The 112,751-nt window shown below is 57.0% G+C and carries 115 protein-coding genes, 1 tRNA gene and 2 pseudogenes (2 of these 118 running past the window's edge); 79 read left to right on the top strand and 39 right to left on the bottom strand.

All coding sequences use genetic code 11. From position 1 onward, the window contains the following. A protein-coding gene (locus tag GOW92_RS04995; RefSeq protein WP_170558508.1) for a DegT/DnrJ/EryC1/StrS family aminotransferase crosses the window boundary here: on the top strand, positions 1–1,019 show its 3' portion. It extends 172 nt beyond the left edge of the window; the window shows 1,019 of its 1,191 coding nt (coding positions 173–1,191); its start codon lies beyond the left edge, outside the window; it ends in the stop codon at positions 1,017–1,019. A gap of 155 nt (positions 1,020–1,174) precedes the next feature. Then, positions 1,175–2,338 (top strand): isovaleryl-CoA dehydrogenase, encoded by a 1,164-nt coding sequence (locus GOW92_RS04990; protein WP_170558506.1) that lies wholly within the window; start codon positions 1,175–1,177, stop codon positions 2,336–2,338. 52 nt (positions 2,339–2,390) lie between these two features. Here the strand turns inward: GOW92_RS04990 and GOW92_RS04985 are convergent, their stop codons facing one another. Next, positions 2,391–2,996, bottom strand: a complete 606-nt coding sequence (locus GOW92_RS04985; protein WP_170558504.1) for an OmpW/AlkL family protein — start codon at positions 2,994–2,996, stop codon at positions 2,391–2,393. A gap of 136 nt (positions 2,997–3,132) precedes the next feature. Between GOW92_RS04985 and GOW92_RS04980 the strand changes: the two genes are divergently transcribed. From GOW92_RS04980 to GOW92_RS04825, 33 genes are all read left to right on the top strand, one after another. Beyond that, on the top strand, positions 3,133–4,665 hold the full coding sequence (locus tag GOW92_RS04980; protein ID WP_170558502.1) for an AMP-binding protein: 1,533 nt from the start codon (positions 3,133–3,135) through the stop codon (positions 4,663–4,665). Beyond that, entirely contained in the window at positions 4,655–5,455 is an 801-nt protein-coding gene (locus tag GOW92_RS04975) for a hypothetical protein (RefSeq protein ID WP_170558500.1), read from the top strand. Before GOW92_RS04980 ends, GOW92_RS04975 begins: the two co-directional genes overlap by 11 nt. After that, positions 5,452–7,056, top strand: a complete 1,605-nt coding sequence (locus tag GOW92_RS04970) for a carboxyl transferase domain-containing protein (protein WP_170558498.1) — start codon at positions 5,452–5,454, stop codon at positions 7,054–7,056. The genes GOW92_RS04975 and GOW92_RS04970 overlap by 4 nt, the downstream gene beginning before the upstream one ends. Further along, the gene (locus GOW92_RS04965; RefSeq protein WP_170558496.1) at positions 7,056–7,481 is read left to right on the top strand and encodes an ASCH domain-containing protein; all 426 of its coding nucleotides are present in this window, start codon (positions 7,056–7,058) and stop codon (positions 7,479–7,481) included. Before GOW92_RS04970 ends, GOW92_RS04965 begins: the two co-directional genes overlap by 1 nt. Positions 7,482–7,484: 3 nt before the next feature. After that, the gene (locus GOW92_RS04960) at positions 7,485–9,413 is read left to right on the top strand and encodes an acetyl/propionyl/methylcrotonyl-CoA carboxylase subunit alpha (protein WP_170558494.1); all 1,929 of its coding nucleotides are present in this window, start codon (positions 7,485–7,487) and stop codon (positions 9,411–9,413) included. 66 nt (positions 9,414–9,479) lie between these two features. Next, entirely contained in the window at positions 9,480–10,334 is an 855-nt protein-coding gene (locus GOW92_RS04955; RefSeq protein WP_170559358.1) for a hydroxymethylglutaryl-CoA lyase, read from the top strand. Between the two features lie 9 nt (positions 10,335–10,343). Beyond that, positions 10,344–11,132, top strand: coding sequence for a crotonase/enoyl-CoA hydratase family protein (locus GOW92_RS04950; protein WP_170558492.1), 789 nt, complete (start codon positions 10,344–10,346; stop codon positions 11,130–11,132). 188 nt (positions 11,133–11,320) lie between these two features. Further along, complete coding sequence (locus GOW92_RS04945; protein WP_050602775.1) at positions 11,321–11,686, top strand: NADH-quinone oxidoreductase subunit A; 366 nt, start codon at positions 11,321–11,323, stop codon at positions 11,684–11,686. Beyond that, positions 11,677–12,210: a NuoB/complex I 20 kDa subunit family protein gene (locus GOW92_RS04940; RefSeq protein WP_010442777.1), complete on the top strand. Its 534-nt coding sequence runs from the start codon at positions 11,677–11,679 to the stop codon at positions 12,208–12,210. The genes GOW92_RS04945 and GOW92_RS04940 overlap by 10 nt, the downstream gene beginning before the upstream one ends. A gap of 11 nt (positions 12,211–12,221) precedes the next feature. After that, positions 12,222–12,827 carry an NADH-quinone oxidoreductase subunit C gene (locus tag GOW92_RS04935; protein ID WP_170558490.1) on the top strand — a complete coding sequence of 202 codons (606 nt, stop codon included), beginning with the start codon at positions 12,222–12,224 and terminating at the stop codon, positions 12,825–12,827. Next, the gene (locus GOW92_RS04930; RefSeq protein ID WP_058274391.1) at positions 12,827–13,000 is read left to right on the top strand and encodes a hypothetical protein; all 174 of its coding nucleotides are present in this window, start codon (positions 12,827–12,829) and stop codon (positions 12,998–13,000) included. The genes GOW92_RS04935 and GOW92_RS04930 overlap by 1 nt, the downstream gene beginning before the upstream one ends. A 1-nt stretch (position 13,001) precedes the next feature. Continuing rightward, positions 13,002–13,136, top strand: coding sequence for a hypothetical protein (locus GOW92_RS25130; RefSeq protein WP_302477273.1), 135 nt, complete (start codon positions 13,002–13,004; stop codon positions 13,134–13,136). Next, on the top strand, positions 13,136–14,359 hold the full coding sequence (locus tag GOW92_RS04925; RefSeq protein ID WP_010442773.1) for an NADH-quinone oxidoreductase subunit D: 1,224 nt from the start codon (positions 13,136–13,138) through the stop codon (positions 14,357–14,359). Before GOW92_RS25130 ends, GOW92_RS04925 begins: the two co-directional genes overlap by 1 nt. Next, entirely contained in the window at positions 14,356–14,832 is a 477-nt protein-coding gene (locus GOW92_RS04920) for a hypothetical protein (RefSeq protein WP_170558488.1), read from the top strand. Before GOW92_RS04925 ends, GOW92_RS04920 begins: the two co-directional genes overlap by 4 nt. After that, entirely contained in the window at positions 14,832–15,932 is a 1,101-nt protein-coding gene (gene nuoE / locus GOW92_RS04915; protein ID WP_170558486.1) for an NADH-quinone oxidoreductase subunit NuoE, read from the top strand. The genes GOW92_RS04920 and nuoE overlap by 1 nt, the downstream gene beginning before the upstream one ends. Before the next feature lie 32 nt (positions 15,933–15,964). Next, on the top strand, positions 15,965–16,186 hold the full coding sequence (locus GOW92_RS04910) for a DUF5337 domain-containing protein (protein ID WP_170559356.1): 222 nt from the start codon (positions 15,965–15,967) through the stop codon (positions 16,184–16,186). A 12-nt stretch (positions 16,187–16,198) separates the two neighbouring features. Beyond that, positions 16,199–17,497 (top strand): NADH-quinone oxidoreductase subunit NuoF, encoded by a 1,299-nt coding sequence (gene nuoF, locus GOW92_RS04905; protein WP_058279630.1) that lies wholly within the window; start codon positions 16,199–16,201, stop codon positions 17,495–17,497. A gap of 58 nt (positions 17,498–17,555) precedes the next feature. Further along, the gene (locus tag GOW92_RS04900; RefSeq protein WP_170558485.1) at positions 17,556–17,972 is read left to right on the top strand and encodes an MAPEG family protein; all 417 of its coding nucleotides are present in this window, start codon (positions 17,556–17,558) and stop codon (positions 17,970–17,972) included. Next, positions 17,972–18,361 (top strand): hypothetical protein, encoded by a 390-nt coding sequence (locus tag GOW92_RS04895; protein WP_254452898.1) that lies wholly within the window; start codon positions 17,972–17,974, stop codon positions 18,359–18,361. The genes GOW92_RS04900 and GOW92_RS04895 overlap by 1 nt, the downstream gene beginning before the upstream one ends. Then, entirely contained in the window at positions 18,358–18,864 is a 507-nt protein-coding gene (locus GOW92_RS04890) for a DUF5333 domain-containing protein (protein WP_368040248.1), read from the top strand. Before GOW92_RS04895 ends, GOW92_RS04890 begins: the two co-directional genes overlap by 4 nt. A gap of 3 nt (positions 18,865–18,867) precedes the next feature. After that, positions 18,868–20,889 (top strand): NADH-quinone oxidoreductase subunit NuoG, encoded by a 2,022-nt coding sequence (nuoG, locus tag GOW92_RS04885; protein WP_170558483.1) that lies wholly within the window; start codon positions 18,868–18,870, stop codon positions 20,887–20,889. After that, positions 20,886–21,104: a hypothetical protein gene (locus tag GOW92_RS04880; protein WP_170558481.1), complete on the top strand. Its 219-nt coding sequence runs from the start codon at positions 20,886–20,888 to the stop codon at positions 21,102–21,104. Before nuoG ends, GOW92_RS04880 begins: the two co-directional genes overlap by 4 nt. Then, positions 21,097–22,134, top strand: a complete 1,038-nt coding sequence (gene nuoH, locus GOW92_RS04875; protein WP_170558479.1) for an NADH-quinone oxidoreductase subunit NuoH — start codon at positions 21,097–21,099, stop codon at positions 22,132–22,134. The genes GOW92_RS04880 and nuoH overlap by 8 nt, the downstream gene beginning before the upstream one ends. Position 22,135: 1 nt before the next feature. Beyond that, positions 22,136–22,630, top strand: coding sequence for an NADH-quinone oxidoreductase subunit NuoI (gene nuoI / locus GOW92_RS04870; protein ID WP_170558477.1), 495 nt, complete (start codon positions 22,136–22,138; stop codon positions 22,628–22,630). Beyond that, a complete protein-coding gene (locus GOW92_RS04865; RefSeq protein ID WP_170558475.1) occupies positions 22,627–23,037 on the top strand; it encodes a carboxymuconolactone decarboxylase family protein in 411 nt (136 codons plus the stop codon). The genes nuoI and GOW92_RS04865 overlap by 4 nt, the downstream gene beginning before the upstream one ends. Next, positions 23,034–23,636 carry an NADH-quinone oxidoreductase subunit J gene (locus GOW92_RS04860; RefSeq protein ID WP_170558473.1) on the top strand — a complete coding sequence of 201 codons (603 nt, stop codon included), beginning with the start codon at positions 23,034–23,036 and terminating at the stop codon, positions 23,634–23,636. The genes GOW92_RS04865 and GOW92_RS04860 overlap by 4 nt, the downstream gene beginning before the upstream one ends. A 4-nt stretch (positions 23,637–23,640) precedes the next feature. Next, positions 23,641–23,946: an NADH-quinone oxidoreductase subunit NuoK gene (gene nuoK / locus GOW92_RS04855; protein WP_005984024.1), complete on the top strand. Its 306-nt coding sequence runs from the start codon at positions 23,641–23,643 to the stop codon at positions 23,944–23,946. Positions 23,947–23,952: 6 nt separating this feature from the next. Then, positions 23,953–26,103 carry an NADH-quinone oxidoreductase subunit L gene (gene nuoL / locus GOW92_RS04850; RefSeq protein WP_170558472.1) on the top strand — a complete coding sequence of 717 codons (2,151 nt, stop codon included), beginning with the start codon at positions 23,953–23,955 and terminating at the stop codon, positions 26,101–26,103. Continuing rightward, positions 26,103–27,647: an NADH-quinone oxidoreductase subunit M gene (locus GOW92_RS04845; RefSeq protein WP_170558471.1), complete on the top strand. Its 1,545-nt coding sequence runs from the start codon at positions 26,103–26,105 to the stop codon at positions 27,645–27,647. Before nuoL ends, GOW92_RS04845 begins: the two co-directional genes overlap by 1 nt. Before the next feature lie 15 nt (positions 27,648–27,662). Beyond that, positions 27,663–29,105, top strand: a complete 1,443-nt coding sequence (gene nuoN / locus GOW92_RS04840; protein ID WP_170558470.1) for an NADH-quinone oxidoreductase subunit NuoN — start codon at positions 27,663–27,665, stop codon at positions 29,103–29,105. Positions 29,106–29,159: 54 nt separating this feature from the next. Beyond that, a complete protein-coding gene (locus GOW92_RS04835; protein ID WP_170558469.1) occupies positions 29,160–29,909 on the top strand; it encodes a biotin--[acetyl-CoA-carboxylase] ligase in 750 nt (249 codons plus the stop codon). Between the two features lie 11 nt (positions 29,910–29,920). Next, the gene (locus GOW92_RS04830; protein WP_170558468.1) at positions 29,921–30,700 is read left to right on the top strand and encodes a type III pantothenate kinase; all 780 of its coding nucleotides are present in this window, start codon (positions 29,921–29,923) and stop codon (positions 30,698–30,700) included. Beyond that, positions 30,697–32,364, top strand: coding sequence for a ribonuclease J (locus GOW92_RS04825; protein ID WP_170558467.1), 1,668 nt, complete (start codon positions 30,697–30,699; stop codon positions 32,362–32,364). Before GOW92_RS04830 ends, GOW92_RS04825 begins: the two co-directional genes overlap by 4 nt. A gap of 23 nt (positions 32,365–32,387) precedes the next feature. On the opposite strand, the gene GOW92_RS04820 is transcribed toward GOW92_RS04825, so the two are convergent. Then, complete coding sequence (locus tag GOW92_RS04820) at positions 32,388–33,089, bottom strand: NUDIX hydrolase (RefSeq protein ID WP_170558465.1); 702 nt, start codon at positions 33,087–33,089, stop codon at positions 32,388–32,390. 25 nt (positions 33,090–33,114) lie between these two features. After that, positions 33,115–33,513 (bottom strand): DUF983 domain-containing protein, encoded by a 399-nt coding sequence (locus GOW92_RS04815; protein WP_170558463.1) that lies wholly within the window; start codon positions 33,511–33,513, stop codon positions 33,115–33,117. A gap of 190 nt (positions 33,514–33,703) precedes the next feature. Here GOW92_RS04815 and GOW92_RS04810 point away from each other — a divergent pair, with 190 nt between their 5' ends. Genes GOW92_RS04810 through GOW92_RS04795 form a run of 4 tightly spaced genes read left to right on the top strand, consistent with a single transcriptional unit; the run spans position 33,704 to position 35,608 of the window. Further along, positions 33,704–34,171, top strand: a complete 468-nt coding sequence (locus GOW92_RS04810) for an EF-hand domain-containing protein (RefSeq protein WP_170558462.1) — start codon at positions 33,704–33,706, stop codon at positions 34,169–34,171. 6 nt (positions 34,172–34,177) lie between these two features. Further along, positions 34,178–34,792: an RNA polymerase sigma factor gene (locus tag GOW92_RS04805; protein WP_170558461.1), complete on the top strand. Its 615-nt coding sequence runs from the start codon at positions 34,178–34,180 to the stop codon at positions 34,790–34,792. Next, complete coding sequence (locus GOW92_RS04800; RefSeq protein WP_254452897.1) at positions 34,785–35,138, top strand: hypothetical protein; 354 nt, start codon at positions 34,785–34,787, stop codon at positions 35,136–35,138. The genes GOW92_RS04805 and GOW92_RS04800 overlap by 8 nt, the downstream gene beginning before the upstream one ends. Continuing rightward, positions 35,135–35,608, top strand: coding sequence for a periplasmic heavy metal sensor (locus GOW92_RS04795; protein WP_170558459.1), 474 nt, complete (start codon positions 35,135–35,137; stop codon positions 35,606–35,608). The genes GOW92_RS04800 and GOW92_RS04795 overlap by 4 nt, the downstream gene beginning before the upstream one ends. Positions 35,609–35,613: 5 nt before the next feature. On the opposite strand, the gene GOW92_RS04790 is transcribed toward GOW92_RS04795, so the two are convergent. Then, positions 35,614–37,002 (bottom strand): diguanylate cyclase, encoded by a 1,389-nt coding sequence (locus GOW92_RS04790; RefSeq protein ID WP_170558458.1) that lies wholly within the window; start codon positions 37,000–37,002, stop codon positions 35,614–35,616. Between the two features lie 87 nt (positions 37,003–37,089). Here GOW92_RS04790 and GOW92_RS04785 point away from each other — a divergent pair, with 87 nt between their 5' ends. The 5 genes from GOW92_RS04785 to GOW92_RS04765 all read left to right on the top strand — a co-directional run bounded on the left by GOW92_RS04785 (position 37,090) and on the right by GOW92_RS04765 (position 41,487). Continuing rightward, complete coding sequence (locus GOW92_RS04785) at positions 37,090–37,374, top strand: DUF3572 domain-containing protein (RefSeq protein ID WP_170558457.1); 285 nt, start codon at positions 37,090–37,092, stop codon at positions 37,372–37,374. Positions 37,375–37,399: 25 nt separating this feature from the next. Next, positions 37,400–38,092 carry an HAD family hydrolase gene (locus tag GOW92_RS04780; protein WP_170558455.1) on the top strand — a complete coding sequence of 231 codons (693 nt, stop codon included), beginning with the start codon at positions 37,400–37,402 and terminating at the stop codon, positions 38,090–38,092. Positions 38,093–38,212: 120 nt separating this feature from the next. After that, positions 38,213–39,772 carry a trimethylamine methyltransferase family protein gene (locus GOW92_RS04775; protein ID WP_170558453.1) on the top strand — a complete coding sequence of 520 codons (1,560 nt, stop codon included), beginning with the start codon at positions 38,213–38,215 and terminating at the stop codon, positions 39,770–39,772. Between the two features lie 120 nt (positions 39,773–39,892). Beyond that, positions 39,893–40,480: a heme NO-binding domain-containing protein gene (locus tag GOW92_RS04770; protein WP_170558451.1), complete on the top strand. Its 588-nt coding sequence runs from the start codon at positions 39,893–39,895 to the stop codon at positions 40,478–40,480. Next, complete coding sequence (locus GOW92_RS04765; protein ID WP_170558449.1) at positions 40,477–41,487, top strand: GGDEF domain-containing protein; 1,011 nt, start codon at positions 40,477–40,479, stop codon at positions 41,485–41,487. The genes GOW92_RS04770 and GOW92_RS04765 overlap by 4 nt, the downstream gene beginning before the upstream one ends. Before the next feature lie 31 nt (positions 41,488–41,518). On the opposite strand, the gene GOW92_RS04760 is transcribed toward GOW92_RS04765, so the two are convergent. The 8 genes from GOW92_RS04760 to GOW92_RS04725 all read right to left on the bottom strand — a co-directional run bounded on the left by GOW92_RS04760 (position 41,519) and on the right by GOW92_RS04725 (position 49,156). Next, on the bottom strand, positions 41,519–42,217 hold the full coding sequence (locus GOW92_RS04760; RefSeq protein ID WP_170558447.1) for a CbiX/SirB N-terminal domain-containing protein: 699 nt from the start codon (positions 42,215–42,217) through the stop codon (positions 41,519–41,521). A gap of 70 nt (positions 42,218–42,287) precedes the next feature. Further along, complete coding sequence (locus tag GOW92_RS04755; protein WP_170558445.1) at positions 42,288–43,220, bottom strand: AEC family transporter; 933 nt, start codon at positions 43,218–43,220, stop codon at positions 42,288–42,290. Between the two features lie 63 nt (positions 43,221–43,283). Next, positions 43,284–44,081 carry an MBL fold metallo-hydrolase gene (locus tag GOW92_RS04750; RefSeq protein WP_170558443.1) on the bottom strand — a complete coding sequence of 266 codons (798 nt, stop codon included), beginning with the start codon at positions 44,079–44,081 and terminating at the stop codon, positions 43,284–43,286. Then, a complete protein-coding gene (locus tag GOW92_RS04745) occupies positions 44,078–44,884 on the bottom strand; it encodes a TatD family hydrolase (protein WP_170558441.1) in 807 nt (268 codons plus the stop codon). The genes GOW92_RS04750 and GOW92_RS04745 overlap by 4 nt, the downstream gene beginning before the upstream one ends. After that, entirely contained in the window at positions 44,881–46,002 is a 1,122-nt protein-coding gene (locus GOW92_RS04740; RefSeq protein WP_170558439.1) for a DNA polymerase III subunit delta', read from the bottom strand. Before GOW92_RS04740 ends, GOW92_RS04745 begins: the two co-directional genes overlap by 4 nt. A 7-nt stretch (positions 46,003–46,009) precedes the next feature. Then, complete coding sequence (tmk, locus tag GOW92_RS04735) at positions 46,010–46,636, bottom strand: dTMP kinase (RefSeq protein WP_170558438.1); 627 nt, start codon at positions 46,634–46,636, stop codon at positions 46,010–46,012. Next, entirely contained in the window at positions 46,633–47,799 is a 1,167-nt protein-coding gene (locus tag GOW92_RS04730; RefSeq protein ID WP_368040247.1) for a D-alanyl-D-alanine carboxypeptidase family protein, read from the bottom strand. The genes tmk and GOW92_RS04730 overlap by 4 nt, the downstream gene beginning before the upstream one ends. A 16-nt stretch (positions 47,800–47,815) precedes the next feature. After that, on the bottom strand, positions 47,816–49,156 hold the full coding sequence (locus GOW92_RS04725) for an SPOR domain-containing protein (RefSeq protein ID WP_170558434.1): 1,341 nt from the start codon (positions 49,154–49,156) through the stop codon (positions 47,816–47,818). A gap of 199 nt (positions 49,157–49,355) precedes the next feature. Between GOW92_RS04725 and GOW92_RS04720 the strand changes: the two genes are divergently transcribed. Next, a tRNA-Ser gene (locus GOW92_RS04720) sits at positions 49,356–49,445 on the top strand. Positions 49,446–49,820: 375 nt separating this feature from the next. On the opposite strand, the gene GOW92_RS04715 is transcribed toward GOW92_RS04720, so the two are convergent. The 3 genes from GOW92_RS04715 to GOW92_RS04705 are packed head-to-tail and all read right to left on the bottom strand — an operon-like array spanning position 49,821 to position 52,140. Further along, entirely contained in the window at positions 49,821–51,500 is a 1,680-nt protein-coding gene (locus GOW92_RS04715) for a recombinase family protein (RefSeq protein WP_170558432.1), read from the bottom strand. Continuing rightward, a complete protein-coding gene (locus tag GOW92_RS04710) occupies positions 51,497–51,913 on the bottom strand; it encodes a DUF2924 domain-containing protein (RefSeq protein WP_170558430.1) in 417 nt (138 codons plus the stop codon). The genes GOW92_RS04715 and GOW92_RS04710 overlap by 4 nt, the downstream gene beginning before the upstream one ends. Further along, a complete protein-coding gene (locus GOW92_RS04705; protein WP_170558428.1) occupies positions 51,910–52,140 on the bottom strand; it encodes a DUF3489 domain-containing protein in 231 nt (76 codons plus the stop codon). The genes GOW92_RS04710 and GOW92_RS04705 overlap by 4 nt, the downstream gene beginning before the upstream one ends. Before the next feature lie 457 nt (positions 52,141–52,597). Between GOW92_RS04705 and GOW92_RS04700 the strand changes: the two genes are divergently transcribed. Genes GOW92_RS04700 through terL form a run of 3 tightly spaced genes read left to right on the top strand, consistent with a single transcriptional unit; the run spans position 52,598 to position 55,920 of the window. After that, on the top strand, positions 52,598–54,007 hold the full coding sequence (locus tag GOW92_RS04700) for a site-specific DNA-methyltransferase (protein WP_170558427.1): 1,410 nt from the start codon (positions 52,598–52,600) through the stop codon (positions 54,005–54,007). After that, positions 54,000–54,449 (top strand): DUF5681 domain-containing protein, encoded by a 450-nt coding sequence (locus GOW92_RS04695; RefSeq protein WP_170558425.1) that lies wholly within the window; start codon positions 54,000–54,002, stop codon positions 54,447–54,449. Before GOW92_RS04700 ends, GOW92_RS04695 begins: the two co-directional genes overlap by 8 nt. Further along, entirely contained in the window at positions 54,430–55,920 is a 1,491-nt protein-coding gene (terL, locus tag GOW92_RS04690; protein WP_170558422.1) for a phage terminase large subunit, read from the top strand. The genes GOW92_RS04695 and terL overlap by 20 nt, the downstream gene beginning before the upstream one ends. 223 nt (positions 55,921–56,143) lie before the next feature. On the opposite strand, the gene GOW92_RS04685 is transcribed toward terL, so the two are convergent. Further along, positions 56,144–57,157, bottom strand: coding sequence for a helix-turn-helix transcriptional regulator (locus tag GOW92_RS04685; RefSeq protein ID WP_170496267.1), 1,014 nt, complete (start codon positions 57,155–57,157; stop codon positions 56,144–56,146). Between the two features lie 112 nt (positions 57,158–57,269). Here GOW92_RS04685 and GOW92_RS04680 point away from each other — a divergent pair, with 112 nt between their 5' ends. From GOW92_RS04680 to GOW92_RS04660, 5 genes are all read left to right on the top strand, one after another. Next, on the top strand, positions 57,270–58,343 hold the full coding sequence (locus GOW92_RS04680; protein WP_170558420.1) for an alpha/beta hydrolase: 1,074 nt from the start codon (positions 57,270–57,272) through the stop codon (positions 58,341–58,343). A gap of 51 nt (positions 58,344–58,394) precedes the next feature. Then, complete coding sequence (locus GOW92_RS04675; protein ID WP_170558418.1) at positions 58,395–59,195, top strand: efflux RND transporter periplasmic adaptor subunit; 801 nt, start codon at positions 58,395–58,397, stop codon at positions 59,193–59,195. Between the two features lie 55 nt (positions 59,196–59,250). After that, positions 59,251–60,513 (top strand): MFS transporter, encoded by a 1,263-nt coding sequence (locus tag GOW92_RS04670; RefSeq protein WP_170558416.1) that lies wholly within the window; start codon positions 59,251–59,253, stop codon positions 60,511–60,513. A 14-nt stretch (positions 60,514–60,527) separates the two neighbouring features. Continuing rightward, the gene (locus GOW92_RS04665; RefSeq protein WP_170558414.1) at positions 60,528–61,649 is read left to right on the top strand and encodes a calcium:proton antiporter; all 1,122 of its coding nucleotides are present in this window, start codon (positions 60,528–60,530) and stop codon (positions 61,647–61,649) included. 635 nt (positions 61,650–62,284) lie between these two features. Next, positions 62,285–62,803: a redoxin domain-containing protein gene (locus GOW92_RS04660; RefSeq protein WP_170558412.1), complete on the top strand. Its 519-nt coding sequence runs from the start codon at positions 62,285–62,287 to the stop codon at positions 62,801–62,803. Positions 62,804–62,827: 24 nt separating this feature from the next. On the opposite strand, the gene GOW92_RS25310 is transcribed toward GOW92_RS04660, so the two are convergent. Beyond that, the gene (locus GOW92_RS25310; protein WP_170558410.1) at positions 62,828–63,496 is read right to left on the bottom strand and encodes a GntR family transcriptional regulator; all 669 of its coding nucleotides are present in this window, start codon (positions 63,494–63,496) and stop codon (positions 62,828–62,830) included. Positions 63,497–63,818: 322 nt separating this feature from the next. Between GOW92_RS25310 and GOW92_RS04650 the strand changes: the two genes are divergently transcribed. The 9 genes and pseudogenes from GOW92_RS04650 (at position 63,819) to GOW92_RS04610 (ending at position 71,367) form a co-directional block, all read left to right on the top strand. After that, complete coding sequence (locus GOW92_RS04650; protein WP_170558407.1) at positions 63,819–64,793, top strand: TRAP transporter substrate-binding protein; 975 nt, start codon at positions 63,819–63,821, stop codon at positions 64,791–64,793. A 76-nt stretch (positions 64,794–64,869) separates the two neighbouring features. Continuing rightward, a complete protein-coding gene (locus GOW92_RS04645; protein WP_170558405.1) occupies positions 64,870–65,403 on the top strand; it encodes a TRAP transporter small permease in 534 nt (177 codons plus the stop codon). 2 nt (positions 65,404–65,405) lie between these two features. After that, a complete protein-coding gene (locus GOW92_RS04640; RefSeq protein WP_050605415.1) occupies positions 65,406–66,692 on the top strand; it encodes a TRAP transporter large permease in 1,287 nt (428 codons plus the stop codon). A gap of 19 nt (positions 66,693–66,711) precedes the next feature. Next, entirely contained in the window at positions 66,712–67,131 is a 420-nt protein-coding gene (locus GOW92_RS04635; RefSeq protein ID WP_170558403.1) for a GlcG/HbpS family heme-binding protein, read from the top strand. A gap of 25 nt (positions 67,132–67,156) precedes the next feature. Further along, a complete protein-coding gene (locus GOW92_RS04630; protein ID WP_170558401.1) occupies positions 67,157–68,029 on the top strand; it encodes an NAD(P)-dependent oxidoreductase in 873 nt (290 codons plus the stop codon). A gap of 54 nt (positions 68,030–68,083) precedes the next feature. Continuing rightward, the gene (locus tag GOW92_RS04625; protein WP_170558399.1) at positions 68,084–68,827 is read left to right on the top strand and encodes an SDR family NAD(P)-dependent oxidoreductase; all 744 of its coding nucleotides are present in this window, start codon (positions 68,084–68,086) and stop codon (positions 68,825–68,827) included. A gap of 72 nt (positions 68,828–68,899) precedes the next feature. After that, complete coding sequence (locus GOW92_RS04620) at positions 68,900–69,823, top strand: sugar kinase (protein WP_170558397.1); 924 nt, start codon at positions 68,900–68,902, stop codon at positions 69,821–69,823. 16 nt (positions 69,824–69,839) lie between these two features. Then, a complete protein-coding gene (locus tag GOW92_RS04615; protein ID WP_170558395.1) occupies positions 69,840–70,583 on the top strand; it encodes a ribonuclease activity regulator RraA in 744 nt (247 codons plus the stop codon). A gap of 79 nt (positions 70,584–70,662) precedes the next feature. Then, positions 70,663–71,367, top strand: a pseudogene (locus tag GOW92_RS04610) (IS6 family transposase). Positions 71,368–71,510: 143 nt separating this feature from the next. Here GOW92_RS04610 and GOW92_RS04605 read toward each other — a convergent pair. Together GOW92_RS04605 and GOW92_RS04600 are read right to left on the bottom strand one after the other, a co-directional pair. After that, positions 71,511–73,148, bottom strand: coding sequence for a GMC family oxidoreductase (locus tag GOW92_RS04605; protein WP_170558393.1), 1,638 nt, complete (start codon positions 73,146–73,148; stop codon positions 71,511–71,513). Between the two features lie 10 nt (positions 73,149–73,158). After that, positions 73,159–74,259, bottom strand: coding sequence for a LacI family DNA-binding transcriptional regulator (locus GOW92_RS04600; RefSeq protein ID WP_254452896.1), 1,101 nt, complete (start codon positions 74,257–74,259; stop codon positions 73,159–73,161). 166 nt (positions 74,260–74,425) lie between these two features. On the opposite strand from GOW92_RS04600, the gene GOW92_RS04595 reads away from it, so the two are divergent. From GOW92_RS04595 to GOW92_RS04560, 8 genes are all read left to right on the top strand, one after another. Continuing rightward, positions 74,426–75,892: an aldehyde dehydrogenase family protein gene (locus GOW92_RS04595; RefSeq protein WP_217356499.1), complete on the top strand. Its 1,467-nt coding sequence runs from the start codon at positions 74,426–74,428 to the stop codon at positions 75,890–75,892. Between the two features lie 54 nt (positions 75,893–75,946). Continuing rightward, entirely contained in the window at positions 75,947–76,921 is a 975-nt protein-coding gene (locus GOW92_RS04590) for an ABC transporter substrate-binding protein (protein ID WP_170558391.1), read from the top strand. 67 nt (positions 76,922–76,988) lie between these two features. After that, on the top strand, positions 76,989–78,524 hold the full coding sequence (locus GOW92_RS04585; RefSeq protein WP_254452895.1) for a sugar ABC transporter ATP-binding protein: 1,536 nt from the start codon (positions 76,989–76,991) through the stop codon (positions 78,522–78,524). After that, complete coding sequence (locus tag GOW92_RS04580; protein WP_170558389.1) at positions 78,509–79,486, top strand: ABC transporter permease; 978 nt, start codon at positions 78,509–78,511, stop codon at positions 79,484–79,486. Before GOW92_RS04585 ends, GOW92_RS04580 begins: the two co-directional genes overlap by 16 nt. A 3-nt stretch (positions 79,487–79,489) precedes the next feature. Continuing rightward, entirely contained in the window at positions 79,490–80,485 is a 996-nt protein-coding gene (locus GOW92_RS04575) for an ABC transporter permease (RefSeq protein WP_170403549.1), read from the top strand. Continuing rightward, positions 80,485–81,582 carry a mandelate racemase/muconate lactonizing enzyme family protein gene (locus tag GOW92_RS04570; protein ID WP_170558387.1) on the top strand — a complete coding sequence of 366 codons (1,098 nt, stop codon included), beginning with the start codon at positions 80,485–80,487 and terminating at the stop codon, positions 81,580–81,582. The genes GOW92_RS04575 and GOW92_RS04570 overlap by 1 nt, the downstream gene beginning before the upstream one ends. Next, on the top strand, positions 81,582–82,622 hold the full coding sequence (locus tag GOW92_RS04565) for a zinc-dependent alcohol dehydrogenase (protein ID WP_170558385.1): 1,041 nt from the start codon (positions 81,582–81,584) through the stop codon (positions 82,620–82,622). The genes GOW92_RS04570 and GOW92_RS04565 overlap by 1 nt, the downstream gene beginning before the upstream one ends. Further along, positions 82,619–83,389, top strand: a complete 771-nt coding sequence (locus GOW92_RS04560; RefSeq protein WP_058277403.1) for an SDR family oxidoreductase — start codon at positions 82,619–82,621, stop codon at positions 83,387–83,389. Before GOW92_RS04565 ends, GOW92_RS04560 begins: the two co-directional genes overlap by 4 nt. 30 nt (positions 83,390–83,419) lie before the next feature. Here GOW92_RS04560 and GOW92_RS04555 read toward each other — a convergent pair whose 3' ends face one another. From GOW92_RS04555 to GOW92_RS04525, 7 genes are all read right to left on the bottom strand, one after another. After that, entirely contained in the window at positions 83,420–83,839 is a 420-nt protein-coding gene (locus GOW92_RS04555) for a secondary thiamine-phosphate synthase enzyme YjbQ (protein ID WP_170558383.1), read from the bottom strand. 112 nt (positions 83,840–83,951) lie between these two features. Continuing rightward, a complete protein-coding gene (locus tag GOW92_RS04550) occupies positions 83,952–84,815 on the bottom strand; it encodes a sugar phosphate isomerase/epimerase family protein (RefSeq protein WP_170558381.1) in 864 nt (287 codons plus the stop codon). 11 nt (positions 84,816–84,826) lie between these two features. Next, positions 84,827–85,717, bottom strand: coding sequence for an NAD(P)-dependent oxidoreductase (locus GOW92_RS04545; RefSeq protein WP_170558379.1), 891 nt, complete (start codon positions 85,715–85,717; stop codon positions 84,827–84,829). 223 nt (positions 85,718–85,940) lie between these two features. Beyond that, on the bottom strand, positions 85,941–87,122 hold the full coding sequence (uxuA, locus tag GOW92_RS04540) for a mannonate dehydratase (protein WP_058277440.1): 1,182 nt from the start codon (positions 87,120–87,122) through the stop codon (positions 85,941–85,943). Beyond that, the gene (locus GOW92_RS04535; RefSeq protein ID WP_170558377.1) at positions 87,119–88,171 is read right to left on the bottom strand and encodes a Gfo/Idh/MocA family protein; all 1,053 of its coding nucleotides are present in this window, start codon (positions 88,169–88,171) and stop codon (positions 87,119–87,121) included. Before GOW92_RS04535 ends, uxuA begins: the two co-directional genes overlap by 4 nt. Further along, the gene (locus tag GOW92_RS04530; protein ID WP_170558375.1) at positions 88,168–89,169 is read right to left on the bottom strand and encodes a Gfo/Idh/MocA family protein; all 1,002 of its coding nucleotides are present in this window, start codon (positions 89,167–89,169) and stop codon (positions 88,168–88,170) included. The genes GOW92_RS04535 and GOW92_RS04530 overlap by 4 nt, the downstream gene beginning before the upstream one ends. Further along, a complete protein-coding gene (locus GOW92_RS04525; RefSeq protein ID WP_170558373.1) occupies positions 89,166–90,182 on the bottom strand; it encodes a Gfo/Idh/MocA family protein in 1,017 nt (338 codons plus the stop codon). Before GOW92_RS04525 ends, GOW92_RS04530 begins: the two co-directional genes overlap by 4 nt. A gap of 123 nt (positions 90,183–90,305) precedes the next feature. Here GOW92_RS04525 and uxaC point away from each other — a divergent pair, with 123 nt between their 5' ends. Together uxaC and GOW92_RS04515 are read left to right on the top strand one after the other, a co-directional pair. Further along, entirely contained in the window at positions 90,306–91,649 is a 1,344-nt protein-coding gene (gene uxaC, locus GOW92_RS04520; protein WP_170559344.1) for a glucuronate isomerase, read from the top strand. Further along, positions 91,650–92,846 (top strand): mannitol dehydrogenase family protein, encoded by a 1,197-nt coding sequence (locus GOW92_RS04515; RefSeq protein WP_170558371.1) that lies wholly within the window; start codon positions 91,650–91,652, stop codon positions 92,844–92,846. Here GOW92_RS04515 and GOW92_RS04510 read toward each other — a convergent pair. From GOW92_RS04510 to GOW92_RS04465, 10 genes and pseudogenes are all read right to left on the bottom strand, one after another. Then, complete coding sequence (locus GOW92_RS04510) at positions 92,833–93,696, bottom strand: sugar kinase (RefSeq protein ID WP_170558369.1); 864 nt, start codon at positions 93,694–93,696, stop codon at positions 92,833–92,835. The two genes, GOW92_RS04515 and GOW92_RS04510, sit on opposite strands and share 14 nt — an antisense overlap. Then, on the bottom strand, positions 93,693–94,574 hold the full coding sequence (locus GOW92_RS04505; protein WP_170558367.1) for a DMT family transporter: 882 nt from the start codon (positions 94,572–94,574) through the stop codon (positions 93,693–93,695). Before GOW92_RS04505 ends, GOW92_RS04510 begins: the two co-directional genes overlap by 4 nt. Positions 94,575–94,577: 3 nt before the next feature. Next, a pseudogene (locus GOW92_RS04500) lies at positions 94,578–95,504 on the bottom strand (NAD(P)-dependent oxidoreductase); the annotation flags it as partial. Positions 95,505–95,604: 100 nt separating this feature from the next. After that, a complete protein-coding gene (locus GOW92_RS04495) occupies positions 95,605–96,609 on the bottom strand; it encodes a Gfo/Idh/MocA family protein (RefSeq protein WP_170558363.1) in 1,005 nt (334 codons plus the stop codon). Continuing rightward, positions 96,606–98,108 (bottom strand): UxaA family hydrolase, encoded by a 1,503-nt coding sequence (locus GOW92_RS04490; RefSeq protein WP_170558361.1) that lies wholly within the window; start codon positions 98,106–98,108, stop codon positions 96,606–96,608. Before GOW92_RS04490 ends, GOW92_RS04495 begins: the two co-directional genes overlap by 4 nt. Before the next feature lie 24 nt (positions 98,109–98,132). Continuing rightward, a complete protein-coding gene (locus GOW92_RS04485) occupies positions 98,133–99,083 on the bottom strand; it encodes a phytanoyl-CoA dioxygenase family protein (protein WP_058277417.1) in 951 nt (316 codons plus the stop codon). Between the two features lie 10 nt (positions 99,084–99,093). Continuing rightward, positions 99,094–100,716 (bottom strand): TRAP transporter large permease, encoded by a 1,623-nt coding sequence (locus tag GOW92_RS04480; protein WP_170558359.1) that lies wholly within the window; start codon positions 100,714–100,716, stop codon positions 99,094–99,096. Continuing rightward, positions 100,716–101,558, bottom strand: coding sequence for a TRAP transporter small permease subunit (locus GOW92_RS04475; RefSeq protein WP_170558357.1), 843 nt, complete (start codon positions 101,556–101,558; stop codon positions 100,716–100,718). Before GOW92_RS04475 ends, GOW92_RS04480 begins: the two co-directional genes overlap by 1 nt. A 16-nt stretch (positions 101,559–101,574) precedes the next feature. Further along, complete coding sequence (locus GOW92_RS04470) at positions 101,575–102,744, bottom strand: mandelate racemase/muconate lactonizing enzyme family protein (RefSeq protein ID WP_170558355.1); 1,170 nt, start codon at positions 102,742–102,744, stop codon at positions 101,575–101,577. A 79-nt stretch (positions 102,745–102,823) separates the two neighbouring features. Then, positions 102,824–103,837 carry a TRAP transporter substrate-binding protein gene (locus tag GOW92_RS04465; protein ID WP_170558353.1) on the bottom strand — a complete coding sequence of 338 codons (1,014 nt, stop codon included), beginning with the start codon at positions 103,835–103,837 and terminating at the stop codon, positions 102,824–102,826. Between the two features lie 197 nt (positions 103,838–104,034). Between GOW92_RS04465 and GOW92_RS04460 the strand changes: the two genes are divergently transcribed. Then, the gene (locus GOW92_RS04460; RefSeq protein ID WP_170558351.1) at positions 104,035–104,685 is read left to right on the top strand and encodes a GntR family transcriptional regulator; all 651 of its coding nucleotides are present in this window, start codon (positions 104,035–104,037) and stop codon (positions 104,683–104,685) included. On the opposite strand, the gene denD is transcribed toward GOW92_RS04460, so the two are convergent. Together denD and GOW92_RS04450 are read right to left on the bottom strand one after the other, a co-directional pair. Then, positions 104,682–105,650 (bottom strand): D-erythronate dehydrogenase, encoded by a 969-nt coding sequence (gene denD, locus GOW92_RS04455; protein WP_170558349.1) that lies wholly within the window; start codon positions 105,648–105,650, stop codon positions 104,682–104,684. The two genes, GOW92_RS04460 and denD, sit on opposite strands and share 4 nt — an antisense overlap. Next, positions 105,647–106,531 (bottom strand): NAD(P)-dependent oxidoreductase, encoded by an 885-nt coding sequence (locus GOW92_RS04450; RefSeq protein ID WP_170558347.1) that lies wholly within the window; start codon positions 106,529–106,531, stop codon positions 105,647–105,649. Before GOW92_RS04450 ends, denD begins: the two co-directional genes overlap by 4 nt. Before the next feature lie 190 nt (positions 106,532–106,721). Between GOW92_RS04450 and GOW92_RS04445 the strand changes: the two genes are divergently transcribed. Genes GOW92_RS04445 through GOW92_RS04425 form a run of 5 tightly spaced genes read left to right on the top strand, consistent with a single transcriptional unit; the run spans position 106,722 to position 111,656 of the window. Next, positions 106,722–107,480 carry an SDR family oxidoreductase gene (locus GOW92_RS04445; RefSeq protein WP_170558345.1) on the top strand — a complete coding sequence of 253 codons (759 nt, stop codon included), beginning with the start codon at positions 106,722–106,724 and terminating at the stop codon, positions 107,478–107,480. Further along, the gene (locus tag GOW92_RS04440; RefSeq protein ID WP_170558343.1) at positions 107,477–109,273 is read left to right on the top strand and encodes an IlvD/Edd family dehydratase; all 1,797 of its coding nucleotides are present in this window, start codon (positions 107,477–107,479) and stop codon (positions 109,271–109,273) included. Before GOW92_RS04445 ends, GOW92_RS04440 begins: the two co-directional genes overlap by 4 nt. Before the next feature lie 11 nt (positions 109,274–109,284). Continuing rightward, entirely contained in the window at positions 109,285–110,133 is an 849-nt protein-coding gene (locus GOW92_RS04435; protein ID WP_170558340.1) for a fumarylacetoacetate hydrolase family protein, read from the top strand. Beyond that, on the top strand, positions 110,126–111,049 hold the full coding sequence (locus GOW92_RS04430) for a 2-hydroxyacid dehydrogenase (protein ID WP_170558338.1): 924 nt from the start codon (positions 110,126–110,128) through the stop codon (positions 111,047–111,049). The genes GOW92_RS04435 and GOW92_RS04430 overlap by 8 nt, the downstream gene beginning before the upstream one ends. Positions 111,050–111,065: 16 nt before the next feature. Then, positions 111,066–111,656, top strand: a complete 591-nt coding sequence (locus GOW92_RS04425) for a LysE family translocator (RefSeq protein WP_170558336.1) — start codon at positions 111,066–111,068, stop codon at positions 111,654–111,656. Between the two features lie 47 nt (positions 111,657–111,703). On the opposite strand, the gene GOW92_RS04420 is transcribed toward GOW92_RS04425, so the two are convergent. Beyond that, positions 111,704–112,471 carry an SDR family oxidoreductase gene (locus tag GOW92_RS04420; protein ID WP_170558334.1) on the bottom strand — a complete coding sequence of 256 codons (768 nt, stop codon included), beginning with the start codon at positions 112,469–112,471 and terminating at the stop codon, positions 111,704–111,706. A gap of 69 nt (positions 112,472–112,540) precedes the next feature. Between GOW92_RS04420 and GOW92_RS04415 the strand changes: the two genes are divergently transcribed. Next, positions 112,541–112,751: the 5' portion of an L-idonate 5-dehydrogenase gene (locus tag GOW92_RS04415; protein ID WP_170558333.1), read on the top strand. 848 nt of this gene lie beyond the right edge of the window; 211 of the gene's 1,059 nt are visible here — the first part of the coding sequence; its start codon is at positions 112,541–112,543; the stop codon falls past the right edge of the window.

Here is a 112,751-nt window from a genome sequence, read left to right as displayed (position 1 = left end):
CCAGATACTGTCTGGCCGTGTCATCAGGCGGCTATGCGATGGCCACGGCACTGCGCGCCTTAGGGGTCAAGCCGGAGGACCCGGTGCTGACAAACGCGTTCACCCTGGCTCCCGTGCCCGGATCCATTGCGTCAGTCAGTGCCCGACCGGTATTTGTAGGTGTAACGGAAGACCTCACGATTGATCTGGACGATCTTGAAGCCAAGCTGGATCAGGCGCGTGTGCTAATGCTGAGCCACATGCGTGGCCACCTTTGTGACATGGATCGGCTTATGCAGATGTGCGACGCAGCAGGCGTCACGGTGATCGAGGATTGCGCCCATACGATGGGGGCCGCATGGCGCGGGCAGGCTTCGGGCCGGCAAGGCGCAATTGGCTGCTACTCGTGCCAGACCTACAAACATGTCAACTCGGGCGAGGGTGGTTTGCTGGTAACCGATGATGAGGAATTGGCAGCAAAAGCAACAATTCTGTCTGGGTCTTACATGCTGTACGAACGCCACCTTGCTGCGCCAGCCCCAGATGTGTTCGAACGCATCAAGTACAACACGCCCAACGTTTCAGGGCGGATGGATAACTTGCGGGCCGCAATCCTGCGCCCGCAATTGCGCGATCTGGGCCGGCAGATCGAACGCTGGAATGAACGTTATTTTGCGATTGAAAAAGGTCTGCGCGATACGCCGGGTCTAAGCATTGTGGAGCGGCCGGAAGACGAGACATTTGTGGGGTCTTCGATTCAGTTTCTGCTGCTGGATTGGTCGGCAGAGCGGGTAAACGAGGTTATCCAGCGGTGCGCGGCCCGGGGGGTCGAACTCAAGTGGTTCGGAGGGGCCGAACCGAACGGTTTCACGTCGCGTTATGACAGTTGGCGATATGCCAAAAGCGCGCCCATGCCCAAAAGTGATCGAATCCTTGCCGGAATCGTCGACATGCGTGTTCCTCTGACTTTCTCGCTGGACGACTGCAGTCTGATCGCGCGGATTATTCGGGCAGAGGTCAGCGCCGTTTATCAGTCGTAGTCCAATCGAGTGCGCGTGCCGCGCACGCTTGTTGTTTTGAAACCGCCGCCCCGATTGGGGCGGCGGTTTGTTTTTGGGACGCTGTCGTTGACCCGATTTAGATTCGCTGCTATTTATTGAACAACTGTTCATTAATGCGAAAGAGGAGATCGCTTATGTTCACGGCGGCCATGCAATTTGATCTGGGTGAGGACGTGAACGCCCTGCGTGAAATGGTGCATCGTTGGGCGCAGGAGCGGATCAAGCCGATGGCGGCTGACATCGATGCCTCGAACGCATTTCCAAACGAGCTTTGGAAAGAGATGGGCGATCTGGGCTTGCTCGGCATCACAGTGTCCGAGGAATATGGCGGGGCCGGGATGTCTTATCTGGCCCACACTGTCGCTGTAGAAGAGGTCGCGCGGGCATCGGCCTCGGTCTCTCTGTCTTACGGTGCTCATTCGAATCTCTGTGTTAATCAGATCAAACTGAATGGCAGTGACGAGCAGAAGGCCAAGTACCTGCCGCGCTTGATATCGGGCGAGCATATTGGCGCGCTGGCCATGTCCGAGGCGTCGGCTGGGTCTGACGTGGTGTCGATGAAGTTGCGCGCGGAAAAGCGCAACGATCATTACCGCCTGAACGGTAACAAGTATTGGATCACCAACGGACCTGACGCAGATACTCTGGTAGTTTATGCAAAGACGGATCCGGAGGCCGGGTCAAAAGGGATCACAGCCTTTCTGATCGAGAAAGAGATGAAGGGATTCTCGACCTCGCCTCACTTCGACAAGCTGGGCATGCGGGGGTCGAATACGGCAGAGTTGATCTTCGAAGATGTCGAGGTGCCGTTCGAAAACGTTCTGGGCGAAGAAGGCAAGGGCGTCGCAGTTCTGATGTCCGGGCTAGACTATGAACGCGTGGTTCTGGCCGGGATCGGGACGGGTATCATGGCCGCTTGTTTGGATGAAATCATGCCCTATCTGGCCGAGCGAAAGCAGTTCGGCAAACCGATCGGAAGTTTCCAACTGATGCAAGGGAAGATCGCGGACATGTATACCGCGATGAATTCCGCGCGCGCATATGTCTATGAAGTCGCCAAAGCCTGTGACCGGGGCGATGTAACCCGTCAGGATGCGGCGGCGTGCTGCCTTTATGCCTCGGAACAGGGCATGTCACAGGCGCATCAGGCTGTTCAAGCGATGGGCGGCGCGGGCTTCCTGTCGGACTCGGCCGTCAGCCGGATTTTCCGCGATGCCAAGCTGATGGAGATTGGCGCGGGCACCAGCGAAATCCGTCGGATGCTGATCGGGCGGGAACTGATGAACGAAATGCTTTGAGAAAAAAACGCCCAACAGACGAGGTAACTGCGGGGCGCTTTCCTTTGAAGGATCAGAATTTATGGACGTACGATACGCCAACAAGGAAGGGATCGATTTCGGCTTTGCCGATCTTCGCGCCGTTCAGCTTGACGTCCGAGTCGATATCGAACCAGCGAACGTTCAGGCGAACAGCGCCATTGTCCGAGACCATGTAATCCAGGCCGGCCTGCAGCGAGACACCGAACGAGTTGTCAACTTTCAAGTCGCCCAGCGGAGAGTCTTCGTCGAAGAAAATGGTGTAGTTCAGACCAGCACCAACATAGGGTTTCCACGCGCTGTTGGTCGGGAAATGATAGTTCAGCGACAACGTGGGCGGCAAGTGTTTGACGCTGCCCGCGTCGGTGCTGCCGCCCAGGGTGATATTGTGCTTGAACGGCGTTGCGGCCAGCAGCTCGATGCCGAGGTTGTCGCGGATGAAGTATTCGGCGGTGAAGATCGGGCGGGTGTCCGAGTCGATGTCGGCATTCAGCCCGGCCAGCGTGCCGTTGTCGGATTTGGGGTTCAGGTAACCGACACCAACACCGACAGTCCAGTCGCCCTGCGATTGGGCGAAGGCAGGGGCGGCAAGCGCCACCAGCGCGGTGGAAAGGGTCAAAGCGGCGAGTTTGTTGGTCATGTTCTTGCCTTTGGTTCTGTTGATGAGGACGATTTGACAGTTGCGAGGGCGGAGCACTCTGATCTGCATCAAATCTGTGTGACTGGATCGTTGAAGGCGCTGCCGGTAAGCCCCTTAAAAATAGAGGGTTTCTTGCGTGCTAGAAGCTAGTCGCATACCGGGTTTGCGTTCAGCGAGTGACTGGGATGTACCATCGCGTCTGAACATGGCGCGTCAGTGTCTTTTGCACGCACCGGATCAGGTTGCGGTGATCGACCTGACCGGGGGAGACGAACGGCGAGTCACCTACGGACAACTCGCTGAAATGACGGACGGGATCGCGCGCGCGGTGTCGAAAAAGGTGCAGCCGGGAGATCGCGTTGGGGTGCTGCTGAGCCAGTCTCCCTGGTGTGCGGCGGCGCATCTTGCGATCTGGAAAATCGGTGCGATCTCGGTTCCACTGTTCAAACTTTTCAAGCAGGATGCTTTGCGATCCCGGGTCGGTGATGCAGGGGCGCAAATTGTGCTGACCGACCCTGAAGGTGCAGCGCTGCTGGGAGATCTGGCTGAGCCGTTAATGGTCGATCAGATTGGTGAGGACGGCGACGCTGTGCCTTTCGCCGACACTGGCGCCGAAGATCCGGCGGTTCTGATCTATACATCCGGCACCACGGGCAGCCCGAAAGGTGCATTGCATGCCCACCGAGTGTTGACCGGGCACTTGCCAGGCGTCTCGATCAGCCACAACAATCTGCGTGAGGGTGACTGCCTGTGGACCCCCGCTGATTGGGCCTGGATCGGAGGGTTGTTCGATGTGCTGATGCCTGGCCTTGCGCTGGGCATTCCGGTCGTTGCAGCGCGATTGGACAAATTCACCCCCGAAGCCTGCGCTGACGTGATCGCGCTTGGCGGTGTGCGGAACGTGTTTTTCCCTCCTACCGCCCTGCGAATGCTGAAGGCGGCGGATCAGGCGCTTCCCGGGTTACGCTCCGTTGCATCAGGTGGTGAGCCGCTGGGTGCCGAGATGTTGGCCTGGGGGCAGCAGGCGTTTGGCCTGACGATCAACGAATTCTACGGTCAGACCGAATGCAACATGGTCGTCTCTTCCTGTTCAGACGACTTCCCCGTGCGGCCCGGCTGCATCGGCAAGCCAGTACCGGGGCATGAGGTGGCGGTCATCGATGAAGATGGAAACCCATCGGATCAAGAGGGCGACGTGGCCATTCGGCGCGGCTCGGCCTCGATGTTACTGGAGTATTGGAACCGTCCAGAGGCAACGTCTGAGAAGTTCCGTGGCGACTGGCTGATCACCGGCGATCGCGGCGTGTGGGAGGGCGACTATCTGCGATTTGTCGGGCGCGACGATGACGTCATTACATCGTCCGGCTATCGTATTGGCCCGGCTGAGATCGAAGATTGCCTGCTGACCCACCCGGCAGTGGCGACAGTTGGCGTGGTCGGCAAGCCCGACAAGCTGCGGACAGAAATCGTCAAGGCATATGTGGTTTTGAAACCGGGGGCCGACGCCTCAGAATCCGAGTTGCAGGAGTGGGTTAAAACCCGTCTTGCGCATTATTCTTACCCTCGTGAAGTGGCTTTTGTGCAAGAGTTGCCTTTGACCGTGACAGGAAAAGTAATTCGTAAGGAGTTGAAGCGTCGCGCGTCTGAGGAGGGAAATCATGGCGGATAAGTCCAGTATCAGAACGGGGATTGAATTCAGCGCGACGGCAATTGCGGTTATTGGTGCCGCCTGGGCGGGCAAGGCTTACTTCGAGACGTGGATGCGGGACACAATCGAAAAAGCCGTCGAAGACAAAATTGCAGTCATAGAGCAACTGCAACTAGCAGACCTTCTGGTTTATTATGGTTATCCCGACGAGGCTATTTCTGAATTGCGCAAAGTAGCCGGTCGAGTGGCGAGCCTTGATGACGAAGACAAACGAAAAATTGCATTTTATGACAACTATTTAGATGCGATCTCTGCCTCTTACAGCACCCTGAAATATGAACCCGAAATCCGCATGCTGAGAAGTGTCTTTAGCACCGAGATGCAAACTGACGGATGGCATGATGAGAACCTGGCATATGTCTCGATGTTTCTGCCAGAAGCGCAAGCGGATGAGAATTTTTACAATCGAGAAGTCGTCGGGCGTTTCAAACTAGCAGTAAGCCAGTACGAGGCGGACGGCTCCTATGAGGATATGGGAAACGCCTATCGCAACCTATCCCTAGCCTATTTGTGCCGCGGGGATAACGAAGATGCCATCGAAGCTATGGAGATGGCGGCCGAGATGCTGCCATTTGACTACTATTTTTTGGTCCCGATGTCGGAGCTGGAAGATTTTCTGGAAGAGCCAGAGATCAAAAAACTTGATGCAGTTTGTTCCAGCAACGTGGCGCAAGGTTACGCGCGTCTGATGCAGAGCTTTGCAGTCAGCGAAAACCCCGTTCGAGATTTTCTAAGAGAGTACACAAGATGAAGCTCCGATCCTCTGCTTTGCCTTCGTCCGAAGGCTTCCGGCAAAACCGTGCAGCGCATCTGGATGCGCTGGCGCAGATTTCCGCTGCGGCTGATGCTGCGCGGATGGGCGGGGGCGAAAGATCGCGCGCGCGACATGAATCGCGGGGCAAAATGCTACCGCGCCGAAGGGTGGCGAACCTGCTCGATCCGGGCTCTCCGTTTTTGGAAATCGGCGCAACCGCAGCGCATGACATGTATAATAACGCGGCCCCCAGCGCCGGTGTGATTGCCGGTATTGGCCGGGTGCAGGGACAAGAGGTCATGGTGGTCTGCAACGACGCCACTGTGAAGGGCGGCACTTACTACCCGATATCGGTCAAGAAACACCTGCGCGCGCAGGAGATTGCCGAAGAAAACAATCTGCCCTGTATCTATCTGGTCGACAGTGGTGGCGCGAACCTGCCCAATCAAGATGAGGTCTTCCCTGATCGCGACCACTTTGGCCGCATCTTCTATAATCAGGCGCGGATGAGCGCGAAAGGCATCCCTCAGATCGCGGTCGTCATGGGTTCGTGTACGGCAGGCGGGGCCTATGTGCCCGCGATGTCGGATGTGACCATCATTGTGAAGGAACAGGGCACGATCTTTCTGGCAGGCCCCCCGTTGGTCAAGGCTGCGACCGGTGAGGTGGTCAGTGCCGAGGACTTAGGTGGCGGCGATGTGCACACGCGTCTGTCCGGCGCGGCTGATTATTTGGCCGAAGATGATGCTCACGCGCTGGCACTGGCGCGCCGCGCGGTTGGTTCTCTGAACCTGCGCAAGCCACAGACGGTAGATTGGGCCAGCCCAGAAGATCCGGCATATGACCCCGAAGAAATCCTGGGCGTCGTCCCGGCCGATTTGCGCACGCCTTATGACATCCGAGAAGTGATCGCGCGACTGGTCGATGGCTCGCGTTTTGATGAATTTAAGCCGCGTTTTGGTGAGACGCTTGTGACCGGCTTCGCTCATGTTAAAGGCTGCCCGGTCGGGATTATCGCCAACAACGGCGTGCTGTTTTCTGAGGCCGCGCAGAAGGGCGCGCATTTCGTGGAACTGTGTTCGCAGCGCAAGATTCCCCTGGTGTTCTTGCAAAACATCACCGGCTTTATGGTTGGTCGGAAGTACGAAAACGAAGGTATCGCGCGGCACGGAGCCAAGATGGTTACGGCGGTGGCGACGACCAATGTTCCCAAAATCACCATGCTGGTGGGTGGCTCGTTTGGGGCCGGAAACTACGGTATGGCGGGTCGAGCCTATCAGCCACGGTTTTTGTGGACGTGGCCGAACTCGCGGATCTCGGTCATGGGCGGTGAACAGGCGGCGGGCGTTCTGGCCACCGTCAAACGTGACGGGATCGAACGGCAGGGTGGTACATGGTCTGCCGAGGAAGAGGCCGAGTTCAAACGTCCGACGCTGGAGATGTTCGAGGAGCAATCGCACCCGCTCTATGCTTCGGCCCGGCTGTGGGATGATGGCATCATCGACCCGCGCAAAAGCCGCGATGTGCTGGCTCTGTCGTTGAGTGCCGCTTTGAACGCCCCGATCAAGGAGACACGTTTCGGCGTGTTCAGAATGTGATGAACATGACACTGAAAGATGTAATGGCCCGATATCCCGACGCACAAACCTTCAAATTCGGCGACAGCGCTATGATGAGTGCCGAGTTGCTTTCACTGGTGCGTGCAGGCCGGAAAACTGCAACTTGTGGCGCGCTGAGGGACTATCCGGATGGTAGCCCCGAGACGCCAGTCGTTGGGCGCCGCGACATCGCTTTGGAATGGGATGGACGCCCTGCTTTGGTGATCGAAACCGTCGATGTTTCTGTCTGTCGTTTCTGCGATATGAGCGAGGATTTCGCGTTGGCCGAGGGCGAAAACGATACGCTTGAGGGATGGCGCGAAGATCATCGCCGGTACTTTGAGCGTAATGGTGGTTTCGATCCAGAGATGGAACTGCTGTGCGAGCGGTTCCGCCTAATCGAAGATCTGGCGGTTGAGGGATAAGAGATGTTCAACAAAATCCTGATTGCCAACCGAGGCGAAATTGCCTGTCGGGTGATGGAAACGTCTCAGAAGATGGGTGTGTCCTGCGTGGCGGTGTATTCAGATGCAGATGCCTCGGCCAAACACGTTCAGATCGCAGATGAGGCGGTGCACATCGGTGGCGCGGCCCCAGCGGACAGCTACCTGAAGGGCGAAGTGATCATTCAGGCTGCGCTGGATACAGGCGCGCAGGCGATCCACCCCGGATATGGCTTTTTGTCCGAAAACCCCGATTTCGTGGATGCGGTCGAGGGCGCTGGTCTGACCTTCATCGGCCCTTCGGCGGATGCGATCCGCAAGATGGGTTTGAAAGATGCCGCCAAGGTACTGATGGAGAAAGCGGGCGTGCCGGTTGTGCCGGGATATCACGGTGACAACCAGGACCCCGAGCATTTGGCAGGGGCGGCGGATACCATCGGTTACCCGGTTTTGATCAAAGCCGTTGCGGGTGGCGGTGGCAAAGGCATGCGTCTGGTCGAGCGACCGGCGGACTTCATAACGGCATTGGACAGCGCCCGAGGCGAGGCAAAAACCGCTTTCGGCAATGACGTTGTTCTGGTCGAGAAATTCGTCGCCAAACCTCGCCATATCGAGGTGCAGGTATTCGGCGACGGCACCCATGCTGTGCATTTGTTCGAACGGGACTGCTCGTTGCAGCGTCGACACCAGAAGGTGATCGAAGAAGCTCCGGCTCCGGGCATGACGCCTGAGATGCGCGAAGCGATGGGGCAAGCGGGCGTGCGTGCGGCCGAAGCGATTGGCTATAAAGGGGCAGGGACGGTTGAGTTCATCGTCGACGCCTCGGATGGGCTGCGTCCGGACCGGTTCTGGTTCATGGAGATGAATACGCGCCTGCAGGTCGAGCATCCGGTGACCGAGGCGATCACAGGTGTCGACCTTGTCGAATGGCAACTGCGCGTTGCAGCGGGCGAAAGTTTGCCCAAGCAGCAGAGTGACCTGTCGATCTCGGGTCATGCGTTCGAGGCGCGGCTCTATGCTGAAGACGTGCCAAAAGGGTTCCTGCCCGCGACAGGGACGCTGACCCATCTAGCTTTCCCCTCCGATTGCCGTGCCGACAGCGGCGTGCGTGCTCATGATACGATCAGCCCGTGGTATGACCCCATGATCGCCAAGGTGATCGTGCATGGTCCGACGCGCGCGGTTGCGCTAGAGCAATTGCATAGGGCGCTGAAAGGTACCGAGGTGGCGGGAACGGTCACGAACCTCAGCTTTCTGGGCGCTTTGACCCGACATTCCGGCTTTGTAACCGGTGATGTGGATACCGGCCTGATTGGCCGCGATCTGGACGCGCTGGTTCAGGCAGAACCTGTCCCGACGTCTTCCATAGTCGCCGCCGCGATGACGGCTTTGGATCTAGTGGACACCGATGAGGAAACCGGGTTTTCGCTATGGGCTCCGCTGCATCGCGCGGTTCAGCTGCGGGCGAGTGATGATATCGACCTGGATGTACAAGTGGAAAACCTGAACCGTCAGATCTGGCAGGTCGGAGAACGTACAATTCTTGCCGATCGCGGTCCGGGTGGGTGGCTGATCGACGGGGTTCAGATGCCGCGCGTGTCCATCTCGGGCGCGCAGATTACGGTCTTTGAAAACTATGGCCAAACCCTCGAAATCGTTGATCCGCTGGACCGTGATACCAGTGCGGCAGGTGATACCAACGTGATTGAGGCACCAATGCCCGGTCTGGTCAAAGCTGTCTTTGCGCAGGTGGGGCAGACGGTCCAGGAAGGTGACCGGTTGGCGATCCTTGAAGCAATGAAAATGGAACACTCCCTGCTGGCGGCGCGCGATGGCCTTGTTGCAGAAGTGCTGGCCGATGCGGGGGCTCAGGTCGAGGCAGGGGCCGCGCTGGTCCGGCTGAAGGAGGAATGATCTGTCCCGTTCTCACGCAACGTGGCACAGTCAGATCGAATGCGTCAGTCAGAGAAGGGCACAACCATGGATGAACGGGTCGAAATCTTCGAGGTGGGTCCGCGTGACGGTCTGCAGAACGAAAAACGCGAAATCCCGGTGGCAGAAAAGGTGGTGCTGGTCGATTGCCTTAGTCGGGCTGGTTTCAATCGCATCGAAGTGGCCAGTTTTGTTTCACCCGAGTGGGTGCCGCAAATGGCAGGCAGCACAGACGTGTTGGCGGGGATTAAGCGGGCAGATGGGGTGCGCTATGCCGCGCTGACACCGAACATGCGGGGGTACGAAGATGCCTTGGCCGCAAAGGCCGATGAGATCGCAGTATTCGCGTCGGCCTCTGAAGGGTTCTCAAAAGCCAACATTAACGCCACCATCGAAGAATCCATCGAGCGTTTTGTCCCGATCCTTGAAGCCGCGCGCCACATTGATCTTCCTGTGCGGGGCTATGTATCTTGCGTGACCGATTGCCCATACGACGGACCAACCCCGCCCGAGAAGGTGGCCGAGGTCGCGGATCGGCTGTTTTCGCTGGGATGTTACGAGGTGTCGCTGGGGGATACGATCGGGCAGGGTACGCCCGACACAATTGCCCACATGCTGCTGGCGGTGCGCGAGCGAGTGCCGGTGACGCGGCTGGCGGGGCATTTCCATGATACCAACGGGCGGGCCATCGACAATATCGACGCAGCGCTGGCGCTGGGTGTTCGGGTGTTCGACAGCGCCGTCGGCGGTTTGGGTGGATGTCCATATGCGCCGGGTGCCGCCGGAAACGTCGCCACTGAAGCCGTCGCGACTCATTTGGAACGTCTTGGATATCAGACCGGCATCGACCTTGCGGTCATCGAAGAGGCCGCGCAAATGGCACGTGCCATGCGGTCCCAGTAAGGAGCAGACATGTTTGAAACGATCGCTGTGACCACCGACGCGCGCGGTGTGGCCACTCTGACCCTCAACCGTGCCGAAAAGCACAACGCCATGTCGGCGCAGATGATCGCTGAGCTTACGCAAGCAGCGCAGCAGCTAGGCGCGGACGAGGCGGTGCGCGTCGTTGTACTGACCGGTGCGGGAAAGAGCTTTTGTGCCGGCGGCGATCTGGGCTGGATGCAGTCTCAGATGGTAGCAGAATCTGAAACCCGATTTATTGAGGCGCGCAAGCTGGCCGAAATGTTGCAGGCGCTGAACACGTTGCCGAAACCGCTGATCGGAGCGATTCACGGCAATGCCTTTGGGGGCGGTGTGGGATTGGCGTCGGTTTGTGATGTGGCGATCGGAGCGGACACGGTCAAAATGGGGCTGACTGAGACCAAGCTGGGCCTGATCCCGGCCACCATTGGCCCGTATGTTGTCGCTCGCATGGGGGAAGCCCGCGCGCGGCGCGTGTTCATGTCGGCTCGGGTGTTTGAAGCCGCAGAAGCGGTAGAGCTGGGTCTGCTGGCCAGAATTGTGCCGGCGGACGCTCTGAATAACGCAATTGAGGCCGAGGTTGTTCCCTATCTGACCTGCGCACCCGGTGCGGTTGCGTCCGCCAAACAACTGGTGCGCCAACTCGGACCCCGCATTGACGATGCTGTGATCGACCATACGATCCGAGAGTTGGTCGACAGGTGGGAAACCGAAGAGGCCAAAGAGGGAATCGGCGCGTTCTTTGAAAAAAGAAAACCTGCATGGATTAGTAAGGTTTAGGCGACACTTGTATTGCACTCGCGGCAGGGCGCGCGACTATCTTAATCAGAACAGAAGTAAGTCGAATATTACCCCCCTGCGCGTTTGTGTTCGGTTGACCCTATGACCCGGCGGGGATACAGAATGTCCAGTCAACACGCCAATTGACGGCGCTCCCTTTCGGGGTATGCGCAGGAAAGGAGCTGTACGTGGAAGACCTATTGCGGGAGTACCTCCCGATCCTGGTGTTTCTGGCCGTAGCTGTGGGCCTTGGAATCGTACTGATTCTGGCAGCAGTCGTGCTGGCGGTCCGCAATCCCGACCCCGAAAAAGTCAGCGCATATGAATGTGGATTCAACGCGTTTGACGATGCACGGATGAAGTTTGACGTCAGGTTCTATCTGGTTTCGATTCTTTTCATCATTTTCGACCTGGAAATCGCGTTTCTGTTCCCGTGGGCTGTCGGCTTCAAGGACATCAGCGACGTTGGTTTCTGGTCCATGATGGTGTTTCTGGGCGTTCTGACCATTGGCTTTGCCTATGAATGGAAGAAGGGGGCCTTGGAATGGGAGTGATGACGGGTGCAAACACCGCTGGCGTCGATAAAGAAGTCGCCACCCAGGCCCTGAATGCCGAGTTGCAGGACAAGGGTTTTCTGCTGACCTCGACCGAGGATATCATCAACTGGGCGCGCACCGGGTCACTGCACTGGATGACCTTCGGTCTGGCCTGCTGTGCGGTTGAGATGATGCACACCTCGATGCCGCGCTACGACGCGGAACGGTTTGGCATCGCGCCACGTGCGTCCCCGCGCCAGTCGGATGTGATGATCGTGGCGGGCACGCTGACCAACAAGATGGCGCCGGCGCTGCGCAAGGTCTACGACCAGATGCCCGAGCCGCGCTATGTGATCTCGATGGGATCCTGCGCCAATGGCGGCGGCTATTATCACTATTCTTATTCCGTCGTGCGCGGCTGCGACCGCGTTGTTCCGGTGGATATCTACGTGCCCGGCTGCCCTCCGACCGCTGAGGCATTGCTGTACGGTCTGATGCAGTTGCAACGCAAAATCCGCCGTACCGGCACCATCGTACGCTGAGGAAAGAGCTGATGAGCGAAGCACTCAAGGAACTCGGCACGCAGCTTGAACTGAAGCGGACGGATTGCGTTCTGTCATGGGACGTCACACACGGTGAACTGAACGTGGATGTGGCGCTGTCGAACCTTGTGGAATTCGTCGAATTCTTGAGGTCGGACCGCAGCTGTCAGTTTTCCACACTCGTAGACATCACCGGCGTTGACTACCCGGAACGTGCCAAAAGATTCGACGTGGTTTATCACTTCCTGTCTATGTACCAGAACCAGCGTATCCGTCTGCGGGTCTCGATCCGTGAAGAGGATATGGTGCCCTCGATCACGGAGGTACACCCCTCGGCCAACTGGTTCGAACGTGAAGTGTTCGACATGTTCGGCATCCTGTTTTCTGGGCACCCAGACCTGCGGCGCATCCTGACTGACTATGGGTTCCGCGGCTATCCATTGCGCAAGGACTTCCCGACCACCGGTTATACCGAGGTTCGGTATGATGAGGCGCAAAAGCGCGTGGTCTACGAACCTGTCAGCCTTGTGCAGGAATACCGTCAGTTCGATTTCATGAGCCCTTGGGAGGGTGCAAACTACATTCTTCCGGGGGATGAGAAGCAGGAGACTGAATAATGGGTGGCATCTGGTGGCTGATCCTGTCTGCGCTGACCATCATCCCGATGGTAAAGATTTTGCCATTCTTCGGGATCAACAAATTCTGGTGCCTTCTTTGTCTGGTTCCGTTTGGCACGATCGCGTTGCTTTGGTGGGTCGGGCTGAAACTGCAAGAGTTGGAGCGCCGCTGAGATGCTGATGCTGCTGGGAGAACTGATCGCACTGGGTGCGCTGGGGGTCTTGCTGGCAGGGGCCGCGGCCAAGGCTGCCGAGGCGGAAAAGGTCCGGGTTCGGGCCGATGCTAAAAAGAACAAACGGGGGCGTTGATGGACGGCTCAAGATACGATGACGGCAGCACGGACGCGCTGAGCGGAGAACAGAAGATCCGCAATTTTAACATCAACTTCGGCCCGCAACACCCTGCGGCGCATGGAGTTCTGCGTCTCGTGCTTGAGCTGGACGGTGAGATCGTCGAGCGGTGCGATCCGCATATCGGCCTGCTGCACCGTGGCACCGAAAAGCTGATGGAAAGCCGGACGTATCTGCAGAACCTGCCGTATTTCGACCGTCTGGATTACGTGGCACCGATGAACCAGGAACACGCCTGGTGTTTGGCCATTGAAAAGCTGACCGGAGTCGAGGTTCCGCGCCGGGGCTCGCTGATCCGGGTGCTGTATTCCGAGATCGGCCGAATTCTTAACCACCTGCTGAACGTAACCACGCAGGCGATGGATGTGGGTGCTTTGACACCACCGCTCTGGGGCTTTGAAGAACGCGAAAAGCTTATGGTGTTCTATGAGCGTGCCTGCGGTGCCCGCCTGCACGCGGCCTATTTCCGGCCCGGTGGTGTGCATCAGGACCTGCCGCCCGAACTGCTGGACGATATCGAGGCGTGGAGCCACGAATTTCCCGCCGTTCTGGACGACATCGATGGGTTGCTGACCGAAAACCGCATCTTCAAACAACGCAATGCCGATATTGGTGTCGTGACCGAGGATGACATTCAGAAATACGGTTTTTCGGGCGTTATGGTGCGTGGTTCTGGCCTCGCATGGGATCTGCGCCGCGCGCAGCCTTACGAATGCTATGACGAGTTCGAGTTCCAGATCCCCGTCGGTAAAAACGGCGACTGTTACGACCGTTATCTTGTCCGCATGGAAGAGATGCGCCAGTCGCTGCTGATCATCCGACAGGCAATCGCAAAAATCCGTGACTGTCCCGGAGACGTTCTGGCGCGAGGCAAAATCACCCCGCCCAAACGGTCGGACATGAAAACCTCGATGGAAAGTCTGATCCATCACTTCAAACTGTACACCGAAGGCTTCCACGTCCCAGCAGGCGAGGTCTACGCCGCCGTCGAGGCCCCCAAGGGCGAATTCGGCGTCTATCTGGTCGCCGACGGCACCAACAAACCCTACCGCGCAAAGCTGCGCGCGCCGGGGTTCCTGCACCTGCAGGCTATGGATCACGTCGCCGGAGGCCACCAATTGGCCGACGTCGCGGCCATCATCGGCACCATGGATGTCGTGTTTGGGGAGATTGATCGGTGAGACGGCTAGTACTAACCCTCGCCGTGGTAGTCGTAACGCCTGCTCAGGCCGCCTCGACTCATCCGACGGCGAAAGTGCTTGACGTTATGCGCGACAACGGCTGCCGGTTAGATATCTCGCGCGCCGAGGAATCGTTTTCTGCCCGGGACTTGCGTCCCGAGGATGTCAGCGCAGTGATAAACTCATGGGCTGAGCAAGGGTTGGCCGGGCTGGATGGTCCGATATTCGAAATTGCCCCGGCAATTTGCGGCGCGCATGGCCTTGCGCCCGAGGATGCGGTAGGCCGTGCGGATGCGCTTTACGACTTTGTACGCTTGAACGGGTGCCGCATGGTCGAAGACGAGGCTGAGATCAAACTGCGCCCCGCTGGTTTTACTCAGGCCGAAACGCCGGATCTGATAGCCCGCCTTGTTGAACAGGGTCGCGCGCATCAGGAAGACCCCTATATTATCGTGATCGGAGATGCCTGCTAATGCTGCGCCGTCTGCACCCCGAACAACCTGAAAGCTTTGCCTTTACCGCAGCCAATCAGCAGTGGGCCAAAGCGCAGATTACCAAGTACCCCGATGGCCGTCAGGCCAGCGCGGTTATCCCGCTTTTGTGGCGCGCGCAGGAACAAGAGGGCTGGCTCAGCCGCCCTGCGATTGAATCCGTCGCCGATATGCTGGGAATGGCCTATATCCGCGTGCTTGAGGTTGCATCGTTCTACTTCATGTTCCAGCTGCAACCAGTTGGCTCTGTGGCGCATATTCAGATATGCGGAACGACCTCATGCATGATCTGCGGGGCTGAAGATCTGATTGCGGTTTGCAAGGACAAAATCGCGGCCAAGCCCCACGAACTGTCCGCCGACGGTAAGCTGAGTTGGGAAGAGGTGGAATGCCTCGGATCCTGCACCAACGCGCCGATGGCGCAAATCGGCAAGGATTATTACGAAGATCTGACCGCCGAGAGCTTTGGCAAGATCGTCGACGATCTGGCTGCCGGAAAGGTGCCACTTCCGGGCCCACAAAACGGACGGTACGCGGCGGAACCGCTGAAAGGGCTGACCAGCCTGACCGAGTATGAAGCAGGCAAACCGCAATACAACGCCAGCGTCGAGCTGGCCCTGGATATTGGCGATACAGTCAAACGTATCGACGGGACCGAGGTTCCGATCCTGACGCCGTGGCTGGGCAAAGACGGCAAAGCTGCGGCGACCAAGGCCGCGCCCAAACCGCCAAAAGCACCCGCGCCTGCGAAGACTGCAGCAAAACAGGCCGAAGAGGCGAAGGCGGCGAAAGAGGATCAACCGGAAACCCTGACCGCGGCGCGGGATGGCAAGGCAGACGATCTGAAGATGCTCAAAGGGGTCGGTCCCAAGCTTGAGCAGACACTGAATGATCTTGGGTTCTTCCACTTTGACCAGATTGCAGCGTGGACGCCTGAGCAGGTGGCTTGGGTAGACGCACGGCTTAAATTCAAAGGGCGGATCGAACGGGATGGCTGGATTGCCCAAGCCGCTCAACTGGCGAAGGGCGAAGAAACCGAATTTGCAAAGCGTGCCAAGGAAGACGGCACTTACGAAGAATAGGACCCATGTCCGTTCGGGGCATGAAGGATGAGATGGACAAAGACAAGGAACAGGCGATAGCCCGAAAGGGTCGTCATGTCGGGGTAGTCATCGCCGCGACCATGGTGCTTTGGCTTGCCATGACATTGTTCATTGGCCCCGCGCTAGGGTTGCCGGGGCGCTATGCGCTGCTGTTTGATTTCGCCGCTCTGGCGGGGTTTATCTATGCGGGCGTGAACATTTTTCAACTCTGGCGCATGCGTCAGGACAGCTGAAGGTAAGACACGATGCTGAAGGATCAGGACAGGATCTTTACCAACATCTACGGGATGCATGAGCGCACTTTGAAAGGCGCGCAGGCCCGCGGGCATTGGGACGGCACCGCTGGCCTGATCGGAAACGGGCGCGACTGGATCATCCAGACGATGAAGGATTCCGGCTTGCGCGGACGCGGCGGCGCCGGATTCCCGACTGGTCTGAAATGGTCGTTCATGCCGAAGGAAAGCGACGGACGTCCGGCCTATCTGGTTGTGAACGCGGACGAATCCGAGCCGGGCACCTGCAAGGACCGTGAGATCATGCGCCACGATCCGCATACGTTGATCGAAGGTTGTTTGATCGCGTCTTTCGCGATGAATGCGCACACCTGCTACATCTATCTTCGCGGTGAATACATCCGCGAGCGAGAGGCGCTGCAGGCCGCAATTGATGAGGCATATGATGCCGGATTGCTGGGCAAGAACGCTGCCGGGTCGGGTTGGGATTTCGACCTGTTTCTGCATCACGGGGCAGGGGCGTATATCTGCGGTGAGGAAACAGCCCTGATCGAAAGCCTTGAGGGCAAGAAGGGCATGCCGCGTATGAAACCTCCGTTCCCGGCGGGGGCGGGCCTCTATGGCTGTCCGACCACTGTGAACAATGTGGAGTCTATCGCCGTTGTGCCGACCATCTTACGGCGTGGTGCCGACTGGTTTGCCGGTTTTGGCCGCCAAAACAACGCAGGCACCAAACTGTTTGCAATATCGGGCCATGTAAACAATCCCTGCGTAGTAGAAGAGGCGATGTCGATCCCGTTTGAGCAGCTGATCGAAACGCATTGCGGCGGGATTCGCGGCGGTTGGGACAACCTGTTGGCTGTGATCCCCGGCGGTTCCTCGGTACCTTGCGTGCGCGGGGAAGACATGCGCGACGCCATCATGGATTTCGACCACCTGCGCAACGATCTGGGCTCGGGGCTGGGCACGGCGGCGGTGATCGTGATGGACAAATCCACCGATATCATCAAGGCGATCTGGCGGCTGTCGAAGTTCTACAAGCACGAAAGCTGTGGTCAGTGCACGCCCTGCCGCGAAGGAACCGGTTGGATGATGCGGGTGATGGACCGTCTGGTGCGCGGTGAGGCGGAGCTAGAAGAGATCGACATGTTGTTTGACGTCACTAAGCAAGTCGAAGGTCATACCATCTGCGCTTTGGGCGATGCGGCGGCCTGGCCGATTCAAGGTCTGATCCGTAACTTCCGTGAGGAGATCGAGGATCGCATCAAAGCCCAGAAATCTGGCCGTATGGGCGCGATGGCAGCGGAATGAACAATGTGCGGGATGTTGAACCAATTCCAAGCCGGGTTGAGATCAAGGAGTTGAACTAATGGAAGTTTTTTCCGCTTATTCACACGCGATCGCTTCAATGGTGATTTTTACGTTGATCATTCTGGTTTTGTCGCCGTTCTCGGCGCTTGCCAAGGCTGGCAAAGGTCTTGCCCCCGGGGCGACGCCGGAGCAGGACTATTCCGACAAGGCTTATCGGTTGAACCGGGCATATCTGAATGGAACTGAAACTCTGCCGGCCTTTGTCGCAGTTACTGTCGCGGCCATTCTGCTTGGGGTGAGCCCGTTCTGGGTGAACCTTCTGGCCTCCGTGGCTCTGATTGCGCGTATCGTCATGTTGGTTATCCACATGCGTGGTATCGGACAACCGCACAGCGGCGTCCGGTCTGTAACCTATGTCGTCGGGTGGGCCTGCATGGTGGTGATGGGCGTCATGGCATTGGTGGCGGCGTTTTGATGGAAAAGAAAGGTGTCTATTCGTTGACTGGATCAAATTTCAGGGCGGGACGCGCAACACTGGTCGCGGTCTTGGGGGCTGTGGTTTTCGTCTCTGCTTGCGGCCCGTCGTCCAGCGATCGCATTCTGTTTGATGGGAAAGCTTTCCGGGCCAAAGCGAAAGCAGTCGATAAAAGGAACGCCCCCACAGAATTCACGGTTGTCGTAAACGGCGCATCTGCCTCTCTGGATGGCGCGCGCGAAGCGGGTCGGTTTGAGGGAACCAAGTTCTGTATAGATTCTTTTGGGACTTCGAAAATCAACTGGAAAGTCGGACCCGACACCGAGCCGCAAAACCTGCGCATTACGGACAATAAATTGACCTTTGCAGGAACCTGCCAGCGACCATGATGCGGTTTTTTGCATATCAGCCCATGACGCAGGACGTGTTATTGAATAGCACTCCGGCACCGGATCGTTTTGGCCTGTCCAAAACGAAAGGATTTGTCATGTCTGGTGTGAAACTGCTTATTGCGTTGTCTGTTCTGACTTTCCCTGCCGCGGTCGAGGCCAAACCGCCCTTGCGCGAAGTCAAAGAGATTGACGAAGAACTCTATTACATCGCAATCGCAAACGAGATTTCGGAATTCTGCCCGTCGATCAGCGGGCGCAGGCTGAAGGCGATTGGCGTTATGTGGGGGCTAAAGTCCAAAGCGAACAAACTGGGGTATTCGGACGGTGAAATCCGCGCTTACGTGGAATCGGATGCCGAAAAGGACCGGATGCGCGCCAAGGGCGAGGCGTATCTGGCCGCGAATGGTGTGTCTTACGACAACCCCAACTCTTTCTGCACGTTGGGGCAGGCAGAGATCGAAAGAAACAGCGCCATTGGCGTGTATTTGAGGGCGAACTAGACCATGTCTGACCTCCGCAAGATCAATATCGACGGGCAAGAAATCGAAGTCGATGGTGCGATGACGCTGATCCAGGCCTGCGAGCAGGCAGGGGTCGAGGTGCCGCGCTTTTGCTATCACGAACGCCTGTCGATTGCCGGCAACTGCCGGATGTGTCTGGTCGAGGTTGTTGGCGGCCCGCCCAAACCGGCGGCCTCTTGCGCGATGCAGGTCCGCGATCTGCGCCCAGGGCCTGAAGGACAGGCGCCCGAGGTCAAGACGAACTCGCCTATGGTCAAGAAAGCCCGTGAAGGGGTGATGGAGTTCTTGCTCATCAACCACCCGCTGGATTGCCCGATCTGTGATCAGGGTGGAGAGTGTGACCTGCAGGATCAGGCCATGGCCTATGGTGTGTCGGGCTCGCGCTTCAAGGAAGCCAAGCGTGCCGTGGATGATCTGGATTTGGGACCGCTGGTCGGGACTGCGATGACACGCTGCATCAGCTGTACCCGCTGTGTGCGGTTCACCACCGAGGTCGCCGGCATTACTCAGATGGGCCAGACCGGGCGCGGTGAAGATGCGGAGATCACCTCGTACCTGAACCAGACGCTGGATTCGAACCTGCAGGGCAACATAATTGACCTGTGCCCAGTTGGAGCTCTGACCTCGAAGCCGTATGCCTTCACAGCGCGCCCGTGGGAACTGACCAAGACCGAAAGCATCGATGTGATGGACGCCTTGGGGTCAAACATCCGGGTCGATACCAAAGGGCGCGAAGTGATGCGTTTTCTGCCGCGCAACCACGACGGCGTGAACGAGGAATGGATCAGCGACAAGTCCAGATTTGTCTGGGATGGCCTGCGTCGCCAGCGTTTGGACAAACCTTATGTGCGTGAAAACGGCAAGCTGCGCCCGGCCTCGTGGCCCGAGGCGTTGAACAAGGCGGCCGAGGCGTTGAAAGAGGCTGAAAAGCCGGCCGCTCTTATCGGTGATCTGGTTCCGGTCGAGGCTACTTTTGCGCTGAAGCAGGTGATCGAAGGGCTGGGCGGTGTTGTTGAATGCCGGACTGATGGGGCCAAACTGCCTGCAGGCAATCGTGGGGCCTATGCCGGGACGGCAACGATCGAGGATATCGATACGGCAGAACGTATTCTGCTGATCGGAGCGAACCCACGCGACGAAGCTCCGGTTCTGAACGCGCGTATCCGCAAGGCCTGGGCACATGGCGCCGAGGTGGCTTTAGTCGGGCCTGCAGCCGATCTGACTTACGCGTATCACCATATGGGAGAAGACCGCGCAGCATTGCAGAAGGTCCTCGACATGGGCGGCGATGATGAGATTAAGGGCAAAGCCTCGCTGGTCATCGTCGGGCAGGGTGCTTTGCTCGAGGCGGATGGCGCAGCTGTCCTGGCCGCAGCGCAAGCCATTGCGGCCAATACCGAAAGTGGACTGCTTGTTCTGCATACCGCGGCGTCTCGCGTGGGTGCGATGGATGTGGATGCCACCAACGAAAATGGCATGGATGCCGTAAGCGCGGCTGACGTGATCTACAATCTGGGCGCTGATGAGATCGAAATCGGCGAAGGGGCCTTTGTGATCTATCAGGGCAGCCACGGTGATCGCGGCGCGCATCGTGCCGACGTGATCCTGCCGGGTGCCGCATACACCGAGGAAAACGGGCTGTTCGTGAATACCGAAGGCCGACCACAACTGGCGATGCGGGCTGGATTTGCCCCCGGTGAGGCCAAGGAAAACTGGGCCATCCTGCGGGCTTTGTCAGCGGAACTGGGCGCAACACTGCCCTTCGACTCACTTGCGCAACTGCGTACTGCTTTGATCGAAGCCGTTCCACATCTGGCCCAGATCGACCAAGTGATTGAGAATGAGGTCCAGCTACTGGATGCCGGTCCTCTGGGTCAGGCTACGTTCCGCACTGCGGTTAAAGACTTCTACCTGACCAACCCGATTGCACGGGCGTCGCAACTGATGGCCGAGCTGTCCGCTCAGGCGCAGGCACGGAACGCCGGGAAGATCGCGGCGGAATGAATACAGCACGTTTCATATCGCTTTCAGAGGCCAACACCGCCGCCTGCGGTGTGGGGATCGGGGAATTGCGCATGAAACGCAATGAAAAAGGTGGCGCGAAGGCTGTAGATGCTATTTACACCTACGCGCCGACCAAACCGCAATATGCGCAGGCACTTGGCCTGAACATCACGCGCAAAAAACGGAATACCCACGGTGTGAGGACCAATGGCTGATTTCTTTAACACCCCAGGCGGAATAGCCATCACCATTCTGGCGCAAGTGATTGCCGTTGTTGCCTTTGTGATGATCTCCCTGTTGTTCCTTGTCTACGGCGACCGCAAGATCTGGGCGGCTGTTCAGATGCGCCGCGGCCCGAACGTGGTTGGTGTCTATGGCCTGCTGCAATCTGTGGCTGACGCTCTGAAATATGTGGTCAAAGAGGTGGTCATCCCCGCCGGGTCCGACCGCACGGTGTTCATACTTGCTCCGCTGACCTCCTTCGTATTGGCAATGATCGCCTGGGCTGTGATCCCGTTCAACGATGGCTGGGTATTGTCGGATATCAACGTCGCGATCCTGTACGTCTTTGCCGTATCCTCGTTGGAAGTTTATGGCGTGATTATGGGTGGTTGGGCGTCGAACTCAAAGTACCCGTTCCTCGGATCTCTGCGCTCTGCGGCACAGATGATTTCTTATGAAGTTTCCATCGGTCTGATCATTATCGGCGTAATCATCTCAACCGGTTCGATGAATTTCGGCCACATTGTCGAGGCGCAGGACGGACGGTTCGGGTTCTTCAGCTGGTACTGGCTGCCGCATTTCCCGATGGTCTTCCTGTTCTTCATCTCGGCGCTGGCCGAAACCAACCGGCCTCCGTTCGACTTGCCCGAGGCTGAATCGGAACTGGTCGCCGGTTATCAGGTCGAATACTCGGCGACACCGTTCCTGCTGTTCATGGCAGGCGAGTACATCGCTATCTTCCTGATGTGCGCGCTGACCACGCTGCTGTTCTTCGGCGGCTGGCTGTCCCCGATCCCCGGCTTGCCGGACGGAGTGCTGTGGATGGTCGCCAAGATGGCGTTCTTCTTCTTCCTCTTCGCGATGGTCAAGGCGATTACGCCGCGCTATCGCTATGACCAACTGATGCGGTTGGGTTGGAAAGTGTTCTTGCCATTCTCGCTGGCCTGGGTGGTCTTCGTGGCCTTTGCAGCGAAATTCGACTGGTTCTGGGGCGCGTTTGCCCGTTGGAGCGTAGGAGGCTGATATGACCCAAATCGACTACACCCGCGCTGCCAAATATTTTTTGCTGCAGGACTTCTGGGTCGGCATGAAACTGGGACTGAAGTATTTCTTCGCCCCCAAGGCCACCATCAACTACCCGCATGAAAAGGGCCCGCTTAGCCCACGTTTTCGTGGTGAGCATGCCCTAAGACGTTACCCGAACGGCGAGGAACGCTGCATCGCGTGTAAACTCTGCGAGGCGGTCTGCCCTGCGCAAGCAATCACTATCGACGCTGAACCGCGCGAAGACGGCAGCCGCCGCACCACGCGTTATGACATCGACATGACCAAGTGCATCTATTGCGGCTTCTGCCAAGAGGCCTGCCCAGTCGATGCCATCGTCGAAGGCCCGAATTTCGAATTCGCCACCGAAACCCGAGAAGAGCTGTTCTACGACAAAGAAAAATTGCTCGATAACGGCGAACGCTGGGAAGCCGAGATTGCCCGCAATCTGGAAATGGACGCGCCGTACAGATGAGTGACACGCCCCAAAATCCGTTCGACCTGATGATGAAGCAGGCGCAGGACATGGCCAAGGCGATGAACCCGGCGATGGAGAATTTCTCGCCCAAGGGCTTTGAGGCTCTTTGGCCGACCATGCCCAAAGAGGTCATGGAGATGATGTTCGGCAATACCGTCAACAAGGATGGGTTGGATGCCAAGACCCGCCTGCTGCTAACACTGGCCGGGCTGACCTGTCAGGGCGCGCAGGCAGATGCGGCGGTGCGTCAGACCGTGCGCCACGCGCTTGAGGCTGGTGCCAGGAAACAAGAGATCGTGGAAACGATCGGTCAGATGTCGGTCTTTGCCGGCATCCCGGCTATGACCCGCGCGTTGGAACTTGCGCAAGAGGTCATGGGCGATAACGAGGATGAGGATCAATGACCGTCTTTGCCTTCTACCTGTTTGCCATCAGCGCCATCACCGGCGGGCTGTTTACGGTGATCAGCCGCCAGCCGGTACACTCGGTGCTGTGGCTGATCCTGTCCTTCCTGTCTTCGGCGGGACTGTTCGTTCTGCTGGGGGCCGAGTTTGTGGCGATGCTGCTGATCATTGTCTATGTCGGCGCGGTCGCAGTGCTGTTCCTCTTCGTTGTGATGATGCTGGATGTGGACTTTGCCGAGCTCAAGGCCGAGATGGCGCGCTATATGCCGCTGGCTTTGCTGATCGGTCTGGTCATCCTAATGCAGTTTGTCATGGCCTTTGGGGCTTGGGACAGCGCGCAAGGCGTTGAGGCCAATCTGGCCCAGCCGGTTCCAACAGACCGCCACAATACAGAGGCGCTGGGCGTTATTCTTTACGATCAATACTTCCTTCTGTTCCAGCTGGCGGGCCTCATCCTGCTGGTGGCCATGATTGGCGCCATCGTGCTGACCCTGCGCCATCGTCAGGACATCAAGCGTCAGGACATTGTCGGTCAGATGATGCGCGACCCGGCCAAGGCGATGGAGTTGAAGGACGTGAAACCGGGGCAGGGACTTTAAGACGATGATCGGACTTGAACACTATCTTACAGTCGCGGCGACGCTGTTCGTCATCGGCATCTTCGGCCTCTTCTTGAACCGCAAGAACGTCATCATCCTGCTGATGAGTATCGAGCTGATGCTGCTGGCGGTGAATATCAACCTTGTGGCGTTTTCCAGTTTCCTCGGTGATCTGGTCGGGCAGGTCTTCACCCTGTTCGTGCTTACCGTGGCAGCAGCCGAGGCGGCGATTGGTCTGGCCATTCTGGTCTGCTTCTTCCGCAACCGTGGCACCATCGCGGTTGAAGACGTCAATATGATGAAGGGGTAAGAGAACATGGAAACCACCATCCTCTTTGCCCCTCTGGTGGGCGCGCTGATTTGCGGGTTCGGCTGGAAGTTTATTGGCGAGAAGGCCGCCATGTGGACCGCTACAGGTCTGCTGTTTCTGGCCTGTCTGCTGTCGTGGATTGTGTTCTTTACCTTTGACGGTGTGACGCAACAGATCGAGATCATGCGCTGGATCGAAAGCGGTTCGCTGTCGACCAGTTGGGCCGTGCGTCTGGACCGGCTGACCGCGATCATGCTGATCGTAGTGACCACCGTGTCAGCGCTCGTTCACCTCTATTCCTTTGGCTACATGGATCACGACCCGCAATGGCGTGAAGGCGAAAGCTATAAGCCGCGCTTCTTTGCTTACCTGTCGTTCTTTACGTTCGCCATGCTGATGCTGGTGACGTCGGACAATCTGGTTCAGATGTTCTTTGGTTGGGAAGGCGTGGGGGTCGCGTCTTACCTGCTGATCGGCTTTTATTACCGCAAACCATCCGCGAACGCCGCCGCGATCAAAGCTTTTGTGGTAAACCGGGTCGGTGACTTTGGTTTCGCGCTGGGTATTTTTGCGCTATTCTTCCTGACCGACAGCATCAACTTCTCGGACATCTTCGCATCGGCGCCTGCACTTGCAGAAGAAAAGCTGCACTTCTTGTGGGGCGATTGGAACGCAATTGAGGTGATTTGCGTCCTTCTCTTCATCGGCGCGATGGGTAAATCGGCGCAGCTGATCCTGCACACCTGGTTGCCGGACGCGATGGAGGGCCCGACCCCTGTGTCGGCGCTGATCCACGCCGCAACCATGGTGACGGCGGGTGTGTTCCTGATTTGCCGCATGTCGCCGCTGATGGAGTTTGCGCCGGGTGCGACCGGGTTCATCACCGTGCTGGGGGCCTCGACAGCGTTCTTCGCCGCCACCGTGGGTCTGGTACAGACCGACATCAAGCGCGTCATCGCCTATTCGACCTGTTCGCAGCTGGGCTATATGTTTGTTGCTGCTGGCGTTGGCATGTATTCGGCGGCGATGTTCCACCTGTTCACGCACGCGTTCTTCAAAGCGCTGCTGTTCCTCGGAGCGGGTTCCGTAATCAATGCGATGCATCACGAGCAGGAGATGACCGAATACGGCGGCCTGCGAAAGAAGATCCCCTATACCTTCTGGGCAATGATGATCGGAACGCTGGCCATCACTGGTGTGGGCATCCCGTTGACGACCATTGGCTTTGCCGGGTTCCTGTCCAAAGACGCGATTATTGAAAGCGCCTATGCGGGTGGTTCCGGCTATGGCTTCTGGATGCTGGTGATCGCGGCAGCGTTCACTTCGTTCTACAGTTGGCGCCTGATTTTCCTGACCTTCTATGGGGAACCGCGGGGCGACAAGCACACCCATGATCACGCGCATGAAAGCCCTCTGACAATGCTGGTTCCGCTGGGCGTGCTGTCACTGGGTGCGGTGTTTGCCGGGATGATCTGGTACGGCAACTTCTTTGGTCATGCGGACAAGGTCGGTAAGTTCTATGGCATTCCGGTCGCCGAGGCGTCGGAGCATGCAGAGGCCGGCGACCATGGCCAAGCTGACGCGCATGCTGAAACCACCCATGCTGATGACAGCCATTCGGACGAGGGCCATGCCGATGATGCTGCACATAGCGACAAGGCCGCGAAAGGTGGCGATCACCACTATGTCTTCGCAGGAGAGCCTGGCGAGGGCGCGATCTACATCGCGCCGGACAACCATATCCTGGACGACGCGCATGCTGCTCCGAAATGGGTCAAGGTTTCGCCTTTTGTCGCAATGTTGCTGGGCTTTGTCGTGGCCTACTGGTTCTACATCGTGAACACCTCGCTACCGGCGCGTTTGGCGCAGAACCAGCGTCCGCTGTACCTGTTCCTGCTGAACAAGTGGTATTTCGACGAAATCTATGACGCGATCTTCGTTAAACCGACCTTGGCGCTTGGCCGGTTCCTGTGGAAACGCGGTGATGGCAACACCATCGACGGCTTCCTGAACGGAGTGGCCATGGGCGTAGTTCCCTTCTTTACCCGCCTCGCAGGCAAGGCGCAGACGGGTTACATCTTTACTTACGCCTTCTGGATGGTTCTGGGCATCGCAGCCCTTGTCACCTGGATGTCGATCGGCGGGGGCGCACAATAATGGATAATATCCTCTCCATCGTCACTTTCATCCCCGCCGTGGCGGCAGGCATCCTGGCCCTGTTCTTGCATGGTGAAGACGTGGCTGCTCAGCGCAATGCCAAGTGGGTTGCGCTGGTGGCGACTACAGTGACGTTCTTAGTTTCGATCGGCATTTACACTGGCTTTGATCCTTCGAACACCGGCTTTCAGATGGTGGAAGAAGGTGAATGGCTGATGGGCCTAAAATACAAGATGGGTGTGGACGGCATTAGCGTTCTGTTCGTGCTGCTGACCACCTTCATCATGCCGCTGACCATTCTGGCCAGTTGGCATGTCACCGACCGCGTCAAAGAATACATGATCGCCTTCCTTTTGCTGGAAACGCTGATGCTGGGCGTGTTCATGGCGCTGGATCTGGTGCTGTTCTACCTGTTCTTCGAAGCTGGGTTGATCCCGATGTTCCTGATCATCGGTATCTGGGGCGGCAAGGACCGTATCTATGCCAGCTTCAAGTTTTTCCTATACACCTTCCTAGGCTCGGTGCTGATGCTGGTGGCGATGGTGGCGATGTATGCAGATGCGGGCACTACTGATATCGAAGCACTAATGCTTCATCACTTCTCGTCCGAAGGGTTCAGTGTGCTGGGCATCTATATCGTTGGCGGCATGCAGACGCTGATGTTCCTGGCCTTCTTTGCCAGCTTCGCTGTGAAAATGCCGATGTGGCCGGTACATACATGGTTGCCGGATGCCCACGTTCAGGCGCCTACTGCAGGCTCGGTCGTGCTGGCAGCCATCCTTCTGAAAATGGGTGGCTACGGTTTCCTTCGTTTCAGCCTGCCAATGTTCCCGGTAGGATCAGCGGTGATGACCGATCTGGTGCTGTGGATGTCGGCAATTGCGGTTGTTTACACCTCGCTGGTGGCGCTGGTGCAGGAAGATATGAAGAAGCTGATCGCATATTCCTCGGTCGCGCATATGGGCTTTGTGACAATGGGGATTTTTGCCGCAAATCAGCAAGGGGTCGACGGGGCCATTTTCCAGATGCTGAGCCACGGGTTCATTTCGGCGGCACTCTTCCTTTGCGTCGGAGTGATCTATGACCGGATGCACACACGTGAGATTGAAGCCTATGGCGGTCTGGTGATCCGGATGCCGGCCTACGCGCTGGTCTTCATGCTGTTTACCATGGCCAATGTGGGCTTGCCGGGCACCAGCGGGTTCATCGGTGAATTCCTTACATTGATGGGTGCTTTCCAGGTCAACACATGGGTGACGGCTGTGGCTGCCTCTGGCGTGATCTTCTCGGCGGCCTACGCGCTATGGCTTTATCGTCGGGTCGTGTTTGGTGATCTGATCAAGGAAAGCCTCAAGGCGATGACTGACATGAGCTCGCGCGAACGGCTTATCTTTGCGCCTCTGATCGTGATGACGATCCTGCTGGGCGTGTACCCGTCGCTGGTGACCGATGTGATTGGCAACTCAACGGCTGCGCTGATTTCGAACTATGACATGGCTCTGGCCGCGGCTGAGGCTGCGACCCAGTCGGCCGCTTCGCATTAAGGGGGCTTTGGAGACATGATCCAGGCTGATCTGACAATAATCCTGCCGGAAATCATTCTGGCCGTGTATGCGATGGCGGCGCTTTTGGGGGCTGTCTACACGACGAAGGACGGGCTTGCGCCGACGCTGGTTTGGACGACAGCGGGGTTGATGGCGCTGCTGGCGATCTGGATCGCGACCAATGGCGATGGCACCAACGTCGCGTTCAACGGCATGTTTGTCGATGACGGGTTCGCAAGGTTCTCGAAGGTGGCAATCCTGTTGTCCGCTGCGGCCATTCTGGTGATGAGCCAGGAATACATGGCGCGTCGCGACCTGTTGCGGTTCGAATTTCCGTTGCTGGTCGCGCTGGCCGCTGTCGGCATGATGATGATGGTCAGCGCCGGCGATCTGATGTCGCTGTACATGGGGTTGGAGCTGCAGTCACTGTCGCTGTACGTCGTGGCCGCGCTGCGCCGGGACAGCGCTAAATCGACTGAGGCTGGTCTGAAGTACTTTGTGCTGGGTGCACTGAGTTCGGGCCTGCTGCTATACGGTGCGTCTCTGGTATATGGATTTTCCGGCACTACGCTGTTCTCGGGCATCATCCAGACGGTTCAGGATGGAGAGATTTCGATTGGCCTGCTGATTGGTCTGGTGTTCTTGATTTCGGGCCTTGCGTTCAAAGTGTCAGCCGTGCCGTTCCACATGTGGACACCGGACGTGTACGAAGGCTCACCTACACCAATCACCGCCTTCTTTGCCACGGCGCCGAAAGTGGCGGCCATGGCTCTGTTCGCACGCGTAATGCACGACGCATTTGGCGGTGTGATCAAGGACTGGCAACAGGTGATCGTCCTGCTTTCGGTCCTGTCGATGCTGCTGGGTGCAGTTGCGGCGATTGGCCAGCGTGACATCAAGCGACTGATGGCGTTCTCGTCGATCGCCCACATGGGATATGCGTTGATCGGTTTGGCTGCAGGCACCGAGATGGGCATCAAGGCAATGCTGATGTATCTGGCGATTTATGTAACCATGAATATCGGCACATTCGCGTTCATCCTGATGATGGAGCGGGATGGTAAGCCGATCACGGACATCGACGCCCTGCGCCAATATTCGAAGCGGGAACCGGGCAAGGCGCTGGCAGTGTTGATCTTGATGTTCAGCCTAGCGGGCGTGCCGCCGATGTTGGGGTTCTTCGCCAAGTTTGGCGTCTGGCAGGCAGGTGTTAGTGCGGGGCTAACCGGGCTGGTAATTGTCTCGGCCATCGCATCGGTCATCGGGGCATTCTATTATCTGCGGATCGTGTTCTACATGTATTTCGGGGACGAAAACGACGAGCCGATCGAGACGCATTCTTCGCCGGTCCTTTGGGTCGCCCTGATGGGCTCGGCAGCGTTGATGTTGGTGGGCGTGTTCTATCAATTCGGAATTGAAGGCGCAGCTGCAGCTGCGGCAGCGACACTTGTCAACTGATCCGCGTAGCAGCTTGAACCCGGGGGCTCGGTCAACAGACCGGGCCTTTTTGACATGACTGATTGGCCCCAAGAATACGGCCTGCATGTGCTTAACGAGGTCGACAGCACCTTGAACGAGGCCGCGCGTATGGCCCCGACAGCGACTGGGCCAGTGTGGATCATGGCGCATCATCAGACGGCGGCTCGTGGGCGGCGGGGCAGGGCATGGGCTAACCCCAAAGGAAACTTGGCCGCGACTTTGCTAATGCGCCCTCAAGGGAACCCGGAAGAGGCGGCACTGCGCAGCTTTGTGGCGGCGCTGGCACTGTTTGACGCCTGCGTGGCAGTCACCGGGCGGGCAGCAGGCTTGACACTTAAATGGCCCAACGATGTCTTGCTGAACGGCGGCAAGCTGGCTGGCATCTTGTTGGAAAGCACGGGGCAGGGGCGCGGCGTCTCGCACTTGTCCATCGGTATCGGCGTGAACTTGTCCGAAGCGCCGGGTGCGGAATTGGTCGAACCAGACGCTGTCCGCCCGGTTTCTCTGTTATCCGAAACTGGGGCCCATGTGACGCCTGAGGATTTTCTGACCGAACTGGCTGCTGCCTATGCCGGGTATGAAAACCAATTCGCAACTTTCGGGTTCGAACCGATCCGCACGGCATGGCTGGCCCGAGCCGCGAAATTGGGAGAGGTCATCACGGCCCGTACCGCAGCGTCGGAAACGGTTGGAACCTTTGAAACGGTGGACGCCGGGGGCAACCTTGTCCTAAACACCGCCAAGGGCCGTGTCAGCATTCCTGCGGCGGATGTGTTTTTCTGAAGGAGGCTCAGATGCTTCTGGCTATCGACTGCGGTAACACGAACACTGTCTTCTCAATCTGGGATGGCGAAGAGTTTCTGTGCACTCTGCGCACGTCGACCCACCATGCACGCACTGCGGATGCTTATTTCACGTGGTACTCGACGCTGGTGAAACACTATGGGATCGAGGCTGAGATTACGGATGTGATCATCGCCTCGACCGTGCCGCGCGTTGTGTTCAACCTGCGGGTCTTTGCAGATCGGTTCTTTGGATGTCGTCCGCTGGTGGTGGGCAAGCCTGAATGCCTTTTGCCGATGGCCCCCCGTGTTGACGAGGGCACCGTGCCCGGCCCAGATCGTCTGGCCAACGCCGCTGCCGCATTCGACCGGCATGGCGGCAATGTAGTTGTGGTCGACTTTGGCACTGCAACAAACTTTGACGTGGTCGCGGCGGATGGGGCCTATGTTGGTGGCATCATCGCGCCGGGCGTGAACCTCAGTCTCGAGGCGTTGCACCAGGGGGCGGCTGCCTTGCCACATATCGATATCACCCGCCCTGAAAAAGTGATTGGCACAAATACGGTTGGCTGTATCCAATCCGGCGTGTATTGGGGCTATTCCGGCTTGATCGAGGGGCTGATTTCCCGGATCAAAACCGAATATGGAATGCCGATGAAAGTCGTTGGGACCGGTGGGCTTGCGCCTCTGTTCGATCAGGCGGACGTAGGGTTTGACGCAATCGAAGATGATTTGACGATGCACGGGCTGACCGTGATTCATCGCTATAACAAGGACAATGGCTCGACATGAGCAGCGAAAAACTGATCTACCTACCGCTAGGTGGTGCCGGTGAAATTGGCATGAATGCCTATGTCTACGGCTATGGCAAACCTGGAAAAGAACGGCTGATCCTCGTAGATCTGGGCGTGACCTTTCCCGACATGGACACAACCCCCGGCGTTGACCTGATCCACGCAGACATTTCCTGGCTGCGAGAGCGCGCGGACCGGCTGGAAGCCGTATTTGTTACCCACGCGCACGAGGACCACGTGGGCGCGGTGGCGCATTGCTATGAGGCGCTGGGTGCGCCTGTCTATGCGCGCGCCTTCACCGCCAACATCGCACGGCGCAAGATGGAAGAACACGGCCATCCAGAAGACGCCGTGCATACAGCGTCTGCATGGCCGGAACAGATAACCGTTGGTCCGTTCACGGTGGGTTTCCTGCCGGTCTCGCACTCGATCCCGGAAAGTGCTGCCCTGGTGATCGACACGCCTGAGGGCAGAATTGTTCATTCTGGTGACTTCAAGCTGGATGAAAATCCGGTTGTGGGTGAAGCTTTTGATCCCGAGCTCTGGGCCGAGGTCGCCAAGCCCGGTGTCAAAGCGCTGGTGTGTGACAGCACAAACGTGTTCTCCCCCCACGCGGGTCGGTCCGAGTCCGAAGTTGGTCCCGAGATTACCAAGCTGGTAGAGGAAGCCAGCGGCATGGTTGTCGCCACCACTTTTGCGTCGAACGTCGCGCGGGTGAAAACATTGGCTGAGGCGGGCGAACGGGCTGGACGCTCAGTCGTTCTGTTGGGGCGCGCGATGCGCCGGATGATTGAGGCCGCGACCGAAACGGGTATTCTGACCAGCTTTCCGCGTGTCGTCAGCGCCGAAGAGGCCGTCGATATGCCGCGCCAGAACCTGATGCTGATCGTAACCGGCAGCCAGGGTGAACGCCGCGCAGCCAGCGCGCAATTGGCGCGGGGCAAATACCGGGGGTTGGAATTGAAAGAGGGCGATCTGTTCCTGTTTTCGTCGAAAACGATTCCCGGCAATGAACGTGGCGTAATTTTCATCATGAACCAGCTCAGCGAAAAGGGCGTGGATGTGGTGGATGACAGCTCGGGCCTGTATCACGTGTCCGGCCACGCCAATCGCCCCGATCTTGAGAAAGTACATGCGCTGATCGATCCGCAGATGGTCATCCCGATGCATGGTGAACATCGCCACCTGCGTGAGCATGTCAAACTGGCAGAGGCCGGGGGCCGTTCGGGTGTTCTGGCGGTGAACGGTACAATGCTGGACCTGACCGGCAATGCGCCGCAGGTTGTCGACTATGTCGAAACCGGACGGACCTATCTGGACGGAACGGTCAAGATCGGTGCGCTGGACGGCGTGGTGCGCGACCGAATTCGCATGGCCTTGAACGGCCATGTGACGGTAACCGTCATTCTGGACGAGGAAAACGAGCCGCTGGGAGAGCCCTGGTGTGACACGATGGGCCTGCCCGAACTTGGGTCGTCTCGTGCCGCGCTGGTCGAGGTCCTGGAAGAGGATCTGAACCAATTCCTGATGCGGGCTGAAGCCAAAACTTTGCGCGACGACGACAAGTTAGAAGAAGCCATGCGCCGAATTGTTCGCCAAACGGCAAAGAGCGAGATTGGCAAAAAGCCCGAAGTCACCACGGTGATCAGCCGGATGAAGTAAACTCAACTGGGGGCCAATGGCCCTCAGTCCGCTTCGGGCATGGGATAGCCACGAAGCCTGAGGAACAGGTTTTCCTCTTCAGTATTCAGAAAGAACGGGACGGATTTGGGCGGTGTTGGATCTGTGACCCGCGCCGCGATTTCGGCCAGCACGACCTCGGTAATGAACGGCAGGTCGAATTCGCGCGCCCGATCCAGCGCAACCCATTGCAGATGCGACAGCTCGTCCGAGGCACGGCTGAAATCGTCCAGATCGCCCTGAATTTCTGCAGCATCTACCAGAAAAAAACGCGCATCGAACCGGCGTGGTCGTCCCGGCGGGGTGACAGCCCGAAAGACGAACTGAAGTGCCTGTGCGGATGGGCGGTATCCCATCTGCGCAAAAGCTACCCAGTCTTCGGTCAGCGGGCCGGCCCAGTCATCAGGCTGGCCTAGGATCAGGCCCGTTTCTTCCCACAGTTCTCGGATAGCGGCTACGGCCAAGGCGGTTTGCAACCCGGCTTGCGACTGTTCAGCAAGACGTTCCCGGCACACAGTAGGTAGATCCGTGACAAGCGCCACGTCTGCATCAGATGCGTCGACAGCGCCGCCGGGGAACACAAACTTGTTGGGCATAAACGCGGCATTCGCGCCGCGTTGTCCCATCAAAATAGACGGATTAGTCAGACGATCCCGCAGAACAATGACCGTCGCTGCGTTCCGTATAGCTGTTTTGTCCACCGTCATCCGTTGCCCAACGCGCGATCCGGAATCACTTGGACTGGCCAAAGCCGTGCATACGGCGGGCCCATTGATAGGCGACAACTGCCCCTTTCAATCGAGGCAGCAAAAACAGCGACAGGGCTGTGCAGCCAAAGGCGAAGATCAGGAACATCGTCAGGGGTTCGGGCCGCCAATGGACGTAAGAGACGTGCAGCGCCGGCGCCAAGAGGTGACCCACCACCAAAATCGTCAGATAGGCCGGGCCGTCATCGGCGCGATGGTGAAACAGCTCTTCTCCGCATTTCGAACATTCGTCGTTTACCTTGAGGTAGCTGTGCAACAGTTTGCCTTCACCGCAATTGGGGCAACGGCAAAGGAACCCTTTGACCAATGCAGGCTTTGTCGGGCGGTCTTCCACGTCGGTGGTGTCGATCGTTTGATCTGTCATGTTGATACTCGCGCGTTCCAATGATGAGGGTATAACGCTTGTTTGGCCTACCGGGAAAGGGGGTGCGTCGCTTTGCATCGCTCAGGCGTTTTGAAAAATATTTCGATTCCCGCGACGGAATGCTCAGTCTGCTGCGTTTGAACCTATGTAAGCAGCGGCAATGGCGCCGCGAAAACAAGGGAAAAACGATATGAAAAGCGCCAAATTCATTCCGGCAATCGTTGTGTCAGCACTGGCAATCACCGGCACGTCCGTTTTGGCCGCAGGCGGTAAAGATCGCGAACCTGTGACCTTTCAACAGCTCGACGCGAACGGTGACGGGCAGGTGACCAAGGAAGAAATGCAGGCTCATCGGAATCAGCGTTTCACTAACGCCGACACAGACGGCGATGGCCAGCTGAGCGTAGAAGAGATGCAGGCCGCCGGCCAACAAAAGGTCAACGATCGTGTTACGAAGATGTTTGAACGCAACGATGCCAACAAGGATGGGTTTCTGAGCGAGGACGAGTTGCCCAAGCCGCGCCGTGCTGACAAGATGTTTGACCGGATCGACGCAAACGACGACGGCGCCATCTCGGAAGAGGAATTTGCCGATGCAAAAGACAGAATGGGTAAACGCCACAAGAAACGTGGGAATGCGGACTCTGACGACAGCTAATGCGGGATGGAGGACCTGACCTCTGCTCCACAAGACGTTCGCGGCGTGGATTACGCCGCGAACGAACCGGGTGACGATGCGTTGCTCAGGCAGTTTGCCAATGGCGATGCTGCAGCGGCACGCGTGCTTACTGATCGGCTTGCGCCACGCAGCCTGTCGGTGGCGCTTCGGTTTCTTGGCAACCGCGCTGAGGCCGAGGATGTCACGCAAGAGGCCATGATGCGCCTGTGGCAGATGGCACCCGATTGGGTGCCTGGTCAGGCCAAAGTTTCGACATGGCTTTATCGTGTGACGCTGAATCTGTGCGTTGATCTACGCCGCAAAAAGACGCCGGACCGGTTGGCCGATGTGCCAGAGCCCGAAGATGAAGAGGCTAGTGCGGCGGATCGCTTGCAGGATGCCGCTCGCAAGGACGCGCTGCAAACGGCGCTGTCACAGTTGCCCGAACGGCAGCGGCAAGCCGTTGTTTTGCGGCATATTGAGGAATTGCCCAACCCCGAAATCGCGGGGATCATGGGAATCTCGGTGGAAGCGGTGGAAAGTCTGACGGCACGAGGAAAACGGTCGTTAACGGCGATTCTGGCCGGACGACGTGATGAACTGGGGTATGACGATGACTGAAGACAAAGACAATCTGGATCTGTTGTTCGCCCAGGCCCGACAAGACCGTCAGGAGTTGCCGGATGACTTGGCCGTGCGGATTCTCACCGACGCAGAATCGGTTCGGTTGAGCCGACTGCAACCAGATGAGCCTAAGGCAGCCCCTCGTTGGGCACGCTTGCTTACCGGTCTGGGCGGTTGGCAGGGAATGGGCGGTTTGGTTGCGGCCAGCATGGCAGGTGTCTGGATCGGTTTTTCAGCACCGGAGTTTCTGCCCGATCCCGCCAACTACATTTACGCAGAGGATGTTAGTTTCGTAGTCGCTGACCTAAGTCTGGATACGAGTTTTCTGGAGGACGCCGAATGAGCGATAGCCCCAAACCCAAAAGCCGCTGGATTTCAGTTTTGCTTGTCATCTCGCTGGCCTTGAACCTGCTGGTTGTCGGCGTCGCGCTGGGGACCGTGCTGCGGGTCAAAGGCGGGGATCATGCAAAATCACCACCGGGCTTCGGCTCGGCGCTGTATCGTGCGCTGCCAAAAGAAGAGCGGAAAGCTATGCGCGGCGAGCTATTCGACCGTCACAAAAAAGGGGCCAACAACCGATCCCAGGATTTTGCACAACTCAGCGCTGCATTACGGGCAACCCCGTTCGAAGCGGCGGATGTTCAGGCCCTGTTGGACCAGCAGGCGCAATCCATGGCGGACCTGCAGGATGCCCTGCAGCAAGAGTGGCTGGCGCGGGTCGTCGCCATGAGCGATGAAGAACGTTTGGTCTATGCCGATCGGTTGGAAGAGGTCGTCAAACGAGGTCCGCGTGGCCATAAGAAAAAGGACTGAAGGTTTCAGGCAGCGCTCTGCCTGACCCTTACTTGATTGCGGCCCGCCTTCTTGGCTGCGTAAAGTGCGCTATCGGCCGATTTCAGCAATTGTTCCAACGGCTCGCTATGGGTCAGGGGCGGATTTGGAGCCGTCAGGCCGATGCTGATGGTCACGGGCACCGGGGCTGAAGCATCGGGCAGAGAAAAGGGTGTTTTGCTGATACAGTCGCGCAGGGTTTTGGCCAATTCTATCGCCCCAGTCGGAGAGCTGTCGGGCAGGCCAATCATAAACTCCTCTCCCCCAATACGCGCGACAAACCCAGCTGATCCAACCGTACGCTTCATGCGCATTGCAGCCTCGGTCAAAACCCGGTCGCCGCTGACGTGCCCAAAGCGGTCATTGATGGTCTTAAAGTGATCCAGATCTGCCAGCATCACAACAAAACCGTGACCGGTTCGCGAAGGCTGCCGCGCCATCTGATTCATCGCTTGCATGGCATAGCGACGATTGTGCAGCCCGGTCAGCGGATCAACCCACGATTCGGCAAGCCCACGTTTTAACGTAGCGCGCATCCGGTCCATGCGTGCCTTTCGCGCAACCTGATTGTCTAGTTGCAACTGAACCTCTTCGGCGCAGAACCCGTCCATGCAAACGGCGTCGGCACCACGATCCAGCGCTTCGCACGCTAATCCGGCGTCGTGATCCGCCAAGACGGCGATCAAAACCGTGTGCCGAGTTGCCCCCCTCGACTTTAAATCGGCCAGTGTATTCAGACCCGCGGCGCTTGTTCCGATTTCGATCAGGATCGCGTCTGGCACCGATCCTGACAACAATGCACGCATGTTCGAAGCCAGATGGTTTCTGAGGCTGTGTCGCGATCGCCCCGACAACGCGGTCTTCCACAGTGTTCCGATCCTGGCAGTTTGGGTAAGTATGGCCACATGAGCCTGTTTGGGCGGGGCAATCAACGTGGCGGCCGGTTCAGCAAATCCAATTGGGTGCGATCCGTTGCCTAATTGAAGCTCTTGAGTATCAGCACGCGCGCGCAGAAGGCTGCGAATTCGGGCCAAGAGCAATGTGTCCTTGAAGGGGGCGGTCAGCACATCATCCAGCCCGTCTGCCAATGCTTGCAGTCTTGCGGCTTTGTCGTTCTGCGGCGCGATCGCGACGACCGGAACATCCCCCAGTTCCGGGTTGGCTACCACTAGTCTTTTGACGTCTGCTGACGAGCCGTCGGGCAACGTTTGTGCAACCAGCACCAAATCGGGGTGCGTTCGCCGCAGTAGCCCGGCCAGACCATGCAGCTTTTCAGCCTGAACCACGTGATACCACGCCGCCGTCAACTGGACCTTTAGCATAATGCGATTGGTCGAAGTCCCGTCGAGGACAAGGATGGTTCCCTGCACGGACATATCAGTCACCGTTGATTGCATGCGTTGCCAAAGTGTTTATGAGTCTGGTTAACAAACCCTTTCCAACTGCACTTCCGAGGCCTTTTTATGCCGATCACCGCCCAATCCGCCGAAACGCTTGCCCTGAACGTCCTTGGGTGGCTGGTCGGAAATGACGAGTTGCTGCCGATTTTTCTGGGCTCGACGGGCGCATCGACCGATGATTTGCGGGCCCGCGCATCAGAGGCGGAATTCCTGAGTTCGGTTCTTGAATTCTTGATGCTTGACGATTCGTGGGTGATCGCTTTTTGTGACGCCAATTCCGTGCCCTATGATCTGCCGGGTCAGGCACGGGCTGTATTGTCTGGTGGCGGTGATGTTCACTGGACATGAAACAATACACTGACAGGAGCATGCAATGCCCATCGACGCGATCTTGTTCGACAAGGACGGAACACTATTTGACTTCGCGGACACTTGGGGTGGTTTCGGACGCAGCGTGTTGGAAAAGATGTCAAACGGGGACCCAAAGCGCGCGGCCGAACTTGGTCGCGCCATCGGCTTTGATCCGATCACTGAGAAATATTCCGACGACAGCATTGTAATTGCAGGGACCGTTGAAGAGATCGCCGAAGCCCTCGCGCCGTTTTTCCCGGATATGCCCAGCGATGAGCTAGTCGACATTCTCAACATGGAATCGGCGACGGCGACGCAGGCCCCGGCTGTTCCATTGGTTCCATTCCTGGACGCTTTGCGGGAGGCGGGCCTTAAATTAGGTGTGGCCACGAATGACGGGGAAATGCCCGCGTTGCAACATCTGGCTTCAGTCGGGATTCGCGATCACTTCGATTTTGTTGCCGGGTACGATAGCGGCCATGGGTTCAAACCTGGACCAGGGCAATTGATCGCTTTTGCCGCGCATGTCGGCGTCGAACCGGCTCGTGTGGCTATGGTTGGTGACAGTTTGCATGACCTTCAGGCTGGGCGTGCCGCTGGTATGACCACAATCGGGGTGCTGACCGGGTTGGCCCCGGCCGAAGCGCTTGCGCCGATGGCGGATGTGGTGCTCCCAGATATCGGTCACATTCCCGCCTGGTTGGCCGAAAACTGACCAACTGATGGCCGATTTCGACGGTTCGAGTTGAAAAACCGACAGAGTGTGTCGCAGACAGAGCGGCGATTGCCCTGACTTCGGGGCTTGCTTGAAGAAAGCAAGTTCCGGAGGGTTCCAATGGCTGACACACAAACTCGCAAACGTCGCGGAGGGGGACGGGCCGGTGCCGCAGCACGCAGGGGCAGCGCGGTGATCGACCAAATGCCGTGGAATCCGCCAATCAACATCGACAAACCCACCGAACCGCTGGATCAAGCTGGCATCGAAGCGATCCACGAAGGAGCAATGCGCATCCTCGAAGAGATCGGTATCGAGTTTTACAACGAAGAAGCCCTCGGCATCCTGAAAGAGGCCGGCTGTACGATCAATGGCGACAACGTTCGCATGGGCCGGGATTTCGTGATGGAAATGGTGGCCAAAGCGCCGTCAAAGTTTACGATCACGCCACGAAACCCTGACAAGACGATTGAGGTTGGTGGCAAAACCCTGCTGTTCGGGAACGTCTCCTCTCCGCCGAATTACTGGGATCTTGAGATCGGGACCAAGGTGGCCGGTAACCGTGAGATGTGCCGGAATCTGCTGAAGCTGACGCAGTATTTCAACTGTATCCACTTTGCCGGGGGCTACCCGGTTGAGCCTGTCGATATCCACGCCAGCGTCCGGCATCTGGACGTTCTCTATGACAAGCTGACGCTCACCGACAAGGCAATGCACGCCTATTCGCTGGGCAAAGAGCGAGTTGAGGACGTGATGGAGATGGTGCGGATCGCTGGGGGTCACAGCCATGAAGAGTTCGAGGCGACCCCGAGGATGTATACCAATATCAACTCGACCTCGCCGTTGAAACATGATCATCCGATGATTGACGGCTGTTTGCGCCTAGCGCGGCGCGGGCAGGCGATTGTCGTGACTCCGTTCACGCTGGCAGGTGCGATGGCGCCGGTTACGATGGCGGGCGCGGTTGCGCAATCTCTGGCCGAGGCGCTTTGCGCAATCGCGCTGTTCCAATATGTCCGACCTGGAATTCCCTGTGTTGTCGGGACCTTCACGTCCAACGTTGACATGAAATCCGGCGCACCTGCGTTTGGGACACCTGAGTACATGCGCTCGACCCAAATGACCGGCCAGATGGCGCGTTACTATGGTCTGCCGATGCGTTCATCAGGCGTGTGTGCCGCGAACGTGCCAGACGGGCAATCGGTTTGGGAGACATCGAACTCGCTCTGGGCTGCGGTGCAATCGGGCACCAACATGGTGTATCACGCGGCCGGGTGGCTTGAGGGCGGGCTGATCGCCAGCCCCGAGAAATTTATCATGGACTGTGAGATCTTGCAGCAAATCCAAAGGTATATGCAGCCCGAGGTCACCGCGACAGGCCCTGACGAAATCGCATTGGATGCGATCAAGGCCGTTGGAAACGATGGTCACTTCTTTGGCGTCCAGCATACCCAGGACCGCTACACCTCTGCATTCTATCAACCCTTCCTGAGTGATTGGAAAAACTACGAAGGTTGGGACGTGGCCGGTGGTATCTGGACGGCAGAGCGCGCCCACCACATGTTCAAGGAAATTGTAACCAGCTTTGAGCCCCCGCCGCTAGATGACGGAATCCGCGAGGAGCTGGCGGATTTCGTCGCCCGCCGAAAGGCCGAAGGTGGCGCGCCGACAGATTTCTAGTGCGACAACAAATACTTCCATAATGAGACTCTTCCAAATTCTCCTCAGCGCATCGCTTTTTTTGGCTATTTGTTAAGGATTATCTGACCAGATTGGGGCGTAACCAATTTGGGGCATCTCATGCATGGTTTGATCAATCGGGCAATACAGTCATTTGTTTGCGCGACTTACGGACATCCTTGCTGGCTTCGGGTGACCGAGGCCGCGGGGCTGGGATTAACCGAGTTTGAGGCAATGCTGGTATATGATGACGCCATGACCGGACAGGTCTTGGACGCGCTTTGCGCTGACCTGAAACGCCCGCGTGCTGAGATACTGGAGGATCTTGGAACCTATCTGGTGTCGCACCCCAATATGGAAGATTTGCGCCGACTGCTTCGGTTCGGGGGTGTGACATATGTCGAATTTCTGCACTCGCTGGATGACTTGTCAGATCGTGCCCGCCTTGCAGTATCCGATCTGCGCCTGCCAATGCTGGAATTGCGTGAGGTGTCACCGGCAGAATATCACTTGTACTGCTACCCCGGTCTGCCAGGCTATTCCAGCGTGATGGTCGGCGTATTGCGGGCAATTGCAGACGATTATGGAGCGTTGGCCATGCTTTCGCATGAAGGGCAGTGCGGCGACGCTGAGGTCATCACGATCGTTCTGATCGAAAGCGCGTTCGCCGAAGGGCGTCATTTCGATCTAGGGGCACGCAAATCATGATGCAAACCTCTGAACTCTCGGCCCTTTTGGTCACGCTATGCCCCATGTTTGTGATGGTGGATGATCAGGGCAGGATCGTGAATGCCGGGCCGACGTTGCAAAAGCTTCGCCCGGATCACCCGATGCGGGGTCGAGACTTTTTGGACGTCTTTGAACTGGTTCGGCCGCGAACAGTTACAAAGATTGCGGGGCTGCTGTCTTTGACCGGTGGAAAAGTGCATTTGAAATTTCACGATGAACCCCGGACAGCGCTGACCGGGCTAATCGCACCCTTGCCAAAGGGGAATGGGACCATCATCAACCTATCCTTCGGGATTTCGATACTGGATGCAGTTCGTGACTACGCCCTGACCAGCGCAGATTTCTCTGGCACGGATTTGGCGATTGAATTGCTGTATCTGGTTGAGGCGAAAACAGCCGCGATGGAGGCATCGCGTTCATTGAATCTGCGATTGCAGGGGGCCATGTTGGCTGCGGAAGAGCAGGCCATAACAGACATGTTGACGGGGTTGAAAAATCGCCGTGCGATGGATGTGGTACTGGGCCACTTAATCTCCGGAAACTCCGTTTTCGCGCTTATGCATCTTGATCTGGATTACTTCAAAAGCGTCAATGATCGCCTTGGCCATGCCGCAGGGGACTTTGTGCTGCAACAGGCCGCGCGCCTTATGGAGGAAGAGACACGAAATGAGGACACAGTAGCCCGGATCGGCGGTGATGAGTTCGTTATTATTTTTAAAGGCTTGGTCGACGAAAACACCCTGTCCGAAATAGCAGGGCGCCTGATCAGTCGGCTATGCCAGCCCATGATGTTTCAGGGCATTCCGTGTAAGATTTCGGCAAGCATCGGAACAGCTCTGTCCACGCAGTTTGGCACGCCGGACGCGGCAGAAGTTCTGAACGCGGCCGATCAGGCGCTGTACGAGGCAAAGCGGCAGGGACGGTCGCGACACTGTCTGTACTCGGCGCTTGCGGCCAATGGGTTGAGACCGGCCAGCTCGCAATGACCTTGGGCCCCGCGTAGGGCGGGTATTTTGGTTAATCCTGCGAAAAAGCCCGGCTCAGAATTTCGGCGATATGGCGTTTGATGGGCGGAAGATCTCCGACAACCGGCATCACGTGTCCATTGAATCGCGCTCGCTTCAGTTCCTGCGGGACGTCCTCCCGAACATGCCCACCGGTGCAGGCGAAGAAAGGCAGGCACAGAGATTGATTATCAGCCCCGGTTGCGGCCTCGGCAATGGATGGGGTCTCTTCCACAAACCCGACTCGGATCGATTGGAACGTCACAAACCTCGCTAGTTCTTTGGAAAATTCAATGGCGACAGCTGATGGGTTACGGCTGCGACCCGATCCGTGTGCGGCCAGAACCAGATCAGTTTTAGCCGCATCCCAACCCTTGCCCAATAGGGTCTCTCGAAACGCCTTCGCAGCCAAAGCAGGGAGGTCAGGATCAACGCCCAGCGGATCCAGGATTCGGGCTTTTCTATCGCCAAGTCGCTTAGGTAGCGCACTTGTCACGAACCACCCCTTGGCCATGAAAAGAGGATAAATCACAATATCTTCGGGAAGCTCATCCAACCGTGCCTCAAGCTTTCCAGGTGCCGCAAGGGTCGCGGACCAAACGCTCAGCCCATCGCAATACCCATCGACCTCGGCCGCGAAAGCCGCCAGCGTAGCTTCAGCAGGGGCAGGATCCGAGGGTTGGCCGTGGGCGACGATTAAGGCGTTCGGCATGTTGGTTCTTCCTGTGGTTTTTCCGATAGATGTCGCCGATTGCGGGAAAGTCAATCCGGCGTGCGCGCCGCTACCCCAATAGTGTCAGCCAAAACCAGACCGACAGGATCGAGACGGCGGTTCCGACCAAGACCGAAGAGGCCGCGACCCGTTTCGCCCGCCCGTACATATTCGCAAAGATATACGCATTAAATCCGGGCGCCATCGCAGCAGTCAGCACGCCCGAGCGGAACAGGTCCTGCGGCAACCCGAACGTTGAGCCAAACAACCAGACAAGGCTGGGATGCAGCATCAGGGAAATTGCACAGACGAAGGCAATGGCGCGCAGGTCGCCTTCGGGTTTGTACTTCACAAGCACGCCGCCAAGCGCGAACAGTGCGCCGGGCAAGGCGGCGCGGGTCACAAGGCTCAGGGCTTCGTCCACGACGGCAGGCACATTGAGGCCCGACAGATTCACGGCAAAGCCAAGAGCAATGCCCAGGATCAGCGCGTTGCGGAACATGGCTGAAAGGATGGACTTGAACATCCGGGTGCCGCCGTGGCCACGGTTTCGCATGACCTCCATCACCGTTATGCCAACGCCATAGCAAAAGGGCGAATGGAAGGCGATTATCGCATAGTTTCCAGTCAGGTTTTCCGGGCCATAGGCACGCTCTGTAATCGGCAGACCCAACAAAACCGAATTCGAGAACAGGCAGCAGAAACCGATAGCGACGCAGTCTTCCCAATCGCGGCGAAAGATGAGCCGTGCACCAAACAGGCCAGCGGTGAAACACAAGCCAGCTGCAGTATAGAAGCTGGCCATTAGTCGAGGATCAAAACTGGCGCTCAGATCCAGATGTGAGATCGCAAGGAACAGCAGGCAGGGGATCGCAAAGCCTTGGGTGAACTTCATCAACCCGTCGATGTGGATTTCCTTGAAGTATCCCAACCGGGTCGAGGCATAGCCTGCTCCGATCACAAGGAAAACCGGTAGAATGACGTCGATCAGACTTTGGAGCATGGCACCGCTTTGCAGGCTGGGCCGGCTTGAGACTGCAGAGGCCTAAGTCGGCTGCATGAGGTCTTAAAGTGCCTGATGGATCACCATTCCGTCATAGGCAGGCGTGATGTAATCGGCGGTTTCCGCCTCGACCGTGGCATAATCCAGATCGATATGCATGTTGGTCAGGACTGCGCGCTTCGGGCTCAGTTGTTCGATCCAGCCCAGTGTCTTTTCAAGGTGGGCATGAGTTGGGTGTGGTTTTCGACGCAAGGCGTCGATCACTAGACAATCCAGCCCCTCCATCATCGGCCAGGCGTCATCGTAGATTTCCGCGACGTCCGGCAGATACGCCAGTTTGCCAATTCGGAAACCCAGCGAGTCGATCGAGCCGTGGTTGACCTTGAATGGATGAAACAGGATCGGCCCGCCAGGGCCGTCAACCTCGAACGGGCCGTCAATGGTTTTCAGATCAAGGATCGGTGGATAGGGCGATCCCTCGGGTTGAATGAAGGCGTAACCGAACCGCCCCAACAAGGCGTTCTGCGTATCTCCATCAGCCCAGACAGGCACCCGTTCGCGCATATTGAAAACGATCATGCGCAAGTCATCGATGCCGTGGACATGGTCCGCGTGCGAATGGGTATAGATGACCCCGTCCAGACGCCCAGTCCCACTGTCGAGCAGCTGGCTGCGCATATCAGGGGTGGTGTCGATCAGCACGGAGGTTGTTCCGTTCGGCCCGTAACGCTCTACCAGCATCGAACAGCGGCGGCGGATGTTCTTGGGGTTCTCGGGATCGCAATCTCCCCAATGCCCGCCCAGCCGGGGGACGCCGCCAGAAGACCCGCAGCCCAGAATGGTGCAACGTATTTCGGTCATGCAGCCGCCTTGTAGATCGCGGCTTTAGTGAACAACCGGTCGAAATTAGTCTGCGTCTGCGCGGCGAAATCAGCGTAATCCATACCGAACACTTCGGCGCCCTTGCGCGCTGTGTGGGCGGTGTAAGCCGGCTCGTTCCTTTTGCCGCGATAAGGGGGCGGGGCCAGATATGGTGCGTCGGTTTCCACAAGGATGCGGTCAACCGGGGCGCTGGCGAAGATATCGCGCAGTTCTTGGCTTTTGGGGAATGCCGCGATGCCGGACATCGATAGATAGAACCCCAGTTCAAGGGCGGCTTGGGCCAGTTCGGCAGATGAGGAAAAGCAGTGCATCACGCAGGAATAGGGCGCATTTCCATGTTCTTCGGCCAGAATGCGGGCCATGTCGTCATCGGCCGCACGCGCGTGAATAATCAGCGGCAGACCGGTGCGCTGAGCTGCCTCGATATGTACTCGCAACGACTGCTTCTGCACCTCTGCGCTGTCGGCAGTATAGTGATAGTCCAGTCCTGTTTCACCAATACCAACAAATTTGGGATGCTGAGAAAAGGTAACGAGTTCGTCGATCGTTGCCATTGGCTCGTCAGCCGCGCTCATCGGGTGCGTTCCTGCAGCGTAGAACACCGGGGCATGGGCTTCGGCAATGGCGCGGACGGTTGGTTCATTCCGCAAGCGTGTACAGATGGTCACCATTCGGGAGACGCCAGCTTCGGCGGCGTTGGTGATGATCTGATCCAGCTGACCTTCAAAATCGGGGAAGTCCAGATGGCAATGGCTGTCGGTAATTTCGGGGGTATCGCTCATCTGCTCTGACCGGCGGTTTCCTGTATCTTGAATACCGTATCTAGGACCAGAGCGGCAGGGTCAAGGTTCACAGCCTGCCCATGACGCGCGCGTGCGGTAATCACCGCGGCAACCTCTGCCCATTTGCGGGCTTGATTAGGTGTTGCCGACAGGCGGGCGAGAGTTTCAGCCTCGTTCGGCGCGGCCTCAGGCATCGGGGCTGCACCTGTCGCACCGGTCAGTGCAAGCCGTGACAGGGCGATATCGATCAGAGTCAGCAACAGCTCGAACCGTTCGGCGGCACCCCGTTGGGCGGCAGCCTCGGCCAAGGCCAGCGCGCGCTGGCGATCCATGCGGGGCAGAGTGCCCAGAATGGCGATCAGTTCGGCGTAAATGTCCAGCCCGCCCAGGTTGATCAGGCGCACTGCGTCACCCACAGAACCGGCGGCCAGGGCGGCCAGATGTTCTGTATTTTCGGGCAGTTGCGCACCGGTTTGCACCAATGCATTCTGCATGTCCTCAGGCCCCAGGGGGGACAAACGCAGTGTCCGGCACCGGGATCGGATCGTCGGCAAAAGGCGTGACGGTTGGTGAGAGATCAACAAAAGCGTGGTCCGGGCCGGAGGTTCCTCCAGCATCTTCAACAGCGCGTTGGCTGCGCTTACGTTCATCTCGTCGGCGGAATCCACGATCACGACCCTGCGGCCGCCATCGGTCGAGGACAGCCCAAAGAACTTTCCCAGTTTTCGGACATCGTCCACAACGATTTCGTTGCGCAATCGCCCCTGATCGTTAAGCGACCGGGTGATCGCCGCCAAGCCGGGTTCAGCACCGGCCAGAATACGGTGCGCAACCTGATGTTCCGGATCAATCTCAAGGCTATCAGGCGGAGGTGGGGCACCAAACAGTCCGCCATCATCCGCAGGAGGCGTCGCCAACAGAAAACGCGCGATCCGCCAGGCCAGTGTTGCTTTGCCCACGCCGCGCGGACCTGTGATCAACCAGCCATGGTGCAGGCGTTCAGAATTGTAGGCGCTCAGAAACGCCTCTTGCGCTGCGTCCTGCCCAAACAGGCGCTGCGTTTCGCGTGGGTGCGGTGCACCGGGGGCCTGATCCGGGGTAGGGGTGTCGTCGCTCATCTATCGTCTATCGCAATGCTTTCAGAACGATATCTGTCACATCCTGTGCAACACTGTCCATGTCCCGGTTACCGTCAATGACGCGGAAGCGATCGGAAAATTCGTCTGCGAGGGCCAGAAAACCCGCGCGCATCTGCTGTTGCAGATCCAGACCAAAATCTTCGAACCGTTCTTCTGTTCCCTGACGACCCTTGGCGCGGGACAGGCCAGTTTCGGGGTCCATGTCGATCAAAATGGTAAGGTCAGGTTCGCGTCCGATCATCAACTTGTGCAACTGATCGACCAATCCTCGAAGGTCGCCGCGCGAGAGGCCCTGATACATGCGGGTACTGTCGGCGAAACGGTCACAGATTACCACTTTGCCTTCGGCCAGCGCGGGCCTGATCGTTCGTTCCAGATGATCACGGCGCGCAGCGGTGAACAGCAGGATTTCCGTTTCCGCTGACCAGCGATCCGGATCGCCTTCCAGTACGAGGCTTCGGATTTCTTCAGCGCCAGCGGACCCGCCGGGTTCGCGGGTCAGAACCACATCGTGACCGAGGTTGCGCAAATGATCCGCAAGCATACGCGCTTGTGATGATTTCCCAGACCCGTCAATCCCTTCGAAAGTCAGAAACAACCCGGCCTTCGTCACATTGCCTCCAGCGGATTGCCGATCACGTCTTCCAGAACAATACCGCCTACGGTTTTCATGCGCACGACAAACCCGCCCACAGGCACATCGTTGGCCGCAAACAGTGGGCGACGGATTTCCGGCAAGCCTTCTGGCGTAATCACCAGCTCAGCCAGCTTTTGCCCCTTTTCTACGGGCGCATTGATTGGGCCCTCATATACTACTTCGGCCTCAACATTCTTGTCATTGAGAACAGGGAACAGCAGGTTCAGATCCTCTTCGGGCACCAGCCCGACGGTTTTTTCCGCTCCCATCCAGATCCGGGCTTCGGCTATCGGCGTTTCTGCGTCGGCAACTGTCCTCTCGACAAAATTGCGAAACGACCAGTTAACCACGGCCTCAGCCTCCTCTGCGCGGCGGGCGGTGCTATCGAGGCCAGTCAGGACAAAGACCACACGACGGTCGCCCTGTTTGGCCGAACCGACAAGGCCATAGCCTGCCTCTTGCGTGTGTCCGGTTTTCAGGCCGTCGGCCCCGATCCCCAGTTTCAACAGAGGGTTTCGGTTGCGTTTGTTGGATGGCGCGCGGCCATCGAATTCAAACTCTTCTTCCGCGAACAAGGGGTAGTACTCGGGAAAGTCGCTGATTAGCCGATCGGCCAGGACGGCAAGATCATGGACTGACATCATGTGGCCCGCTGCTGGCCAACCGTTCGAGTTGGCGAAGTTCGAGTTGTCCATGCCCATCTGCTTGGCGCGCTGTGTCATGTAGCGGGCAAACCCGGCCTCGGTCCCGTCGGGGCTCAGCGCCTCGGCAATCACCACGCATGCGTCGTTACCAGACAACACGATGATTCCGCGCAGCAGATCCTCGACGCTGACACGATCCTGCGTGTTCAGGAACATGGTCGAACCGCCATAACTCATGGCGTGTTCCGACACGGGCAGAGTTTCACCTAAGGTCAGGCGACCATCGCGCAACGCCTCAAATGCGACATAGAGCGTCATCAGTTTGGACATCGATGCAGGCGGTAGTGGCTGGTCTGCTTCTTTGGACAGCAGAACCGTTCCGGTCGTTTGATCAATCACATAGGCCGCGCGTGCGGTTGTGTCGAAAGCATTGGCGGGCAGGGCAAACAGCGCCAACCCGAGGGTCAAAACAGATGATCGCAGTGAGGACAGCACGGGGGCCTCCTTTGTTTCAGTTTTTGACAGTGAACGCGTCGCCAAAGCCAAGGTCTTTGGCATCACGTTGCATTGCATTGCGTTCCGAACGGGTCGTCGCGGGTCCGATGAGGACCCTCCAGACTTTTTTGCCATTCGACGTCAGCTCTCGCACTTCGGCAGGCATCCCGTTGCGGCGGATTTTGTTGGCCGCACTGTTGGCGTTGGTTTCGACTCCGAATGTGCCAATCTGAATATAGGGCTTGGACAGCGATGAAACCGAAGCTCCTGTAGCGGCCGAAGCACTTGCAGTTGTGGCAGCGGCCGTCGAGACCGGTGTGGGTTCGGCTGCGTCGATCGCCGCAGCAGCGCCTGCGATTGGGTCCAGCGGCGTTTCGGTGATTTCATCGGGCTTTTTCTTTTGCCACCACTTACGCTTTTCAGGTTGTTCAGTCGGGGGCGTAACCTCGGGGTCCACAAGGGAAGCCGAAGGTTCAGCTTCACCGACGGTTTCAGCCGCCTCTGCTGTCGTTTCCGCTGCAGCGTCGGTCGCGGCATCAGCAGCCGCTGTCGCGGCACCGGTTGCAGCGGCAGGTTTCTTGCGTTGCCACCACTTGGGCTTTGTCGGCTTTTCGGTCTCTGCGGCGGCTTCGACAGCTTCGGTTGCTGCTTCTGCGGTGGTGTCGGTTGCAGTGTCGGTCGCGGCAACGGTGGCTGCTGCGGCCGCGGTCGCACCCCCAGCTGCGGCGGCTGGTTTTTTGCGCTGCCACCACTTCAGTTTTTCAGGCTGTTCGGTCTCGGTAACCTCAATTTCGGCGGCGTCAGTATTGGGCTCATCCGCAATTGCTGTTTGCGTCTCTTCGGCAGCGGTCTCATCGGTCGCTGGCTTTTCTTCAACAGGTTCTGGTGCTTTGCGGCGCAGAGCTACAACATCAACCTTTGTGGGTGCGCCCGCCAGTATGCCTAGCTTTTCTGCAGCGGCCGAGGAAAGTTGAAGCTCAGGTCCCGGCAGGTTTCTCTCGCGACGGAACAGCGCTGCGGTGACAGTTTTGTTGTTCTTGGTGTTTTTTACGCGCACGCGTTCGGGCTGCGTCACATCCGGGTGGGCAACCCATATACCGCCCAGTGACGGGCGACCGTCCCATAGTCCGGGCTCGGACAACTGAAACACCTCGGGTGCTTCTACATCATCTTTGGGGCTACCGGCGGGTATGGGGAAAAGGTCGGTCCGACCGTCTGCCTGGGCTTCGGAACTTTGGGCATCTGCCGAGACATTGTCCGGGGAAAGCGCCTCGTCGCAACCAGCCAAAACCACGGACATAACGGCCAATGCCGCTAACGCTCGCGGTTGTGCGCGTTTCTCAGTCGCTCGCTTCATTTTGTCATCCCTTGCCTGATTGGGCCTCGTCTCCCGAGACCCGCCGTGTGCTGGTTCTGTATTGCCAGCCTGCTCCGGTCTTTCGTGCGGATCATAACGCGGGCAAAGTGTCATGGAAAGACCGCAGCAAGCGCTTCGGCAAGAATTCCCTATTTGGACTTGCCACCGGTTCGCGATGGCCTTAGACCCAGCCTCACGCGGGGAGGTGGCAGAGTGGTCGAATGCGGCGGTCTTGAAAACCGTTGAACGTGAGAGCGTTCCCAGGGTTCGAATCCCTGTCTCCCCGCCACTCATACCTGTCTCACTTCAGTTGTACTTTCTGATCCAGAATTGTGTCGCAATTCCCGCGAGTTGGCGCATGCGGTTTCAATCAGAGACGGAGCAGACTGTACAATCAGAGGACAATTCAGGCGCCAGTCTCAGTGTCGCATTTTGGCGGGGTCGCTTTGGGCCAGATTTCCCTGATACCCGGCAATTTACAGGGAATTTTCGCGAAACGGGTCTGAGTTCTGTCATTTCACCTGTCAGAACTGCATGTTTTACAGAGGTTTATGTTGCAAATTCCCTACAAGGTGGAGCAGGGAATTTTCTCGTGGGAACAGGGAATTGTGCTGACGGATCAGGGAGGGCGAACCCTGTATCAGGGACGCCGGATCTGGAGGTGTCAGAAACCGAGCTGTCGCTCCTGTTCGGTCCAATCAAGTGGGTGGGTCTTGCTGACCAGACGCTTGAGTGTGAGTTCGGGCGGCTGGGTGCCGTCGAGAATCGCGGCCTGAATCTTCGGTGAGAGAAAGGCGAGCTGAGCGCGGGTACGGATAAAGGCGCCGGGGACGCTTTCGCGGCGTGCGATCTCCATCAGTTGAACTCCGGCTTTTAGATCGCGCGCCCAGCCATGGGCGCGGATCAGCATGGACCGGAGGTGGGCATCAGGTTGGGGTGCCATATCTCCGGCGATGACCTTGGCCTCGACGCCGCGGCGGCGCAGACCGAAAGATGCGGTGACGTGGGTGAGATCCGGGTGCAGATGGTCCGCAGCAATGCCAACTGCGCTTGCCAGAGTTTTGGGGTTCAATTCGAGGTCGATCTGACCTGGTGCAATTTTGCCTTTGGCCAGAAGAGCAGCGCCGACCTGACCGCCTTGGCGTTGAAGTCGGGTTACTAAATCTGCAACTGAGGTCTGGACAGCTTCGGCTGACCCGGCCTCCGGCTGCGCCAGTACCTGATGCGCGGCGGCGGCGTCTTGCAGATGTCTGACGATGACATCAATGACCGCGTTTTCCAGCGCAGGGCCGGGCAGTCGCCAGCCGGAAGTATCCTTGCCGCCCGAGATCAGTCTGTTGGAGATATAGTAGCGCAACCGTCGGCCTGTGCGCGTGGTGTGGGTTGGCGTCAACCGATCACCAGTTTCGTCCTGCAGCAGACCGGTGAGCCAGGCGCCGGGGTCATTGGAATGTTGGCGCGTATCGGAGCCGCCGCGTGCCCGAGAACGATTGGAGGCCTGCCGCATCTTCTCTTGCACCCGGTCCCAATCGCCTTGGTCGATGATCGCCGGGTGGTGCCCGTCCCAGATCTTATCCTTGTGGCGAATTTTTCCGAGATAAACCGGGTTGCGCAGCAGGTAATAGATTTGACCCCGTGACAGTGGAAAATACCCTTTTATGCTTCCATCCGCCCAAACAACCCGCTTCGACCGCAGGTTGTCTGCCGTTGCCCGTTCTTCTACTTTGCGCAGGCATCCCAGCCCGCCATAAAGCCGAAAGAGATGCCGGACCGTTCCGGCCTCCTCCTCATTCACCACCAGTGTTCTTGCTTTTGGGTCGGGGTGGCGATCATAGCCCAGAGGCAGGTTGCCACCCATCCAAAACCCCTTTTTCTTGGACGCCGCGATTTTGTCGCGAATACGTTCGGCGGTGACTTCCCGTTCAAACTGAGCAAAGGACAATAGCACATTGAGGGTCAACCGACCCATGGAAGATGAGGTATTGAATGCTTGTGTGACGGACACAAAGGAACAGTTCGCCTGTTCCAGCCGTTCGACCAGCTTGGAGAAGTCGGCGAGCGAACGGGTCAGCCGGTCGATCTTGTAGACCACCACCATGTCAATACGCCCGGCATCGATCTCTTCAATAAGGCGCTGAAGGGCGGGGCGTTCGAGTGTGCCGCCGGACAGCCCGCCATCATCGTAGCGGTCTGGCAAAAGGGTCCAACCTTCGTGTCGCTGGCTGGCGATATAGGCCGCGCAGGCCTCATATTGCGCGTCTAGTGAATTGAAGTCCTGGTCCAGTCCATCCTCGGACGACTTGCGCGTGTAGATGGCGCATCTGATTTTGCGGCGCGGGCTCATTTGGCCCCCTTGCCGGTGAGCCCGAAGAAACGCGGCCCCGACCAATGCGCGCCGGTAATCTCCCGAGCGATGGCCGAGAGCGAGCGATAGGACCGACCGTTCCAGGTAAAACCATCCCTTGTCACATCGACCACATGGGTCATGCCATTCCATTCGCGCAGCAGGCGCCCGCCGGGTTTAAGAGCAGGGCATGTAGGCCGGGGTTTCTTCTCAGAGCCCTTTTCCAGCGCGGCTTTGACCTGCCGGGTTAGCCCGCCATGACAGCGGGACTGCATCTCAAAGGCGATAAAACGGCGCAGGAAGGGTTGGCTGAGCATGGTGGGGGCGGGTTGATCAAAAAGTTGCTGCCAAAGCGTGACCAGATCCGATCGACCCATGGCGGCGAGATCGGCAACATCGCTCGTCTTAGTCATGACTCTTCTCCTGTTACCGCCGTCAGGTGATATGTGGAAAAACCATGTGGTTTGTCGGATTCGCGCCGTTCAATTGTGACGCCTTTTTTCCGCAGACCGCTTAGAGCTGCTCGGGCCGAATGAGGCTGCCATCCCGTTGCTTTGCAGAGCGCCTCAAGGCTGGCGCCACTCGGGCGGCGCAACAAAGCTTGCACCTTGTCAATTTTGGTTTGTTTGGATTTGGACATGTATTTCCTCCTCTGATCTTGGGTCAGCGAGATGCCGAACCCCGGTACTGAGGAGCGCCCGAATGGCTCGGGCGTGGGTCCAGTGATGCGTGGTTTATAGCAACAGTCCAGCTCTTTCTGGGGCGAGCTCTGGAGGGGTGTGTTTTGCAGGGCGTTGCTGCCGTACCCCCGATTATTCGTCAACAATCCTAATTGGTTACGACTTGGTTGCTTTTTGATTTGGGGTTGCAATTGCAAATCCCCGCGCATAAATTCTAGTCAGCCCTGCAAGGGACAAGGTCCCACGGGGAGGTGAATACATCTCCCAGGCAGCATTCGGCGCCGCATTTTTTGAGCGGATAAGACCGAGAGCATTCGAAGGGGCAACGAACCGGATCGATTGGTCCGGAGAGTTGCTAGTCGTGCTCTCTCCGAATTCCCAACACGATCCTTTCTTGTCGACGCTAAAGAGCGTCAAATGAAAGGAGGCGGCTATGTCTGCCAAAAAAACACAGAGCGACGCCAAGGCGTCCAACACGCCGATCTGGATGGCGGACAAAGTCATCCAATCTCAGATCAGCCAGATCAACCCTACGCCAACAACAACCGCGTGCACGCGGCCAAGAACATTGAAAAGCTGAAGGCGTCGGTGGCCCAGTTTGGATTTGTCACTCCGATCCTGTTGGATGGTTCGGGCACAATTATCGCGGGTCATTGCCGCTATGAAGCCGCCAAGGCTCTGGGGTTGATGTCCGTGCCGATTGTTGTCGCGGATCACTTGTCAGACGCAGAAGTGCGCGCCCTGCGGATCGCGGATAACAAGCTGGCGGAACTGTCGGACTGGAACGAAGCTGCTCTGCAGATCGAGTTTGCCGAGCTGATGGACCTCAGCCTTGATGGCGAGCTCGATTTTGATCTGGATATCACCGGGTTCGAAACGCCGGAGATCGACATCATCATCGACGCTGCGAGCGAGGCTGCGGAGACCGAAGCTGAAACTGTAGACACCCCGGACCCTGCGGCACCTGTCATCACGGAGCCGGGCGACCTCTGGGTTCTCGGAGATCATCGCATCTTCTGCGGGGATGCCTTGCACGCCCGGAGCTACAACACCTTGCTGGATGGTGAGAGCCCGCAGATGGTCTTTACCGATCCGCCTTACAACGTGCCGGTCAATGGGCATGTCCGCTGTGGTGGCAGTTCCGATCACCGCGAGTTTGCCATGGCGTCGGGTGAAATGTCGGACAGTGAGTTCCGCGGCTTTCTTTCAGGCATGATCACCCAGTTGTTTGGCCATCTGCCAGACGGGGGCATTGCGATGATCTGCATGGACTGGCGTCACATTGAAGAGTTGATTGCGGCGGGCAAGGCAGGTGGATTGGACCTCATCAACCTCTGCATCTGGAACAAGACAAACGGAGGCATGGGTAGCCTTTACCGCTCCAAGCACGAGCTGGTCGCAATCTTTAAGAAGCCCGGTGCTGCGCATATCAACAATGTCGAATTGGGCAAACACGGGCGCAACCGCACCAATGTATGGGATTATGCCGGAGTGAACAGCTTTGGGGCAGGGCGCGAAGCGGATCTTGCCGATCATCCCACAGTAAAGCCAACTGCACTGGTGGCAGATGCCATCATGGATGTGAGCCATCGCGGCGAAGTTGTGCTGGATACTTTTGGTGGATCTGGCGCGACCTTGCTGGCAGCTGAGAAAACCGGGCGCCGGGCGCGGCTCATTGAGCTCGACCCGGTCTATGTCGATGTCGCCATCCGCCGCTGGCAGGAGATGACTGGTGAGAACGCCGTGCACGCGGTGACCGGCCAGACGTTCGATTCGCATTCTGCGGCAACCAATGCCACATCAGAGCTGGAGGCGGATCATGTCTGACGATACGAAAGAGTTTGAGGTGGGCTACGGCAAACCGCCCAAAGCGACCCAATTCAAAAAAGGCCGATCCGGCAATCCGAAAGGGCGACCGAAAGCCTCGAAGAATGTTGGGTCGATGCTTGAGGAGGTGTTCTTTCGGAAAATCCCGATCACCGAGAATGGATCACGCCGCGAGGTCACGATGCTGGAGGCAATCCTGCACCAGCTGGTGAATGGGGCAGTTAAAGGCGAGATGCGTTCGATTGACCGGGTTCTGAAACTGTTGCCCGCGGTTCAGGAGGCGCGCGCCGCAGAGTTGGCGGGTGGCGAAGGTGCAACCGAGATCGACCCCTGTTCAGACCTGGCCGCCCTGGAAGTGCTGGCAGATATGTTTGGCAGCGATCCGGATCAGCTTTTTGCAAGCATCCGGGGAGGCATCGACGATGAATGCCCTGAATTCTGATGATCGCAAAAGGCTGGCAGAGGCTGCTATGCGTGAAAACCTCTACGCATTCCTTGCGGGCAGTTTTGGTATCTTGTGTCCGGGCGAGAAACTTGCCCGGGCCCCTTACCTGGAGGCCATGTGTTATGCCCTTCAGCGCGTGGCCTCCGGTGAGTGCCAACGGTTGATGATCTCGATTGCCCCTCGCCATCTGAAATCGATCTGTGGATCTGTTTTGTTGCCAGCCTTTGAGCTTGGACGCGATCCGACAAAGAAAGTGGTTGTTGTCAGTTACGGCAAAGATCTTGCGCGCGAACATGCCGAACAGTTTCGACGGCTGGTGACCAGCCCGTTTTATCAGCGCCTCTTTCCAAAAATGAAGGTTGATCCCAAACACAACAGGTTCGAACATATGAAAACCACTAAAGGAGGCGGGCGCAAATCGGTCTCTCTTGGCGGTGGTATCACCGGCTTCGGTGCAAACCTCATTATCATCGACGATCTGGGTAAACCCTCCGAAATGCGCCACGATACGTACCGGCAGGAGTTGCGTGACTTCTTCGACCAGACCCTATTCTCACGGCTGAACGACAAGCGCACGGACCGTATTGTCTCGATCCAGCAGCGATTGCACCCGGATGACTTTTCCGCCTACCTTTTGGAAAAGGACACATTTGACCATCTGTGCCTGCCGTCGATCGCGGAGATCCCGGAAGAGATCCCGCTCTACAACAACCGGGTCTTGAAGCGTCAGCCAGGAGACTTGTTGAACCCAGAGCGGGAACCGCAGGAGGTTCTTGATCGGATCAAGGCCGACATAGGCAATTTTGCCTTCCAGGCGCAGTATCAACAAAACCCCACGGACGGAGAAAACGAGTTTCTCTCAATGTCCGACTTGCATCTGGTGGAAACCTTGCCGGACGAAAGCGTGTTTGTCCGGCGGGTCCAGAGCTGGGATACAGCGGCGAAGGATAGTCCGCGTTCGGACTTTACGGTGGGGCTGACCTTTGGATGGCATGCGTATGAAGAGAGATGGTATTTGCTCGACGTCTTTCGTGCTCGAACGAACTATACGCAGGTGCGGAACGCTGTTCTTCGATTGCGCAAACAGTGGCGCGTGGACAGAGTCCTGATCGAGTCCTCGGCGATGGGCATCCACCTTCTGGATGAATTGAAACGCACCGCAGCAGGTGTTTACATGCCCGTCAACGTTGTCACCGGCAAACTGGACCGCTTCATCCCACAGACCGCCTGGATTAAATCTGGCAAGTTAGTCATCCCCACGGACAAACCCTGGTTTGATGAGTTCCGCAGGGAACTGCTGGCGTTTCCGGATGCTCTCAAAGATGATCAGGTGGATGCTCTGACCCAGTTCGCCGAATACATGCGTCGAAGCCAAGGCACATACCTCGATACTGATCCTTACACCGGTCGCCGCCAAGGCAACTATCGACCCGAACGACCAAGAAGGGAAGACCGCATGCGGTTCTGACGCCACGCGAGAGCGCTTTCCAGTGACTTGGGATTGGGTATCATGGCTTCGAACTCATACGTCAGCGATGAAGCGCAAAGCTGACGTTAGTGCTAATTGCAGCGAAGGTCTGCTCTGAGCCCAAAGGCGACTTAGGTAATGGGCTTAGCATTTGTCGTTTTGGGCGGAAACTGAACCTTCGCTGCGCATTGCGCCAATGTCCGCTCCATTGAGGCCTTGCTACCTAAGTACCGCTCAATTTGCGAAACTTAGATGGTGAAATTCCAAACCAGCTGGCAAATGTGCGGCGGAAGCTGTTGACCTCGCTGAACCCAAGATTGAAGGCAACCTCCGCGACAGAAAGGTCAGTGCCCGACAGCAGCGACCTGGCTCGATCTGTCTGTTCAGCCACACGGATCTCTTTGAAACTGGTGTTCTCTGCAGTGAGTTGCCGTTGCAGCTTGCGTACGCTGACACCCAATGTAGCCGCCACCGTTTCGATGTCGGCGTGTCCCATGGCGAGTTGCGCGCGCAAGGCGTTCCCAACCACCTCTTTGGTGGTTGAGGGCGTTTGCCGCGACCGGACATCGCGGATGCCTGCCAACGTCATCGCCAGCCTCTCATCGGTTGTCCGCGGATTAGGGGTTTCGATTTCTGACAGAGGGATCGCAATGCTGGCGGCGGATCCCCCCACACGCACCTCTGCATTGTAGATGTACTGCAGCGCGGTTTCGGTACCTCGGTGCACCTCTGGCATCTCCACCCAGCTCGGCCGCCAGCGGCGTCCACAGAACTCGCGCACCACAGACTGCAGCACAAACGGAAGGTCCTGATCGATCAAATTTGCCCCGGCGATTCCGCCGAGCATGGCATCAAACCCAAGCACAAAATGATCGCCAACCACGCGGGTGCGCATAACTGACCCCCGTTGCAGGAACGGCAGGATTTTTTCGGCCCGCGCCAGGGCCACATCCAGTTTCGGCGCGCCGAGCACATAGTCTGCGTAGGCCCCAAAGGAGGCGTAATGGAAGTCTTGCGTGATATAGGCACCGATGTGTTTTTCGGAGATCTTCAGGCTGGCGGCTTGCATGAACCGCGCCTGAAGCCGATAGGGGAGGAACACCGTCGGGTCTTCCATTACCGCTCGCGACAGTCCAGCTTCCTTCAGGGCATGTTCGGACACCCGCGGCGATGCAATTTGGTCAAGCCCTTGTAGCGCGGGGCGAAACGCCAAGGTGCTTTGCAAAACCGTGTCCATGACGGACAGTTTGTCGTGAAATGATCACTTTTGGAAGTGGCGCGGCCTCCCCCCACAAATTACCTCCAGTTTAGCAAAACGAATGACCCAAACTGAAAGTTGGAGACCAAACATGAAACGCCGTTCCGTCCTGAAAGTTGTTCTGACAAGCGCACTGATTGCGGCTCTTTCGGTGCCTGCGGTCGCCACCGCAGACAGCGCAAAGCCCGTGATTGAAGGTCTGCCAATGGCGGCGCGGACCGCGCCGGTTCCTGCGGGCGTGTCCCCGGAATTGGCCGGGCTCATCGAAAGCCGTCAAGTTGGTACGCATGCCGAAACGCCATCCTCCACCGAGCAATGGCTTACGTTGCAAGCCGAGTTTGACGCTGCCTCCCTGCAAGGGGTCGCACGTTTGCTTGAGATGACCGGCGCTCAATTCGCCATCGAGAACGTGGCGGGGGTGACCAACTACCGTGTCACGCCAACTACTATTGATCCCCGGTGGGCGGACACCGTTTTTGTGCACGTGCACGGTGGGGCCTTTGTCTTTAATGGTGGTGAGGCCGCCATGGCCGAAGCGATCTGGATGGCGCATGGTTTGGGTGTTGAGGTGGTGTCAGTCGATTATCGCCGCCCACCGCTGCATCCGTTTCCTGCCGCAACAGACGATGTGATCGCCGTGTGGCAGCAAGTTATCAAGGACCATGACCCAGCCAAAGTGGCGATGTTTGGCACCTCTGCGGGGGGCAACTTGGTGTTGTCGACGGTTTTACAACTGCGCGACATGGGCACCCCTTTGCCTGGAGCCATTATGGCCGGCACGCCCGCTGTGGATCTGGCGCAGACGTCGGACAGCTGGATCACGTTGCAGGGTCTTGATCCGCTTGGCGCCCGCGAAGGTGTGATTGAAGGCACGTTTGACATTTATGCGGACGGTACCGACCGCACCGATCCGCGACTGTCCCCGATTTACGCCAATCTGGACAACCTGCCGCCTACGGTTCTTCTGACCGGCACACGCGACCTGTTGCTAAGCGACACGGTGCGCATGCACCGCGCCCTGCGCGCCGCCGGAGTTGCCGCCGATCTACATGTCTACGACGGCCAGTCACACGGCGACTACATGGCAGGTTTCTTCGTGAACGCGCCAGAGACTCATGACGCTTGGCGTGAGCTCAACACCTTCTTTGACCTGCATCTGGAGTGACCAGCCATGACCGTTTTTGCAAAACTCCCGCTTCTGTTGTTGGGTCTTCTGATGACACACAATGCCCACGCAGAGCCTGTGAAAGAGTTCACCAACATGCTCGCCGCAGAGACATTTACCGGACGGATAGAGGCCAGTGAGAGCGCTCTGGTGGCCAATTCGGTGAGCGGCATCCTCGCGGCGGTGCATTTCAAGCCGGGCGATACGGTTGAGAAAGGCCAATTACTGTTTGAAATTGCGGCCCCAGCTTACGAACAAAAGCTCGCCGCCAGCCGTGCGGTCGAAAGCCGTCGTGAGGCCGAATTGGCAACAGCGGAGGCCGTGGCGCAACGGCAGGCGAAACTTGGCACGCGCGATGTGGTTTCCGAACTGGCCGTTCAAGACGCTACGGACCGGCTGATACTGGCCAAGGTGGCGTTGCAAGAGGCGCAGGCGCACCGTGCATTGGCAGAGCTGGAGTTGGCTTCGACACAGATCAGAGCGCCGATTTCGGGGCAAATTGGGCTCGCCCACAAACAGGTGGGCACCTATCTGGACACAGAAAACGGTCAAGCGCTGGCGCAGATTGTGCACACAGACACGGTCCGCGTTGTGTACGGAATGCCGTACAAATCCCTGATCGCGCTGGACCAGTCGACGCCAGAGGGCCTGAGTGCTCTGATGGAGCGCTTTCAGGTCGACTTGCATTTGCCAGGTGACGTTCAGCCACTGGCACAGGGTGGCCGCGTGCTTTTTGCTGAAAGCGTGCTGGCCGCGAACGAAACCCTACGCATCTGGGCGGAAATCCCAAATCTTGAGCGCGGCCTTATTCCCGGCTTGAACGTCGAAGTCAAAGTCAGCTTTCCAAACTAAAGCAGGTCGCGCGTCAGGCGCGGCCCACTTTTCCTCTCTTTCCTGGAGCAGTTCCATGGCCCGGTTCAGCGATCAAATCCACCCCCTGAAATACCTGTTTATCGCGGTCGCGGCGATACAGTTGGTGACTGCGGCATCGGGCACCATCGTCGCGCTTTATTTTGCCCAAACCGGCGCGTCTCAGGAAATCGCCGCGCTGGCGCCCGCTGCTTACTCGTTGGGATTCCTGATCGGCTGTTTCTACATTGCAGGATGGATCACCAGCATTGGACATATTCGTGCATTTTCTGCAGCGGCGGCCATATGTACCGCTGCCGCCCTGCTGTTTTCCGTGACTGACAACGAGCCCACGCTGCTAATTGTGCGCCTGATGACCGGCGTTGCAACCGCGGGTCTTTTTGCAATCGGTGACGCTTGGATCAGCGAAACCGTCGACGAAAAATCGCGGGGCCGATTGCTTGCCGTGTTTGCCATTATCCTCGGGTTGATGTCGGTTCTCAGTCAGGTTCTCGTTATCGTTACGCCCGACGACCTGAACCAGTCTTTTGTGCTGATGTCCTTGCTCTACTGTCTGGCCATTGTGGTGATCGCCGCCACGCCCAGCACGCCGCCCGAGGGCAAAGAACGGGCAAATGTGCGTTTCAAGGCGCTGTTTCAAGAAGCGCCCACTGCCGCCCTCGGCGCGCTCACCGTTGGTATCGTGTCCACCGTGTTCATGAATGTTGTGCCGTATCGGGCGGCTGTCATTGGCATTGATGCCGCGGATGTGGCCATTGGCATCGCTGCTATTTACGTCGGGCGTATCCTGTTTCTCTATCCGCTTGGATTTGTGTCAGACCGCATGGATCGGCGCCGCGTCATTGTAGTGACGGCGACAGTCGCAACCGGCGCCCTTGCGGCCTTCGCCACTTTCGCCACTGGTGACGGTGCGCGCCACGCTGCCATCGTGGGCACACCACTATACATAGCAACGCTCGCCGGATTGATCTTGCTGGGCGGATCGATGCTCACCCTCTACTCGCTGCTTTTGGCTCACGCGATGGACCGCACTGTGCCCGTCTATGTCGCGTCCAGCGCTGTCACAATGCTGTTTGTCTTCACCATCGGCGGCATTGCAGGCCCACTCCTGACCAGCGCGCTTTCGGCGGTATTTGGCGATGCGGTCATGGGCTGGATGCTTGTAATCGCGATGGCCGCCTTCGCGGGCTTCACCGCTTTCAGGATCAATACAGTGGCCCCGGCTGCCAGAGCGGAGCAAACCCACTTTAAGGCGACCGAAACCACCAGCCTCAAATCCGTCCCCACCCAGAAACGGTAAGGTAGGAGACCACCATGACCACCCCCTTCACAAACCTCTTTCGCGCAGAAAAAGCCACTCTGCTCATCTGGCTGGTATTTGTTGCTATGACCTTCGCTGGCGACCTCATCAAGCCAACATCCATGGGTTCCAGCATGTCCTGGCTCCTGCTGGGCGGCATTTTTGGGGTGATGCTGTCCGCGGTCTTCCGCGTGGTGCACCACGCCGAGTGCTTGGCCGTTATCTTTGGCGAGCCTTACGGCACACTGATCCTGACATTATCGGTGATCGGCATAGAAGTGGCTCTGATCACAGCTGTTATGCTGACCGGGGACAACAACCCGACACTGGCTCGGGACACTATGTTTTCCGTGTTGATGATTGTCATGAACGGATTGGTTGGTCTCAGCCTGCTGATTGGGGGGCTGCGGCACGGGCTGCAGGTGTTCAACCTCTCGGGTGCTAATGCCTACCTTGTGGTGCTGTTGCCAGTGGCCATCGTCAGCCTTGTCTTGCCAAGCTTCACCACATCCGCCCCGGGCGGTGGTCTGTCGGCTCTGCAAACTCTCTTCATGATCGCCATGTCCGTGGTGCTCTACGGGATTTTCCTCGTCTACCAAACCGCCGGTAAACCCGAGATTTTTCGACAGCCTGAGGAAGACCTGCCAACAACCGGCGGCTCGGATGCGCATCATCTGGAAACCAAAAGCATCGGTTTCCATGTTCTGTGGTTGGTGCTGGCGATGTTGCCATTGGTTTTGATGTCCAAAAAACTGGCGCTGTTTGTCGATTTCAAATTGCTGGAATTTGGCGCACCTGTCGCGTTGGGTGGCTTTCTGGTTGCCGCCATGATCCTGACACCCGAAGCCCTTGCCGCGCTGGACGCTGCGCGGGCCAACAAACTGCAACGGGCCGTGAACATCTGTCTGGGGTCGGCTTTGGCAACCATTGGCCTAACAGTGCCCGCTGTGCTGATCGCGGCACATTTTGTTGGGCTTCCCATCGAACTTGGGCTCGGCAGCGCGGAAATCGTGCTCCTGGCCCTGACAATAGGGATCAGCATCCTGACCTTTGTCGGAACCCGCACCAATGCGCTTCAGGGTGTCGTGCATCTGGCCGCCTTCATGACCTATGTGTTCCTGATATTTGACTCGTGACCGTAGGTTTAAGTTGCGTTGGGTGAGCTCAAAAGGCAGCCCCTCACTGGCGGCTTCTTGTACCAGACCGAGTTTATTGTCGCTAATTCGGACCTTCACTGCCCGACGCGTGAAGGTCAGCTTTGGGCCGTTTTCATACATCCCAACAAACTGACTTATCGGCAGCTTTGTCCGCATAGCGGTCATTGACGATGCAATCGGCTGATGGTTGCTTTCACCAAAACCGGCCATTCGTACAAAGCGCAGCGAACGACGGCTTCGAGCCTAAAGTTACAGTTAACTAGTAACGGTGACGTTTTTGAGTTTCACCGGGCCGATCGTTTGATCGTTCTGGTTTCGATTCTAAAGTTTTCTTGGGGGCCACAGGTGATCAGGTCGCGTTGAATTCGACACAAGTACGCTGGTTGCGCTCACACCTGTTACGGCATTAGAAGCCCGGCTGCAATGAGGGGCGTAGAGTGACGGCGGGTAGGTATCGGTGATTCCTCGTTAACTGACAGCAATCTTAGATCGAGCGTGCCTTTCAAGCACTAAATAATATTGCGATCTTGGTTTCAATCATTGCCTTGACGTGACATGAACTAAGCTAGCGGTATCCGCGCAAAGCCCTTGTTTATAAAAGAAAGGAACGACTCATGACCTCAGCCAAACCAAATGTCGGCGCGCAAATCGAGCAAATGAGTTTTTTTAGGCTGGGGTCTGAGGACAAGGTTACGATCGGTCAACAAAAAGACCGCTGGACTATGTTGTTTGTTTATCGAGGTAAGCATTGTCCACGCTGCAAGCGCTTTTTGAACAAGTTGAATGCGGCGCTGTCAGCATGGGCTGACGTTATGGACGTTATCGTTGTCTCTGCCGACACCAAAGAAAAAGCTGCGGCAGACAAAGCAGAATTCGGCTGGGATTTTGATCTTTGCTTTGGAATGACTGAAGCGCAAATGCGCGCGCTTGGTCTTTATGTGTCATCGCCTCTATCTGATGCAGAAACGACGGGTCTGTTCGCCGAACCTGGCGCGTTTGCCATCCGTCCGAATGGGACGCTGATGCTGGCCGATATCTCTAACGGCCCTGCGGCACGTCCCGATTTGGAAGAGCTTTTGGACGGCATGAAATTCAATATTGATAATGATCGTCCGGAACGAGGAACGGCCTGAGACGATTAGATCGCATGGCCTCGGTTACTCAAAGTAGCCTGGGTGCGTCTTGTGAATGAAGTCGATGGTTTCGTCGAGGCGGGACAGGTGTTTTCTGACAGCGGCTTGCGCTTGGTCATGGTCTCCTGCCGCCATGGCCTCTGCAATCTCTCGGTGATCGGCGAGGATGGCGTCTGCGGCGCTGCCATTTTCAAGACTGAGCATACAAAGCCGGTCAACCTTTTGCTTGGATTCTAGCATTACATCAAATGCCATCGGATTGCCGCTGAGCACGTAGATCAGTTTGTGAAAATCATAGTCCAGTGAGTGAAACGCCGATAGATCACCGTCATTGATCGCCTGCTCTTGTAAGGCGAGATTTTCTGCAAGTTTTGCTTCACGTGTTGCGTCCCAAACTTCCATTGCTCGATGGACGATCTCTAGCTCTACCGCCATTCTGACCAATCGCGCGAGAGCTACACGCTCCATAGAAAACCCTCGAACTACGGTCGCCTTTTGTGGTCGTATTAAGAGCAGATCTTCGTTGCCGAGCCTTGTGAATGCGTTGCGAACAGGTTGGCGTGATACGCCGAATCGGCTGGCTACCTCTGTTTCGGATAGCTTTGTACCGGGAAGAATTTCAAGCGAAACGATCTCGTCGTGTAGCGCTTCATAGACCGCATCGGTCGTGGTTCGTCTGACAATTTCTTCCACGGTATGTTGCTTGCGCCCTCTGTCTTAGTCACGTTTCAAATTACAGATCCACTGTTATGGCATTGAAACAAATAGAATATTCTATTTTGTTTTGCTTGAGTGAACCAATGTAGGCCTGCCACCTATCAAATGCCCTGCGCTTTCGACTGTCAAGCAATCTGACATACTAAAAGCCTACAGTTGACATAACTTGGATACTAGTGTCCCTTTAGGGGCAGCAGCGATTCTGGTTCTTGGGGGAAATCGAAAGCTACGTGGCTTACGGTCTCTGAAATTCCATGAAAGCCAAATCCTGTCCAAAATTAATCGGGGAGGAGAACCCATGACTTTCACGAAATCGTTCTTTGCAACTGCGACCGCTGTGGCATTCATTGCAACGTCAGCTTCAGCCGAAAACTGGCGGGCCTGGAATATCCACAACGACGGCCATCCCAACACGGCTGCAATGGACAAGTTTGCCGAACTGGTTGACGCCGCTACAGACGGCGAAGTTACCGTCGATGTGTTCCACGGTGGTGTTCTTGGTTCCCAACCGGATGCCCTAGAACAGGTTCGTATCGGCGCAATCGAGGTTGGTAACTTCAACCTCGGTCCCATTGGCCCAATGGTGAAAGAAGCTAACCTTGTATCGCTTCCTTTCATCTTCAAAGATGTGCCGCACATGTTCCGCGTGCTGGACGGCGACGCCGGTGAGGTTGTTTCATCTGCGATGGGTGAAGCAGGCGTTCTGCCACTGGCATGGTTTGATGCCGGTGCGCGTTCTTTCTACAGCCAAAAGCCGATCAACACGCCCGCAGATGTCGAAGGTCTGAAAATTCGTGTGATGAACAACGATCTTTATACATCTATGATTTCAGCTATGGGCGGTAACCCGTCTCCAATGGCATTCTCCGAAGTTCAGCAAGCGCTGAAAACCGGCGTTGTTGATGGTGCGGAGAACAACTTCCCGTCGTTCAAGAATGTCGGTCACTATGAAGTGACCACAAATTATTCTTTGTCCGAACACCTGATTATCCCCGAGTGCATCTGCGTGAACACGGCCAAATTCAATGCGCTGTCTCCTGAATTGCAAGCCGCTGTGCGCGGTGCAGCAGAAGAAGCCGCATTGGTCCAGCGTGAGCTTTGGGCAATTGGTTCTAAACAAGCGCGTAAAGATGTTGAAGCGGCCGGCATCACCGTCAATGAAATCGCCGATAAAGGCCCATTCCAGTCCGCAATGGATTCGGTTTATGCAGACTACTTGGCTGCAAATCCTGATATGAAAGCGTTGGTAGAAATGGCGCAAGCCACTGAATAAGTTGTCTTAACAGTTCAACTTTGAGCGCCCGGCTCCGCCAATTGGATGCCGGGCGTTTTGTCTCAGAGGAAATCCAATGCAAGAGCCCGATACCGCCCCTGCCGCCATGCGCAACATGGACAGGATTCTTGATCTGCTCGCACGAGTTTGCATGTTGCTGTCTGGCATCGCCATTGTCGTTATGACTGCGATCTTTGCCTGGCTGGTGTTCGGTCGCTACGTTCTGAACAACACGCCCACTTGGGTTGAGCAGGTTTCACTGCTTTTGGTTATGGTCATCGCGTTTCTCGGAGCGGCTGCGGGTGTGCACAATCACACGCACCTCTCTGTTGTCGTGTTCCGCAATTTAGTCCCACCCTCTGTGCGAACGGTTTTCGTCGTGCTCACTGATGTCCTGATGGCAGGTTTCGGTGGCATGATGTTTTGGTACGGGATCGAGCTGACAATATTCAAATGGAACACCCTGATCCCGCTCATCCAATGGTCAGAGGGCTTGCGCTCCTTGCCACTGACAATCAGCGGCGCGTTGGTGTTCCTTTTTTCCACTGGCCATCTGATCCGCCTGTTTCAGGGCCGAGACGAACGCCAAGACAACATAGATCAGGGATAGTCATGGGACTCATGATTCTGTTGGGGGTTTTTGCCCTATGTGTCATCATCGGCGCTCCAGTGGCATACGCCCTTGGTATCGCTGCATTGGCTTCCTTTTGGTTTGAAGGATTGCCGATGTTTGTTGGGTTCCAGCGTATCGTGTCCGGGATCAACGTCTTTTCCCTAATGGCGATCCCGTTTTTCATCTTTGCCGGCGAGCTGATGTTTCACGGTGGAATCGCGATCCGGTTGGTTCGGTTCGCGCAGGCCGCCGTAGGCGCTGTGCGCGGTGGGCTTGGTATCGTCAATGTCTTCTCGTCCATGTTGTTTGGTGGCATTTCCGGATCGGCAATTGCAGATATCTCGGCGCTTGGGTCAATTCTGATCCCGGTGATGAAAGACAAAGGTTATGACGCCGACTATGCGGTGAACGTCACAGTGACATCATCAATTGCCGGGATCATCATCCCACCCAGCCACAACATGATCATCTTTGCCCTCGCAACAGGCGGTGCAGTTTCAATCTCAAAACTGTTCTTGGCCGGAGTTGTGCCCGGTGTCCTTATGTGTTGCTGCCTTGCGATTGCCGCCTATGTCGTAGCGGTCAAGCGCGGCTATCAGGCCGAACAATTTCCGGGTTGGACCGCACTGGCCATCGCCTTTGTTGGATCGATCCCTGGCTTGTTGACGGCCGTGATCATTGTTGGAGGGGTCTTGTCAGGCGTCTTTACGGTCACTGAATCCGGCGCGTTCGGGGCAATGTATGCCTTTGTGGTGACACTTGTTGTCTATCGCAGCCTGTCCTGGGAAAACTTCAAAACCGCCGTTATCTCTTCGGTGCGCACAACGTCTATGGTGATGATCCTGATCGCCTGCGCCGGTGCCTTTGCCTATATGCTGACGTTCAACCGGGTGCCGACAAAAACAGTCGAATTCCTGTTGGGTATCACAGAAAACCCGATCCTGATCTTGTTGATGATCAACGCTGTGCTGTTGCTCTTGGGGATGATCATGGATATGGCCGCGTTGATCCTGATCTGCACACCGATTTTCCTGCCGGTGATGAACATGCTGGGCATCGATCCGCTACAGTTCGGCATGATCCTTTTGGTGAACCTCGGTCTTGGTCTTTGCACACCACCTGTCGGAACCTGTCTCTTTGTGGGTTGTGCTGTTGGAAAACTACCGATGGAGAAAGCGGTCAAAACGATTTGGCCTTTCTACCTCGCCATCTTTGCCGCGCTCATGCTGATCACTTTTGTACCGGCAATATCGCTGACGCTGCCGAACCTAATCATTGGCCCCTAAATCAAAGGAGAATTAGGCGATGCTGACAATAAGACGCCTGGACATCGATGACGCGGGCAAGTTGATCGCAGGAGCGCGAGCCAAAGCGCAGGAAATCGGCGTACCGATGTGTATTGCCGTCACAGACGAAAGCGGCAACCTCATCGCGTTTGAACGGATGGATGGTGGCAAGATTACCAGCATCATTTTGGCCATCGACAAGAGTTTCACTGCTACCGGTATCCAAAAAGGAACCGATGCTCTTGGTGAAGCAAATCAGCCTGGCATGGCCGCACACGGAATATCCTCAACGCTCGGCGGACGAATGGTGACCGTTGCAGGTGGCCTTCCCGTGACGGTCGACGGACAGGTGGTTGGCGGGATTGGTGTCAGCTCGGGCTCACCAGCTCAGGATCTCGAAGTTGCACAGGCAGGGGTCACGGCGCTCTGCGAAGCCTAATTAGAAAGAGTTTAAGGAGTCAGATATGACAAAACCCGTCATCGGTTTCATCGGCCTCGGTCTTATGGGCGGCAACATGGCAGAGTGCCTGCAAAACAACAGTTTTGATCTGGTTGTTATGGGTCGGAACAAGGAAGCCGTCGCAGCAACAGTCAACCGCGGTGCTGTAGAGGTTACAACGCCACGAGAGCTTGCTGAAAACAGCGATATCGTGATGCTTTGTGTAACAACATCGGATGTCGTCGAAAGCCTGATCTACGGCGATGACGGCATCCTGGCAGGCATCAAAGATAGTGCTGTGGTCATTGACTTTGGCACCTCGATCCCAGCGTCCACACGCAAAATCGGCACAGACTTGGCCGCAAAAGGTGCTGGTATGATTGATGCGCCGCTGGGACGCACACCGGCGCACGCCAAGGATGGTTTGCTGAACATCATGGCAGCGGGCGATATAGCCGCCTTTGAGAAGGTGAAACCTGTCCTGGATGTACTGGGGGAAAATGTCTTTCACCTTGGCGAACTGGGTGCGGGCCATGTGACCAAGCTCATCAACAATTATATGGGCATGACGACAGCTTGCACCATGAGCCAAGCCTTTGCTGTGGCTGAACGCTCAGGGGTAAACAAACAGCAGCTTTTTGACATCATGTCAGCTGGACCGTCCAATTCCCCCTTTATGCAGTTTTGTAAGAATTACGCGGTAGATGGTGTCAGCGATTTGGGGTTTTCGATTAACAACGCCAACAAGGATCTTGGTTACTTCCTGAAGCTGGCCGAGGACGTGGGCACTCGTGCCGAGATCGCTGAAGGAACCGCGAACAACCTTCAGGCAGCCGCGGACGCAGGCATGGGCGACGGCAACGTGCCGGAAATCTTCGACTATTTTGCCAAGCTTTAGCGTCAGATCCATCAGTCACGCATAGCAGCACCAATTGAACGGGAAAGAACAACCATGAGACTTCAGGGAAAGACCGCAATTGTCACGGGTGGTGGCCGCGATATCGGGCGCGCCTGCGCTGTCAAACTCGCCTCCGAAGGGGTGAATGTCGCGGTGAACTACTTCGCCAGTAGCGCTGGCGCCGAGGAAACCGTAGCCGAGATCAAAAAGATCGGTGGACAGGCGTTTGCAATGCAAGGCGACCTGAACAAACCCGAAGAGGTCGATGCGTTGATCGCCAAGACGGTCGATACCTATGGCAGCCTGGACATTCTGGTGAACAATGCCGGAGGTTTGATCGCGCGCAAGAAAATCACCGAGATGTCGCTTGAGCATTGGCAGGCTGTCATGGATCTCAACCTGACCAGCACGTTTCTTATGGTCAAAGCGGCACTGCTGCATATGAAATCCGGGGCCATTGTAAACATCGCCAGTCAGGCGGGTCGCGACGGTGGTGGCCCGGGTGCGTCGGCTTATGCAACGTCAAAAGGCGGGGTCATGACGTTCACCCGTAGTCTTGCAAAGGAACTGGGCCCCGATATCCGTGTCAATGCAATCTGCCCAGGCATGATCGACACGGATTTCCATAACATCCATACTCCCGATGCAGGCCGTCGCGGGCTAGAAGCTGCTGCGCCGCTCAAGCGGCAAGGCCAGTCTCAGGACGTTGCGAACCTCGTGGCGTTTCTGGCAAGCGAGGACTCGGCTTATCTGACCGGGACCAATGTCGATATCAATGGTGGGATGCTGTTCTCGTGACCTCTGCAAAACAGGTTACCTAATTGTCGAACGCTACTGTTTGTCAAACTTCGAAGTACTGGAAACCGGATTATGCGAATTCTCGCGATAGGTGAATGCATGGCCGAAATGGCCCCAACTGACGCGCCAAGCACGTATCAATTGGGGTTCGCCGGAGACACGTTCAATACAGCTTGGTATCTGGCCCAACTCACACCCGAAACGCCTTTGTCCTATTTTACCGCCGTCGGAGATGATGCCATCTCGTCCCAGATGCTGGATTCGATGCGCGAAAGCGGGGTCAACACCCAGCAAGTGCGGATCGTGCCAAACCGTTCAGTGGGGTTGTATCTTATCACGCTAAACAACGGTGAACGCAGTTTTACCTATTGGCGCGGCCAGTCGGCCGCACGCCTATTGGCCCAAGACAAGCAAGCACTTGCCCACGCCATGACGCAACCAGATCTCATCTATTTCTCGGGCATCACTCTGGCAATCTTGAACCCCGAAGGGCGCGCCGCCTTGCTCGACGTTGCTCAGTCAGCGCGGCGCGCCGGAAAACGGATTGCCTTCGACCCCAATCTGCGCCCGCATCTTTGGGACAGCCCCTCTGAGATGACCGAGAACATCATGCAGGCGGCCGCCGTTAGCGATATCGCCTTGCCATCGTTCGAGGACGAGGCACGTTGGTTCAGCGACCTGAACCCCGCGGCCACTTTGCAGCGCTATGCAAGGGCGGGTGCGGAAACAATCATTGTCAAGAATGGTGCAGAAGCGGTCCTCTATCGTACCCGCGGCGCAGAGGGATCTGTCCATGTTCCGCCTCTGGCCTCGGTTGTGGATACGACTGCTGCAGGCGACAGTTTCAACGCGGGCATTCTGGCGGGGCTGGCAACAGATACACCCTTACCTGACAGCATAGCACTGGCCTGCAAACTGGCAGGGCATGTCGTGCAAGGCAAAGGTGCACTTGTTCCCATCAACCAAAGCCTGCTCGACAGTTGCCCACAGCCTTAGCAGAAGGATCCAGTCCATGCCGAACCCTCAGCCTGCCGAAACGATCAAACTGCGTCCGGATACGCTTGATCGCTTGTCGAAGGTCAGCACAGCGACTGTGGCCACGCTGCTCTTCAAACGCGGTTATCAAAACGCCTATGTTCAAGGTGTTGCTCCTTTGGGCCACCGCAAGCCGTCGCTTGTTGGGCCTGCCTTTACGCTGCGCTATATTCCTACGCGGCCTGATACAGACCCGATCGAGGCGTTTCGTGAGCCAGATCACCCGCAGCGTGTGGCCGTGGAAACATGTCCTGAATGCGCGGTATTGGTCATGGATTGTCGGCAGGATGCCTCGGCGGCCTCGGCAGGTTCGATCCTTTTGACGCGACTGGAAATGCGCGGAGCAGCGGGCGTTGTCACGGATGGTGGCATTCGCGACGCCGACGGTGCCGCAGCACTTGAGATGCCAGTCTTTGCTGCGAAACCGTCTGCCCCAACCAACCTTACGAAACATCATGCAGTTGATATAGGTTTGCCAATCGGGTGTGGCGGCGTGGCGGTCTATCCCGGCGACATCGTTCTGGGTGACAGCGACGGTGTCATGATTATCCCACGTCACCTCGCCGATGACATTGCGATCGAGGCAGGCCCAATGGAGCTGTTCGAACGCTTCGTTCTGGAAGAAGTCCGAAAAAACACCCCCGTAATTGGACTTTATCCTGCAACCGACCCAGACGTTCTTGAACGATTTGAGGTCTGGCGCGCTAGGCTCTCTGACTGATGTCTGAATCGCTGCAATGCAGGTTTTGTCAGAAGAACTTGGCTTGAGGCGGGCAAGGGGGCATTCATAGCCTTTGTGGATGGAAAGACGATCACCATTTAAATGCTTCAAAACCAGTCCCGAGATCATCCGCTTTGCGGTGATGCTGTACATCCTTTCCCGCTCTCGCTTCGGAATGTCGAAGATCTGGTGCGCGAGCGAGGCATCGACGTGAGCCACGAAACTGTTCGATTTTGGTGGCACAGGTTTGGCCCGATGTTTGCTGCTGATATAAGGCGGAAGCGTGTTCAGCTGCTGCGCGCGTTCTCCAAATGGAAGTGGCACGTTGACGAAGTTTTCGTGAAGGTAAATGGCAAGCGGCATTATATTTGGCGGGCCGTTTATCAGGAAGGCGAGGTACTGGAAGCTGTTGTCACCAAGCGCCAAAACAATGCTGCAGCATTGAAATTACTTGAGAAATTGATGAAGCGACACGGCAAAGCGGAATCCATCGTCACGGATCGCTTTGCCTCATACAGAGCCGCTCTCAGAGAACTGGGCGCGCTTGAAAAACAACAGACGGGCAGGTGGCTCAACAACCGCGTCGAGAATTCGCACCTGTCGTTTCGACGACGCGAACGCGTAATGCAGCGGTTCATACGGGTGCGAAGCTTACAGACATTCGCCTCCGTCCATTCCTCCGTCTACAACCACTTTAACAAGGAGCGATCTCACCAGCAGAGATACATTCAAGCTGACCCGCGCCGCCGGCCTTAGCGAGTGGCGTCAACTTTGTTCCGGATAGGTTCGCGGTTTCCGCGGCAAACTGAGGCTAGTTCGAATTAGTCGGAAAACATCTAGGGAAATCCGTTTTCGGTCGGTCGGGCAGGGCGACGCCATATTCTGCGTTAGAAATCGGATCAATGACTGGCGACGCCGCAGCTCAGGTTACGAATTGCGTATCTCGCGGGCTGATCCGATGCCGAGGATCAGGTCGGCGCATCGTTCGCCCAGCATCATGGCAGGTGCGTTTGTGTTGCCGGCGTTGATGTCGGGCACGGCTGACATGTCGCACACCCGCAAGCTCTCAATTCCGCGCACGCGCATCCTGGCGTCCAGCACGGCCATTCCGTCGCCGTCCCGGCCCATTTTGGCAGTGCCCGCCGGGTGATAGTTGGTTTTTACGAATCGCTTACAATGTGCTCGTAGCGTCTGGTCGTCGTCCGCTGTAGGAATGACGATTTCGCGAACCCTTTGAGCAAGCGGGCCCGACGTGAATGCCCGGCGAAAGAACCGCTGCCCCCGGATCATCTCTTGCATGTCGTCTTCATGCTTCAGAAGGTTGGGCGAGACCACTGGCATGGTGTGAGGATCGGCCGAGCGAAGCCGGACCTCTCCGCGTGATTTCGGTTTGACCACGACGGTCGTAACGGTCAGGCCAAAGTCATCCTGCACCTCGTCCAGAGCGTCGCGATCCAGATAAACAATTGGCACGCAAAAGGCTTGGATGGTCGGTTCTCCATCAGGAATCGACGGATTGACAAACGCGCCGGCTTCGACTCCGGCGGAAGTCACCGGTCCGCTGCCGAACAGTTTGAACTGGATGCCGTTGCGAAGCATCCGCCAGCCCTCCCCTTGTTTGAAGTATCCGTAGGGACCGTTGGCAAAGGCGGTAATTGGAACTTCGGGGTGGTCAATCAGGTTCTGGCCAACCCCCGGCAATGGGCAGATCACGGGAATACAGTGATCGGCAAGATGTGCATCAGGTCCGATGCCTGATAGCATTAGGATTTTTGGCGTCACCAGAGCGCCCGCCGCAACGACAACTTCACCATCGCACCGGACCGTGTGGGCTCCGCGTTTGTCTCGATACTGCACGCCGACGGCCTTATCGTTTTCGATGATGACTTTGCTGGCCGTTGCGCCAAGCCGGATGGTCAAGTTCGGGTTCGTCTCGAGAGGGGCGAGAAAAGCATAAGCCGACGAACTGCGCTTACCGGCGCGATTGGTGAACTGATAGAACCCGACACCGCGCTGCGTTGCGCCGTTGAAGTCCGTGTTGAATGGTTCGCCAAGGGCCTGCACCGACTGAACGAACCAACGTGACATGTCGTCGATATGCCCCGGATCCGAGACCTGCACCGGACCGTTGCTGCCATGCAGGTCATTGTGAAGCCTGTTGTTGTCTTCCATCCTGCGGAAGTAGGGCAGCACATCGTCCCATCCCCAGCCGACTCTGTCGTTGGTCTGTCGGAGCAGGTTTTCCCACGCGTCATAATCAGAAGGGCGGCCACGCATATAGACCTGGGCATTCACAGACGACCCGCCACCCAGCACGTTGGCCTGCGGAATGTCATGCACGCGACCGTCCAGGTGGTCCTGCGGTTCGGTCTGGTGGTAGGTCATGAACTTGGACCCGTTGATCATCTTGAAGATACCCGGCGGCATGTCCAGCAACGGATGGCGGTGCGAATGCCCGGCCTCCAGAACCAGAACCCTGCACTTGCCCCGGTTGACCAGTCGCGCTGCAGCGGCTGCGCCGGCAGAGCCGCCGCCGATGACGATATGATCGAAGGTTTCCGTCACGAGTTCGCCTTCAGGCCCGGCGTTTGGGTTCGCTGATCGAGTCGCGCTCCACCAGTTCGCATTCAAGCTTCACGAGAGGGTGTCGCTGACCATCCGTCGGACCGTGGAACAACTGTTCGATGACCCAGCGTCCCATCGCCCTAGTTGGAAGGATCATCGAGGTCAGGGGTGGCGACAGGTGTCGCGCGGTTTCGTCATCGTCGAATCCGATGACCGAGATGTCTTCGGGGATGGATAGGCCAAGTTCCTTGAGCGCCTCATAGCAGCCGATTGCCATTCGGTCATTCTGACAGAAAATGGCGGTTGGCGGAGAGGGCAGGTCCATCAATTCGCGCGTGGCAGCATAGCCTGCGCTGGGCAGCCAGTTGCCCTCGATGACCAAATCCTCGTCAAATGGGATGTCGGCGGAAGCAAGGGCGTTTCTGTACCCGGTCGTTCGCCCTGCGGCGCATTCCATGAACGGCTCGCCGGTGATGGTGGCGATTCGTTTGTGCCCCGCCTTGATCAGGGCGTTGGTCGCCGTATGTCCAGCGGCGACTTCGCCGGGGATCACCGCAGGAAAAGAGAGGTCGTCGCAAAAGCAGTTCAGCAGCAGAACCGGGGTTGCGGTCTGCCTGAGGATTTCCGGAACGACCACCCGCCGGGTGAAAACGGTTGCGTAAATGATGCCCGCAACCTGTTGGTCGAGGAAACACCTAAGCGTTCTGGGTTCGACCTCGGGGTCGTTTTGGGTTTCTGCCAGCAATACAAGATTTCCCGTGTCCCGAACGGCCTGTTTCACGCCATTAAACGCGTTTACCATTTCGGGGCTCGACGCCAGATCGTCCACGACAAAAGCGATGGTGCCGTCTAACGCCGAGGGCCGCGGCGCGCTGTTCTGGGGTTTCCTGAGTTGAGAGGGCATGGCGTATCCAAGCGTGTTGGCGGCGTCCAGGACTCTTTGCTTTGTGTCCTCGGAGATTTTGACGGAATCGTTCTTGTTTAGAACTAGCGACACTGTCGTCTGTGAGCACCCGGCGACGCGTGCAATATCATGCATCGTTATGCGCTGCCGGCCCGCGACTCGTCCCACGCCCCTGTGCTGCCCGGCCTTGTTCGCTTGATCGTTCATCGCTCAACCTTTTTGTTCGCTTCCTTTTTATCGACTATACGGAGGACGCGCAACTAATATTAGTGCATAGTAATTAATATTAGTGTTGACGAAATAATATTATTAGTGTTTTGATCGATGGTGGGGTCGCCAATGTGGTCTGACCGAGTAAGCGCGGGAGGCGAAATTGCGGTCTGTAGTGGGGGAGTTGGGTCAGGTGGTTCGGCATTCGATGTTCATCGATGGCCGCTTTACCGACTCTGACGCGGACACGGTTGGTGTCGAGAACCCTGCAAATGAAGAGATCGTTGCGCAAGTTCCAGATGGCGGTGCCGCTCATGCGGATGCGGCCGTCGAGGCGGCCCATCGTGCTTTTGGCTCGTGGTCCTCGCGCCCGGCGATCGAGCGGGCGCAAATGGTTCAGCGGTTGGCCGAAGCCATCCGGATTGACGCCGGGCGTCTGGCCGCTCTGATCACGGTCGAGCAGGGCAAACCGATCACGCAGGCCCGAAGTGAAGTTGATGCCGCTGTTACCTTTCTTTGCCATGCGGCTGAAGAGGCCCGGAGGATTTCGGGTGACATAGTGGCATCGGACAACAAGTCCGAGGAAATCCAGATCCGGCGTCATCCTTATGGCGTTGTTGTTGCGTTGACGGCTTGGAACTATCCGCTGGCATTGGCCGCCAGGAAAGTCGGGCCTGCGCTGGTCGCGGGCAACACTGTTGTTCTGTTGGGACACGAAATCACGCCGCTGTCCGGTCTCGCGATCGCCGAGCTTGCCGAAAAGGTCGCGTTTCCGCCCGGTGTTCTGAATGTTCTGACAGGCAAGGGGCCGGTGGTAGGGCAGCGGTTGGTCGAGCACCCCGATACCTCACTGATCACAATGACCGGCAGCACACGAGCCGGTAAAGAGATTTTTCGCGCCGCGGCCGACCGGATCAAGGTTGTCCGGCTCGAGCTTGGCGGCAAGGCGCCGTTCATCGTGATGGAGGATGCGGATATTGACGCTGCTGTTTCGGCCGCCATTGCCGCCCGGTTTGCCAATTGCGGCCAGATTTGCACCTGCAACGAGCGTATGTATCTGCATCGCGGTATTGCGGATCAGTTCTTGGAAAAATTCGTGACAGCAGCCCGCGCATTGTCGATCGGAGATCCGATGGAGGACTGCGACCTGGGGCCCAAAGTCAGCAAGGTCGAAATGACCAAGGTCGCCGAAATCATCCAGCGCAGCATCGCCGAAGGTGCCACGGTCCATCTGGAAGGCGGGCCTTTGACGGACGGCGCGCACCGCGAAGGGCACTGGATGTCCCCAACGGTTCTCGAGGTCTCCGACAACGGCAATGCCGCGATGCAGGAGGAGGTCTTTGGACCCGTGGCGACAGCCATGCGAGTCGATGATTTTGATCAGGCGATAAGTTTTGCGAATGACACGTCATTCGGGCTGTCCGCCTATCTCTTTACGGCATCGCACCGGCGATTGATGGAGGCCCCGAGCCGTTTGAAGTTCGGCGAATTGTACCTGAACCGCTCCAATGGTGAGGCCGTACAGGGATTTCACACCGGTTGGGGTTTGTCCGGGGTTGGGGGCGAAGACGGCGCGTATGGCTTCGATGGCTATCTGAGGAAACAGACGACTTACATGAATTGGGCATGACCTAAAACTCGCGGTCAAAACGGAGGCGACCGCACCAATGGAGGAGGAATAACAATGAAACGCAGAACTCTTTTGATCTCGACGGTTGTCGCGGGTGCGCTGTTGGGCACGACTGCGATAGCGCAGGATCTGCCACCGCTTGAGCAGAAGGATCGCTACAAGGTCGGCTTTGCGCAGATGGAGTCGAACAATCCGTGGCGCATTGCCGAGACAAAATCGTTCCATGACACGGCCGAGGCCTGCGGCTGGGACCTTATCGCGACGGATGCAGCCGGATCTGCAGCAAAGCAGGTTGCGGATGTGGACAGCATGATCGCCCAAGGCATCGACGTTCTGTTCCTGCCCCCGCGGGAAGAAAAGCCGTTGATCCCAGCCGTTATGAAGGCCCGTGCCGCGGGAATCCCGACCTTTTTGGTGGACCGCTCGGTTGATCCGGCCGTTGCCAAGCCGGGCGAGCATTTTGTGGCGTTCCTTGGGTCGGATTTCATTGATCAGGGCAACCGTGCCGCACAGTGGCTGATGGAGAATTTCGACGGCGACAATGGCGTCATCGTCCAGTTGGAAGGCACGACTGGTTCTTCACCTGCAAATGACCGCAAAAAAGGTTTCGACGACGCGATTGCAACGGATGACCGCTTTGAGATCGTGGCTTCTCAGACCGGTGACTTTGCGCGCGACCTGGGTCGTCAGGTGATGGAAACCCTGCTGCAGGCGCACCCCGATGTGAACGTGGTCTACGCCCACAATGACGAGATGGCAATCGGTGCGATCCAGGCTCTGGAACTGGCCGGCCGCAAGCCTGGCGAGGACGTGACCATCGTTTCGATCGACGGGACACGCGATGCACTTCAGGCTATTATCGATGGCAAGATGGGGGTGACGGTGGAAAGCTCACCCTTCTTCGGCCCTCTGGCTTGTGAAGTCATGAATAAATACGCGGCTGGCGAGGCGATCCCGGAATGGGTGAAAGTCGAAGATCGCATCTTTACCAAGGACAATGCGGCCGATCACATCGACGAAGCCTATTGATTCTCCCTGGTGGGTGGTGCTGGCCTGTGGTCGGCGCCACCTGCAAGCAATCGGAGGAAGACATCTCATGAATGCGCTCGTCTCGATGTCGGGAATTGAAAAGTCCTTTGCCGGCGTGCCGGCACTTAGCCAGGCCAACCTAGAAATCGCGCCCGGCGAGGTTCATGCGCTGATCGGTCAGAACGGTGCGGGCAAATCGACGATGATCAAGGTTCTGACCGGAGTTTACGATCGGGATGCCGGCGACGTTCATCTGGCGGGTGTGCCAAGCCGCATTTCCACTCCGCGCGAAGCGCAGGAATCCGGAATTGCCACCATCTATCAAGAGCTCAACCTGGTGCCGCTGCGGTCAGTGACTGAAAACATCATCATGGGGTACGAGCCCAAACGTCTCGGCTTTCTGGTCGACTGGCGCGAGGGCAACAGGCGCGCACGCGAGGTTCTTACGCGCTTTGGCATAGATATCGACGTGACCGAGCCGCTAGGAAATTTCTCGACAGCGATCCAGCAGTTGGTTGCGATTGCGCGGGCTGTTTCGCTGGATGCGAAACTTGTCATCATGGACGAACCCACGTCGTCGCTGGATGCCAGCGAAGTCGAGGTGCTGTTCGGTGTTGTGCGCGAGTTGAAGAAACAGGGCGTGTCTGTTCTTTATGTTTCGCATTTCCTCGATGAGCTGTTCCAAATATGCGATCGAGTCACAACGATGCGAGATGGGCGCACCGTCAGCACGCGTAACGTCCAGGATACGACCAAACTGGAAATGATCGCGGACATGCTGGGCCGCAACAAGGATGAGATCGCGGCAGACGGTTTGACGGACTTCGCAGGTGCCAAGGCCAAGAAAGGCGATATCGTTTTGCGGGCGGACTCTGTTTCAACAGGCCCGCGGCTGACGCATTTCGACCTCACTCTCCACCGCGGGGAAATCGTTGGGCTGGGCGGATTGCTGGGCTCAGGCCGGACCGAGGCGGCGCGCGCTTTGTTCGGAGTGGACGGGAAACGCAGCGGCGCAATCGAGTTGCATGGCGTGGTCGGGCAACCGTCCGGACCGGGTGACGCGATCGTAAACGGCGTCGGCTTCCTGACCGAAGATCGCAAGGCCGAAGGGATCATTCCAGACATGTCCGTGCGCGAGAACATGACGCTGGCCCTGCTGCCGAAACTGGCCAGTCGTGGTCAAATCGACTTTGCCCGCGAGCGCGAGATTGTTCAGGCCTTTATCGACGATCTGGGCATCAAGGCGGCGCATATGGACCAACCCATTCGAGAATTGTCCGGCGGCAACCAGCAGAAGGTGCTGCTTGCCCGTTGGCTGGCGACGCAGCCCGACATCCTGATACTCGACGAGCCGACCCGAGGCGTGGATGTTGGCGCCAAGCGAGAGATCCAATCGTTCATTCGGTCTTATGTCGAGAAGGGGTTTGGCGTCGTTCTCATCAGTTCGGAATTCGAAGAACTGGTGGAAGGCGCCGATCGCATCGTGGTCATGCACGAGGGACGCTCGGTCAAGGAACTGACCAACCCCGGGGTCACCGAGAACATACTGGTGCGCGCGCTTGCGCATCATGAAGAAGGAACTGGTTCATGGAACGCGCAATGAAGTTGCCGCAACGGGTCGCATCAATGCCCTTCCGCTTTCACGGCGGCATCGCCGCGTTAGTCGCCCTGCTGGTGTTCAACGCGTTTTTCACACCTAATTTCCTGCAACTGCAAACCCTGTTCGTAAATATCAGCCAGGTCGCTACGATCGCCATCGTGGCCATGGGGATGACGCTGGTAATCGCCACGGGTGGGATCGATCTGTCGGTTGGGGCGGTCATGGCGCTGGCGGGGGCGCTTGCTCCGTTGATCTTTCTGTCGGATCTGGGCTCTGCCAATCCGATGCTAGGCGTCACTTTGGCCATTGTCCTGCCGCTGTTCATTGCGGGGCTATGCGGGGTATTCAACGGCGTGATGGTTGCCTTGTTGAACGTGCAGCCCATCGTTGCGACGCTCATTCTCTTCATCTCTGGTCGCGGTATTGCCCAAGTCCTGACGAACGGGAACTTGCAGACGTTTTCAAACCCTTCATTCAGTTATCTTGGAACTGGTAAAGTGCTTGGATTGCCGTTCCAGGGCTGGCTGGCGCTGGCCATTGCCTGTGTGCTGTTTTGGGTGATCACCAGAACCACATGGGGCCGTTACTTGCTGGCCATAGGGGGCAATGAACGCGCGGCCTATCTGTCGGGTGGTCCCGTCCGACGGGTCAAGATCGGGGCCTATGTCATCTGCGCGGTGCTTGCGGGCCTAGCCGGTTTGATCGTGGTTGCAATCAACTCGGCCTCGGACGCCGCGCGCAACGGCAATCTGATGGAGCTTGATGCCATCGCGGCCGCGGTTGTTGGTGGGGCTCTTTTGCAAGGCGGGCGAGCGCCGATCTTTGGTGCCATACTGGGTGCCGTCATCATCCAATTGGTCAAATATACATTGTTGGCCAACGGGGTAGAGGACGAAGTTGCACTGATCGCCAAGGCCGTCATCATTATCCTGGCCGTTTGGGTCCAGCAGTTTCGGAGGGCTTAATCGATGTTGGATGAAACGGCTTTTGACCTGCGAAAATACCTTCGGCGTAATTCGGCCTCGGTGACGGTTTGGATCGCACTGCTGGCTTTGATTCTGTTCGGGCTGATGCGCTATGACAACTTTGGCAGCGCCTACAATTTCTCGTCTTTCCTGAATTACAACGCGATGTTCATCGCGATTGCGCTGGGCATGTGTTTTGTGATCATGACCGGCGGGATTGATCTGTCGGTCGGATCAGTGGCGGCCTTTACCTCGGTTGTTGCGGCCTATCTCAGCCCGTATGGGATTCAGGTTGCCTTGCCGGGGGCCGTTCTTGCCGGGGTTGGTTTCGGGGCGATCAACGCCTTTTGCATAATCATCCTTCGGATCCCGCCCTTCATCGCCACGCTGGCCACCATGCTGGCCGCAAAAGGCGGCGCATTGGTGATTTCGGGCGCCCAGACAATTTCGGTCGATTGGGGGTCGAACTTCACCAAGCTTGGCATGGGGCAGGCGTTTGGCCTGTTTCCATGGGCAATCGTCATCGTGGCCGGACTGACTCTGGCACTTTGGCTGGTGCTGGAAAGAACCACCATCGGGCGGACCGTCTTGGCGATCGGTGGCAGCGAGGATGCCTCGAACCTCATGGGCCTGAAGGTCAATCGCGCCAAGGCTTTTGTCTACCTGCTGTCGGGTGGCTGTGCGGGGCTGGCCGGAGTCTTTCTGGCCTCGGGTTTTGGAGCTGGGCAACCCCTTGAAGGCATCGGATGGGAATTGTCAGCTATCGCTTCCGTGGTTGTAGGCGGCACTTTGTTGACGGGTGGGATGGGATCGATCCCTGCGACGGTCGCCGGCGCGTTGTTGCTGGGGCTGGTTTTCAACGTTCTAAACTTTGAAAACGGTCAGGGCACCATCAGTTTCAGTGCCTATTGGCAAATGGTCATACGTGGAGGCTTTCTATTTGCGGTCATCCTTTTACAGTCTCGGGTTATTGCCAGGCAGCAGAAGGTCTTGGGTTAATGAATCGCATAGAAAGTGTATCAGCGCGGCTGTTCAACGTTCCGCTCGCAGAGGTCCTGGTCGACGCCAAACATGGGGATCACACGTTTTTTCAATTGATCACGGTCACCATTCAAACCTCGGATGGGGTCGAGGGGGTCGGGTATACCTATACCGGGGGCAAGGGTGGTCACGCCATTCTGGCGATGATCAAGCATGACCTGTCACCGTTCCTTGTTGGACAAGACGCCGAACAGATCGAAAGCCTGTACGATGCCATGCAGTGGCACGTGCACTACGTCGCACGGGGCGGGATCGCCTCGTTTGCCATCTCGGCCGTGGATATTGCACTGTGGGATATTCGCGGCAGAACGCAGAATGCGCCATTGTGGCAGATGGCCGGTGGAGCGTCGAAAAGGTGCAAGGCCTATGCCGGCGGGATCGACCTGAATTTCTCGTTGGAGAAACTGCTGCGTCAGACCGAAGGGTACCTTGCGCGTGGGTTCAACGCAGTCAAGATCAAGGTCGGTCAACCAGACCTGGCCGACGATCTTGCACGTGCCCGGGCGGTGCGCGAGATGCTGGGGCCGGACCGGTTCTTCATGGTCGATGCGAATTACTCTATGAGTGTCGAACAGGCCATCGTCGCTGCCAGAGGGTTCGCCGACTGCGATATCCTGTGGTTCGAGGAACCGACAATTCCAGACGACTACAAAGGTTATGGCCGAATTGTCGAAGCGACGGGCGTTCCCCTTGCCATGGGTGAAAACTTGCACACCATACACGAATTTGAATACGCCTTTGATGACGCGAAACTGAGTTTTATCCAGCCCGATGCCTCAAACTGCGGTGGAATCACCGGCTGGCTGCGCGTGGCCGCGCTAAGCGAACAACACGGCATTCCGGTTTGCAGTCATGGGATGCAGGAACTGCACGTCAGCCTTGTTTCTGCGCAACCCAACGCAGGGTGGCTGGAAGTACACTCATTTCCGATAGACCAGTACACGACCCGTCCGCTGGTTGTGGAAGACTGTCTGGCCGTAGCCCCGGATACCCCGGGAACCGGAGTGGAGTTCGACTGGGAAAAATTGAATGCGGAACACAAGGAGATGCAATAATGACGACCCAGACGATCTCTGCGGCATACTACAGGGGCGATAAGAGCTTTGCTGTAGAGCAAGCCCAAGCGACTGCTCCGGGCCCAGGCGAGGTTGCCGTTCGCGTTGCCTATTGCGGGATTTGCGGGACGGATATGCACGTCTACCACGGCAACATGGATGCCCGCGTCGGCCTGAACCGGGTGATTGGGCATGAGATGTCAGGTGTCGTCGAAGCGGTGGGCGAGGGCGTCGATACGGTCGAACCCGGCCAGAAGGTCGTTGTCCGACCGCTTGATCACTGCGGAGAATGCCCAGCTTGCAAGCGGGGGCATCAGCATATCTGTCAGAATCTCAAGTTTCTCGGCCTCGACACCGATGGCGCGATGCAAGAGATCTGGACTGTTCCGGCCCACACGTTGCACGTTCTGCCGGATGACTTGCGCATGGATCACGCGGCGCTGATCGAGCCGGTTGCCGTTGCCTGCCACGATGTGCGGCTGTCTGACCTGCAACCTGGAGAGGACGTTGTCGTTATCGGCGGCGGCCCGATTGGCATCCTGGTTGCCATGGTTGCGCGGGACGCGGGTGGAAATGTCGTAATTTCCGAAGTGAATCCGAACCGTCTTGCGATAGCTGAAAAACTTGGCTTTGACACGATCAACCCAACCGAAACCGACCTAGTGTCCACAATCAATGCGCGCACGGGCGACAAAGGGGCAGATGTGGTTTTCGAGGTGTCAGGAACGCAGCCCGGTGTCGATGCAATGACCGCCGTTGCCGCGACTCGGGCCCGGATCGTAATGGTCGCGATTCATGCTCAAAAACCTCAGATAGACCTGTTCCAGTTCTTCTGGCGAGAGCTGCAACTGATCGGTGCTCGGGTCTATGAGCCAGAGGATTACGAGAAAGCCATTGCAGTTGTCGCCTCGGGCGGAGTGGACGCGGATGTTGTGATCACGGACGTCAGCCCACTGGCAGACATCCAGGCCGCGTTCGAAGCACTGGATCGCAGCCCAACCGCAATGAAAAGCCTGATCGAAGTAGGACCGCGTTCATGAGTGTTTTGCAAAGTTTCGACCTGACGGGAAAGACGGCCCTTGTGACCGGGTGCAAACGCGGTATCGGGCGCGGTATGGCCGAAGCATTGGCATCGGCCGGAGCCAATATCATCGGAGTGTCCGCCTCGCTCGAGCTGTCTGGCTCGGATGTCGAAAAAGCCGTGACGGCGATGGGACGCAATTTCCGGGCCTACCAATGCGACTTCTCGGATCGCGCCGCGCTGCATGGGTTCATTGATCAGTTGAGGGCCGACGGACAAATCCCTGATATACTTGTCAACAATGCCGGCACGATCAAACGCAAACCCGCCGCCGAACACCCGGACGACTGGTGGGACGAAGTGATGGAGGTGAACCTGTCCTCGCAGTTCGTTCTGTCACGCGAGATCGGCAAGGACATGCTGGCGCGCGGCTCGGGGAAGATCATCTTCACTGCATCGCTGCTGACATTTCAGGGCGGCATCACCGTTCCGGGCTATGCGGCCTCGAAAGGCGGGATTGGACAGCTGACCAAAGCCTTGGCCAACGAATGGGCCGGGCAGGGCGTGAACGTGAATGCGATCGCGCCTGGCTACATCGCGACCGACAACACCCAAGCCCTGCGGGATGATCCGGTCCGGTCGAAGTCGATCCTGGAACGAACACCCCAAGGCCGTTGGGGTACGCCCGTTGATTTTGCCGGACCGGTGGTCTTTCTGGCCTCTGCTGCGTCGGACTTCGTCAACGGTGAAATCCTTGTAGTCGACGGGGGCTGGATGGGGCGTTAGCACTGCCAACGCTCCATGTCATCCAAGGCATCACGTCCCGATGTAGTGCACCATCAATCGGCGTGCATTGGGTGCTTCCCGATGTTCGAACAGGTACAGGCTTTGTACGCGACCCAGCGGAAGCTGCCCCTGTTCGACCGGGATCGATACCTGAGTTTGCGTCAACAGCGCCCGCAGATGCGATGGAGCGTTGTCGTCCTCGGTCGGGCGGTGGTGATACTTGCCTGGTGACTTGGGTACGAGTTTCTCGAAGAACGTCTCGATATCCTTGAGCACTTCGGGATCGGCATTGGCCTGCACCAACAGCGCGGCACCGGTGTGGGCACACCAAAGGGTCAGCAAGCCCGAGACAAATTCGTGTTCGAACACCGCACGCTGAACGATCCCGCTGATGTCGATGAGGGATTTGCCCGGCGTTTCAATTGACAGGTCAAAAAACTGTTGTTTCATCCAGCAGGCCCTTTCCTTGATTTCACGCGAACGCGCCCGGCTTTCTACATCTCACTTGGCATTCAGCAATGGGGGTCAAACTTTTGATTTTGAACGCATATTGACTGCATTTTTATGCAAACAGGCTTTTAAACTGGTCCACACACAGACGAAAACCATCTTCGAAGTTCCCGTTGCCGGGTTGATAAACGCTTTCGAAAGAAATGACGCCATCATAGCCGTCGGATCTGAGCGCGTCCGCGATGGGTTGGAACAAAGGCGCAAGCTGACCTTCCCCCATGCGGCGCACTTCCAGCGTTGCCCGCGGCGTGTCGACCTTTACGTCCTTGATGTGAATGTGACCCAGGTAGCCGCCGCGCAGTTCTTCATAACCGTCTGGGTATGCCAGTTCATGGCACCAGCAGTTGTTTCCGGGGTCCCACAGCACTTTCAAAGAGTCTTTTGCGTCTAACTCGTCAATCAGCTTGCGGGCTGTATAGTTGGAATTGACCAGCGTGCCGTTTCCGGTTTCCACGACAAGCGTCACGCCCTCAGCTCTTGCCAGTTCAACCGCCGGCGCGATCAGCGGCGGCATCGAGTCCCATACCCCATGCGCCACGTTCCACTTCTCGGCGCCGTTTTTTCCCCAGAGTATCTGCTCTTTTCGTTGCGTCATGATCCGAACCAGCGGAGACGCAACAACATGCGCCATGTCGATCACACGTTTCAAGGCGTCCATATGCCGAGTGTGCAGGTCGTCGCCGGGCCTGTTGGCAGCTGTCATCCCCGCAAAGATATGGCGCGACAGACACGACACAGGCTTGCCCCGGTCGCGCAAAAGCGCGTCGATCTCGGCAATTTCCTGCGGGGAATGGTCTCCGACCTCTGAATCGCCAACGAATTGAAGCTCTGCATAGTCCAGACCGAATTCGTCCATTACGTCCACGGCATGCCGCAGATTGCGGGAAATGCCGTCGCAAATTACACCTAATTTCATGTCCCGTCCCCTCAGCGATGCAATTCTGCGCCAACGATCTCTTCGATGACGCGAGTACACACCCAGTTGTCGCCATTCGGGTACTTGGTTTTTCCGGCGTGAAAGATCTGCATTGCGGATGACGCTGTGTGCATGGGAACGCCCAATGCACCGGCCAGTGCTAGAGAGATCGTCAGGTCCTTATGCATGGTTGCGATATGACTACCGGTGGCTTCGAACTTGCGATCAATGATGTTTCCAAGGGCGGTATTCACGACGCCGCACCCCGCGCTGGATGAGGAGAATACATCAAGCAATGCCTGACCGCTGACACCGGCTTTGGCCGCCAGGGCCGCAGCCTCGAATGTGGCGGAAAAGATCGATCCGATAAGGGATTGCAGGCAGGCTTTCACGGTTTGCCCGTCGCCGGCGTTTTCTCCAACCCGATGAATGGTTGCCGACACTGCCTGCATGACTTCGGCATTTTGGTCCAGCACATCCGAAGCGCCGGCAGCCATCATCGTCAATGTGCCGGTCTGCGCGCCGGGAAATCCACCCGAGACCGGAGTGTCGATCAGGTGGATGCCTGCGCCCTCCATGTCTTGCCCGATAGCGCTTGCTTCGGCCGGGGTAATGGTCGCCGACAGGATGACAGTTCCGCCTTTGGCCATGTTCGCAACCAAGCCATTTTCACCCAGAATGACATCGCGGGCCTGATCTCCGTTCATCACCATGACAAACACAGCGGCGGCGTGACGGCCGACCTGTCCCACGCTGTCCTTGGCCAAGCCGCCCATGTCGGTAAATGCCTTCATGCGCGTCTCGCTCAGGTCGAAACCTGATGTTTCAAAGCCATTCTTGATCAGGTTCTTGGCAAGGCCGCTGCCCATGTCGCCAAGACCGATTACGCCTGCAGTTTTCATAAATAATCCTCCCGTTTTCCGCCATTTCCGTATGGCAGACGTTTCGAAAAATGATGCCCAATCGCATCGGTTTTCGCGGGAGTTTCACGCGTCTTGAACAGACGTCGGGCGAGTCCGGAAGACACCCCGCTGCCCGTATACGTAATGTAAGTAAACGAAGAATGCGGCGCGCAGGCAAGCAAAGAAGTGTTGCGGGTGGAAAGAAACTGTCTGATCCGACGCGTTAGGAAAACGCCGCCATGATGCCGCGCAGTTCCGCCAGCCCGCGCATTCGTCCGATCAGCGGATAACCGGGAGTACTGTGTCCGCCCAGATCGCTCAGCAGTTCTTGTCCGTGGTCAGGCCGCATCGGAATTTGCCAGTCGCCACGCCCTTGGGATTTGCGGCGGCGCTGTTCGTTCATCAACTCGCGAATGGTGCCGACCATGTCGGTGTCGCCCTCCAGATGCGGGGCCTCAAAGAAGTCTGGCTTCTGGCTGTATGACCCCGCGATGCGTCTGGTGTTCCGCAAGTGAACAAAGTGAATCCGGCCGCCATGTCTACGCACGAAGTCCGGCCCATCGAATTCGGGGGACACTCCCAGCGAGCCGGTACACAACGTTGCGCCGTTCGCCTGCAAATCAACCGCATTCAGAACGGCGCCGTAGTCATCGGTGCTGGACATGACCCGCGGCAGACCGAGCAACGAGAACGGCGGATCATCCGGATGACAGCACAAGCGTAGATCTAGTTCTTGGGCCTCTGGGGCGACCTCGGAAAGGAAGTCTATGAGGTTTGCGCGAAGCTGGTCACGGCCTATGTGCGCATATGTCCGCAACAAAGAGCGTACGTCCTGCACGCTCCACTGATCGTTGGCGCCGGGCAGCCCCGCAGTGACATTGTGCTGCAACTGGGCTTTGGATTCATCCGACATGCGCAAGAAACGATCCTTGGCCGTTTGCTGGACGTCGCTGGAATAGTCTTCCGACGCACCTGGACGTTCGAGAATATATATGTCGAATGCAGCAAAATCGGTCAGGTCGAACAGCATGGCCGTTCCGCCATGCGGCTGCGGGGCGCGAAGGGCGGTGCGTGTCCAATCCAGGATTGGCATGAAGTTGTAGCAAACGACTTTGACTCCACGGGCGGACAGGGCTCTGAGGCTGGACTTGTAAGCCTGGAGATGTTCGGCCATGTCTGTGGATTGCGTCTTGATCGCCTCGGAGACGGGCAGGCTTTCGACAACGTCCCAACTGTACCCGTCAGCGGTCAGAACGGCCTGCCGGTCGGCGATGCTCTGTTCGTCCCAGGGCTGTCCCGGTGGGATGTGATGCAGCGCGGTGACAATGCCCTGAACCCCGACTTGATGGAGATCGACCAGGGCGATCGGATCTTCGGGTCCGAACCAACGCCAGCATTGTTTCATGGCAGCCATCCTTCATACAGAGGGTGATCGGGCTCGATGGGAAGGGCAACACGCTGCCCGGTGCGTGCCGCGTGATAAATCGCCGTCACAAGGCCGATGGACGCAGCACCGTCCTGCAGTGTAACGACTGAATTTGCCTCGGACCGTAGCGCCTTGCCGACTTGGGTAAAGAACCCTTCGAAACCTGTTGGCTCCATAGCGGAGGCGGCAAGAGCGTCGTCGATAGTGGCTTGATCCAACGGGTCCCGCGCGACGAATGTCCAAGGCATTTGACCCGGGGCATAGGGTTCCGTGCCAGAGGTGGCGGTCACTTTTTCAAAGACGAACCGCAGGCGGGTTTCGTCCTTAGCGGCGCCTAGTGTGATGTTGCTTGTGCACAAAGCTCCAGAAGTCATGCCAAAGCAGATCGCAGCGCAGTCTTCCGTCTCGATCGGGTTAACTCGCGTTGTGGCCATTGCGGACACCCAGGCGATATCACCCGCAATATGAGTCAGCAGATCATGGTTGTGGATGGCATGGCCCAGCACTGCGCCGCCGCGTTCACCGGCCCATGTTCCCCGCCACGGCACCGCGTAATAGTCTGCCCCCCGGGACCAATGAGTTTCAAGCGCGGCAGTTTGGACCGCTCCGGTGAGGCCCGAACGTTGCAACTGGCGCAATTGGGCCAGTGACGGGCCCCACCGGTATTGAAAGACCGGAAACACATGCTTGCCCGTGCTGCGGGCGGTTTCCGTGATCCGATCTACATCCTGCATAGAGGTCGCAAGGGGCTTTTCGCATACAACGTGTTTTCCTGCGGCCAGTGCCGCAAGGGTGGTCGGTACATGCAGATGGGGTGGCAGGCAGATGTCGATGACATCAATCGCCGGATCATCCAGAGCGTCTTGAATGTTGGTCAGTGCTTGAAAATCCGAGTTTTGTCGAATCTGCTCGATCCGGTCCGTATTCTGGTCGACGACGGCGGCTACGCGGAAGGTGCGGTCAAGCCGTTCCAGTGCGCTCAGATGTTGCGCACCGATACCTGCGCCAAGGATCGCAACGTTGATCATCTTCGTTCCGCCATTTCCTGTGCACGCAGCGCCAGTTCCATGACCGTAAAGCAGTGGGTCTGCGCCATTGCGGTTTCGGTCCGGTTACGGACGTCATCGGCGAGGCGCGAAAAGTAGGGAAGGTCGGCGTTGGTTGCGTCGATCTTTTGGCAGGTTTCACCATTGACGAGGATCAGATGGTCTGTTCCCGAGGCACCACCCACATCGACGTATTTCCGCAACTCGATATAGCCTTCGGTGCCTAGGATCGTCAGGCGACCATCCCCCCAGTTTGGCAAGGCATCCGGAGTGAACCAGTCAACCCGGATGTACCCGGTGCCATTCTCGCTTCGAAGATTGAGCTCTCCGAAATCCTGCAATCCGGGATCATTGGGGTTTGCGTAGTTCGCTACATAGGCGTTTGTGATTTCTGCGGTTTTCGAACCTGTGTAGTGCAAGAACTGATCGATCTGATGCGAGGCTATATCGGTCAGAATGCCGCCATAGCGGTCACGCTGAAAAAACCATTCCGGCCGGGTTGCCCGGTTCAATCGGTGCGGGCCAAGTCCGACCGTCTGGATCACGCGCCCGATGGCACCGGCCTCGATCAACTCGGTCGCCCGGGTGCTGACCGGCGTTTCAAACCTTTCGGAAAAATCCACCGACCAGATTCGACTGGTGTCCGCAACCGCCCGTTTGATCTGGTCGAGTTGCTCGAACGACGTGCAGCCCGGCTTGTCGCTCATGACATCCATACCGTTCTGCATGGCACGGATCGTCAACGCGGCCCTATCTGCCGGAATTGCGGAAATCAGCGCCAAATCCGCCCCGCAGGCTAAAGCGTCTTCCAGTCGGGCCAGTCGTGGAATATCGGGAAACCTTTTGACGTAGCCCGCCAGCGTTTCGGGTTCGCCTTGTGTCCAATAGCCAACGCAGTCCACGCCGATTTTGCGCATGTTTTCCGTCATGCCATAGATATGGCGGTGGTCCAGGCCAAGGGCGACGCAGGTTAGGCTCATGAGATGACTCGTGTTTTCTGGCCGGTTCGATTGGCGATCTGCATCGCGTCTATGACGGCGTGGGTCAAAAGGGCACTGCGTCCGGTGGCCATGGGTCGCGTTCCACCGGCGAGTGCGTTGGCAAAATCCTCTATGACCGCCTGGTGCCATTCATGGGTGAACGCCATGGGATCGGCCCCGCCGCCTGTGGCGGACGTTTCGCCAACCGTGGATTTCTGACTGTCGAAAGTGGTCAAGGTCAGAACACCTGATTCCAGATGCGCTTTGGCGTGCGTGCCCTGGATCGTGATAGATTCAGCGGCCCCGGGATATACGGCGGTGGTTGCCATCAACGTTCCCACCGCGCCGTTATCCATTTCAAAGATTGCACCTGCCCAATCCTCGGCCTCGAGATCGTGCAACGGAGTTTTTCTCATCATGGCTTGAATGTCCGAGATCGGCCCCAGCAGCCACATCGCGAGGTCAAGCGTGTGGATTGCCTGCGAAATCATGACACCGCCTCCGTCGCGTGCATAAGTGCCGCGACCTAGCTCGTCATAGTAGCTCTGATTGCGCCACCAGGGGACACGGATTTCCACCGTGGCGATCGCGCCCAACTCACCCTGTACAATGGCTGATTTCAGCGCCTGCGAGGCGGTGCGAGCGCGGTGCTGAAAAACGATGCCCAGCAGCACGCCAGACACCTCGCACTGCTCGACTATGGCTGTCGCGGCGCCCAGCGTTCTTTCGATAGGCTTTTCCATTAGGATCGGTTTCGAAGCGGTCGAAAGAACCCGCACCAACTCTGTGCGCTGATCAGGCGGGGTTGCGATGATCGCAAAGTCGACGTTTGAGTCGTTTGCGATTTCCTCAACCGAGCTGAACGCGCGGGTGTCGTTTCGCTGCGCGAACTCAGCTGCTTTTTCAGGATTGCGCCCTAGGACGCCAGCAAGATTGAGACCTCGCTCCGATGCCTGAATGGCAGCAACATGCGTTCCCGAAACCATCCCCAAACCAATCAGCGCAATATTCATTCATTCCCCCGGATCACCCGGTCAGTCTGCGGGTTCGAACGGGAAAGATGCAACCATTAAAAACTGTGTTAACAATTGCGGGCAGCAGTATCGGAGGCAGAATTGACTGGTAATTTGAATGGGATGGCAGAAGGCCTGTACCTCGGCATCAAGGACCTCCCGATCGTGTCTCCGCATGGTCACTGCGATCCGGGGTGGTTCGCAACCGATGCGCCGTTTCCCAATCCGGCAGAGCTGCTGGTGGTTCCCGACCATTACGTGTTCCGAATGCTCTATTCGCAGGGTGTTCCCTTGTCCGAACTTGGCGTTGGGGAAGAGGGGCGAAAGAATGATCCTCGCGCCGTGTTTCGCACCTTTGCCGAGCACTGGCATCTGTTTCTGGGAACGCCATCCCGGATCTGGGTGAACTACGTGCTGCATGAAACGCTGGGCGTGTCTGAGGAGTTGTCTTCACGCACAGCAGACCTGATCTATGATAAGATCGCCGAAAAGCTGGCGCGACCCGAATTTCGCCCGAGGGCTTTGTTCGACAAGTTTGGGATCGAGGTTCTGGCCACCACGGATTCCGCTCTCGACGGCCTCGCGGAGCATCGGGATATCCGTGCAAGCGGTTGGGGCGGGCGAGTTATTCCGACGTTCCGCCCAGACGGGGTTTTGGATGGGGCAGACCCGGAGTTCGTACAGAACCTGAACAAGTTGGCCGAGCTGACAGGCTGCGATCTGGGCAGCTATGATGGCTACCTCAATGCGCTGCGAATGCGGCGGGCTTATTTCATCCGGCTGGGCTGTACGGCTACCGACCACGGTATCGAACGTGTGCAGACCGAGTGGCTGGAAGACCCGGATGCGCTGTACCAACGGCTGAGACGGCGGGAAGGGGCCGAACAGGATGCTCGCCGTTTCTACGGGCATATGCTGATCGAAATGGCGCAGATGTCTGTCGATGATGGTCTAATCATGCAGATACACGCGGGCAGCAAGCGCAACACGAACGACGCGGTAATGCGGGACTTCGGACGGGACAAGGGGGCTGACATTCCAATCGCGATGGATTGGGTCACGGGCCTTGAGGCGCTGTTGAACCGGGTCGGAAACTCGCCGGAACTGCGGATCATTCTCTTCACATTGGACGAAAGCACCTATGCCCGTGAACTGGCGCCAATGGCGGGGCATTGGCCGTGCCTTCGGATCGGGCCGCCTTGGTGGTTCCACGACAGCCCAGCCGGGATTGCGCGGTATTTCGATCAGGTCGTTGAAACGGCCGGATACTACAATCTGGCCGGATTCAATGACGACACGCGGGCTTTTCTGTCCATTCCAGCTCGTCACGACCTGTGGCGACGAGGTGTTTCTATTCATTTGGCCGAGCAGGTTGCGCGCGGCTATTTCGGCCGGGACAGTGCCGAGCATCTGGCGCGATTGCTGGCGGTCGATCTGGCGAAACAGGTTTACGGGTTGCAAAGCTAGATGGGTACCATTCTTCACTTCGGTCTTGGAAACTTCGCCCGGGCGCATTTGCTGGACTACACCGATCAAGCGGGCGGATGGGACGTTGTCGGCGTTAGCCTGCGTTCATCCTCGGTTCGGGATGGATTGGCCGGCCAGGGTTTCGAGTACGATTTGTGCGTACAGGGGCAGGGCGTCCGGCGCATAAAAGCTCTGCGGGACGTTCTGGTCGCGCCCGAGGATCGCGCCGAGATTCTCAATGTGATGGCGGATGCCGAGATCATCTCGGCGACCGTCACCGAAAAAGGTTATCACTTGGACGCAGCGGGCAATCTGAACCTTCAGGACCCGGCGATTGCTGCCGATCTGGCGGGGCAGGGGCCCGCAACGCTGATCGGGTTTCTCGCTTTTGGCCTCGCGGAACGGCGCAAGCCAGTGACGGTGCTAAGCTGCGACAATCGCATGGAAAACGGCAAAACGCTTGAAACGGCAGTTGCCGATTTTGCAAATGCAGCCGGTCTGGACGTGAATTGGGACGCAGTTCGCTTTCCCAACGCGATGGTCGACCGGATCACCCCGGCTACCACGGACGCCGTTCGCGCAATCAGCGGCGATCCTATGGCTGTTCCAACCGAGGCGTTCTCGGAGTGGGTGGTCGAGGACAATTTCGTCGGGCCACATCCCGATTGGCCGGGCGTGCAACTGGTCGATGACGTGGCCCCGCACGAGATGCGAAAGCTACGCATGTTGAACGGTGCCCATTCCCTCTTGGCTTATGCCGGGTTGGAGCGAGGCCTGACCTACGTTCACGAAGCGGTTCAAGACCCGGTTTTGCGCCCGCTGGTTACCGAGTTGATGAAGGATGCGGGCGCAACGCTGCCCGCAGCACTGCAAGTACAGGTTCCGGACTATGCCGAGGCTTTGTTGCGCCGCTTTGAAAACCTCGAGCTGGCGCACCGTCTGGACCAAATCGCGATGGATGGCAGCCAGAAGCTGCCGTATCGGTTTGTTCCCACACTCCGTGAGACCGGCTCTCAGGCGGTGATCGCAGGGATGCGGGCCTGGATCTCCTTTTGCATGTCCGAGATCGCCAAGGGCAGGACGCTGAACGATCCTTGCGCGTTGGAAATCGCCTCGGCTGTCACACAGCAAGATCCGGTAGTGCCGCTTTTGGACCTTGTTGGCGCTGAGGATCTCGCGTCACTTATCCGGGAGTGATCGCGCCGCGGAACTGAACAACGGTGGACGCCAGATTGTGTCCGGCCATCAGGGCCTTGGCCTGCGATTTTCCTGTCAGCAAGGCTGCGAGGTACCCACCGTTGAAACTGTCGCCCGCCGCTGTGGTATCCAGCACGTTTTTGGCAGGCTCATAGGTTTGGTCAATGTTCTGACCAATGGACAGAGGGCCATCCTCTCCGCGTTTCAATGCACCGACACCGTGATGATCGGTAAAGCGTGCCGCCACTTGATCCGCGCATTCCCCGAACAGTGCCATCTCGTCGTCGATAGATGGTAGGGCAATATCTGCACGCTGCCAAAGCCGTTGGTTGATCTGCCGGGCGTGTTCGGCGCTGTCCCAAAGACGCGGACGAAAATTGCTGTCATAGACCAACCGGACTGAAGAGCCTTCGAGCCAGTCCAGAAGCGCAAGCCTTACTGAATGCGGAAGAATGGCCACGGAAATCCCTGACAAGTACAGCACGTCGTAACCTTTCAGCGAGCTGAAGTCATGATCGGCAAAAAGCTGGCGGGCGGCCGCCTCGCTGCGCCAATAGGTGAAGCTGCGTTCACCGTCCGCAGAGGTCGTGATCGCGTATAGTCCCGGAGAAGCGTTGGGAATGATGCGGATGCCGGATGTCCCGATGCCATGGCTGGCGATAAAGTCCGCGATGCGCCCTGAGAACGGGTCGTCGCCCAGACATGTCACATACTCCACCTGCAGATCAGGAGCCGCGCGGTGCATGTAGATGGCTGTGTTCAGCGTATCCCCCGCGACGCCCACCTTCGCGCCGGTCTCCAGCATGGACAATTCGATCATTGCTTCACCGATGCAGGCAATTCGCGTCATTTCTTTTCTCTTTTCCAGATGATGAGCCCGGCGACCATGATCAGCGCAGCCCCTGCCAACGTGAATGCGTCCGGTACTGTGTCAAAGAACAGATAGCCCCAGATCGCAACGTAGATCAGGAACGAATAGGTGAATGGCATCAACTGGTTCGCCGTTCCGAACCGATGCGCGTTCGTCAGCAGTTGATGCCCGCACCAGCCAAAGACGCCTAGGCTGATCAGGACTATCAGGCTCCACATGTTTTCCGGCTGAACCCAAAACCAGATGGCGAAGGGCAGCAGGACCACCGTCCCGGTAAGCCCGAGGTAGAATTGCATGGTGTCCACGGCAACAACCCCGGACAGCCTGCGCGTCATGATCGAGTAAAAAGCCAACGCGGTGGCGTTGTAAACTATCAGCAGCATGGTCGGATGAAAGGCCGAGCCAAAGGGCCGCACGACAACCAACACCCCCAGAAAACCCAGGATGATAGCCGCCCAACGCCATGGTCCCACTCTCTCCTTCAAAACGAAAACGGACAGGAAGCACACGATGACCGGGCTTGAGAACATGATTGCCGACACGACGGTCAGAGGCAAAAACCGCAGGGCAAAAAAATTGAAAACGGTCGCCGAGATCAGCAGCAAGGCCCGGCTAATGACCTGCCATGGATGGTCGGTCTTGAACCGGCTGGCCTCAATCCCGCCCTTGGCGATCACGCCCACAGAGATCACGAAGTGCCCCGCATAACGCATGAACGCCAACTGAAATGCCGGCACGCCGGCCAATGCCAACCACTTGGCCCCAAGGTCCACCAGCGAAAAGAATAGCCACGCCGTCAGCATCAGCACGATGCCAAGGCGCGGCAGGTCCGCATTGGGGTTGGCGGTGACAGCCATCGATCAGGTGTTGAAACGCTTGACGTAGTAGTCAACCATCTGGCTGACCATGTCATCCGCCTGTCCGTGGTCGCGCGCGTCATTCAGCGCCAAAAGCGCCCCCTGCGACATCACGCTGGTAACGCCTGCTTCGCGCGCCATGCGGTCATAATACCCAAGGTCTTTCGCCGCGTTCTTGATGGCGAAGGCCAGTTGGTTTGGGTCATTCTCGACGCCGTAGGCTTTGACGAAATCCATCATTCCGGAATGCAGCGGCCCTGCGGCCATAACGTCATACACCTGCTCGCGGTCAACACCCGTGATATCTGCCATGGCAAAAGCTTCGGCCATCGCGTTCGCGACGGTCATTCCGAAGAAGTTGTTGATCAGCTTGATCGTGTGTCCGGATCCAACGGGGCCAAGGTAAAAGACGTTTTCGCCCAAATCCTTCAGTGTCGGCTCGGCTTTGTCGAAGGCAGCCTTGTTGCCGGACGTCATGATGTTGAGCTTGCCTTCGAGCGCGTGCGCCGGCGTCCGGCCAAGCGGTGCATCAAGATAGCTTCCACCGGCTGCGGCAACCTCTTCGGCCAAGGCGCGTGTACTGCCTGGGAGAGAGGTGCCAAAGTCGATGACGGCCGCCCCGGGTTTCAATCCCGCAATCACTCCATCTGTACCTCGCATTCGACCCTCGACCTGTTCGGAGGTGCCCATGCACAACATCACGATGTCGCTGGCCTGAGCCAGTTCTTGGGCGTTGTGCATCTCGCGGGCGCCCCGGTCAATCGCGGCGTCCAGGTGTGTGCGGTCGCGGTTTCCCAATACAGCGACCGAGTATCCTTGGTCCAACAGCCGGCTCACCATGGCTCCGCCCATTAGTCCCAAGCCGATAAACCCGATTGATGGTTTGCTCATAGGTCTCCCTTTCCGTGAATGTGTAAGGTTTCCATTCTTGTGTCTGGTGCGGGCGGCTTTTCAGTTTAATTGCTCATTTTGCCCGGTGGAATATCATTGATTTTTGAGTGGTCCGGTATTTTGCCGGGCCGCATGTCCATCAGGCCGGCGCCCGCGCTCGAGTTGTTCGCGCCTTTAGCCCCTCTTCTATCCATGATGTGACCTCGAGCGTCCGGGCTGCATCCTCGACGTCGATCAGTGGAGGGGCGCCGTCGATCACGTCAAGGAAATGATCCAGTTGCACCTCCAATGGTGCGCGTTGCTGTTCCGGTCGTGTAAGCTGGTCCTTTTGGGCCGCAGTCCCCCAATCCTTTCCACGCCACAGTGTCATGGAGGGAAAACTCACAGCACCACTGGTTCCCGTGATCCACATCATGTCCTGGTGGGTCGTGCCGATATTCGGGTTTTCGCCGGTTCCGGCCTCAAACCCCCAAGGGCTGGGTGAAGTGTCGGCAAAGCTGATAGTCCCCGTCGCGCCGTTTTCGAACGCGATCGCAACAGCCCCGCTTTCTATCCTATCCGATCCGCGGATTGATGCTCCGGGCAGGGCGACGACATCCGAGATTTCTCCAATCACAAAGCGCAAGACATCGATATCATGCACCAGATTGATCATGACTGGACTGCCATCAGATGTCCGCCAGTTCTGTTCAAAATAGCTCTGGGGTTTACGCATGGCCCACAGCAACGAGACGTTGATGACTTGTCCGATCGTACCTTGCGCGATCACCTCTTTCAGGTGCTGCAAGGTTGTGTGATACCGCCGATGGTGGCCTACAAGGCTGCGGACATCGGCCTTGCGAACGGCCGCCCTCAAGCGCTGGGCATCGTCGACCGATGCGGCAACCGGCTTTTCGATCAGCATGTGCCAACCGCGGGATGCGGCCAGAATGCCATGTTCGGCATGCAGGCGGGTTGGCGTCGCGATGATGACACCATCTACCGGGCCCTGAACCTCGTCCATACTGGCGAAACGCGGCGCGTCGACGTGGATCGAGCCATCTGGATCGGCCAACCCGACCAACACGCAGCCGGGATGCTCGATCACGGCGCGCACGTGGCGGATACCGATTAATCCGCCGCCGGCTACAAGAATCCGTTTCACATCACCGCTCCGATTTGCCAGGGAACGAATTCGTAGTCACCCAAGCCTTGCGCCTCTGATTTGGTCCGCGCGCCAGAGGCGACTTGCAGAAGCCTTCGGTATATTTCCTGTCCTTTTTCTTCGACGCTGGCACCTTTGGTCAGAATGTCGCCCGCATCCACGTCCATGTCTTCCGGCATGCGCGCTGCCAATTCAGAATTGGTAGCGATTTTCAGCGTGGGCGCCGGTTTCGACCCAAAGGCAGAACCGCGCCCTGTGGTGAAGCACACTAGGTTGCATCCGGCGGCGATCTGCCCGGTCACCGAGGCCGGGTCATATCCGGGGCTGTCCATGAAGGTGAATCCTTTGGCGGTGATGGGTTCGGCGTATTTGAATACACCGGTCAATGGGGTTGTTCCGCCCTTCGCCGCTGCCCCCAACGACTTCTCAAGGATGGTCGTCAGACCGCCTTGCTTGTTGCCGGGACTTGGGTTGTTGTCCATCGAACCGTGATTGCGGGCGGTATAGTCCTGCCACCAATCGATCAGTCCGATCAGTTTTTCCCCAGTTGCACGACCAAGGGCGCGGCGGGTCAAAAGGTGTTCGGCTCCGTAGATTTCGGGCGTTTCCGCAAGGACTCCTGTGCCTCCTTGGGACACCAACAGGTCGCAGGCATGCCCGAGCGCAGGGTTTGCGGTCACGCCTGACCAAGCGTCCGATCCACCGCATTGCAGCGCAACTATCAATTCAGACGCCGGGGCTTCGCTGCGCCTCACCTCATTCGCAATGGGCAGCATCTTGTTAATCTTGCCGATGCCCGCTTCCACGGTCCGGCGCAATCCGGCGACGTTCTGGATGTTCATCGTCTGGAAGGTGGGACTTTGCTTCAGACCATACGCGTCCAGCAGCCAGTCGATCTGGTTCATCTCGCAGCCCAGACCGACCATTAGAACGGCAGCGTGGTTGGGATGTTTCGCAAACCCCCACATGACCCGTTGAAGTGCTTCGAAACCGTCGCCGGAATCGGCCATTCCGCAGCCCGTTCCGTGGACAAAGGCCACCACGCCGTCGACGTTCGGAAACTCGGCCAACTTGTCCGGCGTGAAGTGGTTGGCGATCATACGGGCCGCAGTCGCCGAACAATTAACTGTGGTCAGAACCGCGATGTAATTGCGCGTGCCGACCCGACCACTGTCCCGGTGGTAGCCCATGAACGTATCGACCGAGGTGGCGGGTTTCATGGGCCTGTGATCCGTCGCAAACTCGTAGTCCACACTAGTGTTGCGGAACTCGATATTGTGGGTGTGCACATGGTCGCCAGGTTCGATCGGTTGGGTGGCGTAACCGATGATCTGGGCGTATTTTCTGACTGGATCACCCGGTGCAAGATTTCGCGTGGCAACCTTGTGTCCCGAGGGGATGCGCGCATTGGTCGTGACATCCTCGACCATACTGCCGACCTCCAGGGGCCGAGTTGCAACCACCACGCTATCCGTTCGATCTAAACGTACAAAAGTCATAATCAGCTTTCCTGGCGGCAGCAGCTAGGCGCAGAACGGTGAGTCCGATGTCCATCGGTGAATATCTATGTGCGGTTGTCCGGACAGCCTTGCTCGCGCCGCTTCCCAATTGGAATTGCAGACACGCCAATCTCGCAGTTCGGTTTCGGGGTGCGATCTGGACCTCGCGATGAAGCTGGGGAAATGGTCTCGACCGGTGGGCTGGCCTGCCGCACTGAAGCGAATGTCGAACGACCAGCGGAACCGGTCCGTTTCATTGACCAGCGAAGCATGTGGCGTCAGAGGGTGAAACAGGATGATCCCGCCCGCCTTGACAGGAAGGGGCACAGCCCGGCCTTCGTCAATGAATCCGTCGGCAATACCAGTCTGCGTCCGCGCGCAATGCGGTAGGATGGATTGGTCCTGTGCCTTTGGCAGCACTTGCAGGCAGCCGTTTTCGAGCGTTGCATCGTTGACGGCAATCCACACCGTGACCATGTCGGTCTGATCCGCATCCTCCAACGCAACCGCCCGGTCCTGATGCCAGTCCGTCGCTGTGATGTGCGCGCGCACCTCATCCTTGGACAGCTTGAGAGCGGGGGGCTTCAGCCGAACGTGCTGGATTGGATTGCTCACCAACTCTGGCCCGATCAACTGCTCGACAATGTCAAGCATGGGCCGGGCCGTTAGCAAGTCGAACACTGCAGGCCCGATATGGAACGGTGTGTCCGCCATGATCCGATCGCCGGGCAACGAGATGTCCAGCGGCTGGAAATAGTCGCAACCGGCCTGATAAGCGGACAGAAGTTTGTCCCAGAAGGTCATTCCAGACGGTTCGTCCTTGACCAGCCCTTTTTCGTACCAACCGTCATAGAGCCGGCTCAGGACATCCGAGTATTCGGTCTGTACCCGATCAAGGACATCGGCAGGGATAACATCCTCGACCACGAGGTATCCGTCCGTCTGGAACTTGCCAATCTGATCTTGTGTCAGCATGGGTGCGACCTCACAACAGCAGCGCGATGATGCCCGGCCAAATCAGAAGAACGGAAAGCGCCAGCAACTGGATCCCGATGAATGGCAGGAAGCCGCGGAAGATATCCGTCAGACTGATATGTGGCGGGGCCACCGACTTCAGGTAGAACGCGGCCGGGCCAAATGGGGGCGAGAGGAAGCTGACCTGCATGTTCATACAGAACACGACGCCGAACCAGATGGCGACATGACTCGGCTCCAACTGGCCAAAGACTCCGATTTCTTCGATAGGAAGGCGCAGGACGATCGGCAGAAAGACCGGAATAATCAACAGCACGATGCCGACCCAATCCATGAATGCGCCCATGAACAGCAAGATCAGCATCATCACCAGAATGACCAGCATGGTTGGCAGCTCCTGGCCGACGATTAGGTCAGCCACGTATTGGGGCCCGCCAGCAATGGTGTAGGCACCCGCCAGCGCGGCGGCCCCGATCGTAACCCAGATGATGGTGCCTGTGGATTTTAGGGTTCGCATCAAGCTGTCCCAAACCAGCTCGAACGATCCTTCGCCCCGCAGGATGGCGATAATCAGAACGGCGAAGGCGCCCATGCCCGCAGCCTCGGTGATGCCTGTGATCCCGCCATAGATCGAGCCGAGCACGACGCCGATGACGACCAGCGGAGCGACGAGGCCTTTGCCCATTTCCCACCCGATTTTAGCGCGCTCTCTGCCAAAGACGAAGAAGATCAGCAGAAGGGCAACGATCGTGATGCCGGCAAACCAGGGCATGTAGTCAGCCGTTCCCAGCCTCGCGGGCTCGCCCTGGCTGGCAGCGTTCGAGCCTGAGAGCTCGAAAAACGCGGCCCGGATAAACAGAACGGTGGAAAATCCGGCGACGACGATGCTCATGAAGGCCCCAAACAGTTTGCGTTTTTCGGCCGGTTCGGGGTCGTTCGGATCCGGTTCCGGCAGCGGAGCGTGATGAGGATTCAACTGCGTGCGGATGATGATGTACAGGATTATCATCGAGGCCAGCATGAAGCCGGGAATGAAAGACGCGGTGAACAGCGACTTGATCGAGGTTTCGGTGATCAGCCCATAGATGATCAGAACGATGGAGGGAGGGATCATGGTGCCCAGCGAACCCGAGGCGCAGATGACGCCGATCGCGAGATTTTGATCGTACCCTAGGCGCAGCATCTGGGGCAGGGCGATAAGTCCCAGCAGGACAACCTCACCACCGATTATGCCGGACATGGCTGCCATGATCACCGCCATGATCGAGGTCACGATCGCGATGCCGCCGCGTGTTCTGGACAGCCAGACATTCAGCGACGAATACATGTCACGCGCGATCCCGGACCGCTCTAGCAGCGACGCCATGAAGATAAACAATGGCACTGATATGAGCACGTAGTCCGTTAAGAGCCCGTATATTTTCTGTGCCAGGATATAGAGCGGCCCAGTCCCTGGCCGACCGGTGAGAACCCCGTCGCCGAATGAAAACGGGTTCAAAAGCAGTGTCGGTTCGAACTTCAGGACAAGAACCAGAACCGCAAGCGAAGCCGAGGCCAGACCCAAGGGCATTCCGATCGCCAGAAGCACGATCAGGGCGACCATCAGAATGAGTGAGATTGTTCCAATATCCATCAGTCTTGTCCCACCGCTCGTTTGATCATTTCAATTTCGTCTTCGTCCGGTTCATCTGTGTGGATTTCCGGTTCTTTGTTCCAATCGGCGATCAAGTTCAAAATTGCTTGCATTGCGACGAGCGTAATCACGATCAGCACCATCGGCTGCAACGTCGCCGGGATCGGAGGATTGAAGGCGGAGCCATAAAGCTCCCATTTATAGAGCTTGTTGACGAACACCTGTTTGTAGCTGCCGTAGACCAAAAAGAAGGCAAACAGCACGATCAGTATTGTCGAAACCGTATCAAAAACGCGTTGAAGCCAACGTGGAACTGCGTCGTAGAGCAGGAATATTCGAATGTGACTGCGTTGCTGCATGGCGTAGTAGCCGGACATCAGAAACACAAAGCTGGCGAACCAAAGTGTCATTTCGTTGGCCCACTCGGTCGGCTTTTCCAGGATATAGCGCATGAAGACTTCGTAGAGCATGACGACAGTCATGATTGCGATCATCATCATCGTAACTCGTCCTATGAACAGGGCGAAACGATCCATAACCGTCGTGCCTTCGAACTCCATCGTCGCTGGGCGCACTGTCTTGGTGCCAATCACTGCAAGAAACGGTAGAAGGACGAGCGCGGCGACGTCGATGATGTCGACATAACCCCCGAACACGCCAGACAATTCGGGCGTGATGTCGCTGCGCAGATATATTTCTGTTACCTGACTTTTGAGGGATTCAGAGGTGTAGGGCAGCCAATCCAATAGGAATGCAGGGAGATGCCAAACAAGCCAACTGGCCGTCGCGACGAAGGCCAACGGTATGAGCCATTCAATTGGTCCGCCTGAATTCTTATGCATCGCGTAACCCTCGTCCCTATCCTTCGATCCTGTAGTGATCGATAAAGTCTCGATCCGGCTCGACACCCAGTCCGGGCCCAGTCGGGATCATGACACGACCGTTGTTGGCCTTGACCTGATTTTGAATTCCCAGCGGTACGGTCAGCAGATCGTCCCGAAACTTGTTGTCCGTTGTGTCGAACTCCAGCATCGGCTCCCACGGATGCAAGCCGCCTGGAATCGCGGGCATGGCCGCCAGTAACTGCAGATTAGTTGCGACAGCGATGGCGCTACCCCAGACGTGATTTACGACCGGAGTGAAATGTGCGTGGCATAGGGCCAGTACCCTGAGATACTCTGAAACACCGCCCAAAGCGCAAACTTCTGGCTGCGCTATATCGATGCCGCGATTTTCAAGAAGACTGCGCCAGGCCCAGCGATTGAATACCGTCTCACCGCCCGAAATGTTGACTTTCAGCGAAGTGCGCAATTCGCGGTATCCGTCAATGTCTTCTGGCGCGACGGGTTCTTCGAACCAATATGCGTCCAGTTCTTCCAGCGACCGACCGACGTAGAATGCGTCCGAAGTCGTATAGGCATGGTTTGCATCGACCATAAAGGGAAAGTCGTCACCAACCCCGCGTCGAACGGCTTCGCACAGCTTCACATCAGGCTTCGGGCCAAAGCCCGTTTTCATTTTGGTGGCGGTGAATCCCATCTCCTTGATCTTTGAGGCTTCATCCTCAAAACGGCTGGCCAGATTGGAAATCGGTTCATCCCTGAGCATCATGCCGTAGCCGTAGCAAGGAACGCTTGCGCGATGTGCGCCGCCGACAAGCTTATGGAGGGGGAGGCCAGAGATTTTGCCGGTGATGTCCCAAAGTGCAATGTCCACACCGGACAAAGCCTGTATTGGCATTCCGCTTTGGCCATGGTCTCGCAAAAGGTTGTACACCTTGTGCCAGATCACGTCTTTGTCCAAAGGGTCCATGCCAAGAACCATTGGTTGGATGACCTTTTCCACGATGGATTTGTTGGCAATGGCTACGTTTCCGGGACCAAAGCACTCCCCCCAACCAGTTACCCGTTCATCTGTCTGAACCTCGACCAGATGAGTTGTACGCTTGTCATAATACTGTTGCGAGTAGCCCAGAACTTCCGGCATGTCGTACTGCAGTACGTGACTTATTATTCTGGTGATTTTCATGAAGCTCTGGATCCCGGCGCCGAACCGGAGAGGCCGCTAGTGCGGCCCTTCCGTGTGTCGTAAGTCGGTCGCAGCCTGACTACTGCATCGCGCCCAGGTCACGCAGGAAGTTGATATGGCTTTCCAGCAGCGCCTGTGCTTCAGGGGTCGTTGCGAACTCAGTCCACCCGACTTGAACGGCCGCGCGATAGGCTGCCAGATCTTCAGGCGACCATTCGTACAACTGAACGCCTTTTGCTTTCAGGTCTTTTGCAGTCTGAGCGTTCTGCACTTCGTTGATGGTCGCATTGTGCAATGCCAGGCTATCCATTGCGACTTCCATAATCTTCTTATGGTGCGCGGGCATTGCTTCCCAAACGTCTTTGCGACAGGCAAGGTGGTCCGCGGGCATCGAGTGGAAACCGGGATAGTTTGTGTGACCTGCGATCTCGTACAGGCCCAGGCCCACATTGTTCGTCAGGTTCGCAGCATCCGCACCATCAATGATGCCGGTTTCCAAAGCTGTGAAGATTTCGTTGAAGTCCATAACGATCGGAGAAGCACCAAGTTCCGCGAACACTTTGGTCGCAAGGCCTGGAGGGGAGCGGAATTTCCAATCTTTGAAGTCGTCCACTTTTGCAATCGGCTTGGTCGAAGAAAGCGACTCCGGCCCGGGAATCCACCATCCGATGAATTCCATGTCGTAGCCGTTGTATAAATCATTTACAGCTTCTCTTCCGCCGCCATGAAGAAGCCAAGCCATTTGCTGATAGGGGTTCTGATATCCGCCGAGCAGGTCGCCCGCAAACTGGAAGGCCGGGTTTTTACCGGTCTGATAGCCGCCGCCCGTCATGTCGCAATCCAGAATTCCGGTAGCTGCGGCATCGAAGGTTTCAACTGATTTGACCACCGAAGAGGAATAGAACATTTCAACTTCGATTTCGCCGTTCGACATTTCCTGAATGTCTTCAACGAATTTTGCAGCCATCTGGCCTGACAGAGTTTCGGGCGAAAAATGGGTTTGAATTCTAAGCTTCGTTGTTTCAGCCATCGCGAAACCGGCTGCCATTGTCGTGGCTACGGCCGCGAGGGCCGCTGTCTTGACTATTTTCATATTGTCCTCCCAGACGTTGAGCGTGCGCGGTGTGGAAGATCTTGCCGCCTCCTTTGCTGTCGCGCAGGTAAACGTTAAGCCGACGAATCGAATGCAACAAGAAAAAATTGAAATTTTTAAAAAATTCGAGATTCTTGCGATAATTCGAAAATAAGGTTAGGACGCTACTTGGACAAAACTTGAAGGTGCATACTGGAATGAACGACGAAATAGATATTTATCAAGATCTTAAGATGCGCCTGATCTCTAATGGATTCGAGCATGGAGCCAAGGTGCGGGCTGAAGAACTTCGTAAAGTGTATGGCTGTTCTGCGAGCGCCGTTCGTGAAGTCCTTTTTCGTTTGGCCGCTGTTGGTTTGGTGGACTTTCAGGAACAAAAAGGTTTCCGCGTGCCAATGCGTTCGCCGCAGAAGCTTATCGAATTGACGCACGTCCGTGTTCTGTTGGAGGCCGAAGGCACCGCAATGTCGATCCGTAATGGCGGGGTGGATTGGGAAGCAAGATTGACGGCCGCACATCACAAACTTAGCCATATCGAAAAACGCATTCACGCCACAGACGACCCGAGCGGCCTTATCGAGATATGGTTTGCCTCGGAAAAGGAATTTCACGAAACACTTATTTCTGCCTGTGGCTCGGAAACTTTAAAACAAATGCATAGCCGAGTTTACGCGCAATTCAGACAGCAGTTGATGGTGGCAGACCGGAACTTTGAATTCATTTCTCAGAACATAAGACACCATGCCGATATACTTGAAGCAGCATTGTCAGGGGATGAGCAGTTAACACGAGAGAAAATTCACGACCATCTGGAACGCCATCTAACTGGAAAGACGATGGGCGACTAAAGCCGAAAATCGTCTTCCAAATACACGCGAATGATTTCGTCGAAGCTTGATTCCGCCTTGAACCCCAACTCCAGAGCGCGATCTGTTTGAAAGTCTCGCGGCCAATTCTTGACTATTCGTTCGATTGTCTCGTCGGGTTCTTGCCTGATTAGGCCAACCGCTTCTTGGCCGGCCACTTTGCGCAGAGCTTCGATTTGTTCGGCGACGGTGCAACTTACGCCAGGCATGTTCAATGCGCGTCTGTCATTCAAAAGCTGCGTGTCCATTGTTGCTGCGTGGGTCAAAAAAGTCGCAGCGGCGCGGGGGCTGGCGTGCCAGTGGCGAACGGTTTCGGCAACTGGCAAGACAGCCTCATCCCCATTCAATGGCTCTCGGATTATACCTGAAAAGAAGGACGAAGCGGCAGCGTTGGCTTTGCCCGGGCGCACACACAAAGTGGGCAAGCGCAAGGAAATACCGTCGATATATCCTTTCCTGCTGAAATCCGTGATCATCAATTCAGCCGCCGCTTTCTGCGCTCCGTAACTTGTCAAAGGTGCCGAGAGGAATTCATCGCTTATCTTTTCGGGGAATGGTGACCCGAAAACTGCTATGGACGAGGCAAAAACCAGGCGCGGTGTGTACTCGCTTTCTGAAGCTTCGTGTTGATCCTTAAGTGCGTTCAGCAGTGCCCACGTTGCCATAAGGTTTACATCCCAACCCAACGCAAAGTCTGTTTCAGCTTGGCCTGAAACGATAGCTGCAAGATGAAAAATGACGTCTGGCCGCTGCGTAGCGAAAGACTTAGCTATGCCTGTCGCAGTCAAGTTCCCCACAATTTGATTACCTGCCGCACTGTCGGGCGGGAACGAGAGATCGAACAGTGAGACTTGGGCATCGGCTCCAAAGGTTTCTTGGATCGACACGCGATGGGCCAGTTTCTGGCCCAGCATTCCTCCGCCGCCTATAATCAGGATCCGCGTCACAGCATTCCGTTCCGTTTTTTGAGTTCCAGATACAAAGCCGAATGATCCAGTTCGGCCCCATCCATTTCGTCTATCAGATATTCGAAGCGGTCGCGCACAGATCGGGTGCTGGGTAGCTCAACGCCAAGGCTTCCCGCTTCCTCTAGCGTATTGTCCAAATCCTTTAGTTGAAACTTAGACAAACCCCCGGGTGTAAAATTTCCATCAGACATGCGTTCGCCATGTTGTTGCAAGATAATACTATCCGCAAAGCCCCCCTTTAGTGCGGCCCTCAACGCGGTGGGGTCCGCACCGCCTTGCTGAGCCAGTAGAGTCGCCTCGGCGACTGCCGATATTGTTACAGCGACAATTGTTTGATTGGCCAATTTGCACAATTGACCAGAACCACTTGGGCCAACATGCACAGGCCGGCCCATTGCTGTCAGAACCGGTCGCACGCGCTCCATAACGTCCTGACCGCCACCGACCATGATCGCAAGGGTGCCAGCTTCGGCACCTTTGGTGCCACCGGAAACCGGGGCGTCCAGATGCAGCACCCCCATCGAGGAAAGCTGCGCGGATTGCTCTCTTGCGTGTTCGGGTTTGGCGCTCGACATATCAATCCAGATCATCCCCGGTTTGAGTTGCTCGCGGAAAGCCTCGTCAGCAAGTAGCGCGCCGGTCGCGTATCCATCCGAGAGCATGGTTATTATTACGTCTGCACCCGAAACCGCCAGCGGGGCAGTTTCCACCAATGTCGCGCCTTCTGCTGCCAACGGTTTTGCCTTTTTCAAGCTGCGGTTCCATACAGTGAGCGGAAACTCGGCGCGCAAAATATTCCGCGCCATAGGAGCTCCCATCAGGCCGGTTCCCAACAGAGCCACTTTGAACTGCTTGCTCATCATCTACTGTCCTTCCGAAGGTGCGCCACGCATGGTTATGGCCAAACCAAAATCTCTGTCATACGCTAACGGCTCTGGGCCCACATGCCAGAAGTCGTTGCAAATCCGCCAAGGTTTCTTTGCTTCTCGGTTGATCTGTGGGACGACGTAACACTTGTCCAGTCGCCACTTTTGAGGTCGGAATATTTATATGTCAGAAAGACTTAAGGGGAAAAGCGTCCTGGTCACAGCCGCCGCGCAGGGGATCGGACTTGCAAGCGCAATTGCAATGGCAAGAGAGGGTGCAAAAGTCTATGCGACGGATATTAGCCCCAAAAAACTAAATTTGATTCGCGGTCAGAATCTCGAAAATCTCGAAATTTTCGAGATGGATGTGACGAATAATGACAGCATTCATCATGGGGTCGCGCGAGCGAAGCCGGACGTTTTGTTCAACTGCGCAGGGTTCGTGCATCACGGAACTATTCTGGATGCAACCGATGAAGAGTGGGATTTCGCCATGGACCTTAATGTGCGCTCAATGGTGCGCACGACAAAGGCTGTATTGCCGGGAATGCTAGAGCGCGGAGGAGGCTCGATAATCAATATGTCTTCCGCGCTGGGTTCCATAATCGGTGCGCCAAATCGTTTTGTATATGGAACGACAAAAGCCGCTGTTGTTGGGCTGACGAAATCGGTAGCCGTGGACTTCATAACAAAAGGAATCCGGTGCAATTGCATTTGTCCGGGAACAGTCGACAGTCCCAGTTGGCGTGACCGCGTAGATGCGTTGGGAGAGCAACTGGGCAGCAGAGAAGAGGCCCTTGCACAATTTGTGGCGCGACAGCCTATGGGGCGTGTAGCGAAAGTAGAAGAGATTGCTGCATTGGTCGTCTATCTGGCGAGCGATGAAAGTGCATTCACCACAGGACACACGCACATAATTGACGGGGGTTGGTCAGGCCAATGACAAAAGTATCAAAAAACGATTTGCGATCTCGCAAGTGGTTCATGAATTCTGAGAACCTTGAGATGACGGCATTGTATCTGGAAAGATACCTGAATTACGGATTGACCCGTGAGGAACTGCAATCAGGCAAACCGATCATTGGCATTGCTCAGACCGGCAGTGATTTGAGCCCCTGTAATCGGCATCATATCGAATTGTCCAAACGTGTTCGCGATGGAATCATCGCCGCCGGGGGAACGTGCATCGAAATACCGGTCCACCCGATACAAGAGACAGGTAAACGGCCAACGGCGTCACTCGACCGCAACCTGGCTTATCTGTCCTTGGTTGAGAGTCTATTCGGGTATCCGATTGATGGCGTTGTTCTGAACATTGGTTGCGACAAGACCACGCCCGCGCTTCTTATGGCCGCTGCGACCGTCAACATCCCAGCGATTGCCCTGTCGGTCGGCCCCATGCTCAACGGTTGGTGGAAAGGTGAACGCGCCGGATCGGGAACGGTTATTTGGAAAGCGCGCGAAGACCTTGCGGCTGACGAAATCGACACCGATGAGTTCATGGAGATCGCAGCCGCCGCAGCACCTTCGGTGGGTTATTGCAATACGATGGGAACAGCAACGACCATGAATTCGCTTGCTGAGGCTTTGGGTATGCAATTGCCCGGATCAGCAGCCATTCCAGCCCCGTATAGAGAGCGCGGTCAAATCAGTTATGAAACGGGTAAACGCATTGTGGACATGGTCTGGGAGGATCTACGCCCCAGCGATGTGATGACACGTCAGGCTTTTGAGAATGCGATTGTTATCAACTCTGCGATTGGTGGATCGACGAACGCTCCGATCCACCTGAATGCAATCGCCCGGCATCTTGGTGTTCCATTGACCAACGATGACTGGCAGAAACTTGGCCACGACGTTCCACTGTTGGTTAACATGCAGCCTGCGGGTGAGTATCTGGGCGAAGACTACCAACAGGCCGGAGGTGTACCCGCCGTTGTCGGAGAGCTTCTTGATGCTGGATTGCTACCGCATCCCGATGCGATAACGGTGAACGGTAAGACGATGGGCAATAACTGCTCGACGCGCCGGTCTCAGAATAGCGACGTAATCAAGCCTGTCAGTAGCCCGGTTAAGCAGCAGGCGGGGTTCATCAATCTCTCGGGCAACCTGTTCGAGAGTGCGATTATGAAGACGTCTGTGATCTCACAGGCATTTCGAGAGACCTACCTGTCGAACCCGGATGATCCTAATGCATTTGAGGGCAGGGCGGTTGTGTTTGATGGGCCTGAGGACTTTCACCATCGGATCGATGATCCTGCAGAAAACATCGACGCAAACTGTATTCTGATTATGCGCGGAGCTGGACCAAAAGGATACCCTGGTGCTGCAGAGGTCGTGAACATGCGGCCGCCCGCATATTTGTTGAAACAGGGCATCGAAGCCCTTCCTTGCATCGGTGATGGACGGCAATCCGGGACATCAGGAAGTCCGTCTATCCTGAATGCCTCACCCGAAGCTGCAGAGGGTGGTGGGTTGGCCTTGGTGCGAAATGGTGACCGACTGCGCATCGATCTTGGCAAAGGCACAGCAGATATGCTGGTTTCGCTTGAAGAACTGCATGAACGCGCCCGCGATCTGGAGGCAAAGGGTGGGTATTCAACCCCGCCCAACCAATCCCCCTGGCAGGAATTATTCCGCGAAAAAGTAGATCGGTTGGATCGCGGTATGACGCTCAAGGGTGCAGAAAACTACCGCGATATCGCGCGAGGCTTCATGCCACGCGATAACCACTAAAAGGAACAGAAATGAAACTTGTTCGTTACGGAGCCAATGGCTCGGAAAAACCGGCCCTGGTCGACTCTGAGGGTCAATTGCGGGATCTGTCCGCTCATATCAATGATATCACGGGGGATATGTTGGATGACGGAACGCTTGATAACCTGCGGTCATTGGATCCGAACAACCTGCCAATTGTAGAGGGTGACCCTCGTATCGCGCCGTGTGTCGGTGACATCGGTAAATTTCTTTGCATCGGTCTGAACTACTCGGACCATGCTGCAGAAACCGGCGCAGATATTCCCGAACATCCGATACTTTTTTTCAAGGCGAACTCAGCTGTCATTGGTGCCTATGACGATGTTGTCATGCCGCGGGGATCTACACACACCGACTGGGAATGCGAACTGGGCGTCGTCATCGGAAAAACCGCCAAATACGTTTCCAAGGCCGACGCACTCGAATATGTTGCGGGCTATTGCATCGTAAACGACGTGTCGGAAAGGCATTTTCAAACGCAACTGACAGGTCAATGGACCAAAGGAAAATCCTGCGACACATATGGCCCTACCGGCCCGTGGTTAGTGACCCGGGATGAGGTGCCGGATCCTCAAAGTCTTGGTATGTCACTGGATGTAAACGGTCAGCGCATGCAAACCGGGAATACCGCCACGATGATCTTTTCCGTTGCCGAGATCATTGAGCATCTAAGCCAACTTTTTACACTGCACCCCGGTGACGTCATTTCAACCGGAACACCGCCCGGTGTTGGAATGGGGATCAAACCGGAACCAGTTTATCTGAAAAAAGGCGACGTCATGGAGCTTCGTATCGATGGGCTTGGCGTTCAGCGGCAAGAGGTCGGCCAAGATGACTGACTTATTGCAAATCGGAGGGATCACTGAACGGATGCGAGAACGCCTGTCCTCAGTGTTCAATATTCAACAATTGGACGATTTCAACGCGGAAAGTATTACGCATATCGTTACAAATGGGCATGATGGCGTTCCGCATGACCTAATGATTTCACTCAGTAATCTGAAGATGATCAGCGTCTATGGAGTCGGTTACGACGCCGTCGACGCAAGTGCTGCGGCTGAGCGCGGGATTGTTGTGACTCACACGCCCAATGTGTTGAACAAAGAAGTCGCAACCACCGCCGTTCTGCTGTTGCTGTCATGTTATCGAGAGCTCGTACGTGACGATAATTACGTTCGGTCCGGACGGTGGGAAGTTGAAGGTAATGCCCCTTTGACGCGATCAGCGGACAATCAAAAAATAGGCATTCTTGGTCTTGGTCGCATTGGTCAGGCGATTGTTGATAAGTTGGAGCCGTGGGCCCCCGAAATCTCATATCACACCCGCAATCAAAAGGATGTCCCGTACCGATATTTCGACAATTTGGTTGAAATGGCAGAGCATGTGGACGTCCTCATATGCATCACGCCCGGCGGCCCGTCGACCAATAGGCTGGTCAACGCTGAGGTGTTGCGCGCGTTGGGGGCAGACGGCACTCTGATAAACGTTAGTCGAGGTTCGGTTGTCGACGAAACTGCCTTAATTAGTGCATTGCAAAACGGTGAGCTCGGGTGGGCAGGGCTTGATGTCTTCGAGGACGAACCGCGCGTTCCAAAAGCATTGCGCGAGTTGTCCAATGTCGTTCTTCTCCCTCACGCTGGTAGCGCGACTTTTGAGACGCGTGCAGCAATGGGTGACCTGACTGTCGACAATCTCCTGCAACACCTTAAGGACGGATCGGTGATCACAGCTGTGCCGGAATGCAGAGATCTGTAGAAGGCCAATCTGAATAGTGTTTGAGTTTGCCGTTGCGGTTTTCTTTCTGCTGATTACGCCTGGCCCAGGTGTTTTGACAACTGCGGGTATTGGATCAGCATTTGGTTTTCGAGCTGGGCTCGCTTTTGTGGCCGGTTTGATGCTGGGCGGGTTCATCAACATGATGTTTGTTGTCTCTGGAGTCGCTGCAGTAGCTTTGGCTATACCGGTACTTAGAACTTTGCTGCTATTTGCCTCTGTTGGGTATTTGGGATTTCTTGCCTGGCGTATTGCAAGAGCTGGCTCAAAGGTCGGGTTTTCCCCCGCGGTCTCGCCACTTGGTTTTGCGAACGGGCTGACACTTCAGTTCATTAATCCCAAGGCTTACGTGGTTGGCACTGCATTGTTTTCAGGGTTTGCCTTTTTGCCCGATGCGCCCGTTTGGGAGGTCGTCATAAAAATCGTAATATTCAATATGGTTTGGGTGCCAGTGCACATGATCTGGCTGGGTGCTGGCGCGAAGCTAGGCAGCCTTGATTTAAGTGAGAGATCACATCAAAGGATCAACTTTGCGATGGCGGCTTCATTGATGGTTGTTGTGGTGACTGCTTTGGCGTCGGCGCTTTAAACAAAGCCTGCGTCAGTCGTACCTAGCAGACGGTTGAAAGACACAAATCAAAGTGACGCCGTTATTCCGCCATCAACGTAGAGAGTATGTCCATTGACGAAACTGGATGCAGGGGAGGCAAGGAATATGGCGGCGCCGACAAGTTCTTCCACATTGCCCCAGCGACCGGCCGGGGTGCGTTTCTCGAGCCATGCACTAAACTCAGGGTCAGCAACCAATGCGGCGTTCAAAGGTGTATCGAAATATCCAGGCGCAATGGCATTGCAGTTTAGGCCATACTTAGCCCAATCAGTCGCCATTCCCTTTGTAAGGTTGGTCACGGCACCTTTTGTCGCCGTGTAAGGCGCAATACCCGGTCTTGCCAATGCGGATTGAACCGACGCAATGTTAATGATCTTGCCTGACTTTCTTTCAATCATGTGCCGTGCCACAGCCTGACCGACATGAAAGACGGACGCTACATTTGTCTGTAGTAGGTGCTCGAAGGCATCAGCGGGGAAATCCTGTAGCTCCGTCCTGTATTGCATTCCGGCGTTGTTTATCAGGATGTCTATGGGGCCGACATTGTCTTCAAAGTTGTCCACGGCAGATCGGACACCTTTATGATCGGTTGCATCGAACGAAAGTTCACGTACTGAGGCGCCTGTTTCGCTCAACTCGGATGCCGCTGCCGCTAGTTTCGCGGTGTCGCGCCCGTTCAAAACGACTTGCGAACCGGCGGCAGCCAAGCCACGGGCCAACGCAAATCCAATGCCTTGGCTAGAGCCTGTTACTAGTGCGCGTTTTCCCTCTAGGTTGAACATTTCAAGCATCATGCAAAAACCCCTTGGTTGTCAGCACCGACTATCCGTATCTTTTGGCAATATGTATAGGGAGTCTGTGCAATGTCTTCGGCCAATGTTGCTGTTGTTATCCATGCCGCAAAAGATCTGAGGTTGGAAAACCGGGACGTACACGACGTGGGGCCAGACGAAGTCTTGATTGCCATGCGCGCGGGTGGGATTTGCGGCTCTGACCTGCATTATTATAACCACGGTGGTTTCGGTGCGATCAAGTTGCGTCAGCCGATGGTGCTAGGACATGAAGTCGCCGGAG

Source organism: Ruegeria atlantica (assembly GCF_013032505.1).
Lineage (GTDB): Bacteria > Pseudomonadota > Alphaproteobacteria > Rhodobacterales > Rhodobacteraceae > Ruegeria > Ruegeria atlantica_F.
This window is presented reverse-complemented; position numbering and strand designations above follow the sequence as displayed.

Coding starts and splice junctions, on each gene's coding strand:
- GOW92_RS04990 (WP_170558506.1), top strand. CDS start 1,175: ATGTTCACGGCGGCCATGCAATTTGATCTGGGTGAGGACGTGAACGCC.
- GOW92_RS04985 (WP_170558504.1), bottom strand. CDS start 2,996: ATGACCAACAAACTCGCCGCTTTGACCCTTTCCACCGCGCTGGTGGCG.
- GOW92_RS04975 (WP_170558500.1), top strand. CDS start 4,655: ATGGCGGATAAGTCCAGTATCAGAACGGGGATTGAATTCAGCGCGACG.
- GOW92_RS04970 (WP_170558498.1), top strand. CDS start 5,452: ATGAAGCTCCGATCCTCTGCTTTGCCTTCGTCCGAAGGCTTCCGGCAA.
- GOW92_RS04965 (WP_170558496.1), top strand. CDS start 7,056: ATGAACATGACACTGAAAGATGTAATGGCCCGATATCCCGACGCACAA.
- GOW92_RS04960 (WP_170558494.1), top strand. CDS start 7,485: ATGTTCAACAAAATCCTGATTGCCAACCGAGGCGAAATTGCCTGTCGG.
- GOW92_RS04955 (WP_170559358.1), top strand. CDS start 9,480: ATGGATGAACGGGTCGAAATCTTCGAGGTGGGTCCGCGTGACGGTCTG.
- GOW92_RS04950 (WP_170558492.1), top strand. CDS start 10,344: ATGTTTGAAACGATCGCTGTGACCACCGACGCGCGCGGTGTGGCCACT.
- GOW92_RS04940 (WP_010442777.1), top strand. CDS start 11,677: ATGGGAGTGATGACGGGTGCAAACACCGCTGGCGTCGATAAAGAAGTC.
- GOW92_RS04935 (WP_170558490.1), top strand. CDS start 12,222: ATGAGCGAAGCACTCAAGGAACTCGGCACGCAGCTTGAACTGAAGCGG.
- GOW92_RS04930 (WP_058274391.1), top strand. CDS start 12,827: ATGGGTGGCATCTGGTGGCTGATCCTGTCTGCGCTGACCATCATCCCG.
- GOW92_RS25130 (WP_302477273.1), top strand. CDS start 13,002: ATGCTGATGCTGCTGGGAGAACTGATCGCACTGGGTGCGCTGGGGGTC.
- GOW92_RS04925 (WP_010442773.1), top strand. CDS start 13,136: ATGGACGGCTCAAGATACGATGACGGCAGCACGGACGCGCTGAGCGGA.
- nuoE (WP_170558486.1), top strand. CDS start 14,832: ATGCTGCGCCGTCTGCACCCCGAACAACCTGAAAGCTTTGCCTTTACC.
- GOW92_RS04910 (WP_170559356.1), top strand. CDS start 15,965: ATGGACAAAGACAAGGAACAGGCGATAGCCCGAAAGGGTCGTCATGTC.
- nuoF (WP_058279630.1), top strand. CDS start 16,199: ATGCTGAAGGATCAGGACAGGATCTTTACCAACATCTACGGGATGCAT.
- GOW92_RS04900 (WP_170558485.1), top strand. CDS start 17,556: ATGGAAGTTTTTTCCGCTTATTCACACGCGATCGCTTCAATGGTGATT.
- GOW92_RS04895 (WP_254452898.1), top strand. CDS start 17,972: ATGGAAAAGAAAGGTGTCTATTCGTTGACTGGATCAAATTTCAGGGCG.
- GOW92_RS04890 (WP_368040248.1), top strand. CDS start 18,358: ATGATGCGGTTTTTTGCATATCAGCCCATGACGCAGGACGTGTTATTG.
- nuoG (WP_170558483.1), top strand. CDS start 18,868: ATGTCTGACCTCCGCAAGATCAATATCGACGGGCAAGAAATCGAAGTC.
- GOW92_RS04880 (WP_170558481.1), top strand. CDS start 20,886: ATGAATACAGCACGTTTCATATCGCTTTCAGAGGCCAACACCGCCGCC.
- nuoH (WP_170558479.1), top strand. CDS start 21,097: ATGGCTGATTTCTTTAACACCCCAGGCGGAATAGCCATCACCATTCTG.
- nuoI (WP_170558477.1), top strand. CDS start 22,136: ATGACCCAAATCGACTACACCCGCGCTGCCAAATATTTTTTGCTGCAG.
- GOW92_RS04865 (WP_170558475.1), top strand. CDS start 22,627: ATGAGTGACACGCCCCAAAATCCGTTCGACCTGATGATGAAGCAGGCG.
- GOW92_RS04860 (WP_170558473.1), top strand. CDS start 23,034: ATGACCGTCTTTGCCTTCTACCTGTTTGCCATCAGCGCCATCACCGGC.
- nuoK (WP_005984024.1), top strand. CDS start 23,641: ATGATCGGACTTGAACACTATCTTACAGTCGCGGCGACGCTGTTCGTC.
- nuoL (WP_170558472.1), top strand. CDS start 23,953: ATGGAAACCACCATCCTCTTTGCCCCTCTGGTGGGCGCGCTGATTTGC.
- GOW92_RS04845 (WP_170558471.1), top strand. CDS start 26,103: ATGGATAATATCCTCTCCATCGTCACTTTCATCCCCGCCGTGGCGGCA.
- nuoN (WP_170558470.1), top strand. CDS start 27,663: ATGATCCAGGCTGATCTGACAATAATCCTGCCGGAAATCATTCTGGCC.
- GOW92_RS04835 (WP_170558469.1), top strand. CDS start 29,160: ATGACTGATTGGCCCCAAGAATACGGCCTGCATGTGCTTAACGAGGTC.
- GOW92_RS04830 (WP_170558468.1), top strand. CDS start 29,921: ATGCTTCTGGCTATCGACTGCGGTAACACGAACACTGTCTTCTCAATC.
- GOW92_RS04825 (WP_170558467.1), top strand. CDS start 30,697: ATGAGCAGCGAAAAACTGATCTACCTACCGCTAGGTGGTGCCGGTGAA.
- GOW92_RS04820 (WP_170558465.1), bottom strand. CDS start 33,089: ATGACGGTGGACAAAACAGCTATACGGAACGCAGCGACGGTCATTGTT.
- GOW92_RS04815 (WP_170558463.1), bottom strand. CDS start 33,513: ATGACAGATCAAACGATCGACACCACCGACGTGGAAGACCGCCCGACA.
- GOW92_RS04810 (WP_170558462.1), top strand. CDS start 33,704: ATGAAAAGCGCCAAATTCATTCCGGCAATCGTTGTGTCAGCACTGGCA.
- GOW92_RS04805 (WP_170558461.1), top strand. CDS start 34,178: ATGGAGGACCTGACCTCTGCTCCACAAGACGTTCGCGGCGTGGATTAC.
- GOW92_RS04800 (WP_254452897.1), top strand. CDS start 34,785: ATGACTGAAGACAAAGACAATCTGGATCTGTTGTTCGCCCAGGCCCGA.
- GOW92_RS04795 (WP_170558459.1), top strand. CDS start 35,135: ATGAGCGATAGCCCCAAACCCAAAAGCCGCTGGATTTCAGTTTTGCTT.
- GOW92_RS04790 (WP_170558458.1), bottom strand. CDS start 37,002: ATGTCCGTGCAGGGAACCATCCTTGTCCTCGACGGGACTTCGACCAAT.
- GOW92_RS04785 (WP_170558457.1), top strand. CDS start 37,090: ATGCCGATCACCGCCCAATCCGCCGAAACGCTTGCCCTGAACGTCCTT.
- GOW92_RS04780 (WP_170558455.1), top strand. CDS start 37,400: ATGCCCATCGACGCGATCTTGTTCGACAAGGACGGAACACTATTTGAC.
- GOW92_RS04775 (WP_170558453.1), top strand. CDS start 38,213: ATGGCTGACACACAAACTCGCAAACGTCGCGGAGGGGGACGGGCCGGT.
- GOW92_RS04770 (WP_170558451.1), top strand. CDS start 39,893: ATGCATGGTTTGATCAATCGGGCAATACAGTCATTTGTTTGCGCGACT.
- GOW92_RS04765 (WP_170558449.1), top strand. CDS start 40,477: ATGATGCAAACCTCTGAACTCTCGGCCCTTTTGGTCACGCTATGCCCC.
- GOW92_RS04760 (WP_170558447.1), bottom strand. CDS start 42,217: ATGCCGAACGCCTTAATCGTCGCCCACGGCCAACCCTCGGATCCTGCC.
- GOW92_RS04755 (WP_170558445.1), bottom strand. CDS start 43,220: ATGCTCCAAAGTCTGATCGACGTCATTCTACCGGTTTTCCTTGTGATC.
- GOW92_RS04750 (WP_170558443.1), bottom strand. CDS start 44,081: ATGACCGAAATACGTTGCACCATTCTGGGCTGCGGGTCTTCTGGCGGC.
- GOW92_RS04745 (WP_170558441.1), bottom strand. CDS start 44,884: ATGAGCGATACCCCCGAAATTACCGACAGCCATTGCCATCTGGACTTC.
- GOW92_RS04740 (WP_170558439.1), bottom strand. CDS start 46,002: ATGAGCGACGACACCCCTACCCCGGATCAGGCCCCCGGTGCACCGCAC.
- GOW92_RS04725 (WP_170558434.1), bottom strand. CDS start 49,156: ATGAAGCGAGCGACTGAGAAACGCGCACAACCGCGAGCGTTAGCGGCA.
- GOW92_RS04715 (WP_170558432.1), bottom strand. CDS start 51,500: ATGAGCCCGCGCCGCAAAATCAGATGCGCCATCTACACGCGCAAGTCG.
- GOW92_RS04710 (WP_170558430.1), bottom strand. CDS start 51,913: ATGACTAAGACGAGCGATGTTGCCGATCTCGCCGCCATGGGTCGATCG.
- GOW92_RS04705 (WP_170558428.1), bottom strand. CDS start 52,140: ATGTCCAAATCCAAACAAACCAAAATTGACAAGGTGCAAGCTTTGTTG.
- GOW92_RS04700 (WP_170558427.1), top strand. CDS start 52,598: ATGAAAGGAGGCGGCTATGTCTGCCAAAAAAACACAGAGCGACGCCAA.
- GOW92_RS04695 (WP_170558425.1), top strand. CDS start 54,000: ATGTCTGACGATACGAAAGAGTTTGAGGTGGGCTACGGCAAACCGCCC.
- terL (WP_170558422.1), top strand. CDS start 54,430: ATGAATGCCCTGAATTCTGATGATCGCAAAAGGCTGGCAGAGGCTGCT.
- GOW92_RS04685 (WP_170496267.1), bottom strand. CDS start 57,157: ATGGACACGGTTTTGCAAAGCACCTTGGCGTTTCGCCCCGCGCTACAA.
- GOW92_RS04680 (WP_170558420.1), top strand. CDS start 57,270: ATGAAACGCCGTTCCGTCCTGAAAGTTGTTCTGACAAGCGCACTGATT.
- GOW92_RS04675 (WP_170558418.1), top strand. CDS start 58,395: ATGACACACAATGCCCACGCAGAGCCTGTGAAAGAGTTCACCAACATG.
- GOW92_RS04670 (WP_170558416.1), top strand. CDS start 59,251: ATGGCCCGGTTCAGCGATCAAATCCACCCCCTGAAATACCTGTTTATC.
- GOW92_RS04665 (WP_170558414.1), top strand. CDS start 60,528: ATGACCACCCCCTTCACAAACCTCTTTCGCGCAGAAAAAGCCACTCTG.
- GOW92_RS04660 (WP_170558412.1), top strand. CDS start 62,285: ATGACCTCAGCCAAACCAAATGTCGGCGCGCAAATCGAGCAAATGAGT.
- GOW92_RS04650 (WP_170558407.1), top strand. CDS start 63,819: ATGACTTTCACGAAATCGTTCTTTGCAACTGCGACCGCTGTGGCATTC.
- GOW92_RS04645 (WP_170558405.1), top strand. CDS start 64,870: ATGCAAGAGCCCGATACCGCCCCTGCCGCCATGCGCAACATGGACAGG.
- GOW92_RS04640 (WP_050605415.1), top strand. CDS start 65,406: ATGGGACTCATGATTCTGTTGGGGGTTTTTGCCCTATGTGTCATCATC.
- GOW92_RS04635 (WP_170558403.1), top strand. CDS start 66,712: ATGCTGACAATAAGACGCCTGGACATCGATGACGCGGGCAAGTTGATC.
- GOW92_RS04630 (WP_170558401.1), top strand. CDS start 67,157: ATGACAAAACCCGTCATCGGTTTCATCGGCCTCGGTCTTATGGGCGGC.
- GOW92_RS04625 (WP_170558399.1), top strand. CDS start 68,084: ATGAGACTTCAGGGAAAGACCGCAATTGTCACGGGTGGTGGCCGCGAT.
- GOW92_RS04620 (WP_170558397.1), top strand. CDS start 68,900: ATGCGAATTCTCGCGATAGGTGAATGCATGGCCGAAATGGCCCCAACT.
- GOW92_RS04615 (WP_170558395.1), top strand. CDS start 69,840: ATGCCGAACCCTCAGCCTGCCGAAACGATCAAACTGCGTCCGGATACG.
- GOW92_RS04600 (WP_254452896.1), bottom strand. CDS start 74,259: ATGAACGATCAAGCGAACAAGGCCGGGCAGCACAGGGGCGTGGGACGA.
- GOW92_RS04590 (WP_170558391.1), top strand. CDS start 75,947: ATGAAACGCAGAACTCTTTTGATCTCGACGGTTGTCGCGGGTGCGCTG.
- GOW92_RS04585 (WP_254452895.1), top strand. CDS start 76,989: ATGAATGCGCTCGTCTCGATGTCGGGAATTGAAAAGTCCTTTGCCGGC.
- GOW92_RS04580 (WP_170558389.1), top strand. CDS start 78,509: ATGGAACGCGCAATGAAGTTGCCGCAACGGGTCGCATCAATGCCCTTC.
- GOW92_RS04575 (WP_170403549.1), top strand. CDS start 79,490: ATGTTGGATGAAACGGCTTTTGACCTGCGAAAATACCTTCGGCGTAAT.
- GOW92_RS04570 (WP_170558387.1), top strand. CDS start 80,485: ATGAATCGCATAGAAAGTGTATCAGCGCGGCTGTTCAACGTTCCGCTC.
- GOW92_RS04565 (WP_170558385.1), top strand. CDS start 81,582: ATGACGACCCAGACGATCTCTGCGGCATACTACAGGGGCGATAAGAGC.
- GOW92_RS04560 (WP_058277403.1), top strand. CDS start 82,619: ATGAGTGTTTTGCAAAGTTTCGACCTGACGGGAAAGACGGCCCTTGTG.
- GOW92_RS04555 (WP_170558383.1), bottom strand. CDS start 83,839: ATGAAACAACAGTTTTTTGACCTGTCAATTGAAACGCCGGGCAAATCC.
- GOW92_RS04550 (WP_170558381.1), bottom strand. CDS start 84,815: ATGAAATTAGGTGTAATTTGCGACGGCATTTCCCGCAATCTGCGGCAT.
- GOW92_RS04545 (WP_170558379.1), bottom strand. CDS start 85,717: ATGAAAACTGCAGGCGTAATCGGTCTTGGCGACATGGGCAGCGGCCTT.
- uxuA (WP_058277440.1), bottom strand. CDS start 87,122: ATGAAACAATGCTGGCGTTGGTTCGGACCCGAAGATCCGATCGCCCTG.
- GOW92_RS04535 (WP_170558377.1), bottom strand. CDS start 88,171: ATGATCAACGTTGCGATCCTTGGCGCAGGTATCGGTGCGCAACATCTG.
- GOW92_RS04530 (WP_170558375.1), bottom strand. CDS start 89,169: ATGAGCCTAACCTGCGTCGCCCTTGGCCTGGACCACCGCCATATCTAT.
- GOW92_RS04525 (WP_170558373.1), bottom strand. CDS start 90,182: ATGAATATTGCGCTGATTGGTTTGGGGATGGTTTCGGGAACGCATGTT.
- uxaC (WP_170559344.1), top strand. CDS start 90,306: ATGGCAGAAGGCCTGTACCTCGGCATCAAGGACCTCCCGATCGTGTCT.
- GOW92_RS04515 (WP_170558371.1), top strand. CDS start 91,650: ATGGGTACCATTCTTCACTTCGGTCTTGGAAACTTCGCCCGGGCGCAT.
- GOW92_RS04510 (WP_170558369.1), bottom strand. CDS start 93,696: ATGACGCGAATTGCCTGCATCGGTGAAGCAATGATCGAATTGTCCATG.
- GOW92_RS04505 (WP_170558367.1), bottom strand. CDS start 94,574: ATGGCTGTCACCGCCAACCCCAATGCGGACCTGCCGCGCCTTGGCATC.
- GOW92_RS04490 (WP_170558361.1), bottom strand. CDS start 98,108: ATGACTTTTGTACGTTTAGATCGAACGGATAGCGTGGTGGTTGCAACT.
- GOW92_RS04485 (WP_058277417.1), bottom strand. CDS start 99,083: ATGCTGACACAAGATCAGATTGGCAAGTTCCAGACGGACGGATACCTC.
- GOW92_RS04480 (WP_170558359.1), bottom strand. CDS start 100,716: ATGGATATTGGAACAATCTCACTCATTCTGATGGTCGCCCTGATCGTG.
- GOW92_RS04475 (WP_170558357.1), bottom strand. CDS start 101,558: ATGCATAAGAATTCAGGCGGACCAATTGAATGGCTCATACCGTTGGCC.
- GOW92_RS04470 (WP_170558355.1), bottom strand. CDS start 102,744: ATGAAAATCACCAGAATAATAAGTCACGTACTGCAGTACGACATGCCG.
- GOW92_RS04465 (WP_170558353.1), bottom strand. CDS start 103,837: ATGAAAATAGTCAAGACAGCGGCCCTCGCGGCCGTAGCCACGACAATG.
- GOW92_RS04460 (WP_170558351.1), top strand. CDS start 104,035: ATGAACGACGAAATAGATATTTATCAAGATCTTAAGATGCGCCTGATC.
- GOW92_RS04450 (WP_170558347.1), bottom strand. CDS start 106,531: ATGAGCAAGCAGTTCAAAGTGGCTCTGTTGGGAACCGGCCTGATGGGA.
- GOW92_RS04445 (WP_170558345.1), top strand. CDS start 106,722: ATGTCAGAAAGACTTAAGGGGAAAAGCGTCCTGGTCACAGCCGCCGCG.
- GOW92_RS04440 (WP_170558343.1), top strand. CDS start 107,477: ATGACAAAAGTATCAAAAAACGATTTGCGATCTCGCAAGTGGTTCATG.
- GOW92_RS04435 (WP_170558340.1), top strand. CDS start 109,285: ATGAAACTTGTTCGTTACGGAGCCAATGGCTCGGAAAAACCGGCCCTG.
- GOW92_RS04430 (WP_170558338.1), top strand. CDS start 110,126: ATGACTGACTTATTGCAAATCGGAGGGATCACTGAACGGATGCGAGAA.
- GOW92_RS04420 (WP_170558334.1), bottom strand. CDS start 112,471: ATGATGCTTGAAATGTTCAACCTAGAGGGAAAACGCGCACTAGTAACA.